Annotated in this window: 99 protein-coding genes and 8 pseudogenes (1 of these 107 cut by a window edge); 49 read left to right on the top strand and 58 right to left on the bottom strand. The window is 71.3% G+C overall.

Features of this window, described 5'->3' with window-relative positions; translation table 11 throughout:
- Nucleotides 1–838: 838 nt before the first annotated feature.
- Complete coding sequence (locus tag OG556_RS39870) at nt 839–1,324, top strand: hypothetical protein (RefSeq protein ID WP_331742788.1); 486 nt, start codon at nt 839–841, stop codon at nt 1,322–1,324.
- 57 nt (nt 1,325–1,381) lie between these two features.
- On the opposite strand, the gene OG556_RS39865 is transcribed toward OG556_RS39870, so the two are convergent.
- The 4 genes from OG556_RS39865 to OG556_RS39850 all read right to left on the bottom strand — a co-directional run bounded on the left by OG556_RS39865 (nt 1,382) and on the right by OG556_RS39850 (nt 12,053).
- The gene (locus OG556_RS39865) at nt 1,382–2,002 is read right to left on the bottom strand and encodes a hypothetical protein (RefSeq protein ID WP_331742790.1); all 621 of its coding nucleotides are present in this window, start codon (nt 2,000–2,002) and stop codon (nt 1,382–1,384) included.
- Nucleotides 2,002–6,660, bottom strand: a complete 4,659-nt coding sequence (locus OG556_RS39860; RefSeq protein WP_331742792.1) for a DnaB-like helicase C-terminal domain-containing protein — start codon at nt 6,658–6,660, stop codon at nt 2,002–2,004. Before OG556_RS39860 ends, OG556_RS39865 begins: the two co-directional genes overlap by 1 nt.
- Before the next feature lie 1,224 nt (nt 6,661–7,884).
- Nucleotides 7,885–10,899: an SMC family ATPase gene (locus tag OG556_RS39855; protein WP_331742793.1), complete on the bottom strand. Its 3,015-nt coding sequence runs from the start codon at nt 10,897–10,899 to the stop codon at nt 7,885–7,887.
- A complete protein-coding gene (locus OG556_RS39850) occupies nt 10,899–12,053 on the bottom strand; it encodes an exonuclease SbcCD subunit D (protein WP_331745354.1) in 1,155 nt (384 codons plus the stop codon). The genes OG556_RS39855 and OG556_RS39850 overlap by 1 nt, the downstream gene beginning before the upstream one ends.
- Before the next feature lie 313 nt (nt 12,054–12,366).
- Between OG556_RS39850 and OG556_RS39845 the strand changes: the two genes are divergently transcribed.
- A complete protein-coding gene (locus OG556_RS39845; RefSeq protein WP_331742795.1) occupies nt 12,367–14,295 on the top strand; it encodes an AAA family ATPase in 1,929 nt (642 codons plus the stop codon).
- On the opposite strand, the gene OG556_RS39840 is transcribed toward OG556_RS39845, so the two are convergent.
- Together OG556_RS39840 and OG556_RS39835 are read right to left on the bottom strand one after the other, a co-directional pair.
- Nucleotides 14,267–15,865: an IS1634 family transposase gene (locus OG556_RS39840; protein ID WP_331742799.1), complete on the bottom strand. Its 1,599-nt coding sequence runs from the start codon at nt 15,863–15,865 to the stop codon at nt 14,267–14,269. The genes OG556_RS39845 and OG556_RS39840 overlap by 29 nt on opposite strands.
- Before the next feature lie 128 nt (nt 15,866–15,993).
- On the bottom strand, nt 15,994–16,233 hold the full coding sequence (locus OG556_RS39835; RefSeq protein ID WP_331742801.1) for a hypothetical protein: 240 nt from the start codon (nt 16,231–16,233) through the stop codon (nt 15,994–15,996).
- 602 nt (nt 16,234–16,835) lie between these two features.
- Here OG556_RS39835 and OG556_RS39830 point away from each other — a divergent pair.
- Complete coding sequence (locus OG556_RS39830) at nt 16,836–17,084, top strand: peptidase inhibitor family I36 protein (protein WP_331742803.1); 249 nt, start codon at nt 16,836–16,838, stop codon at nt 17,082–17,084.
- On the top strand, nt 17,081–17,218 hold the full coding sequence (locus tag OG556_RS39825) for a hypothetical protein (protein ID WP_371523058.1): 138 nt from the start codon (nt 17,081–17,083) through the stop codon (nt 17,216–17,218). Before OG556_RS39830 ends, OG556_RS39825 begins: the two co-directional genes overlap by 4 nt.
- 246 nt (nt 17,219–17,464) lie before the next feature.
- Here OG556_RS39825 and OG556_RS39820 read toward each other — a convergent pair whose 3' ends face one another.
- Nucleotides 17,465–18,472 (bottom strand): hypothetical protein, encoded by a 1,008-nt coding sequence (locus tag OG556_RS39820; RefSeq protein WP_331742805.1) that lies wholly within the window; start codon nt 18,470–18,472, stop codon nt 17,465–17,467.
- Between the two features lie 1,660 nt (nt 18,473–20,132).
- Between OG556_RS39820 and OG556_RS39815 the strand changes: the two genes are divergently transcribed.
- From OG556_RS39815 to OG556_RS39805, 3 genes are all read left to right on the top strand, one after another.
- Nucleotides 20,133–20,330 (top strand): hypothetical protein, encoded by a 198-nt coding sequence (locus OG556_RS39815; protein ID WP_371523059.1) that lies wholly within the window; start codon nt 20,133–20,135, stop codon nt 20,328–20,330.
- An 895-nt stretch (nt 20,331–21,225) separates the two neighbouring features.
- On the top strand, nt 21,226–21,792 hold the full coding sequence (locus OG556_RS39810; protein WP_371523060.1) for a hypothetical protein: 567 nt from the start codon (nt 21,226–21,228) through the stop codon (nt 21,790–21,792).
- A 441-nt stretch (nt 21,793–22,233) separates the two neighbouring features.
- Nucleotides 22,234–24,054 carry a hypothetical protein gene (locus OG556_RS39805; RefSeq protein ID WP_331742814.1) on the top strand — a complete coding sequence of 607 codons (1,821 nt, stop codon included), beginning with the start codon at nt 22,234–22,236 and terminating at the stop codon, nt 24,052–24,054.
- Between the two features lie 40 nt (nt 24,055–24,094).
- Here OG556_RS39805 and OG556_RS39800 read toward each other — a convergent pair whose 3' ends face one another.
- The gene (locus tag OG556_RS39800) at nt 24,095–24,931 is read right to left on the bottom strand and encodes a nucleotidyltransferase domain-containing protein (RefSeq protein ID WP_331742816.1); all 837 of its coding nucleotides are present in this window, start codon (nt 24,929–24,931) and stop codon (nt 24,095–24,097) included.
- Nucleotides 24,932–25,132: 201 nt separating this feature from the next.
- On the opposite strand from OG556_RS39800, the gene OG556_RS39795 reads away from it, so the two are divergent.
- A complete protein-coding gene (locus tag OG556_RS39795) occupies nt 25,133–25,354 on the top strand; it encodes a helicase associated domain-containing protein (RefSeq protein ID WP_331742818.1) in 222 nt (73 codons plus the stop codon).
- Nucleotides 25,355–26,057: 703 nt separating this feature from the next.
- Here OG556_RS39795 and OG556_RS39790 read toward each other — a convergent pair.
- On the bottom strand, nt 26,058–26,543 hold the full coding sequence (locus OG556_RS39790) for a hypothetical protein (protein WP_331742820.1): 486 nt from the start codon (nt 26,541–26,543) through the stop codon (nt 26,058–26,060).
- A gap of 356 nt (nt 26,544–26,899) precedes the next feature.
- Here OG556_RS39790 and OG556_RS39785 point away from each other — a divergent pair, with 356 nt between their 5' ends.
- The gene (locus tag OG556_RS39785; RefSeq protein ID WP_331742822.1) at nt 26,900–27,124 is read left to right on the top strand and encodes a hypothetical protein; all 225 of its coding nucleotides are present in this window, start codon (nt 26,900–26,902) and stop codon (nt 27,122–27,124) included.
- A 587-nt stretch (nt 27,125–27,711) separates the two neighbouring features.
- Here OG556_RS39785 and OG556_RS39780 read toward each other — a convergent pair.
- Nucleotides 27,712–28,623 (bottom strand): aminoglycoside phosphotransferase family protein, encoded by a 912-nt coding sequence (locus tag OG556_RS39780; protein ID WP_331742824.1) that lies wholly within the window; start codon nt 28,621–28,623, stop codon nt 27,712–27,714.
- A 23-nt stretch (nt 28,624–28,646) separates the two neighbouring features.
- The gene (locus OG556_RS39775; RefSeq protein ID WP_331742825.1) at nt 28,647–28,811 is read right to left on the bottom strand and encodes a hypothetical protein; all 165 of its coding nucleotides are present in this window, start codon (nt 28,809–28,811) and stop codon (nt 28,647–28,649) included.
- A 340-nt stretch (nt 28,812–29,151) separates the two neighbouring features.
- Here OG556_RS39775 and OG556_RS39770 point away from each other — a divergent pair, with 340 nt between their 5' ends.
- Nucleotides 29,152–29,574, top strand: a complete 423-nt coding sequence (locus tag OG556_RS39770) for a hypothetical protein (RefSeq protein ID WP_331742827.1) — start codon at nt 29,152–29,154, stop codon at nt 29,572–29,574.
- Between the two features lie 1,382 nt (nt 29,575–30,956).
- A pseudogene (locus OG556_RS39765) lies at nt 30,957–31,229 on the top strand (barstar family protein); the annotation flags it as partial.
- Nucleotides 31,230–31,408: 179 nt separating this feature from the next.
- On the opposite strand, the gene OG556_RS39760 reads toward OG556_RS39765, so the two are convergent.
- Both OG556_RS39760 and OG556_RS39755 read right to left on the bottom strand, forming a co-directional pair.
- Entirely contained in the window at nt 31,409–31,825 is a 417-nt protein-coding gene (locus OG556_RS39760; RefSeq protein ID WP_331742829.1) for a RidA family protein, read from the bottom strand.
- 47 nt (nt 31,826–31,872) lie between these two features.
- Nucleotides 31,873–32,379, bottom strand: a complete 507-nt coding sequence (locus OG556_RS39755; protein ID WP_331742831.1) for a cupin domain-containing protein — start codon at nt 32,377–32,379, stop codon at nt 31,873–31,875.
- A gap of 87 nt (nt 32,380–32,466) precedes the next feature.
- Here OG556_RS39755 and OG556_RS39750 point away from each other — a divergent pair, with 87 nt between their 5' ends.
- The gene (locus OG556_RS39750) at nt 32,467–32,970 is read left to right on the top strand and encodes a MarR family transcriptional regulator (RefSeq protein WP_331742833.1); all 504 of its coding nucleotides are present in this window, start codon (nt 32,467–32,469) and stop codon (nt 32,968–32,970) included.
- A 668-nt stretch (nt 32,971–33,638) separates the two neighbouring features.
- Nucleotides 33,639–34,016, top strand: a complete 378-nt coding sequence (locus tag OG556_RS39745) for a DUF5958 family protein (RefSeq protein WP_371523185.1) — start codon at nt 33,639–33,641, stop codon at nt 34,014–34,016.
- A gap of 462 nt (nt 34,017–34,478) precedes the next feature.
- On the opposite strand, the gene OG556_RS39740 is transcribed toward OG556_RS39745, so the two are convergent.
- Nucleotides 34,479–35,063, bottom strand: a complete 585-nt coding sequence (locus tag OG556_RS39740) for a DinB family protein (protein ID WP_331745352.1) — start codon at nt 35,061–35,063, stop codon at nt 34,479–34,481.
- Between the two features lie 211 nt (nt 35,064–35,274).
- Here OG556_RS39740 and OG556_RS39735 point away from each other — a divergent pair, with 211 nt between their 5' ends.
- The 8 genes from OG556_RS39735 (at nt 35,275) to OG556_RS39700 (ending at nt 40,418) form a co-directional block, all read left to right on the top strand.
- Nucleotides 35,275–35,595: a hypothetical protein gene (locus OG556_RS39735; protein ID WP_371523183.1), complete on the top strand. Its 321-nt coding sequence runs from the start codon at nt 35,275–35,277 to the stop codon at nt 35,593–35,595.
- A 170-nt stretch (nt 35,596–35,765) separates the two neighbouring features.
- The gene (locus tag OG556_RS39730; protein ID WP_331745348.1) at nt 35,766–37,139 is read left to right on the top strand and encodes an NUDIX hydrolase; all 1,374 of its coding nucleotides are present in this window, start codon (nt 35,766–35,768) and stop codon (nt 37,137–37,139) included.
- A complete protein-coding gene (locus OG556_RS39725; RefSeq protein WP_331745345.1) occupies nt 37,136–37,615 on the top strand; it encodes an NUDIX domain-containing protein in 480 nt (159 codons plus the stop codon). The genes OG556_RS39730 and OG556_RS39725 overlap by 4 nt, the downstream gene beginning before the upstream one ends.
- A gap of 370 nt (nt 37,616–37,985) precedes the next feature.
- Nucleotides 37,986–38,468 carry an NUDIX domain-containing protein gene (locus OG556_RS39720; RefSeq protein ID WP_331745342.1) on the top strand — a complete coding sequence of 161 codons (483 nt, stop codon included), beginning with the start codon at nt 37,986–37,988 and terminating at the stop codon, nt 38,466–38,468.
- A 105-nt stretch (nt 38,469–38,573) separates the two neighbouring features.
- Nucleotides 38,574–38,735, top strand: a complete 162-nt coding sequence (locus OG556_RS39715; protein ID WP_331745339.1) for a hypothetical protein — start codon at nt 38,574–38,576, stop codon at nt 38,733–38,735.
- Nucleotides 38,732–39,196, top strand: a complete 465-nt coding sequence (locus OG556_RS39710) for a GNAT family N-acetyltransferase (RefSeq protein ID WP_331745338.1) — start codon at nt 38,732–38,734, stop codon at nt 39,194–39,196. Before OG556_RS39715 ends, OG556_RS39710 begins: the two co-directional genes overlap by 4 nt.
- 62 nt (nt 39,197–39,258) lie before the next feature.
- Nucleotides 39,259–39,705: an HIT family protein gene (locus OG556_RS39705; RefSeq protein WP_371523212.1), complete on the top strand. Its 447-nt coding sequence runs from the start codon at nt 39,259–39,261 to the stop codon at nt 39,703–39,705.
- A gap of 2 nt (nt 39,706–39,707) precedes the next feature.
- Nucleotides 39,708–40,418 carry an ATP-binding cassette domain-containing protein gene (locus tag OG556_RS39700; RefSeq protein WP_331745334.1) on the top strand — a complete coding sequence of 237 codons (711 nt, stop codon included), beginning with the start codon at nt 39,708–39,710 and terminating at the stop codon, nt 40,416–40,418.
- Nucleotides 40,419–40,497: 79 nt separating this feature from the next.
- Here OG556_RS39700 and OG556_RS39695 read toward each other — a convergent pair whose 3' ends face one another.
- Nucleotides 40,498–40,821 carry a hypothetical protein gene (locus OG556_RS39695; RefSeq protein ID WP_371523180.1) on the bottom strand — a complete coding sequence of 108 codons (324 nt, stop codon included), beginning with the start codon at nt 40,819–40,821 and terminating at the stop codon, nt 40,498–40,500.
- A 167-nt stretch (nt 40,822–40,988) separates the two neighbouring features.
- Here OG556_RS39695 and OG556_RS39690 point away from each other — a divergent pair, with 167 nt between their 5' ends.
- Together OG556_RS39690 and OG556_RS39685 are read left to right on the top strand one after the other, a co-directional pair.
- Nucleotides 40,989–41,408: a hypothetical protein gene (locus OG556_RS39690; RefSeq protein ID WP_331745328.1), complete on the top strand. Its 420-nt coding sequence runs from the start codon at nt 40,989–40,991 to the stop codon at nt 41,406–41,408.
- Between the two features lie 298 nt (nt 41,409–41,706).
- A pseudogene (locus OG556_RS39685) lies at nt 41,707–42,554 on the top strand (IS5 family transposase).
- Nucleotides 42,555–42,982: 428 nt separating this feature from the next.
- Here OG556_RS39685 and OG556_RS39680 read toward each other — a convergent pair.
- From OG556_RS39680 to OG556_RS39640, 9 genes are all read right to left on the bottom strand, one after another.
- A complete protein-coding gene (locus OG556_RS39680; protein WP_331745325.1) occupies nt 42,983–43,366 on the bottom strand; it encodes a hypothetical protein in 384 nt (127 codons plus the stop codon).
- Between the two features lie 790 nt (nt 43,367–44,156).
- A complete protein-coding gene (locus tag OG556_RS39675; protein WP_331745323.1) occupies nt 44,157–44,531 on the bottom strand; it encodes a hypothetical protein in 375 nt (124 codons plus the stop codon).
- Nucleotides 44,532–44,571: 40 nt separating this feature from the next.
- On the bottom strand, nt 44,572–44,754 hold the full coding sequence (locus OG556_RS39670; protein WP_371523179.1) for a hypothetical protein: 183 nt from the start codon (nt 44,752–44,754) through the stop codon (nt 44,572–44,574).
- A 21-nt stretch (nt 44,755–44,775) separates the two neighbouring features.
- Nucleotides 44,776–45,375 (bottom strand): hypothetical protein, encoded by a 600-nt coding sequence (locus OG556_RS39665; RefSeq protein ID WP_331745319.1) that lies wholly within the window; start codon nt 45,373–45,375, stop codon nt 44,776–44,778.
- Between the two features lie 147 nt (nt 45,376–45,522).
- The gene (locus tag OG556_RS39660; RefSeq protein ID WP_331745317.1) at nt 45,523–45,705 is read right to left on the bottom strand and encodes a hypothetical protein; all 183 of its coding nucleotides are present in this window, start codon (nt 45,703–45,705) and stop codon (nt 45,523–45,525) included.
- Nucleotides 45,706–46,355: 650 nt separating this feature from the next.
- Nucleotides 46,356–46,682 carry a putative quinol monooxygenase gene (locus OG556_RS39655; RefSeq protein ID WP_331745315.1) on the bottom strand — a complete coding sequence of 109 codons (327 nt, stop codon included), beginning with the start codon at nt 46,680–46,682 and terminating at the stop codon, nt 46,356–46,358.
- A gap of 472 nt (nt 46,683–47,154) precedes the next feature.
- Nucleotides 47,155–47,322 carry a hypothetical protein gene (locus tag OG556_RS39650; RefSeq protein ID WP_331745313.1) on the bottom strand — a complete coding sequence of 56 codons (168 nt, stop codon included), beginning with the start codon at nt 47,320–47,322 and terminating at the stop codon, nt 47,155–47,157.
- Entirely contained in the window at nt 47,310–48,158 is an 849-nt protein-coding gene (locus tag OG556_RS39645) for an NAD(P)H-binding protein (protein WP_331745311.1), read from the bottom strand. Before OG556_RS39645 ends, OG556_RS39650 begins: the two co-directional genes overlap by 13 nt.
- Entirely contained in the window at nt 48,158–48,580 is a 423-nt protein-coding gene (locus OG556_RS39640) for a nuclear transport factor 2 family protein (protein ID WP_331745309.1), read from the bottom strand. The genes OG556_RS39645 and OG556_RS39640 overlap by 1 nt, the downstream gene beginning before the upstream one ends.
- Nucleotides 48,581–48,667: 87 nt before the next feature.
- Here OG556_RS39640 and OG556_RS39635 point away from each other — a divergent pair, with 87 nt between their 5' ends.
- Nucleotides 48,668–49,258, top strand: coding sequence for a TetR family transcriptional regulator (locus tag OG556_RS39635; protein ID WP_331745308.1), 591 nt, complete (start codon nt 48,668–48,670; stop codon nt 49,256–49,258).
- Between the two features lie 79 nt (nt 49,259–49,337).
- Here OG556_RS39635 and OG556_RS39630 read toward each other — a convergent pair whose 3' ends face one another.
- The 3 genes from OG556_RS39630 to OG556_RS39620 all read right to left on the bottom strand — a co-directional run bounded on the left by OG556_RS39630 (nt 49,338) and on the right by OG556_RS39620 (nt 51,173).
- On the bottom strand, nt 49,338–49,469 hold the full coding sequence (locus OG556_RS39630; protein ID WP_331745306.1) for a hypothetical protein: 132 nt from the start codon (nt 49,467–49,469) through the stop codon (nt 49,338–49,340).
- Between the two features lie 268 nt (nt 49,470–49,737).
- Complete coding sequence (locus OG556_RS39625; protein WP_331745304.1) at nt 49,738–50,058, bottom strand: hypothetical protein; 321 nt, start codon at nt 50,056–50,058, stop codon at nt 49,738–49,740.
- Nucleotides 50,059–51,008: 950 nt separating this feature from the next.
- A complete protein-coding gene (locus OG556_RS39620) occupies nt 51,009–51,173 on the bottom strand; it encodes a hypothetical protein (protein WP_371523174.1) in 165 nt (54 codons plus the stop codon).
- Between the two features lie 57 nt (nt 51,174–51,230).
- On the opposite strand from OG556_RS39620, the gene OG556_RS39615 reads away from it, so the two are divergent.
- The gene (locus tag OG556_RS39615; RefSeq protein ID WP_331745302.1) at nt 51,231–52,079 is read left to right on the top strand and encodes an IS5 family transposase; all 849 of its coding nucleotides are present in this window, start codon (nt 51,231–51,233) and stop codon (nt 52,077–52,079) included.
- A 764-nt stretch (nt 52,080–52,843) separates the two neighbouring features.
- Here OG556_RS39615 and OG556_RS39610 read toward each other — a convergent pair.
- On the bottom strand, nt 52,844–53,056 hold the full coding sequence (locus OG556_RS39610) for a hypothetical protein (protein ID WP_331745300.1): 213 nt from the start codon (nt 53,054–53,056) through the stop codon (nt 52,844–52,846).
- Between the two features lie 339 nt (nt 53,057–53,395).
- Between OG556_RS39610 and OG556_RS39605 the strand changes: the two genes are divergently transcribed.
- From OG556_RS39605 to OG556_RS39590, 4 genes are all read left to right on the top strand, one after another.
- Nucleotides 53,396–53,596 (top strand): hypothetical protein, encoded by a 201-nt coding sequence (locus OG556_RS39605; protein ID WP_331745298.1) that lies wholly within the window; start codon nt 53,396–53,398, stop codon nt 53,594–53,596.
- Between the two features lie 79 nt (nt 53,597–53,675).
- Nucleotides 53,676–54,374, top strand: coding sequence for a restriction endonuclease (locus OG556_RS39600; RefSeq protein WP_331745297.1), 699 nt, complete (start codon nt 53,676–53,678; stop codon nt 54,372–54,374).
- A 56-nt stretch (nt 54,375–54,430) separates the two neighbouring features.
- A complete protein-coding gene (locus OG556_RS39595; protein ID WP_331745295.1) occupies nt 54,431–54,862 on the top strand; it encodes a hypothetical protein in 432 nt (143 codons plus the stop codon).
- Nucleotides 54,863–55,637: 775 nt separating this feature from the next.
- Nucleotides 55,638–55,874 (top strand): hypothetical protein, encoded by a 237-nt coding sequence (locus OG556_RS39590; RefSeq protein WP_331745293.1) that lies wholly within the window; start codon nt 55,638–55,640, stop codon nt 55,872–55,874.
- 490 nt (nt 55,875–56,364) lie between these two features.
- Here the strand turns inward: OG556_RS39590 and OG556_RS39585 are convergent.
- From OG556_RS39585 to OG556_RS39575, 3 genes and pseudogenes are all read right to left on the bottom strand, one after another.
- A pseudogene (locus tag OG556_RS39585) lies at nt 56,365–56,964 on the bottom strand (zinc-binding dehydrogenase); the annotation flags it as partial.
- A pseudogene (locus OG556_RS39580) lies at nt 56,952–57,845 on the bottom strand (aldo/keto reductase). The pseudogenes OG556_RS39580 and OG556_RS39585, both read right to left, overlap by 13 nt.
- The gene (locus OG556_RS39575) at nt 57,842–58,399 is read right to left on the bottom strand and encodes a TetR family transcriptional regulator (protein WP_331745291.1); all 558 of its coding nucleotides are present in this window, start codon (nt 58,397–58,399) and stop codon (nt 57,842–57,844) included. Before OG556_RS39575 ends, OG556_RS39580 begins: the two are co-directional and overlap by 4 nt.
- 411 nt (nt 58,400–58,810) lie before the next feature.
- Between OG556_RS39575 and OG556_RS39570 the strand changes: the two genes are divergently transcribed.
- From OG556_RS39570 to OG556_RS39550, 5 genes and pseudogenes are all read left to right on the top strand, one after another.
- On the top strand, nt 58,811–59,794 hold the full coding sequence (locus tag OG556_RS39570; protein ID WP_331745289.1) for a hypothetical protein: 984 nt from the start codon (nt 58,811–58,813) through the stop codon (nt 59,792–59,794).
- 175 nt (nt 59,795–59,969) lie between these two features.
- Nucleotides 59,970–60,173, top strand: a pseudogene (locus tag OG556_RS39565) (chitinase); the annotation flags it as partial.
- 21 nt (nt 60,174–60,194) lie between these two features.
- Complete coding sequence (locus tag OG556_RS39560) at nt 60,195–61,037, top strand: thaumatin family protein (RefSeq protein WP_331745287.1); 843 nt, start codon at nt 60,195–60,197, stop codon at nt 61,035–61,037.
- 80 nt (nt 61,038–61,117) lie between these two features.
- Entirely contained in the window at nt 61,118–61,936 is an 819-nt protein-coding gene (locus tag OG556_RS39555; RefSeq protein WP_331745286.1) for a glycoside hydrolase family protein, read from the top strand.
- Nucleotides 61,937–62,872: 936 nt separating this feature from the next.
- The gene (locus OG556_RS39550) at nt 62,873–63,637 is read left to right on the top strand and encodes a TIGR04222 domain-containing membrane protein (RefSeq protein WP_371523170.1); all 765 of its coding nucleotides are present in this window, start codon (nt 62,873–62,875) and stop codon (nt 63,635–63,637) included.
- Between the two features lie 48 nt (nt 63,638–63,685).
- On the opposite strand, the pseudogene OG556_RS39545 reads toward OG556_RS39550, so the two are convergent.
- Nucleotides 63,686–63,896, bottom strand: a pseudogene (locus OG556_RS39545) (IS630 family transposase); the annotation flags it as partial.
- A 760-nt stretch (nt 63,897–64,656) separates the two neighbouring features.
- Here OG556_RS39545 and OG556_RS39540 point away from each other — a divergent pair.
- The 3 genes from OG556_RS39540 (at nt 64,657) to OG556_RS39530 (ending at nt 67,848) form a co-directional block, all read left to right on the top strand.
- The gene (locus OG556_RS39540) at nt 64,657–65,022 is read left to right on the top strand and encodes a DUF4190 domain-containing protein (RefSeq protein ID WP_331745284.1); all 366 of its coding nucleotides are present in this window, start codon (nt 64,657–64,659) and stop codon (nt 65,020–65,022) included.
- 59 nt (nt 65,023–65,081) lie between these two features.
- Nucleotides 65,082–66,242: a serine hydrolase domain-containing protein gene (locus OG556_RS39535; protein WP_331745283.1), complete on the top strand. Its 1,161-nt coding sequence runs from the start codon at nt 65,082–65,084 to the stop codon at nt 66,240–66,242.
- Nucleotides 66,243–66,798: 556 nt separating this feature from the next.
- Nucleotides 66,799–67,848 (top strand): hypothetical protein, encoded by a 1,050-nt coding sequence (locus OG556_RS39530; protein ID WP_331745281.1) that lies wholly within the window; start codon nt 66,799–66,801, stop codon nt 67,846–67,848.
- A 239-nt stretch (nt 67,849–68,087) separates the two neighbouring features.
- Here the strand turns inward: OG556_RS39530 and OG556_RS39525 are convergent, their stop codons facing one another.
- From OG556_RS39525 to OG556_RS39515, 3 genes are all read right to left on the bottom strand, one after another.
- Complete coding sequence (locus OG556_RS39525) at nt 68,088–68,528, bottom strand: hypothetical protein (RefSeq protein WP_331745279.1); 441 nt, start codon at nt 68,526–68,528, stop codon at nt 68,088–68,090.
- 230 nt (nt 68,529–68,758) lie between these two features.
- On the bottom strand, nt 68,759–69,364 hold the full coding sequence (locus OG556_RS39520) for a hypothetical protein (protein ID WP_331745278.1): 606 nt from the start codon (nt 69,362–69,364) through the stop codon (nt 68,759–68,761).
- Between the two features lie 387 nt (nt 69,365–69,751).
- Nucleotides 69,752–70,093, bottom strand: a complete 342-nt coding sequence (locus OG556_RS39515; RefSeq protein WP_331745277.1) for a hypothetical protein — start codon at nt 70,091–70,093, stop codon at nt 69,752–69,754.
- A gap of 1,091 nt (nt 70,094–71,184) precedes the next feature.
- Here OG556_RS39515 and OG556_RS39510 point away from each other — a divergent pair.
- Both OG556_RS39510 and OG556_RS39505 read left to right on the top strand, forming a co-directional pair.
- Nucleotides 71,185–71,655, top strand: a complete 471-nt coding sequence (locus OG556_RS39510) for a hypothetical protein (protein ID WP_371523167.1) — start codon at nt 71,185–71,187, stop codon at nt 71,653–71,655.
- Nucleotides 71,656–71,813: 158 nt separating this feature from the next.
- Nucleotides 71,814–71,957, top strand: coding sequence for a hypothetical protein (locus OG556_RS39505; protein ID WP_331745271.1), 144 nt, complete (start codon nt 71,814–71,816; stop codon nt 71,955–71,957).
- A 187-nt stretch (nt 71,958–72,144) separates the two neighbouring features.
- Here OG556_RS39505 and OG556_RS39500 read toward each other — a convergent pair whose 3' ends face one another.
- The 9 genes and pseudogenes from OG556_RS39500 to OG556_RS39460 form a co-directional block, all read right to left on the bottom strand.
- On the bottom strand, nt 72,145–72,393 hold the full coding sequence (locus OG556_RS39500; protein WP_331745269.1) for a DUF5302 domain-containing protein: 249 nt from the start codon (nt 72,391–72,393) through the stop codon (nt 72,145–72,147).
- 516 nt (nt 72,394–72,909) lie between these two features.
- Nucleotides 72,910–73,392 carry a hypothetical protein gene (locus tag OG556_RS39495; RefSeq protein WP_331745266.1) on the bottom strand — a complete coding sequence of 161 codons (483 nt, stop codon included), beginning with the start codon at nt 73,390–73,392 and terminating at the stop codon, nt 72,910–72,912.
- Nucleotides 73,393–73,682: 290 nt separating this feature from the next.
- Nucleotides 73,683–74,102 (bottom strand): SRPBCC family protein, encoded by a 420-nt coding sequence (locus OG556_RS39490; RefSeq protein ID WP_331745264.1) that lies wholly within the window; start codon nt 74,100–74,102, stop codon nt 73,683–73,685.
- A gap of 30 nt (nt 74,103–74,132) precedes the next feature.
- On the bottom strand, nt 74,133–75,143 hold the full coding sequence (locus OG556_RS39485; RefSeq protein ID WP_331745262.1) for an aldo/keto reductase: 1,011 nt from the start codon (nt 75,141–75,143) through the stop codon (nt 74,133–74,135).
- A 111-nt stretch (nt 75,144–75,254) separates the two neighbouring features.
- Nucleotides 75,255–75,422: pseudogene (locus OG556_RS39480) on the bottom strand (LLM class flavin-dependent oxidoreductase); the annotation flags it as partial.
- 148 nt (nt 75,423–75,570) lie between these two features.
- Nucleotides 75,571–76,401 carry an aldo/keto reductase gene (locus OG556_RS39475; RefSeq protein ID WP_331745260.1) on the bottom strand — a complete coding sequence of 277 codons (831 nt, stop codon included), beginning with the start codon at nt 76,399–76,401 and terminating at the stop codon, nt 75,571–75,573.
- Between the two features lie 15 nt (nt 76,402–76,416).
- Nucleotides 76,417–76,764, bottom strand: a complete 348-nt coding sequence (locus OG556_RS39470; protein ID WP_331745257.1) for a nuclear transport factor 2 family protein — start codon at nt 76,762–76,764, stop codon at nt 76,417–76,419.
- Complete coding sequence (locus OG556_RS39465; protein ID WP_331745256.1) at nt 76,761–77,180, bottom strand: heme-binding protein; 420 nt, start codon at nt 77,178–77,180, stop codon at nt 76,761–76,763. Before OG556_RS39465 ends, OG556_RS39470 begins: the two co-directional genes overlap by 4 nt.
- A gap of 90 nt (nt 77,181–77,270) precedes the next feature.
- Nucleotides 77,271–78,464, bottom strand: coding sequence for an MFS transporter (locus OG556_RS39460; RefSeq protein ID WP_331745254.1), 1,194 nt, complete (start codon nt 78,462–78,464; stop codon nt 77,271–77,273).
- A 306-nt stretch (nt 78,465–78,770) separates the two neighbouring features.
- Here OG556_RS39460 and OG556_RS39455 point away from each other — a divergent pair, with 306 nt between their 5' ends.
- The 5 genes from OG556_RS39455 (at nt 78,771) to OG556_RS39435 (ending at nt 84,837) form a co-directional block, all read left to right on the top strand.
- The gene (locus OG556_RS39455; protein WP_331745251.1) at nt 78,771–79,256 is read left to right on the top strand and encodes a MarR family transcriptional regulator; all 486 of its coding nucleotides are present in this window, start codon (nt 78,771–78,773) and stop codon (nt 79,254–79,256) included.
- A gap of 307 nt (nt 79,257–79,563) precedes the next feature.
- Nucleotides 79,564–80,994, top strand: coding sequence for an alkaline phosphatase family protein (locus OG556_RS39450; RefSeq protein WP_331745248.1), 1,431 nt, complete (start codon nt 79,564–79,566; stop codon nt 80,992–80,994).
- Between the two features lie 204 nt (nt 80,995–81,198).
- On the top strand, nt 81,199–81,708 hold the full coding sequence (locus OG556_RS39445) for a hypothetical protein (protein ID WP_331745245.1): 510 nt from the start codon (nt 81,199–81,201) through the stop codon (nt 81,706–81,708).
- A 474-nt stretch (nt 81,709–82,182) separates the two neighbouring features.
- On the top strand, nt 82,183–83,322 hold the full coding sequence (locus OG556_RS39440) for an alpha/beta hydrolase family protein (protein WP_371523163.1): 1,140 nt from the start codon (nt 82,183–82,185) through the stop codon (nt 83,320–83,322).
- A gap of 195 nt (nt 83,323–83,517) precedes the next feature.
- Nucleotides 83,518–84,837, top strand: a complete 1,320-nt coding sequence (locus tag OG556_RS39435; RefSeq protein WP_331745241.1) for an ALF repeat-containing protein — start codon at nt 83,518–83,520, stop codon at nt 84,835–84,837.
- A gap of 366 nt (nt 84,838–85,203) precedes the next feature.
- On the opposite strand, the gene OG556_RS39430 is transcribed toward OG556_RS39435, so the two are convergent.
- The 5 genes from OG556_RS39430 to OG556_RS39410 form a co-directional block, all read right to left on the bottom strand.
- Nucleotides 85,204–86,904, bottom strand: coding sequence for an ABC transporter family substrate-binding protein (locus tag OG556_RS39430; RefSeq protein ID WP_331745238.1), 1,701 nt, complete (start codon nt 86,902–86,904; stop codon nt 85,204–85,206).
- A gap of 51 nt (nt 86,905–86,955) precedes the next feature.
- On the bottom strand, nt 86,956–89,139 hold the full coding sequence (locus OG556_RS39425) for an ABC transporter ATP-binding protein (RefSeq protein ID WP_331745236.1): 2,184 nt from the start codon (nt 89,137–89,139) through the stop codon (nt 86,956–86,958).
- On the bottom strand, nt 89,136–90,059 hold the full coding sequence (locus OG556_RS39420; RefSeq protein ID WP_331745234.1) for an ABC transporter permease: 924 nt from the start codon (nt 90,057–90,059) through the stop codon (nt 89,136–89,138). Before OG556_RS39420 ends, OG556_RS39425 begins: the two co-directional genes overlap by 4 nt.
- 1 nt (nt 90,060) lies before the next feature.
- The gene (locus OG556_RS39415) at nt 90,061–91,044 is read right to left on the bottom strand and encodes an ABC transporter permease (protein ID WP_331745233.1); all 984 of its coding nucleotides are present in this window, start codon (nt 91,042–91,044) and stop codon (nt 90,061–90,063) included.
- Nucleotides 91,045–91,313: 269 nt separating this feature from the next.
- Nucleotides 91,314–92,780, bottom strand: coding sequence for an MFS transporter (locus OG556_RS39410; RefSeq protein WP_331745231.1), 1,467 nt, complete (start codon nt 92,778–92,780; stop codon nt 91,314–91,316).
- Between the two features lie 456 nt (nt 92,781–93,236).
- Between OG556_RS39410 and OG556_RS39405 the strand changes: the two genes are divergently transcribed.
- A complete protein-coding gene (locus OG556_RS39405) occupies nt 93,237–93,551 on the top strand; it encodes a hypothetical protein (RefSeq protein ID WP_331745230.1) in 315 nt (104 codons plus the stop codon).
- An 85-nt stretch (nt 93,552–93,636) separates the two neighbouring features.
- On the opposite strand, the gene OG556_RS39400 is transcribed toward OG556_RS39405, so the two are convergent.
- Nucleotides 93,637–94,449, bottom strand: coding sequence for a DUF6528 family protein (locus OG556_RS39400; protein ID WP_371523160.1), 813 nt, complete (start codon nt 94,447–94,449; stop codon nt 93,637–93,639).
- A 582-nt stretch (nt 94,450–95,031) separates the two neighbouring features.
- On the opposite strand from OG556_RS39400, the gene OG556_RS39395 reads away from it, so the two are divergent.
- The gene (locus OG556_RS39395; RefSeq protein ID WP_331745227.1) at nt 95,032–95,547 is read left to right on the top strand and encodes a hypothetical protein; all 516 of its coding nucleotides are present in this window, start codon (nt 95,032–95,034) and stop codon (nt 95,545–95,547) included.
- A 114-nt stretch (nt 95,548–95,661) separates the two neighbouring features.
- On the opposite strand, the gene OG556_RS39390 is transcribed toward OG556_RS39395, so the two are convergent.
- A complete protein-coding gene (locus tag OG556_RS39390; RefSeq protein ID WP_331745225.1) occupies nt 95,662–99,027 on the bottom strand; it encodes a hypothetical protein in 3,366 nt (1,121 codons plus the stop codon).
- A 208-nt stretch (nt 99,028–99,235) separates the two neighbouring features.
- Nucleotides 99,236–100,546 (bottom strand): hypothetical protein, encoded by a 1,311-nt coding sequence (locus OG556_RS39385; RefSeq protein ID WP_331745223.1) that lies wholly within the window; start codon nt 100,544–100,546, stop codon nt 99,236–99,238.
- 348 nt (nt 100,547–100,894) lie between these two features.
- Between OG556_RS39385 and OG556_RS39380 the strand changes: the two genes are divergently transcribed.
- Nucleotides 100,895–102,589: a phospholipase gene (locus tag OG556_RS39380; RefSeq protein ID WP_331745222.1), complete on the top strand. Its 1,695-nt coding sequence runs from the start codon at nt 100,895–100,897 to the stop codon at nt 102,587–102,589.
- Nucleotides 102,590–102,807: 218 nt separating this feature from the next.
- Here OG556_RS39380 and OG556_RS39375 read toward each other — a convergent pair whose 3' ends face one another.
- The 4 genes from OG556_RS39375 to tgmC all read right to left on the bottom strand — a co-directional run bounded on the left by OG556_RS39375 (nt 102,808) and on the right by tgmC (nt 107,770).
- Complete coding sequence (locus OG556_RS39375; protein WP_371523157.1) at nt 102,808–102,987, bottom strand: hypothetical protein; 180 nt, start codon at nt 102,985–102,987, stop codon at nt 102,808–102,810.
- A gap of 5 nt (nt 102,988–102,992) precedes the next feature.
- Nucleotides 102,993–104,030: an NAD-dependent epimerase/dehydratase family protein gene (locus OG556_RS39370; RefSeq protein WP_331745221.1), complete on the bottom strand. Its 1,038-nt coding sequence runs from the start codon at nt 104,028–104,030 to the stop codon at nt 102,993–102,995.
- 156 nt (nt 104,031–104,186) lie between these two features.
- Nucleotides 104,187–106,253, bottom strand: a complete 2,067-nt coding sequence (locus tag OG556_RS39365) for a tetratricopeptide repeat protein (protein WP_331745219.1) — start codon at nt 106,251–106,253, stop codon at nt 104,187–104,189.
- 377 nt (nt 106,254–106,630) lie between these two features.
- Nucleotides 106,631–107,770, bottom strand: coding sequence for an ATP-grasp peptide maturase system methyltransferase (gene tgmC, locus OG556_RS39360; protein ID WP_331745217.1), 1,140 nt, complete (start codon nt 107,768–107,770; stop codon nt 106,631–106,633).
- A 155-nt stretch (nt 107,771–107,925) separates the two neighbouring features.
- Between tgmC and OG556_RS39355 the strand changes: the two genes are divergently transcribed.
- Complete coding sequence (locus tag OG556_RS39355) at nt 107,926–108,465, top strand: hypothetical protein (protein WP_371523154.1); 540 nt, start codon at nt 107,926–107,928, stop codon at nt 108,463–108,465.
- A 64-nt stretch (nt 108,466–108,529) separates the two neighbouring features.
- Here OG556_RS39355 and OG556_RS39350 read toward each other — a convergent pair whose 3' ends face one another.
- Nucleotides 108,530–109,264 (bottom strand): hypothetical protein, encoded by a 735-nt coding sequence (locus tag OG556_RS39350; RefSeq protein WP_331745215.1) that lies wholly within the window; start codon nt 109,262–109,264, stop codon nt 108,530–108,532.
- A 289-nt stretch (nt 109,265–109,553) separates the two neighbouring features.
- Here OG556_RS39350 and OG556_RS39345 point away from each other — a divergent pair, with 289 nt between their 5' ends.
- The gene (locus OG556_RS39345; RefSeq protein WP_331745213.1) at nt 109,554–110,303 is read left to right on the top strand and encodes a hypothetical protein; all 750 of its coding nucleotides are present in this window, start codon (nt 109,554–109,556) and stop codon (nt 110,301–110,303) included.
- A 648-nt stretch (nt 110,304–110,951) separates the two neighbouring features.
- Here the strand turns inward: OG556_RS39345 and OG556_RS39340 are convergent.
- Nucleotides 110,952–112,087 (bottom strand): annotated as a pseudogene (locus OG556_RS39340) (amidohydrolase) (it continues 336 nt past the right edge of the window).

Genomic DNA, 112,087 nt, shown 5'->3' with positions numbered 1-112,087 from the left:
CGCGCCGTCACTACCGTGACGGAATGCTGTAACGCCACTCCGTGGCTCTTGTCTAACTGGGGGAGGGTTCCGGTACAACTCTCGCCTGTCGGTGGGCTACCCGGGGGCCGGCCCTTGTACCGATTCCGAACACCCCCTGGCTGGCCTTTTCCCTCGTGAAGACGGTTCTTTAGGGCTCTGAACTGGGCTTTTCTTCTGTGCTCTCGGGCTTTGCCTGTCGCGAGCGGGCTACTCCCGGGGCCGGCCAGCTCCTTCGGGGGGACGCCCTCCGGGCGCCTGCCCTGTTCTGTACCGGGCTCCAGTTTTGTCACGGCACCCGCGTCGTTACAAGTCATTGGCCAGAGGATCTGTGACTCTGAGTCAGATAAGGGACTTGCTAGCTGGTCTGAACCAGTGAGGCACTTCTAGCGCCCCAATCGGGCCCTGTACAGGCATCGGGGGCATTTTCTGTAACGCGCCTGATTGACGGTCGCCTGTATCGGGATGATGACCCTTCATATCCTACGTGTTTCCCACTGCAGACGGGGAAGTTGTACCGGGCGCTATCAGCCTGAGCCTGTATCAGAATTGCACGGTCAGGGAATTCCGCCTGATGCCCCGTCTCCCCTCCAGGTTGTACCGGGGATTCATGCTGCGGCGCTTCGAGAATTGTACCGAGAATTCCTTCAGTAGCCGGGCATTCGGAGGCACGGGGTGGCTGCGGTGCCGCCGGCGGGCGGCTCGGCCGGCTGCTGCTCGGCCAGGTGGTGGAGCTCCGGCCCGGGCCCCGGCGGTGCACAGCGGGGCGGGGCCGGTCGCTGACTGGGTTACCTCGGGGGGCGGGCTCGTTGGCCTGGGTGTGAGCGACGAGGCGGCGCCGGTGGACGGCGGCACGATGTACGCCGTCGATGTCGGCAGCGAGCCGTTGCGGCCGTTGGGCATGCAGGCGTGGGCCGTCGAGGGGCAGCGGGCGCAGGTGGTCTTCGCGGCCTCGCACCGGGTCGAGACGTTCGCGTTGGCCGGCGGCCGCGGGCCGGATTCGCACCTGGCCGGGCTGGCGTCCGGCGGGTGGGCGCGGTTCGGTGACTTCGAGGGCTGGGCGGAGCCGGCGGTCGGCTGGTCGGCCGTCCTGGACGTGGCCGGCAACGTCCAGGACGGTGACCGGCCGGGCTGGCGTCTGCTTCTACGAGGGCGGTCTGAACAGCTCGCGCGTCTGGCGCCGTACCGCGCGCCGCCACGGTGCCTTCTTCGCCCTGGCTGGCTGCATCACCGGCCCTTGGGACATCGCGGAGGCGCAGCTGCGGGGGAAATGTACGCGCTGTTGTGCCCGGTGGTGCTGGTCTGAGCTGGGGTGGGGCGCAGCTGCAGCCCGGTGGGGCGGGCGCGCGGCTGGTGGGGGTGGTCAGGCGCCAAGGCCGATGTGGCGGACGTAGGTGTAGGCGCCCCAGTCGGAGTCGAGGTCGGCGATGACGTCGTCCCAGATCTCCTCCAGCTTGCCGATGTCGCCGGCGACCATGGCGTCGACGGCTTCGTCCCAGACGTAGCGGACCTGCAGGGTGCGGAGGCGCAGGTTGTCGCGGCGGCGCGGTTCGTCGACGACGTCCTGGTTGATGGGGTGGATCTCGACCCGGGTGCCCTTGCCGGCGTTGTTGAGGTGCTGCTTGAACGCGCCGGGGTTGTTGAGGATGTTGGCGGCGCGGAGGTTCCAGTAGGCGGTGTCGATGGCGTCGAGGTTGGCGGGTAGGGGGTGTTGCTTGCCCTTGGTCCAGGCGCTGATGGTCTTGGGGACGGCGGTGATGCCGGCGTCGGCCATGGCTTGGGCGCCGCCTTGGGTGGTGGTGAGGTACTTCATGCGGGCGGTGAGGCCCCGGCGGGTGGTGACGGGGGATTTGATGCCGCCTTCGATGATCATCCGTTCCAGGGCGTCTTCGAGGGCGCGGGCGAGGACGATTTTTCCGTGGCGGTTTTCGGGGTCGTCGGCGGCGCCGTATTTGCCGAAGTTCTTCCAGCCGTCGGTCGACATCAGGCGGCCTTCCCGAGGGTGTACTGGGTCTTGAGCTTCAGCTGGGTGGTGAGGCGGCCTTCTTCGAATACCGTGCGCCAGGGGAAATCTCCGGTGATGTGGAGTTCGTCGGTGCCGCGGAGGCGGACGATGGTGAGGCCGTGTTCGTGGGCGCGGTATGCCTTGTACCAGAGGTTGGCGAATGCCTGGCTGCGGAAGATGTGCATCCAGTCGGGTCGGCGGAGGTCGCGGTTGGTGGTGGATTCGCCGATGGTAGAGACAAAAATTGAGTAGATGGCCTTGATGTATTCTTCGGTGACTTTATCGCCTTCGAGGACGGCTTTCTCGCGGGCGGTGGTGAGGACGCGGCGGAACTTCTCCGCGATGTTCTCGGAGGCGCCGGAGGTCCAGGCCTGGGTGATGTACGGGGGATCGCAGAGGTCGAGCTTGTGGCAGCGGATCAGGAGGCGGATGGTGGCGTCGTCCAGGAAGACCGGGCCGGGCTCGCGGCGGTTGCCGATCGGGTCGGGCAGGTGCGGGTGGTGCCAGGTGGGGCGTTCGGGCAGGAGGTAGACGCCGGAGCGCTTGGGGTCGAAGCCGCCGTTGGGCTGGTGGACGAGGGAGCCGATGGGCAGCCAAGCCTTCAGGGCGCTGCAGTAGGCGGCGTTGGTGTCGAGGACGTCGACGGCCACGCTGGTGAGGGTGCCGTCCTTGAGCTGGGTCATGAGTGGGCCGTTCTCCCACTTGTGGCGGCCTTCCCAGATGTCGTCGGCTCCCTTCTTGGTCTTCTTGCTGAGGAATTCGAGGCGTTCGGGATAGACGGTGTGTTCGTAGTTTCCGCCGACTCGGGTTGCTTCGAAGAGGGCCATTGCGTTGGGAATTGCTTTGTTTTCCAGGGCGGCGATGGTGGCCTTGGTGTCGCCGTCGTGTTCCTGGAGGGCCTGGTCGACGACCGAGCTGATCATGTCGAGGTAGTAGCCGTAGTCCCGGCCGGCGTAGTTCCCGCCGTTGGTGCGGGCGGGCCTGGAGGTGGTCGTACGCGGCGCGTGGTCCCGGGTCGGGCGCAGCGGGTGGGTGGGGGGCTGGTCGGGTGTCAGGGTGTCCAGGGCGGCCGCGGTGGCCGGGGTGACCTCGGCGTCGGCGTCGGGCCGGGGCGCAGCGGGGGTGTTCTGGGTGGTGTGGCCGGGGACGGCGGCAGTGGGCCAAGGGGAGGCCGGTGTGGGCGCCTCCGGCGCCGGGTGGTGGGTGGCGTAGGGGTTGGAGGGGGTGGGGTTGGTGAGGCGGGCGTGGGTGCGGTCGGCGGTGAGGGTGAGGGTGGCTTGGGTACCGAGGTCGCGTTCGGCGATGGTGACGAGGAGTTGGGTGGTGGGGGCATCGGGGTGGGGATGGAGGGTGAGGGTGGTGTCGAGGCTGAGGGTGGTGATCAGGTCGTGCTGGTCGGTGTCGAGGATGGCCAGGACCGGGACGTGGTGGGTGCGGGCGAGGTGGGCCAGGGCCTGGGCGGCGTCGGTGAGGCGGGGGCCGGAGAGCGGGAGGCGGGGGTCGTCGAGGGCCTGGAGGCGGTCGACAACGACCAGGGCCAGGCCGGGCTGGCCGGTGGGGTGGGTGAGGTCGACGGCGGTCTCGGCGATGGCGTCGGGGGTGAGGTCGCTGCCGTCGTCGATGTAGAGGTGGGCGGCGGCGAGTTCGGCGTGGAGGGCGGTGACGTCGGCCTGTTCGGCGGGGGTGAGGCGGCCGGTCCGCAGGCGGCGGTAGTCGACGTGCAGGTGGGCGGCGACGATCCGGGCGGCGACGTCGGCGCGGGTGAGGCCGGAGGCGGCGTAGAGGACCGGCAGGCCGTGTTCGAGGGCGGTGGTGCGGGCGGTGGTGGTGGCAAGGAGGCTTGCGCCGATGCCGGGGGCGGCGGCGGCGAGGTAGAAGCGGCCGGGCTGGAGGCCGCCGAGGGCCTGGTCGAGGGTGGGGATGCCGGTGAACAGGGCGCGCGGGCCGGCCGGGGTGTTGGTGTGCGGGTCTGGGGTCTGGGGGGTGAGGACGGTCGTGAGGGCGTCGGCGAGCGGGGCCAGGCGGCGCGGGGGCCGCGGAGTGGCGGGCGCCGCGGGGGGCGTGGTGGCCGGCGGGGGCATGGCCGCGGGGGCGTGCAGGGCGGGTTCGCCGGCGGCCGGCGCGGGCGCGCTCGAGGTGGCCGGCTCGGCGTCGGCGGGGGCCAGCTGGCCGGGCGCAGCTGTGGCGGGGACGGGCTCGACTGCGGCCAGGGCCGGGACGGGCTGTCCGGTGGGCGCGGGCGGGTCGGCGGCCAGCGGCAGCAGGGCATCCGGGTCGACCAGGGGCAGGAGTTCGGAGGGGTCGACCAACGGCAGCAGCGGCGCGGCCGGGCCGGGGGTGACCGTGGCGGCCGGGGTCGCCGGGGTGGGGAACAGGGTGTCGTCCGGTGCATCAACCCCGCTACCGGGCGGGGTTGTTGATCCCTGGCGGGTGGTGCTGGCCTGGGCGCGGTTGTTCGAGGTCGGAGCGGTCGAGGACGCGGGCGCGCTCGGGGCGGACGGTGCGAGGGGCGCAGCTGCGGCGGGGACGGTGGCCGGGACGGGCTCGGCTGCGGCAGGCATCGGGGTGGGGGTCGGCTGGCTGCCGGGAGCGGCCGGCTCGGCGCCCGGGGTAATCGTTACAACTTCGTTGCTGTGTGGGGTTGTTGCTGGCGTGTCGGGTGTACCGGGGGCGGGGCGGCCGGGGTGGGTGGTGGGCGGGAGCGGGGTGCCGTCGGGGGTGGCGGGAAGCAGCACGGCGAGGGGGGTGACGTGGCGGCGCAGGACCTGGGGGTGGCCGGTGGCGGCGGCCTGGATGAGGTCGCCGAGTTTCTTGCGGGCGTCGGCGGTGCCGTGTGCGGGGGCGGGGGTGAGGTCCCAGCCCAGGGTGGTGGCGGTGGTGGGGGCGGTGAGCAGGGCGTGGTGGGTGCCGCGGGCCAGGGGGGTGGAGGTGCCCTCGCCGGCGGCGCGGATCAGCTGCGGGAGGGTGCTGCGGGCCTGGTGGAGCGTCTGCGGGCTCGGGGCCAGGACCAGGGCGAGGTCCAGAGGCGGGGCCGGAGCGGGGCGCAGCGGGACGGGGTCCGGCACGGTGGCGGTGTCGGCCGCCGGAGTGGGCGGCGAACCGGCGGCGGGAGCGTCGGTACGCGGCGGTACGGGCGCCGGGGTCCGGGCGGCGGGGGTGTGGGGGGCCGTGGGCACGGTGGTGTCCTGGGGATTCGGGGCGGCGGCGGACGCCGGTACGGGGTCGTCGGCCGGGGTGTCGGGGAAGGCGGGGCCGGGCGGCGGTGTGAGGTCTCCGGTGGGCGGGGCGGCCTGGCCGGGAGCGGACCGCGGCACGGTGGTCGCGGGGCCGGGTGAGGCGACGTCGGGGCCGACGGCCAGAGCGGGGGCCGTCGGGCCGGAAGCGGCGGGCGGCGGCAGGTGTGCCCCGGCGTCGGTCGCCCTGGGCCGGCTGGTGGCGGGCTCGGGTGCGGTCCGGCCGACGGCCGGGCGGGAAGTGACAAGGTCTTCACCGGACGGACCAGCGGTGCCCGGCGGACGGCTGGCGGCCAGGGCGTTCTCACGCGCCTCCGGCGCGGGGGCCAGGCGGTGGTGGCCGGCCGTGGACTTCAGGCTCGCCAGCTTGGGGCGGTCAAGGACGGTGTCGAGACCGGGCTCGCCGACCAGGACCAGGGGGAAGCGCTCCGGCCCGCCCCGCGCCCACAGACCGTGGAGCGTCTGCAGCGCGGCAGTGGCCAGGCGGTGGGCGTCGGGCACGACCAGCAGGCGGGCGGCGCGGCCGAGCTCGGCGGCGATCAGCTCCAGCGCGGCGTTCCGCGCGCGGGGCCGAGGGCGGCGGTGGTCGAGACCGAGGGCGGTGTACAGGACGTGGATGAGGGCGGCTTCGTCGGTGCCGGGGTGGGGGCGGACCTGGACGGCGGGCAGGGGCTGCTGCTGGGTGGCCGTGGCAATGGCCGGGGTCGCGGTGGTGGCCGGGCCGGTGACGCACAGGATCGCCCGGTGTTCGACGGTCGTGAGCAGGTCCTGGAGCAGGCTGTCCGCCGTTGGGTGGGCGGCCGGAGAGGCCGGCGGCACGGTCGTGTCGGCGGCGGTTGGGTTGGGGTGGTCAGCGGGGACCGGCACGGCGGCGGTGTCGGCCGCCGGAGCGGGCGCCGACCCGGCGGCGGCCGCGCCCGCAACCGGCGCAGCAGTGGACACGGGGGCCGGGCCGGGGTCCGGGACCGGGGTGGCGGCCAGCGCAGCCGATGCAGCGTCAACGGCTTTGGAAACAAGGAGAGTTATGGCGGCCTGGGTAGCCGGGTGGGGGACATCGCTGCCCGGGGCCGGACGTAGCGGGGCCGGGCCGACGGTGGTGTCGGTCTCCGGAGCGGCGGGCGGCGCCTGGGCCGGTTCCACCCCGGCGGCGAACTCGGCCGCGGCGACCGCGCCCAGTGCGGGCCGCAGGTGGTCGGCCACAAGCTGCTTTAGGGCCTTGTACATCTGGCCGGCCCGCTGGCTGGTCGGGCCGCCGAACGCGCCGCGGGGAGCGGTGAGCAGCGCGAGCCAGTGCGGACCGGTGAGCTTGCCCCGGGCCGCGGCTCCGAGGGCGGACTTCAGCTTGCGGCCCGCCGGAGTGGCCAGGTGACCGCGTGCCGGGTTCACCAGCTGGTAGGCGGGCATCGCCAGGTTCTGGCGCGGCCCCCGCGGGATCGACGTCCACAGCGGGTCCTGCGGGCCGGGAAGGACGAGGTACCCGGCCGCCCCCGGCTCCGGGGCGGGAGCAGCGGACCGGGCGGACGGAGCGTCGGCGGACCGGGCGGGGGCACGGCGTGAGGACTCGGCCCCGCGTGCGCCTTCGCGCGGGGTGCTGCCGGAGTGGGCCGGGCCCGGCGGCCGGCCGCCGGTCGTGCCCGGACCGCCAGCGGTCGTTCCCGCAGCTGTGTCCGGGGGGCCGACGCCCCCTGCGGCCGGGAGGAGCGGGTCCTCGCCGGCCGGAGCCGTGCCGGTGCCGGTGGTACCGGCACCACCCGTGCTGCTGGTGCTGCCCGCAGCTGCACGGGAGAGACGTGAACGGGAGGAGGGCACCAAAAACTCCAAGGACGCAGAAGGAGTGAGGAGAGCAGACCGGCCCCGGCGGGCCGCCGGTCCGACCGGCCGGACCGGCGGGAACAGCCCGGCAGCGGGCCCGCGCGCGGGCGACAGCCAGCGCCCGGGCGGTGGGTGTACCCGCACCCACCGAAGGTGTAACGCTGGCCGTCAGTCTAGCCGCACCGGTACACAATGTGGGGCCGATTGTTGTAACGAGAACGAGTGAAAGGCGCGCTGTCCGGGGGCCGGCCTCACAGGGCGTGGCCCGGCGCGACACCCGGCGGCCGGGAGGCTCCCAGAACGGGCGGGTCGGGCGGGAGAAACGGATGGCGGACGGAACCCGTGACGGACCTGCAGAGGCTCCGGGCCGGCCCGCGTGGCGGCCGGACAGCGACCCGGGCGGCAGAAGCGGACGGGAGCGGGCGCGGGTGGCCGCCGGGGCACGGCCCGGGATAGCGGCGGCGGAGAAGCCACTCCCCCACCGGACCGGCCGGAAACAGCCCGGCAGCGGGAGGCAGCGGCGGGCCGGGAGAGCACACTCCCCCGCCACCCCGGCCGGAGCCGCAGGGCCGCCGCAAACCACGAGCTGCAGGCTCTGAGCTGGCCTGACGGCCGACGCAACGACGGGCGGAGACTCACGAGCAGGCCGGACGGGGACGACGACCGGGCGGGACGGCGGGACGGCACGCGCGGCGAACATGGGAGGCCTGCGGCCGACACGTCTTGCCAAGCCTCGTACCAGCTGGTCAGGCCCAAGCAGCGATCCCGCTTGCCTCAGCCTGAACCGTCAATCGGGCCGGTTCGGCTGAGGACGGTTCATATGTCTGCGTCGACCAGCGGGTGCACGGTGGAGCCGGCCTGATGGCGCTTCTTGACGTGGAGCTGGGTGGGGATGCGGCGCCGCAGCTCTCCTACATGGCTGACCACGCCAACTGCCCGGTTTCCGGCTCGCAGGTGGTCGAGCACGTCCATGACGTCGGTCAGGCTCTGCTCGTCGAGGCTGCCGAAGCCCTCGTCGATAAAGAGCGTCCCCAGCGGCCGGCCACTGGCTTCCTGGGTCACGACGTCGGCCAACCCCAGAGCCAGGGCCAGAGCGGTGGTGAAGGTCTCTCCGCCGGATAGGGTGGAGGTCTCGCGTTCCACGCCCGTCCAGTCGTCACGTATGCGCAGGCCGAGGCCGGCTTTGGCGCGGCCTTGTCCGGTCTCCTTCTCGTGGCTGTGGCGAAGTTGGTAGCGGTCGTTGGTCATGATGCTCAGGCGCTTGTTGGCCGCGTCCGCGATCTGTTCGAGGCGGCCCGCGAGGACGTACGCCTCCAGCTCCATGCTCAGCGTGTTGACCGCGCCGGTTCCGGCTGCGACGCTGGCAAGACGGTCGACGAGCGCGCTCTCGGCCCTGAGCGGCTCCGCCGCTGCCACACGAGCGTCCAGGTCAGCGGTCAGGTGGGCCAGGTTCTGGGCGCGCTCCCGGGCCTGCTGGAGCTTGACGGCCGCGTCGGTGGCGCTGCTCTCGGCGTGCGCCAGGGCTTCTTGTGCCACTGCAGGGTCGGCTTGCGGCTGGCGGGCTGCTTCGAGGAGTTCTGCTTCGGCGAGGATGCTGTCGACCACCGCGAACTGCTTCCCCCACTGCTCCAGTTGCTCGTGCCACTGCTGCAGCACCGAGGAGGAGGAGAGCGCTGCGGTTGCTTCGTCGAGGTCGGCGAAGCCCGCTTGCATGGTGGCGTCGGCAGTGGTGCGCTGTGTCTCGGCCAGGTGTGCCTTGGCGCTCTCGGTGGCCTGAGCGGCGTCCAGGGCGGTGGCCAGGCGATCGGCAGTGGTGGTCAGCGAGGTGAGCCGCTTGGTCAGTGATGCTTCCTCGGCGCGCGCCTGTGTCAGGACGGCGGCGAGCTGGCTCTCCTGCTGGGCGAGCAGGGCGCTGCGGGCCTGGATCTCGGTCAGCGCTTCGCGGGTGCGGTTGCGCTGGTTCGTTTGTGTCTCGTGCTCGTTCTGGAGGCGTGTCAGTGCTTCTTGGGCGGGATGCAGTTCGGCTGCTTTGGCCCGTGCGCGGTCTTGGGTGGCTGTGGCGTCGGCGAGCCTTGCTTGAAGGTCGGGTACTGGATCGGTTCCGGCGGCCCCGATGGTGCGGGCGTGCTGTGCGGCGAGGTCGCTGCGCAGGTTCATCGCCTCTTCGTGGGCGTTGCGGGCCTCGTCGTAGTTCTCTTGTGCGGTGTCCTCGTCCTGGCGGGTGGGTTGGTCTGCGGCGGGCCGGGCGGGGGCGGGGTGAACGGGTGATCCGCAGACTTGGCACGGCTGGCCGGTTTCCAGCACGGCGGCGAGCTCGCCCGCCATGCCGTCCATGCGGCGCTGCCGCAGGTCCAGCCAGGTCTGCTGTGCCCTCAGCATCTCCTTCTCGCGCTCGGTCTCATTGGTGGTGGCGCGGCTGAGCTTGACGGCGAGGGCGTCGCGTTCGACCGCGGTCGCGAGCTGAAGTGCGAGTGACTTGTGGGTCGCTTCCAGGGACGGCAGCTCTTGGACGGCACGCTCGAGATCGGCGATCTTGCCGGTGTGGTGTTCCAGGGTGTTGAGCCAGTCCTTGAGCCAGGCTTCGGCCTCGTCGTATTGCTCCTGGGCGTGCTCTTCCTTCTCGCGCAGGGTGTCCAGTTGCTCGGACAGGGCCGCGTGCCGCTCCTCCTCGGGCAGCAGGCCCTCCAGTCGTCCCTTCTCGGCGTGGAGTCGTTGCTGGGCCGCCTGCAGTCCGGGGATGTCCTCGCTGGTGTCCTGTGCGTCCAGGAGCAAACGCGCGCGGCTCTCTGCGTCCTTCGCGGCTTTCAGGGCCTTGGTGTGGGCTGCCGTCTGGTCGAGGAGAGGGCGTAGCGGCTCGGCGCGGCGACCGGCCTCGAGTTGCCGGCGCAGGCGCGGGTGGTCGGTGGCGGTCTCCTCCAAAGCGGCGCGCTGGGTGAGTGCCGTTTGGTGCCGGGCTTGCTTCCCCGCCAGGTCGCTGGTCTTGCTCAGGTGGTCCTTGGCGGCTTGGTAGGTCTGTTCGGCCTGCTGCGCTTGTGCGGCGGCTACTGTGCAGTCGTCCTCGGCGGTGGCGGTTAGGCGTCGTGCCCACGGGAGCCAGGCGGTGAGGTGACGCTCGTCGGGCCGGGCGTCGGTGCGGGCTGTCAGGGTGGGGCCGGCCTCCTGGTCGATGCGCTCTGCCAGGAGCAGGACGTGTGCGGTTGCACCGTCGGCCTCACGGTGGAGGGCTTTGGCGCGGTTGGCGAGCCAGACGGTCAGGTCGCGGAAGCGCCGGGTGCCGAACAGCTTGCCGAGCAGCTTGCGGCGTTCTTCGGCGCCCGCGTGCAGGAACGCGGCGAACTCGCCCTGCGGGAGCAGCACGACCTGGCAGAACTGTTCCTTGGTCAGTCCCAGGATGTCGGTGACTTCCTTGTTGGCTTCCTGGTGGCTGGAGGAGATCGCCTGCCAGTGGTGGGCGCCGTCGGGACCGGTGGTGCGCTCCAGGAGCTGGACGGTGGCTTCGGCGGTGGCGATGCCGTTCTTGGCCCGGGTGCTGGGATAGCTCTGCTTGGGCGTACGCATGATCTTGAAGCGGCGGTCCGCCGCGGTGAACTCCAGGGCGACCGCGGTGCGGATGCCAACTTGGGCGTGGTGGCTGCGCAGACGGTGCTCGGTGCGCTGGCCGGGCACTCTTCCGTACAGGGCGAAGCAGAGCGCGTCCAGGACGCTGGTCTTGCCCGCTCCGGTGTCGCCGTGCAGGAGGAACACGCCCGAGTTGGTCAGTTCGTCGAAGTCGACGGTCTCGGTGCCGGCGAAGGGACCGAAGGCCGTGATGGTCAGGTGGTGAGGGCGCATCAGCTGGCCTCTCGCTCAGCGGCGGCGGTGCGGACCTCTTCCAGTCCCTGCAACAGGAGCTGCTGCTCGGTGTCGGTCGCGTGGCTGTGGGTGACGTAGCTCAGGAAGTCGACGGCGATCTCGTGGTCTGTTCGTCCCTCGACCCGGGAGCGGAACGTCGTGTCGTCCGCGGGCTGCTCTTCGGCGGTGAAGGTGAGCTTGAGGATGTGGGGAAAGCGCTGCCGCAACTGTTCCATGGCCATGTAGGGGCGGTCCGGGTCGGTCAGGGAGACATGCAGCCAGCACTGCTCGAACCGGGTGTGGTCCGGATCCTTCAGGAGGTCCTTGAGGTTGCCGGTGATGTGGTGAAGCGGTCGTGTCACCGGGCAGGGGATCTTCTCGGCGGTCACGCCGCCGTCGGCGCCCAGGTCGACCAGCCACATCGCCTTGTCGTAAGGGGCCTCGGAGAACGAGTAAGCAATCGGGGAGCCGCTGTAGCGGATGCGGTCGCTGATGGTCTGGCAGCGGTGCAGATGTCCAAGGGCGACGTAGTCGGCGCCGGTGAACACCGCCGCCGGAACGCTCGGGACGCCGCCGGCGCTGATGTCGCGCTCACTGTCGCTGGTCTTGGCGTCTGTGACGAAGGCGTGGGCGAGCACGACGGACCGGGTTCCGGGCCGGGCGGCCAGGTCCGCGCGGACCCGGTCCATCGCAGCGGTGAGCACGGCTTGGTGGCTCGCAGCCTCCGCGCCAAGGCTGACGTGGACCAGGGCGGGCTCGAAGTAGGGCAGGCCGTAGAAGGCTACGGGCCCGTGCTCGTCCTCGACGACGGCGGGGCGCGCGCAGTCGGAGGGATCGGTACGCAGGTGGATACCGGCCCGTTCGATCAGGCGTGCGTTGACTCCCAGGCGCCGCGGGGAGTCGTGGTTCCCGCTGATCATGATCAGTGGGACGCCGAGGCCGGCGAGTTCTTCGAGGACCCAGGTGAACAGGTCGATGGCGTCCAGCGGCGGGATCGCACGGTCGAACACATCGCCGGCAACGGCGACGACCTCGATGTTCTTGGTGCGGACCAGGTCCGCCAAAGCTTCGAGGAACGCCCGCTGGGCTTTGATGAGCGACTCGCGGTGCAGGGAGCGGCCCAGGTGCCAGTCGGAGGTGTGCAGGATCCGCATGCGCAGCGACAGTACCTGACGCACGGTCTCCCCCGCGAACGAACTTACACATCAGCTGAGTTCGCTAGTCTCAGGAGACGGTCGGCGGGCAGTGGCTTGGTCGCCGAGGGCCTGTCCTGCACTCATCTGGGCAGGAGCCCCAGCTGGCGGGCCCTTGGGGGCGCCAGGCTGCCCGCGTGGAGTGGGGCGGACGTTCTAGGATGGTGTCCCTCACATCATCACAGTTATGTGCCAGCAGAACTGACGGTGCGGCACCCCTGTCGCAGTGGTCGTTGGTCGGGTTGGCCCCCGGAGCCATGGAGCGGTCGAGGCAGTGCACCTGAAGAGCTTCAGCATCAGCGGGTTTCGATCGCTGACCGACGTCGCCGACATCCCGGTGAGCAGGCCGACGATCCTGGCCGGGCACAACGACGGGGGCAAGAGCGCCGTGCTCGACGCGCTGGCGTTCCTGCTGGGCAAGCGGTCCCTGTCCGACGACGACCGCAGCTACAGCGGCACCGACACCGAGCAGGAGCCCGGTGAGGGTGCCGGCCGGATGCCGAGCACGAGCGTGACCGGGGTGTTCCTGCTGGACGAGTGGGAGCAGGGCGCGTTCGACCTGCCGGCCGAGGTAAGGGCGCGCCGGTGGGCAGCTCTGGAGGCTTCGCCGCTTCTCCAGGTGTGGGGGCCAGTGCCCGACGACGAGCGACTGGCGGACCTGTCGCGGCATCTGGTGCCCGCGTTGAAGGCGTTGGTGGCGGAGCTGGGGCTGGCACCGCTCTCGCAACGGCGGGCCGACCTAGAGGCAGCGTTGCGGCAGTACGCCGCCGGGCACTCCGCCGAGGGCTGGGGCCCGGCCCCTGGCGGCTTCGACAAGCGCATGCCGGCGTTCCTGCCGTTCGACGGCAAGGCCGCACGGCCCGACGACCAGATCAAGACCGCGCTGAGCGGCCGCTTCCAGCACCACATGGCCGACCCCGAGCTCAAGGGCCGCCTGGGCGCGATAGAGCTGGACATCCAGGAGCGTCTTCGGATCGACGCCAAGTCGCTGTGCGAGCACATCCAGGACCGGTGCCCCGACCTGGCTGAGGTCTTCGTGGAGCCCGAGGTGTCCTTCACCCAGGGCTTCCGCGGCGCTCCGCTGCGCATCGCCCGCGCCGCCGGAGAGCCGGTCGGGCTGGAGCGGTCGGGGCTGGGCAGCAACCGTCGCGTGTCCCTGGCGATCTGGGAGTGGAACAACGAGCTGCTGATAGAAGAGGAAATCACCGCCGCGGCGGAGGACTCGGCCGACGACGGGGAACCGGTGGCTCCGCCCGTGCAGACCATCGTGGTCTACGACGAACCCGACACCCATCTGGACTACGACCACCAGCGGCGGATCATGAACCTGATCCGTGAACAGAGCGCACTCCCCCACGTCAGCGTCATGGTTGCCACGCACTCGATGAACCTGATCGACGGCGTCGACATCAGCGACGTCGTCCATCTGAAGCTGGAGAACCACCGCACCATGGTGGAACGGCTGGGCGCGGGCGTGGTCGGCCCGGCCATAGACATCCACCTGGGAAAGATCGCCGCCGCAGTCGGACTGCGGAACACCGTGCTGCTCCACGAGCGCTGCTTCCTGGCGGTGGAGGGCGACACCGAGCAGCGTGCCTTCCCCGTGCTGTTCCGGCTGTGCGAGGGAATGTCGCTGCAGGCCGCCGGCATCGCCCTGTGGGCGTGCTTCAACAATGAAGGCGCGCTGCACCTGGCCCGCTACCTCGTGGAGTGGGATCGGACGGTAATGCTCGTGGTCGACGCCGACAGCCGCAATGTCAGCAAGAGCATCTTCAAGGAGGCGAAGCTCACCCAGTTCTTCGGGACCAGCGCTGACCGGTACGTGAAGTTCCTCGGCGAACCGGACCATGCCGCCGAGGGCCAGGAACGCGACAACGAGCTGGAGGAGATCTTCACCGACCCAGTGTGGGCGAAGGTCGCCAACAAGGCCTGGCCGAAGGAGGAGGGCGAGTGGTCGGCGTCCGATTTCACCGCGCTGCGCGCCCCGGGCAAGAAGTTCAGCGAGCAGGTCAAGGAGCTCCTTCAGGTCGGCAGCCCGCAGGGACCGGGTGGCAAGCCGGACATGATGTACACGCTCGCCGCCACGCTGGACACCCCCGATGACGTCCCTCTCCAGTTGCGCTCGGTCTTCTCCGAGCTCAGGACGCTAGCCCCGTACTTCGCGGGTCGCCGTTTCAGGTCATTGGCCAGCGGGTTTGAGTGACTTCGATGCCGAGGAGGTCGAGGAGGTGGAGCTGGACTCCTCGGCTGATCTGGACGGTGGGTGGATCGGTGACATTGCCGATCCGCAGGGTGAGTTCGCTCAGGTGGTAGAGGATCATGCGGCCTGTGGGCCGCACCCGGCGGTTGTCCGGGTAGAGGCCGACCATCGTCTGCTCGGGGCCCAGGGCTTGTCTGACCTGGCGCTCGATCAGGCTGAAGACCAGCAGGGCCAGGCAGATGACCTGGATCAAGGCGGCGACGCGGTGGTTGTGCTGCACGAACAGCGGGGTGACCGCCAGGGGGCCCTTGAAGTCCGCGTAACGGCGCTCGACCGATCCCTGGCCCTTGTACTGGATCAGGACCTGCCCAGGGTCGGCCTGCTCGGGGGCCAGCGCCGTCAGCAGCGCGTACCAGCCGTCGGCTGCCGCCTCGTCGTCCAAGACCTGCTGGTCGAAGTGCCAGGCCAGGGTGGGCCTGCCGTTGTCGTCCTCGCCGATCTCGGTACGCAGGCAGGAGGCGACCCGCCGGGTCTTGGCGATCACGCCGATACGGGCCGCGATCTTCTCGACGGTGTTGTAGTACTTGCCGCCGGCTCCGCGCTGGACCTTGTCCAGGTCCTCGGCCGCGCGGGTGAGACGTTTGTTGCGGGCGGCCTGCTGGCCCGCAGCGTTGCCGGTGGAGTGGACCAGGATTCGGCGAACGCTCAGGACCGGGTCGCGCTTGCGCGGACCGTTCAGGGTGTGGACGTCCTCCAGCACCCGGTAGACCTCGCGCCGGGCGGGGTCCTTGCCCGCGTCGCGGTCGGGCACCCAGTCCACGACAGTGGCGGCCTCCAGGTCCAAGGCGGCATAGAAACCGTCCTTGACCTGGGCCGCCGGGACAGGGGCGATGAACGCCGTCCCGGCTGCCAGCAGTGCGGCGACGTTCGGGTAGGAGACCAGTTTGGAATCGGCAACCAGCAGGAAGTCCTGTTCGCCGGCCAGCTTCCGCAGATCCTTCATCGCCCCGACCACCTGGGACACCTCAGCCGCGCCCCCGCCGAAGACCCGGGCGTGGACCGGGATACCGCCGTCACCGGTAACCGCGAGCCCGGCCTGGACCTGCTTCAGGTCCACCCGGCGGTCCTTGGGATGACCGTGCTTGATCACCGGGAACGCGTCGTCCTGGTCTTCCAGCGGGTAGGCCCCGTGGACGGACATGGACGTCATGTCCCAGTGCAACCGCGACACGTCGATGCCGAACTCGGTGATCGCCCGCGCGCCGACGGTGCCCGCGAGTTGCTCCAGCTTCGGGGCGATCGCGTCCAGTGCCCGCGCGAGGCGGTCGTCGTTGAGCAGGCCCGCCTCGATGCCCAGGACCTCCTCCACTGCCCAGGTCCGGGCCCAGTCGCCAACCCGGAACAGCGGTATCGGCGAGGTCAGCCGGTTCGCGACCAGCGCCTCGATGACCTGCCCGTGCGTCAGGTGAGCGCTCGGCGCGGACGGGCACAACCCGTCGACGATCCCGGCCACGTCCAGCCGGCGCAGAAACTCGGCAGCGACAGGCAGAGCGCCCAGACGCTTCTCCACCACAGACGTCACCACGCACTCAAGGCGCTGACGCTGGGACCGAGGCCGCGGGGACCGGGAAGTCATCGACACACCCGGCTAACGCCCACAGCCTCGCCCCGGATACGACCGAACCCCCTACTCCAACCGATTCAACGACCCGCGAAGTACGGGGCTAGCGGGATGATCGCAGCCGACAGGGCCTGCCCGTCGGGCCGCTGACGGGCCCGGCGGGCCTGCATCCGCTCCTTGCGCTGTTCCAGCGTGGGCGGCTCCCACGTGTGCCAACCAACGGGCGGCTTCCAGCGCTGCATGTGCTGGCGCTCCTCCACACCGCACCAGCGGCAGCCGCCGGGTGAAGGTATGTGCACGTCGAGACCCTTCGCGGGCATGTCCACTCCTCTCGCGACGTCTTCGATTCTGCCCCCTGGCACTGACATCACGCGTGCAGGCGCATGGCCAAAGAGTCGGCCGCACACGAGGGTGCTGAGCCTTCGGTCAGGTCAGCGTCGCCGTCGTGGTCGGGCCCGCGGGCGGATGCTGCTCACAGCACGCTCCTGGGGAGCTCGGATTGGACCCACGAGCGCAAATGGCGGCTTCCGGTCCCCGAGTACCTGTGGCTCGGGCCCCTGGTCGACGCCCCGTCCTGGACGCCTGCCCAGCCGACCGGCAAGTACATCAGCCTTGAGACGGGACAGTCCTCAACGCCAGGCGCGCCTGATCAGCGTGTCATGCTCTACTCCCCTGCGGTCTCGCCCGTCCACCGCACCCGAACGCCGCCAGCGCCGGGATCCAGCGCGTCGGTGGGGTCTTCGAACGCGAGCACCCTTCGGACAGCTCCTTCGCGTGAATCCCGGTCCCCGGCCGCATGCGGAGACGGTTCGGCGGCACAGGTCCCTCGAGACCGTTCGTGCTCCACTCCGTCTGCCGCCCGCCGACGCTTGCCGTCAAGCCACCACCGAGGCACGCGAGGTACTACCGAAGGGACCATCACATGCGCAGCCTGCGTGTCCGTTCGTCGTTGGCGTTCACCGGTGCGACCGTTGCTCTGGGAACAGTGCTGGTCGGTGCGGTGCCGGCCCAGGCCGCTCCGGCGCAGCTCCGTGACAAGATCGCCTGTCCCCGTGGGTTCGTGTGCATCTATCCGGAGATCGACTTCGTGGGGCAGCCGTACGTGAAGCGGGCCGTCGACGGGAGTGTTCGGCATCTGCCGGACTACATCCGGGGGCGAGGAGCTCGGTGATCAACAACAGTGGCCGGACGGGCCGGCACGTGTGTGTGGGGCGCGAGGGAGGGTCGATCAACGACCTGCGCTCGTACCAGCTCAACGATGTCACGCACTCACTGAAGGTCAACGACACGCTCTGCGGAGCATAGCCGGGCAGCACAGGCAACTGGTCGGCCCCGTTCGTGGCCTGCTCTGGACCTGCGGCTGGGCCCGGGGCCGAGGTGCGGCAGACCCCGAGCCAAGCCTGGGCCCGGCGCGCGATAGCGCCGGGCCGGGGGTGGGCTACCGCTTGAGCCTGGCGCGCAGGGCTCGGTACGTGGCGGTGCCGACGGCGAAGGCGAGGGCGGCGCCCAGGCCGCCGAGGAATTCGGGCAGCGCGGCGTACAGAATGTCGATCACCGGGTCGCCTCCGCCGCAGCCAGCGCGCGCTCGGTGTGGCGGTCGCCGAGGCGGTGCAGCTTGCGCCGCACACGCTCGCCGTAGGACTCGGGCAGGCCGCCGCCGGCGGCGGCCTGGCCCCAGGTGTCTCCGCTGCGGGCCCAGCGGGCGGCGACGGCGGCCTCGTCCGGTTTCAGCCCTCGCAGGACGGCGTGGATGCGGGCGTCGCCGATCCGGTGCTGCAGGGCCCGGTCCTCGGCGGTGAGGAGGTCGGCGAGCAGGTCCTGGACGGTCAGGCCGTCCTCACCGATCGCGGTGCCGGTAAGGAGGACCCGTCGGCTGGGGGTCTTCCCTCCTCCACCGGTCCTCCGTTCCCACAGCGGGGTCCATCGTCGGTGCTCGGCGGCGGTATAGGCGTGCAGGACGGCCAGCAGTTCGGGGCCGGTCAGGTAATGACCGAGGCAGTCGACCCAGTCGCCGAGCAGGCCGCTGATAACGGCGTCCCGCCACTCCTCGGGCCTGGCGCGTCCGAGCACATTGCGGGTGAAGTCGTCGACGGTCTCGTGGTCGCCCTCGATGGCGGCCCACCGGGCGGCGAGGGCTACCAGGAGCATCTGCTTGGTGGGCAGCACCACCCTGTACACACCGAACGCGACGTGGACGTAGCGGGTGAGCTCCTGCTGGTCGTTCACGGCTTCGACCGTGCAGCAGGACCACATCGTCTCGATGAAGTCGTAGGGATCGTCTATGAGATGGGAGTCGACGCGCCCCGTCTTGCCGAACGTGAAGTCGACCCTTCGGGGTGACCACTCGATCTCGGCGAGGCCGACCTGGACGAAGAAGCCGTCGAACTCGAATCGGTCATCGACGCCAGCAGTGAGTATCCACTTGGAGAGTTCATCCCCGAAGTGCCGACCCCCGGGCCTGGGAATGGCGCACTTCACGGCTTGGCCACTCCAGCCCCTCGACTGCGCGAGCGCAGCAAGCTCGGGCGGCAATGCGCACGGCTGGTCCGTGGTGGTCATCTCTTCTCCTCCGATCCGTGGGGATGAGGCTCCCTCACCCTCGGGCTCGGCAGGGAACCGGAGAGGCAAAGAATTTTGACTCGAACTGCGTGATCTGCGTCACATGGACTGAGGCTGTGATTGCGTCGGCAAGGTTGCCTCCTGCCGCTCAACGGATGTCATCTCATCCGTCACCGAGCGCCGAGACCACCGCGTGAACACGTGGGCGGTCGCCCAGGTGGTCCGTTCCACGAGGACAGGGGCAGCTGTCGCAGGAGCTGGTGGTAGCCGGTGGAGTCCCGCACGAGCGACTCCAGGTGGAGAACAGCGACGACCGCGGCGAGGCCTTCCTTGCTGGTAGTGAGGGTGCTGCCGGGATCCGGGGACCGGGACGGCGCCGGCCAGGGCGTTGCGCAATGCCGGTGCGTCGATCCCGGGGAGGGCGTCGGCCTCGGCCGAGGCGAGCGCGGAGCGCAGGATGTCGATGTCGGTGCCGCGGACCTTGAGCCCCTCCGGGGCCGTAGCGGGTTCCGTTGTGGGGTCGGGATTCTCCTGGAGTTCGCGGTAAGTCAGGACGGTCCGGCCGAGCGGGGTGATCCGGGCGGCCCACTCCGGCCGCGCGCCGTCGGCGGTGAGCTTGTCCAGGACGTTGTCCGGCGCGAGGTCGCACAGGCCGCGCTCGGCGACGTCCCGCACGGCCGCGCCGGCCCGCTACCGCTTCTCCAACGGCCTTTGTGCCCGTCATCCAGGCACCCGACGGCTACTCTCCGAGGTCTTCGAGCACGATCCACTCGTCACGACGCAACGTCACTAGATGCCTCCTCAGCGTGGTGATCGGGCGCCATCGTGCCACGCGCCCAGACCGGTTGTACGCGGAAGCCCGTCGTTCGCCGGGCACTCCAGGAACCTGTGGCCTCGAATGTGTCCGACAGGACGATGATCTGGCCGTGCGGGCACGGTGGCACAGGGGCGACCCCTCCGCAGGTGCTGGCGCAGCCGAACTGCGGGCCGCACCGACGTCGCAGTCGGCGGGCGCACGCGGAGGTGGTGATGGCCCACATCGGCACCGCCGGACCCATGGGCGCCATCGCCGAGCAGCAGTTGCGGAAGAAACAGGACGGTACGTGCCCGGGTGAGTGGCAAGGCGGGCCGAGGGGCCGGGCGCGGGTTGGTGGTGCCCGCCGGTGATGGCCCGGGGTGTGCGTCTCGGGGCCAGCGGGCACCACCGCCAGCGTAGCGGCGTGGGATCGACAGGGGCGGTGGGCCGGTGCGGGGTTCGCGGGGGCTGGTGGGTGCCCGGTTCGCCCTGCGGCCCGGCGCAGCGGCCCGCAGGGTAGGGGGCGGGGCGGGCCGTGTGGGCCGGCAGCGGTGTCCTCCGGCAGGGGTGTCGGTCGGTTCGTCGGCGGATTTCGCCTCCGTCGGCCCGGGTGGTGGCCGATGATGGGGCGTGCCGGGTCCGTGGAGGCGGCCCGGGGCGGGGGAAGGGGTCGTGTGTGGAGTTGACCGGTACGGGTCTGTGCGGCTCGCCGTGGCCGGAACTGCTGCCCGACCGGCGCCCCGTCCTGGTCGTGCCCGCCGTGGCCGCCTCTCCCGTCCTGGCCGGGGAGGATGGACGGCGCACCTGCCCGGGTGCGACCCGGCCCCCGGATGGTCCGCCGTCCTCGACGGGCAGCACCTGGCCGTGTGCCGGCCCGGCGGGCATCCCTGGTACGAGGGTCCCGTCGCCGCCGGCCGCCAGTGGCAGCGTGCGATCCGCGCACACCGCACCCTGCTGCTGGTCACCGGGCCGTTCACCGGTGTCCTCGACTTCAAGGCCGCCGCCGCCACCGGCGAGCTGCTGCTCCTGACGGTTGCCGCCCGCCTCACCGAACCGCCCTGACCCGTCGTCCGCCCCGGGCGGGGTGCGCCGACCCGCTCCAGCGGTGGAGGTGGACCGCCCGATCGTGCGGGTCGGTGGTGCTGAGGACCGTGAAGGCGGCCTCCGCGACCGTGGCGCCGGCGAGCACGTAGCCGCCACGGGCCAGCCGTTCGGCCGGGACGGCGTGTCGAAAACCGGTCGCCCGGTGCCGGCGACCGGCCCGCCGGGACCTCGACCGCGACGTCGCGACGTCGCGGTCGTGCGGGAAGTCCTGGCGGCGCCCGCGGGACCTCGGTGCAATAGCTGCCGCGACGACTCCCTTCACGATCCACCGCCCCGGGTTCCTGCGACTCACGGGCCTGCTCGACCCGGCGGTGCCGGCGGCCAGCGTGTTGTCGACGTGGGACGCGGGCGAGTGGGAGATGGCCGTCGGGGATCTCGCCGAGCAGTTCTCCGAACACCACACCCCGCTGCCGGGGCCGCGGCGGCGCTCCGCTGGTGCCCCGACCCGCAGGCGGACACCGAGCGGTGGTGGGAGGTCGAGGACTCACCCCGGGCCGCGACCGCGCCGCTTTGCCGACAAGTGGCAGATGCTCCCGAGCGGCTCTGCTCCAGCAATCCCCCGCTCTCCCATCCGACACCCCGCACACCCATCGGCCCGACTACCGACGTCCGAGGCGCGATCACCGCTGATGGAGGACCGCCGTCCAGATCGCAGAGAACCCTTCGTCGACGGGGGCTGAATCCGGTCATGTTCAGACCGCCGACGATGAGACACGGTGAGACAGCCTGGGACCCACGCGGACAACCACGGACAACCACGAACCTCCACGGACAGCGAACGGGCCTGGCCGAACCCGGGCGTGCCAGGAGCAGCTGTCGTTTCGTCAGGGCCAGGTCGCGCCACACTTCCAGCATGCCGAGCTTTCACGACAGGAAGGCGATCGGTGACGCCCATGAGCGACACGTCACCGAGGAACTCAACCACCGCGGCTGGGATGTCAGCCCCTGGGGCCAAGGAGTCATGGGCGAGCCCGTGCGCCTGGCCCTCCGCAGCACCGACAGTTTCCTTCGCTGGACCCCCGACCTCATCGCGGCCCGGGACAGACAGGTCGTCATGATCGACTGCAAGAGCCGGATGACCAGCCGGACCAGCAGTCGGCACGCCATCGAGAACGCCGCCGTCACCGCCCATCTCCAGCTCGTCGCCTGGACCCGCCTGCCGCTGTACTACGCCTTCGACAACCTCGACCTCCTCACCCCCGGCGACGCCCTCGGCACGGGTATCCACGGGCCGCGAACCACCGCAGGTTCCGGCGCGCCCTACCTCCTCGTCCCATCCGACCGTGCCCTCGCCTTCGACCAGGTCTTCGGACCGCCCCGCCGCACCTCGCTCCCCAGGGTGGCCTGTACCCCATCGCCCGCTGGTGGCCAGCCCCTCCTGCGGGGGCTTTTCTACACCCGGCGAGTCAGGGCTACGTGATGCAGGTGCGTTGATCTTCCGGATTCCTGCTTCAGCAACTCGCCAAGGTCTCGCGCGGGACGTCTGCCGTTGTACAGATCGGTGGAGGAAACCAGGGACTCGCGAATCCCCCGCCCGTACCTGCAAATGCATGCCTGCCCGGGTTACCACAGTGGACGGATATCACCCGCAGCCAGCGCGAGACCGTGATTGTCCCCTCCCATGTTCTGGCTCAGCGACAGTCCGCGTCGTAACACTTGCTCGGCCCCGTACTCGGGAGCACGCCGTGCGTGTTCACCGATCCGTGAGCGCCCGCGCACCGACCTGTCACGCCCGCGCGCTTCACCTGATCCGGCGGCGATTCCGGCCGCCCCCGTGACAGTACGTACCGACCGTTCGTTTCGGCCGGTCGGAAGCCGGCGTCCGTTCACCGGAACCGGGATTCGACGCAAAGGAGGCGGCATGGCACGGGAGTTCGCTTACGAGAGGCTGGACCTGACATCGGTCAACGGAGTCCGGAAGGTCGACCTCGACCATCCGGTGATCGGCGTGTTCGGGCCGATCGACACCGGAAAGACGACGCTCGTCGACGCTCTCGCCTATCCGCTCGGGTACGCCGTCAACTGGCGCCAGGTCCCCAAGGACCGTCTGGTCTCCGTCATGGTCGTCCTGCGGGTCGAGGGCATGCGGATCGCGCTCCGGCGTGCCCTGGGCAGCCGCGCGCACCTGGTGGAGCTGGTCGACCCCCGCACCGGGCAGGTCGACGAGATCCTCGATGTGAAGCCGGACCCGAGCAGCGGGCGGCGTACGGTCGGCGAGCTGCTGGTCGAGCTGCTCGGCCTGGCACCACTGTTCGCCCCGCCGGAGGAGGTCGCGATCGCGGGCGGGACGGGCCGGCTGTCGTTCGAGCACCTGTACCCGCTGTGCTATCTGAGCCAGGACATGGTCGACGGCGGGGAGCAGGTTCGCGGGACGAACACCGCCGCCAGCTACAAGGCCGTCGTCGAGCTGCTGCTGCATCTCACGGATCCATACACCAGGGTCCTCACGGCGCGGCTGAAGCTCCTGGGTGAGGCGGTGCGTCCCTTGAAGGCGCGGGTCGAGCACGTCGAGAAGTTCCTGGCCCGACCCGGGGCCCTGGACGAGAACGCGCTGCGGCACGAGCTCGAGAGCAGCCGCCTGGCGGAGCGGGAGGCACTCATCGCGCTGGAGGAGTTCAAGGGCCGCCAGTGGGCTCTGACCGTCGACCAGGATCCGCTGCGGCGCAAGGTCGCCAGGCAGGAGCGGGCAGCGGCATCCTGTCGGTCCGCGGTCGCGCAGGCGCAGGCAGAGGTGGAACGGCTGGAACGGCAGCTTCGGGCGATGCAGCAGCGCGCGCAGGCCGGTCCCCGCGCGGTCAGCCCCTGTCCGGGCTGCGGCGGCGACCTGACCGACCGGGTGGTCGAGGAGGGGTGCTGCCGGGTGTGCACGGAGCCCTGGGACGGGTCGCGGTTCGAGGCGCTGCTCGGCGCGGCCGAGGCCGAACTCCTGACGGCCGGCCAGGAGGCCGCGCGGGCAGCCAAGGAGCTGAGCCGTAAGGAGGCCGACCTGGCCGCCGCGCAGGCCGAGCTGGACGCCCATCTCGACGCCCAGATCGGCCCGATCGCGGGCAGCCTGGAGCAGCTCGTCGCCGCGCATGCGTCGGCGAAGGCTCGCACGGCCGCGATCGAGACGGACCTGGAGCCGCACGCGCGGCTTCGGGACTACCGTCAGGAACTGGCCCGGGCGATCGGCGAGCGGGACAAGGTGAGGCAGCAGCTGAAGGACCACCGTTCGATGCTGTCCGGTCGGCAGGTCGCCGTGCAGGAGATCGAGGAGTTCTTCCAGAACATCATCGAGGCCCTCGGCCTTCCGGGTGATCCTGGCGCGGCGATCGACCGCAGCACCTATCTGCCGCGGGTGCGGCGGGGGCCGCTGACCAACGTCGGGCACGGCCTGCGGACCGTGCTGAACGTCGCCTACCGCATGGCGTTCACCAGCCACGCGCTCGTCACCGGCGCCACCGACCTGCCGACCCTGCTCGTCATCGACTCCCCGCGTAAGAACGTCGGCTACGGGGACGACGACCAGAGGCTGACCAGCCGCCTCTACACCCACTTCCTCGACCACATCACCGCGGTGCGGCAGGGCGCCACCCTGGTCCGCCCCTCCCAGGTCATCATCGTCGACAACGACCTGCCCGCCGGTTTCCGCAACCGCCTGCACGTCGTCGAACTCAGCCGGGAGAATCCGCTCGTCCCCTGAAGCCCTTCCTTAGCTGTACGAGGACCGGCCGAGGCGAAGGTCAGCCGTCGGCCGGTTCGACGAGCAGGGCGTGCAGGGTCTTCGTCGGGTGGGGATTGAGGACCTCCAGCCACGCCTGCCCGCAGTCCAGGTATCGGGGCATGAACTGGAAGTAGTGCCAGCCCAGGTCGACAAAACACGTCCCCTCGGCCACCGCGTGATCCAGTCCCTTGCCGTGAAGGGTGACGGTCGACAGGTCACTGCCCCGGCCCTCGAGGAAGGCCGCGGCCGTGAGTGCGGCCCTGCGCAGGGGGCTGGTGTCGATCCAGCGCCGCTCGATGTGCCGGATGACGCTCCGGTCCCCGGGGCGGCCGTCGTCCAGGATCAGAGGGGTGACCGCGATCTCGCCCACGGTGTACCGGGTGTGGAGTTCGATGCGGGCGGGCCGGGGCAACAGGTCCTCGATGCCGGCGAACGCCGGGAGCATGTGGTCGCGCGGGGCGCTGCCGGCGGCAGGGTCCGGCGTGAGGGCCGCAAGTCGCTGTCTGGCGACGTCGAACGGCTCGCCCCGACGCCACAGCAGGGTGAGTGTGAACCCCTCTGCGGTGAGGGAGTCGCGGCTGCGAAACTGGAAGGAGATCCCCCGGGTGTTGCCCCGCAGGCCCTGCTTCATGGACGTGTAGGAGTCCTTGCCGCAACAGGAGGCGTGGAGGGATTCGCTGAGCCACCGCTTGTCGGTGCTGTGCTCGACGACCACGTCGATGTCCTTGGGTTCGAGGGCGCCACGCGCGTAGGACCCGAAGACGTACACCTCGTCGACCAGGCCCAGCGGCCATTGCCCGACCTCCAGCCGGTCGATCATGTCGGTCAGCAGTCTGGTACCGCGTTCGCGCTTCACTTCTGCACTCCCAGCTCTTCCTCGTGCGTCGAAAGGCGGTGGCTGGAGCGGCAGCGTCAGTACATCGTGTGGCAGGGGCTGATGGACGGGCAGAAGGGACGGTTGGCCGCTCTCGGTGTCGAGCCGTTGGTGGCCCCCGCCGGAGGCATGAAGGGCACAGCGGAGAGGGGTGCAGCGAGTGGGAGGGCTGCCGGCGGGAAGGTGAGCGGGTTCGACCGCGGCCTCGCCGCGCTCGCGCAGTACCGGGAGCGGGCCGGGTCGGTGACCGTGTCACGCGGCCATGTCGAGGAGATCCCTGATAACGACGGCGGGGTGGTGGAGGTGAAGCTCGGGGTGTGGATCTCCAACACGAAGACCCGCCGGGCCAAGCTCGCCGGCGAGCAGCTCGATCGGCTTGCCGCGCTCGGTCTCGACTGGCGCTGACCCGGCCGGGCCTGGTGCCCGCAGAGAAGCGTCCCAGGTCGTCTCTGCCGTCTGCCTGCCGCGTTGGAGGACGGCGGCGGGCGGGCGGTGTGGAGGCGGCCCCGCGGTCTTTCTGGGGCCATCGTGCCCCAACCCGCCCCGCCCCGCCGCGAGCGGCCGGCGCCAGCGGGACGCGAGAGAAGAAGAGGTCTGCCGCAGGCGCAGCAAACCCTCACTGCCACCGCCCCACCCAACCAACACCACCCACAAAGCCAAGGACAGGAAGGGGAAGGAGAGGGTTGTCGGGGTGGCGAGTTTCGCCTTGCCGGCCACTCACCATGGCATCTGACCTGTGGCTTTACCAGGAATCCGGGCGCAGCGGGCGGGAGGAGCGGTCACCGGTTCTCGCCACCGGTTGTCGTGCTGGTTAGCGCACCCGTTGTCGGACCGTGACCGTACGGGCCGGTGTTGGGGAGAAAAGTGGTGAGAACCGCGGGCTTTCGTACGGTGCTCGCCGCCACCGGGGCGGCGGGCACCGACTTTTCGAGGAGCCCGTGATGGCGATGCCGCCCGAGATCGACCACGCCGTGCACGGCGAAGGGACGGCCGGCTCGGGGCAGCTCGGGGCGGAGCGTGCGCTCCGGTTGCGCCGCCGGGCTTCATGGCCTCGACGGTGGTCTCGTGGCCGGCCGGGGCGCAGACGCGGTTCGGGGCTGGAACGGGGCTACAGTTCCCGGAGCCAGCGGTTGGCGTGCTCCGCGGTGGGCGCGTGGACGAAGCCGTAGCGCTGGCCGAGCGCCTTCGCGCCTGCCGGGGTTCCCATGTTCGTCTCGATCCGTTTGAACCCCGCTTCACGCAGCGTCTGGAACATGCGTTCCACGAAGGCGTCGACCATCGCCCGCCGGTGGTCGCGGTCGAGTTCCGGGACCGAGAAGAACCAGCCGATGTCGGTGGCCTCCTGGCCTTCTCCGCGTTCCGTCGGGATGCAGAAGAAGCCGCCCATGAGGTGCCCGGAGTCGTCCAGTGCCACCAGGTGTTTGATGCCGGGGCCGAGTCCGCCGTGGACCGCGGAGCGCGTGAAGTCCACGGGGTTGTCGACCGTGTACCCGCTGTCGTTGAACGACGAGTCCCGGAACGTGCGGCGCAGGGTCGTCTCGATGTCGTCCCATCGGGCCTTCATGAAGTGCTCGTCCACGAGCCTGATCTCCATACACGCCTCCAGCGGCGGCCCTGTGTGTACCGGCGAAGCGCCGGCCGGGGCTCACCGTCACGGTGACACCGCGTACAGCCGCCCCGCGACCGCACGCCCGCCGGCCGGATGACGCGGCCCCGGGGCGGCGGCAGGACGGACCCCCTACCCGTCGAGCCCGGCGGGGCGGGTGGACCAGGCCCCTGCCCGGGACGGGAACACAGCGCGTGCCCCCGGGGCAGTTGCCCGACCGCCCCGGGGTTCCCGGCCCGGCCTCGGCGCCGCTTTCACTGTCCTTGGCCTCGCTGCACCGTCCCCCGATCCGACGGGCGGCGGGCAGCAGGGCGAGCCGGCCCCCGCCGGGGTGCGGCAAGCGTGTGCGGGTCCGCGGCCAGCAGAGCGTCTCGGTGCACCGGCTGGCGCCGGACGACGGCAGGCAGGACTGGCCGCACTGGCACGTCGAAGGCCACTCGTTCGACCTGAGGTTCCGCGCGTCGGGCTTTTGTCAGTACTTCCGCGACACCCCGCGCCTCACGTCGGTCCAGGCCCTGTCCGCAGCCGAGCGCGGAGGCTGCTGCTTCACCGAGGTCGGTTTCGGCTGAGCAGGTTCGGTCCCGCGTCCTCGACCGGGAGCGGGTGACACCACTCGGCAGTACGCCACAGGCCGCGTCCCGAACCCGGTCTGGCCTGAGTTCAACTCCCGGCCGGTGGCGCCCGAAGTGGACCCCCGATACGGTCGCCACCGTTGGACCGGCTTCGGAGCGTCGGCGAGCGGCTGAGCGTCCTGCCCGCCCGCCTGTCGGCCAGGGCGGAGGTGCCGTCGCCGGCCCATGCGTCCCCACGGCACCGCGCTCGGACTCGGACTCGGACTCGGACTCGGACTCGGACTCGACTGACGCTGGGGCGGCCGGCGGCCCTGACGCCGGCCATGGGGCGCCCGGCCACCGGTGTGTGACCGCCACGGTGGCCGGGCTCTGGACCCCCGTGGCACGGGTCCGGACGGTGAAGAGGGGGATATCCACCATCCGGACCGCGTTCCCGACCACCGGTCCTCTTCTCACCCCGATCCGTCTGCGCAAACCACTGCGCCCGGGTTCCTGCGGGCCCGTCCGGCAGGCCTGCGGGATCGACGGTGACCGGTCGGGCCGGCGCCGGTTGTTCCGCACGGCGGGGCGGGGCGGGGCGGGGGTCAGGTGAGTGCTTCCACGATGCGGGCGCAGCGTGCCGGGTCTTCGGTGAAGCCGGCGCGTAGGCCCCATATCCAGTACTCGACGGCTCGCAGTAGTGCCCATTTGCGGGCGCGGTCGGGGTCGAGGTCTGCGGCGTCGGTCAGGGCGTCGATGGCCCATTGGACGCGGGAGGGGCCGAGTTCGTCGAAGCGGCTCCACAGCAGGGGTGCGACCTGGTATTCGAGGACGCCGCGGACGATCAGCGGGTCGACGACGGACCAGTGTCCGTCGGGGGTGCGTAGGACCTGGTCGTAGTGGAGGTCGTTGTTGACCAGGACGGTGTAGTCGTCGTGGGAGAGTTCCTCGGCCAGGTCCAGTGCGCGGTCGAGTGTGTGTCGGGGTACCGGGCGGCCGAGTTCCTCCCACTGGGCGGGGAGTTCCCGTCGGTGGCCCGCGGCGATGTCTGCGGTCGTGCGCAGGCCGTGGGGTGGCTCGATGGCCAGGTGCCGTAGCAGTGTCCCGATCACGGGGACGGCCTGTTGCAGTGGCACGTCCCGGAGCGGACGGGTGTGGTCGAGGCGTTGCAGGAGCATGACGCCCGCCGTGGGGTCGGTGTCGAGCAGGCGGACCGCGCCGTGGCCGTTCCACAGGCGTAGGGCGAGTACCTGTTCCTGCATCTGCTGGTCGGGCCATGTGACTTTCAGTGCCAGTGGCTCGGTGCCCCGGAGGACCGGCACGACGAGGCTGTTGTAGCCGTGCATGGGTGGTCCGTCGGGTTTCAGGTTCCAGTGGTCGCACCATCGGGTGACGGTGTCCGGCAGGGCCGTCAGCCAGCGGTGGCCCGCTTCGCCCTCGTGTTGCCAGCGGCCGAAGGTCCGAAGGGATTCGGGTACCTGCGTCAGGCGGTGTTGTTGCGGGCTTGCGGAAGTCACGGTGTCTCCATCCGGCGTCTCCGTCACGGTCTGGTCCAGGCCTTGTCGTCGGCCCGTTCCGCGCCGATCGGTGTGGTGCGGGTGCAGTGCGGGTGCAGTGCGGGCGCGCCGCGGTTGCGGTGCGGTGCGGTGCGGTGCGGTGCGGTGCGTCCGCAGGGGCGGGTGGGTCGACAGGAGATCTTATGCACCGGATGCCCTTGCCTGTCAGGTGAGTTACGCCGAGGGCCGGAGAACTCCCGTACGGATCCAGGACGGGTGTACCTGTGCGGGGGGTGCTTGTGCCGCCCGCCGGGCGTATCTGTGACCTCACGGGAGAGACCGCCTCGCCCTGATCCGTTGTGCGGCCCGGACGGGGCGGCTGCCGGGAAGCGCTCGCCGGCCGTCCCCCGCCCCCTGCACCCGGGAAGCAGTCCCCGGCCGTCCCGCGGCCGGGGTGGGCGGCCGCCGGGTCGGGGTTGTGCAACAGGTCGTCAACAGGTTCCGGTGAAACGGCCACGCGACCGTGGCCCGTGGGCAGATCATGTTCGGGTGCCGATCATTGCGAACCCGCCCCCGTCCCCGCCCGCCAGGCCGCCGTCCTGGGAAGACCGGCTGGAGGCCTGGGTCGGGATATGCGCGGCCCGACTGGCCTGGTGGGGCCACGACTTCACCGACGGCGCGTGGCCCGACACCGAGGACCTCGCCGTCCTGCTCGCCCGGACCGTGGACGAAGTCGCCGAGATCCCCTCGATGCGGCCGGCCCACCAGGCCCTGACCGCCGCCCTCGCCCGCGTACAGGCCGCCGAACGATGGCTCCGCCCCTACAACGCGCTCTCTCCCTCCATGGCCTGCGACCACCTGCGCCAGGCCGCTGAACACCTCCACGCCGCCCACCGCCACCTCACCGACACCGCGCCCCAAGGCCGTCCCAGCACCCCACCCCGGCGGGACCCCGCTTCCCCAAGCCCCTGACCGCACCAGCAACCCGACGACCCGACAACCCACGGCGACGGGCCATCAACCCGACCAGCCGCCGACGGACCGTCAACCCGGCCCGCGAGGAGACGAGGCGGCGAGGCGAGGCGGCAGGGCAGTGGCGGGGGCGCAGGGCAGCGGGCAGGGCAGCGGGCAGGGCAGCGGGACAGCGAAAGCGCCGACAACAGGACCCGGACAACAGACGACAAGCGACACCGACGCCGAAGAGAGCAGCGACCGAGACGACATCACCCCCGAGGCGCAGCAGAACAGGGCAAGGGGCACGGCCGGAAACCATGGAAGGGCTGCGGGAACAACGCCGACCAGGGACACCGGGCTCGGCGTCGTCCTGGCCATACGGGCACGACGACCACGCGGGGCACAGCAGGCCCGGACAGCTCGGGCCCCGGGCAGCCCCCTTGCCTCGTCCGGCCGGGGCCAGCAGTGCGACAGCCAGGCCGGGGGCGGGCCCGATCGGGGGCCTGGCCGGAGGGGGCGGCTGGCGCGGGCGGTCACCGACGGCAGACCGGGGCGGCGAACAGGCTCTCCCCACCCCCGAGGCGGGGCGGTGACGACGACCGACAGGTGAACCCCGACAACAGGCCACGGGCGGCGGCGCCGGAGAGAGCAGCGATCGGGACGACGTCGTCCCCGGGGCGTAGCAGGACGGGACGGTCGGCGCCTGCCACAACGACGGGGGCGCGGCCGGGGACGGCGGGAGGGCTGCGGGAACAAGAGTCGGGTGGGGCGCGGCCGGGCAGGCCACGTGGCACCGGGCGGTCCCGATGGCGCGGCGTGCGAAACGGGAGATCTTCCTGTCACGGATGGCTTCAGGGGGTTACCCGGGCGGGGGCGTGCCGAAGAATTTCCGGTCCAGCGGTGCCGGCGGTGTCGGCGGGGCTGATGGCCGCTGGTGCCGGTGGCCCGGGGACGGGTGGTCAGGAGGCGATCCGCCCGCACACAACCGTCCTACGACCGCACCGGGCCGGGACACGGGTCAGAACAGCCAGGGCGGTCACCGATGGCAGACCAGACCAGCGGACAAGCCCCCCGGTCCCAGGGGAGAAAGCATGCCGGGACAGGCCGCGCGGCCGCCGCGGAACAGTCAGGACGGGGTTGGTTCAGGGGCTCGGGCGGGTTGCGTCCGGTGGCCGTGTGGAGGAAGCGCAGGGAGATGGCGAGGCCGGCGGTCACGGCGTCGAGGTCCTGGCGCAGGAAGCCGGCGAACGAGCGGACCGGTGCGGGGGCGTCCTGCTCGGCCTGGCGGATCCGCTGCGGCAGCATGCCGCCGCGCCGGTTGACCAGCAGGCCGCGGAAGCATCCGGGATCCTCGTCAACCCGGTCTGCGGCGGCCTGGGAGTCGTCGTGCAGCAGTCGGCGTGCGTCTGTGGGCGACGGCGTCCGCCCCCACCGGGTGCGCGGCGAACTCCGCCGGACCAGAGACGAGTTGTTCCACGAGAGGGGCCAGAGCCCTGTCGTTCCCGGCCTGCTTCGGTCACCACTGGGACGCCTTCGAGGAACGCCTCACCGGCACCCGCCACCCGTCCCGGCGGCCGGACCCGGCCGGGCTGCCGATCCTGGTGAGCGGGGCCGAGGCCGTCCTCGTCGACGAGCCGGTCCGCGAGCCGACGGCCCTGCTCCGGATCCTCGACGCGGCCGCCGCCGGCGAGGGCCCGTTCCTGCGGGTGCCGTTCCTCGGCGACGGCCCCGGCGCCGTGGGACGACGGCTGTGCGCGGCGGCCCGGGCCGTGTGGGCGGTCCGCGCCGGATCGAACGGCGATAGTACGGCGAGGGGTCCCACCGGCCGGTGGGACCCCTGCGCGCGGGTGGGTCAGCCCGCCGCCGCCGTCGGCCGGACGGCTACCGCGTCGATCTCGAAGAGCATCCCCGGCAGGGCGAGCGAGGCGACCCCGCTGAGCGTCTGCGCGGGCAGCCGGTCGCCCCAGGCCCCGGCCAGGGTCTTGCCGAGGACGGCCAGCTTCTGCGGGTCGTGGTCGACGACGTACGAGCCGAGCCGGACCACGTGCTCGAAGCCGAGGCCGACCCCGGCGAGCGCGGTGCGCAGGTTGGCGAGGGCGAGCTCCACCTGGGCGGCGAAGTCGCCGGGCACGACCTGACCGCCGGCGTCGGAGGCGTACTGGCCGCCGATGAACACCGGTTCGCCGGGCGCGGAGGCGGCGTGGCTGTAGCCGAACGGCGTCGGGTCGTGCAGGCCGGGCGGGTTGGTGATGGTGCGGGTGTCGGTCACGGGGTTCCCTGAGAATGGTTGGCGGGCCGGACTCGGTGCCGGGCGGCCTACGGCTCGGACCGGGCGGCTTCCTCCCGGGCGTCGCGCCAACTCGGCGACTCCAGGAAGTGGTTGTCGAAGAGGTCCTGCTTGGCGAGCAGTTCCTCGGCCGTCGCCTCGCCCGCGCGGATCCGTTCCAGCAGGCGGAAGTAGTCGAAGCGCTCCACCCCGGGGGTGATCACGATCAGCAGGTCCGCTCCGGAGTCCGGCGCCGCCGCGAAGGCGTGCGGCAGATGGGGCGGCACCACCACGAGGTCGCCGCTGCGGGCGGTGACCACCTCGTTCCCGACCAGCACCTGGGCCGAGCCGTCGACGACGAAGAACAGCTCCGAGGAGCCCCCGTGGTAGTGCGGAGTGGCGCCGTCCTTGCCGCGCCCCAGCGTGACGCGCAGGGTGCTCAGGGCGCCGCCGGTGGCGCTGGAGTCCGCCAGCAGCCGCCCCTTGCCGCCGAGCATTTCGACGGTCTCGGCTTCGTCGCCCCGTACCACCACGGCTTCCGGTCCGATCAGCGTCATTGGCCTCTCCCCTACAGCGAGCACTCCGATAGTTCCCTGGCTGATAGTACTACGTCTAACTATCTCCCATCGAATAATATTGCCCCCATGGATCACGTGGACGTCATGCTCGACCAGTGGAGCCGGGAGCACCCGGACCTCGACCTGGCGGCGGTCGGCACCGTCGGCCGCCTCGGCCGCCTCGCGCTGCTCGCGGGCCGGGTCATCGAAGAGGTGTTCAAGCAACACGGCCTCCAGCGCGGCGAGTTCGACGTTCTCGCCACCCTGCGCCGCTCCGGAGCGCCGTACGAACTGATGCCCTCCGAACTCGCCGCACTCCTGCTGATGTCACGGGCCGGCATGACCAGCCGGATCGACCGGCTGGAATCGGCGGGCCTGGTGGAACGCCGCACCGACCCGGCCGACCGGCGCAGCGTCCGCATCGCCCTCACCGCCACCGGACGCGCCCTCGTGGACGCCGCCTTCACCGACCACGCGGCCAACGAGACCGCGCTGCTCTCCGCCCTCTCGAACGAGGAACAGGCCACCCTGGACGGGCTCCTGCGCAAACTGCTCGCCGACGTCGAGGGCACGCAGAACCCGACGCCCTGACGCCCCCGCCCGACACCCCCGCCCGGGGTCCGGCCACCCGCGACCGCTGCGCAACGCCGTCGGCCGCCGTACACGGGGAACACGTACCCCGGCCGACACCCGGCGCGGCGTGCCGTCCGTGACGACCACCGCACCTTGACGCACTCCGCTTCCGCCACGGCCGTCGGCCCGGCCCGGCGCGGCGCCTGCGCCCGTTCCGCCACGGCCACAGCCGCGGCGGTGGCCGTCGGCCAAGCGGCGATCGGGTCACCCAGCCGGCAACACGGCCGGCACCCTCCCACCGAGCATCACCAGCGAGGCGGGCCCGACCGTGGCGCCGACGCCCGGCGCCGAGCCCGGCAGCACGATGCCGGGCGGGCCGACGGTCCAACCCACCGACGCCCTCGGGAACGACCAGGGCGTGAACGCTCGGCCCGACCGCCTCACGGTGGCGGACCGCGGCCGCACCGGTGGCCAGCGCGTGACGCAGGGCCCGCTCCGCCTGGGCATCGGCGATCCCCAGCCCCGCCGTGGGAGCGGGCGCGCTGACCCCCAGCGTCCAACCGAGCCGGACAGCGGACTCGCTGTCCACAACCCGCTCCACAGCCGCCGAACCGGCGTGGAATGATCGGACAATATTGGGGACCAGCGGTGACGACGAGCGAGCCATTCGACGTGAAGCCGGGAGGGTGGTCAACGAAGTCGCACAAGGCCTCCGCACATTGGACGACGGGACAACCTGGTTCTCAGCCCTTTCCCCGGAAGGGCGGCAGGCTGTGCTGCAAGAGGTCGCCGGCTACGCGATGCAGGCGCACATCACGGCCGCAGACGGGCACGCAGGAGTTGCCCAGTCCGGCGTGAAGCCCACAGCTAACCCTGCGGTGATGATCTGCATGGACCCGCCTCGCTATGGGTTCGCAGCACTGCCCGCCGACGAACACATCAAAGCGTTCCGCGTCCTCGTCTCGGTGTTCTCCGTCGCCGACACCCGACGCAGGCAGACGTACTGCAAAGGCGCCTGCGGACACACGTGGCACAACCTGCCTCCCGCAGCCGAGAGGCCGTAGAGGCGGCATGATGATCCAAATGAAGTCCTAGCCACCCATGTTGCGGCCAGGACGATCCCCGTCACACAGGCGCTGCGGAGCGTCTCGCACATCCACACGATCGGCGCCCCACCCACAACTCACCCCGGGCGGTTGGCCGCTGCGCCGGGGCCCGAAGGGTGGGCAATTACGGCGACACGACCCCTGGGGAATATCGCCGCCGTTCACACCGCCTGATCGTCACGCCCGCAGGGAAGTTGGAGGACAGGATGCACTTGGCTCGCTCCGGGAGATGAAGCGGTGTTCGGTTGGAGACCCTTGGTAGCAACCAGACGGGCCGACATCTGACGGCACCGACCCACACGCACACACCACTGGCACCACCGGCACCACCGGCACCACCGGCACCACCGGCACCACCACGCGAACAAAACCTGATCGACCGGCATCAGTCACCCGGGCCTGAACGGGCTCGCATCCTGGTCAGGGCGTGTCCACCGCCGCCCTGGCGGCCCGTTCGACCTCGGCGAACCGGGACTGCCGCCACGCGGCGTCGGGCTGCGAGTTCGCGTGACCCGACGCGGTCCCGGTGGCGCCGTCGAGGTGCTCGCGCAGGATGTCGGCGTGCCCGGCGTGCCGGTTGGTCTCGGTGAGCACGTGCACCAGGACGTTGAACAACGTGACGTCCGGACGGGGCCACCAGGGCACGTAGCCCGGCGCCTCGACGGTGAGGGCGCCGATCGTCGCGTCGGAGTGCTCCGCGACCCGGCGGTACCGGCCGATGATCTCCTCGCGGGTCTCGTGCTCGCTCGCCCACATCGCCTCCGCCCAGAGCCGCTCGTCGTCCCACCGGCCCAGCGGCTCGGGGCAGGGGCGGTCGAAGACACTGCCGAAGTACCGGTACTCGATGTTCGTGAGGTGCTTGACCAGCCCGAGGAGGCTCGTGCCCGAGCCGGTCAGAGGCCGGCGGACGTCGTATTCGGACAGCCCGTCGAGCTTCCAGACCAGCACCTCCCGGACATCGCGCAGATCGCTGTGCAAGTACTCCTTGGCGAATTCATCGATCACGGGGAGGCAGTCTGCCATCCGCGGTCCGTGAGACCGACCCGGGCCCGACAGGCAGACGACGAAGAAACGGCGCTGGGGGAAGCCGGGACCGATCGCTCCGCATCCACCGGCCCGGGCCCCTGACGAACGAACAGAAGAACTCGACACGGAAGCGCAGGGCACCTCCGGCCCGCTCGCCAGGCTTGCCCTGGCCCTGCGCCACGGTGTGGGGGTGGACGGCCGGCGCCCGGCGTTCAGCCGAACGGGTGAAATGGGCGACGGCTACGCGCTGCGCGACGTCCTCGGCCGCCCGGGCGTCCGCGCCCGTCTCGACCCCGGCCCGACGGCCGAGTTCGAACAGGCTCTCGCCGCCTGCGCACTGGGCTCCACCAGTCTCCCCGAGCCCGTCCGCGGCCGGCTGAAGGACACCCTCGCCCTCGACCGGGACCGGGAGGTGCTCGAAACCTCCCCGTTCGACCGGAGCTCGCCCGGAGGTAATCCACTTGAACACCGCATTCGAACAGCACCATCATCGGAGGCCACCAGCTTCTAGGAGGTTCCCTAACTCAGCTCCGCAGAAAGAAACTTGGATGCCGGATCGCCTTCTTCCAGCACACTCGCGCGCCCGCGCGCCGACCGTGCCCGGAGGACCGGAGGAGCTGTGGCGAAGACCGGCGCCGGCCGGCGGGCTGTGTCCGCCCGAGAGAGCGAGGAGTCCGCCCTGTGATCGACTTCGACATGCTGACCGGCCTCGCCTTCCGCGAGGGCGTCGAACGGATCGGCGTCGGCGTGGTGGTCCGCGACACCTGCGGTCGGATCCTGATGATCCGCCGAGCCGCGCACGACGCCCTGCCCGGCCTGTGGGAGTACCCGGGCGGCAGCCTCGAGGCCGGCGAGCCCGTGGTGGCGGGCGCGGCGCGGGAGCTGGCGCAGGAAACCGGCCTGACCGGCCTGGTGCTGGAGTACGTGCGGCACCTGGACTTCACCGACCAGCGCAGCCTTCGAGTGCGGCAGTTCGTCTTCGCCACCGTCGTTCCCGAGGGCACCCCGGTCGTCCTCTCCGGCGACCACGACTGCCATCAGTGGGCTCCAGCGAATCGGCTGCCCACGACCAGCGACGGTCAGCGCGCGGTGATCGACTGGCTGGCCGGCCGCCTGGCGGTCCCGGGCTGGCGGCCGGTCGGCGGCCACCTGACCGCCATCGCCCGTCCCAGCGCCTACGGCTGCCTCCTGGTCACCGACCCCGCTGGCCGGGTCCTCGGGATGCGCTCGACCATCGACCCGGATGTGTGGAACATGCCCGGCGGCAACGTCGAGCACGGCGAGAGCCCCTTCGACGCCGCGCTGCGCGAGGCCCAGGAGGAGCTGGGCCTGGACCTGGCCGCGGAGAACCCGCAGGTGCTCCGGCGGCGCCTGGTCGCCGTGATCCACACGCAGGCGGACGCCGACTACCCGGTCCCGGTCGCCGGCTACGTGTTCGACGGCGGCACCCTGACCGCGGAGCAGCAGGCCCGGATCCGGCTCGATCCGGCCGAGCACACCGAGTTCCGGTTCGAGACGGCCCACGACTGGCGCTCCCGGATGACCCCCGCCCACTACCAGCGGCTCCGGCAGGTGCTGCGTGCCCGCCGCTGCGGCATCCCGCTCTACCTGGAGCGCCCCGCCCCGGACGGTGACGACTTCGAGGGCGTCCTGGTCTTCGTCACCGACCGCGCGGGCCGGCTGCTGATGCACCTGCGCGAAGACGGGCCGGGCATGGCCTGGCCCGGCTACTGGACCCCGATCGGCGGCTGGCGCGAAGCCGATGAGAGCGCCGAGGAGAGCGCGGTGCGCGAGGTCCGCGAGGAAGCCGGCATCGAGATCACCGGGCTGCGGACCCTCCCCGACCCGCACCACGACCTCGGCCTCCCCCTCACCCGCGTCCTGCACGCTGCCTGGGACGGCCACGAGAACGACCTGCGGCTCGGTGACGAGGGCCTGGCCGTACGCATGGTCCCCCTCGACGAGATCCTCGACCTGAAGGTCCCGCCCTACCTGCACCACTACCTGCCGCTGCTCACGCCAGCAGCTGGCCAGCCCGCCAGGGAGGCGCCGTGACCCGGCCCGGTCCCGCCGACCGCCCAGCCGGGGCGGACCCGCTGACGCTGGTCGTCGGCGTCCACCTCGTCCTGGCCCACGACGGCGCGGTGCTGCTCGGACAGCGCCGCAACACCAGCTACGCCAACGGGCTGTGGCACCTGCCGGCCGGACACATGGAGCCGGGCGAACCCATCACCCGCTCCATGGCGCGCGAGGCCGCCGAGAAACTCGGCACCACCATCGCCGAGGACGACCTCGAACTCGTCCACACCCTGCACCACCTCGACACCGACGACGGCCGCAGCCGCCTCCAGCTCTTCTTCCGCCCCACCCGCTACGACGGCCGGGTCCGCAACGCCGAGCCGCACAAATGCGCTGAACTCCACTGGTGGCCGCTCGACCGGCTGCCGGCCGGCATCGTGCCCTACACCGCGCACGCCCTCGCCGAGATCACCCGCGGCAACCCACTGTCCACCGACGGCTGGCCGACATGACGCCGCCCGCCCTCCCCGACGACGCCGACCGGCCGCTGCGCGCGAGGGCAGGCCCCTGCAGGCCAGCCGGTGGTGCGGGAGGCTGCACCGGCGACGGGCGACGGCTGTTCGCCGAGCGGCACAGGAACCAGTTCACGCACCGGCGCGAGACCACCGCCTACCGCCACCTCGCCCCGACCCTCGGCCCCGACCCTCGGCCCCGACCGAACCCCGACCCTGCTCACCGAGGACGCCCACTCTCTTGTCGTCGTCACCACCACGCTGCCCGGAACCCCCGTCATCAAGACCATCCTCGGCCCGGCCCTGGACTGAAGTCAGCCCCGTGAATTCCCCAAGTCCCCTTTGACCAAGCATCCTTGGAGGTAGTGCTGTGGAGAGCCTGCGACAAGCGGTGGCCGTCATCGTCCACGACCGGACTGGCGGCCGGGTCGCGACGGTCAACTACGCGACGAACAGCTGGAACACGACGCCGGTGTGGACGATCCCCGGCGGCAAGGTCGAGGCCGGCGAGTGCTTGGACGAGGCCGCCGCCCGTGAACTGGCGGAGGAGACGGGGCTGGAAGTCGACCCGTGCGACCTGCGGCTGGTCCACACGATCCAGGTCCGCCAGGGCTGGGACGGCAAGGGCCCCTTCCTGCTGTCGGTGTTCCTCGCCACCGCCTGGCGGGGCGAGTTGACGAACACCGAGCCCAGCAAGCACCTCGCCGTGGCGTGGTCGCCCGAGAACGGACTGCCGCTGCCGATGTTCCCGACCGCCCACGCCGCCCTGGCCGCCTACCTGTCCGGTGGCCGCGGGTTCTCCACCCACGGCTGGGCCGAAGGCGCCGACCCCCGCGACCTGGTCCGGGACTGAGGACCGGGCCTGAGGCCTGGTGCTGAGGATGGCCGTGCGCCACCGCCGCCCGCCCGAGCCGCAACCGGCGCCCGACAGCGGGCCATCGCCGACCAGCAGCCCATCGTGGAGGAGGACACCGCCACCTCCCCCACCAACCGGGCCCCGTACGCCTACCGCACCGCGCACCGGCCCGACGGCGGCACCGACCGACACACCGCGTCCGCCCCGGCCTCCCCCGACAACCACCCGCACGACCCACCCAACCCCGGAGGCAGCCCCGCATGACCGGATCCCCCGTACGCCCCGCCGGCCCCCAGGACGCCGACGAACTGCTGCGCCTGCGCGTCGCGGTACTCGACGGCGCCCAACTCACCGACGACTGGCGGACCACCTTTCGCGACGACATGCGCGAGCGCCTCGGCACCGACCCGAACCTGCTCGCCTACGTCGTCCCCGCCGACGACGGCACACTGGCCTCCTGCGCCATCGGCATCGTCTACCGCGGCTACCGGGGCCCCACCCACCCCACCGGCCGGTGGGCCCGGATCCACACCGTGGCCACCGACCCCGCCCACAGGCGCCGCGGGCACGCCCGCGCCGTCACCACCACCCTGATCCAGGCCGGCTGCGGATCGATCGAGCTGCGCGCCACCGAAACCGGAGCCCCCCTCTACCGCACCCTCGGATTCGACCCCGTCGACGGCTACATGACGCTACGCCCCGGCTCGGAAGGATGGACGCGGTGACCGACTTCGACCTCGACGCCTACAACGAGCGGGCCCGCAACGGCCCCTGCTTCATCTGCTCCATGCTCGCCGGTGAACCCGGGTACGAACACCGCATCGTCCTGGACGACGGCGTCCACGTCGCCTTCCTCGACCGCTACCCCACCCTGCCTGGCAAACTCCTCGTCGCCCCGCGTGCCCACGTCGAGGACACCGTCAGCGGCTTCGCCGAGGACCAGTACCTCGCCCTGCAACTGGTCGTGCACCGCGTGGCGACCGCGCTCGCCGCGACCGTCCCCACCGAACGCCTCTACCTGCTGAGCCTGGGCAGCATGCAGGGCAACGCCCACGTCCACTGGCACATCGCCGCCCTACCGCCCGGCACCCCCTACGAGCAACAGCAGTTCCACGCTCTGATGACCGAAGGCGCGGGCCTCCTTCCCGACGACCCCGGCCGGGACGAACGCCTCGCCGCCGACCTGCGCACCCGCCTCGGCCACCCCTGCCGTCACGACCAGCCAGGGGCCTGACCATGGGCTTCGTCCCACCCGAGCGGTTCCTTCCCACCCTGCCGCACGGCACCTCCCACGCCGGAGCCCTCCTCACCGACCGCCACGACCGGCCGCTCCTGCTCACCTCCCTCCACCCCGGCGAATACCAGTACCCCGGCGGCCCCCTCGACGACGAGGACCCGTGGACATGCGCACTGCGCGAGACCGCCGGGGAGACCGGCTTCGTCCCCGCCGCCCTCGACGACACCCCCCGCCCCGCGTCGGCGCCACCGAGATCACTTCCCTCGGCGCCGTCAACAACCTGTACGAGGAGGCTCTGTTCGTCACCGACCTCGACCACCTCCAGCGCGAGGCCGACCGGCGCGCCATCCCCACCGGCCGCACCAACCCGTCCGCACCACCTCGCGGCCGACACCCCCTTCACCTGCCCCGGCCGCACGAACCCGGCCCTGTCCGACATCACCCTGCGGATCCCGCGCGGGCAGGTCGTCGCCCTGGCCGGCAACAACGGCTCCGGCAAGTCGACGCTCGCCACGACCCTCACCGGCCTCCGCCTGCCCGATACCGGCCGGATGCTGTGGGACGGCGTCGATGCCGAGACCGCCGATCGGGACCAGCTGTTCGCCTCCGCCGCCGTCCTCGAACAGGGCTTCCAGCAGTCGCCACTCACCCCAACCTCAGCCGGCCGCGCCTTCCTCGATGAGGCTCGTGATCTCCTGAAGCGCCCGTGAGCTTGACGCCTATGCAGAGTTCCGGGAGGTAAGACTCGTCCGTGCGCAGGCCAGCGGCCGGGGCCCGACCTTGGCAGATCTAGGCGCGGCTATCCCGGGCCTGCTGGTAGAAACCGATCGGGTCGGCGGGCATGCCGTCGAGGTGGGCTACTCCGTATGACAGTCCGTCATGGTCGGTCCACACCTGCGCCCGGTACTCCCGCTCACCGGGACGCCGCCGCTGCTCCTGGGTCCAGCCGATCCTGCTGCCGCCGTGGAAGACCTGGACCTGTTGTTGCGGGTCATCCCCGTTGGGCGTGTACCAGCCGCCCCGGCGCACAGTCAGCCCGAGCGCGGGCCAACCGGCCGCGACCGAACCCAGCAGCTCGCCGAGTTCCTCGGCGGTCATCGGCTCCTGCTCCAATGTGATCCCCCCCTCCTCACTTCGCTGTAGGGACGGCACTCTAGCTCCCCGCAAACGGACCTGCGGCGATTTCAGGGGAAGGCCCCGGGATGGCGGCAGCATGCTCGCAACACGCTCACGGCGGCGGCAGACTGTCCCCCCAGGAGCCAGTTCGGGGGAGGGCGGCATTGACCGGATTCGAGACTGGCCGGGCGGCCCACGAGGTACGCCGGGTGTTCGTCGCAGCGGACCGGCGCGCGTACCCGGCGCACGTGTACGTGGTGGTCCACGAAGGGCTGGGCGCCGCCAAGGTCGGTGTTTCGTGGAAGGGACGCCACGACTACCGGGTGCGCGAGCACATCGCCTACGGCTGGCGTGAGCACGACCGGATGGAGTTCCATGACCGGCTGCTGGCAGAAGCCGTGGAGAGCGGCGTAATCCGGTCGCTCCGGGCCCGCGGGCTGCCACCGTGTCTGACGGCCACGCAGATGCCGCAGGGCGGCGCGACCGAGACCGTGGCGCTGGCCGAGATGCCGGCTGAGCAGCTGTGGGCGTTGGTGGAGAGCACTGCCGCCCGGACCCGTATCGAGTACGTGGTCCGCCAGTAGTGGCGAGGCCGGAGGTGTGATCACCGGCTACAACGCGCACCCGCCCGAGTCGGCACCGTCGCTGTAGAGACCAGTGGCCATCTACCCAGCGCCATCCTCACTCGCGGTTACCGCGAAGGTGCTCGGAGAACGTCGATTGCTCACCTGGCTGCGTAGGTTGTAAGTGAGAGCACTTGTCGGTGGGTTCCAGCATCATCAGCGGAGATTCCCCCCAACTGTCCGGCTTCGGTTCCTGCGGCACGGACTCGTTTTCAGGATCTCGTGGCGGCCGGGTCCGTGTCCGCGATATTCATCAAACGTGACGGAACGACGCAGGTACCCATCGGACCTGAAGGACGATCAGTGGAAGCTCATCGAGCCAGTGCTGGTGGAGTGGCGACGCACCCGCGCCGAAGGGCGTGAGCCCACGACAGCGCTGCGTGAGGTGGTGAACGCGATCCTCTACGTCGCACGCGCCGGTATCGCCTGGCGCTACCTGCCGCACGACTTCCCGCCCCACACCACGTCTTCGGCTACTTCAAGGAGTGGGAACGCGACGGCACCACCGAGCGGATCCACGACACGCTGCGTGACCAGTTGCGGGCGAAGAAGGGCCGTCGGATCCTGCCGAGCGCCGCGATCGTCGACGCCCAGTCGGTGAAGGCCTCGCCGAACGCCCAGGCCGACAGCCAGGGCTGGGACGGCGGGAAGCGGGTCAAAGGCCGCAAGCGCCATATCGCCACCGACACCCTCGGCCTGATCCTGCTCCTGATCGTCACCGCCGCGGGCGTACAGGACTCCGCGGGCGGTAAGCAGGTCCTGGACGCCCTCGCCGCCCAGTGGCCCGCCGTGACCAAGGTGTGGGTGGACGCCGGCTACAACAACGCCGTCGTCAGGCACGGCGACGACCTCGACATAGACGTCGAGGTCGTCGCCCGGGACAAGGAACAGAAGGGCTTCGTCGCGCAGCCGATCCGCTGGCGCGTGGAACAGACCTTCGGGATCATGTCCCGGTATCGGCGGCTCCACCGTGACTACGAGGAACTGCCGGCCCGGTCACGCTCGATGATCCAGTGGGCCATGGTGAACTCCATGACCAGCCGCCTGACCGCCAGCCCGGACAGAACCGGGCAATACCTCCGCCCGAAACCCCTCGCGGCAGCCTAAATCGGTATCGAACACCCTCTGACGGCGGACCGGCCGCGCAGGGCAGGCGGCAGCGCATGTCCAGCCCGCGCAGGGCTGGTGGGGGGGTGCAGGGGGGGAGGATCCCCCCGCTGGTAGGCGGGTCCAGCGCCGCCGGGCGCTGGCCACGGGTGCGGGGGCGGAGCACGCCGCGCCTGGCCATCCACTCGGCTGCAGTCCGCGGCGGTTCTGCCGTTGCCGCCCGGTCCCGGCCTGGTTGGCGGGGCAGGCGGGGGTCCCGGGAGAGGGAGAGCGAAGGGGAGGGTCCGGCCGTCGTTTGACCTGTGCTGATGCAGAGTGAGGTCACGGCGGTGATCCAGGTCACCAAGATCGCCGATATGCCCTCATGCAGGCGGTGCACGACGCTGATGCGGTAGCCGGAGTCGGGGCCCGGTTTGGCATCAAGTTCATTAACACCGAGGGATGTTGGGGTTCCGATCGACGGTGTTCGCGTTGTTGTCGACATATCCGGCGAACGTCCAACCCGGTGAGTACACGTAGTTCGAAGCGCCCGGGTACCAGACGTAGGTGACGCGGTACCAGGTGTCTCCCCAGTTGCCGATGCTCTCGCCGACCTGCCAGCAGTCGGCCCAGATCTCGGAGCCCGGAGGCAGATCCGCCGCGCCGGTCTTGCCCGAGGTGTTGGGGTTGTTGTAGATACCGACCCAGTTGCTGGTGGTTGTTCGGACCCAAGCGGAGGCAGCGGCGCTGTCTGCCCCCGAAATCACCACACCAGCGCTGATTGCCAAGGCCGCCGCGACTGTTCCGGTGCGGCGTCCCACCTTGATCCTCATACGTTGCTCCTCGGTGTCTGGCGCGAGTAGTGCGCTTCGCCGGCACGACGGTACCCGCCGCACCGGATTGCCCGTCGTGGCCCGGCCGTTGGCCGGACCTGTCTCGTCATCGGAGACCGGAACCTGCAAGACGCCTGCTTCCGACGGGCCGTGCCCGATGGGCACCCAGCGGAAGCGGTTGCCCAGAGGCTGTGGGCAGGCGTCTTCGAGCTGTCCTGGTACCGTGCCCGTCCCCGTGCCCCAGGTTGACAGGCCAACACCCGGATGAGGAAGGAGGAACCCCATGCGAAGCGGTAGAACGTCGCCCGCGACGGGATTGTCAGCCACGCGCACCGCGAATCGGCGGACCTGCACCTGAGACGGGTGAGATACCACCAGGTCCAGTGGGACCGGCCACGAACCCGCAGGACAACCGGTGGTCCCCACGACGGAACGCCCCCGTTTTACCAGAAGGGTTGAGACGAAGTGGAAGATCGGGAGCACGCAGGATCTGGCGAGCAGCAGGCCAGCGGGCCGAGCGCTCGTCCGGGGGTTGAGGAGTATTCGACCGGAAACCGGTGCCCGTACTCCTCTGCGACCGACCGCTGGAGACAATGCCCGCAGGGCCGGACCCGCGGTCGGGGGGTTCGGCCGTCCCGGTGTCGTGCGGGACGGCCGGCGCAGTCTCGCCGGGTCGAGGTAGAAGTCGAGGTCGAGAGGGAAGGGGGTGGTAAGGCCGGTGGTCTCGCCGACCCCGACGACCGTGTCGTGCGCAGTGTCTTGCGGGCCGACGCGATGGAGGCCGGGATGGTCAGGCCGAAAAGTCCTCGATGAACGCGTCCAGGCCCCTGGACAGGTCCAGTGGCTGAAGTTCCGCGTCGTAGTCGACCCACCACATCACGGGGGTAGTGGGGGCGAGTTCGTGTAGCACGGTGTAGATGACGGTCAGGGGTGCCGAGAGGGGCGCGCGGTCTTCGAATGAGAAGGCGTGGTGTCGCAGGTTGTACGACAACTCTGTCGGCCGGCCGGGTTCCAGCTGGGCCTGGATCTCCAGGAAGTGTTCGAAGGCGCCGCTCACCACGGCGTCGGGCCAGTGCCTGGTGACGCACTGCTTCACTTGGTCGCCCGTGAACGGCCAGGGGCCGACCTGTTCCTGGTCAGAGCTGATGTAGTAGCTGGCACCCACCGGTGTTCTCGTTTCTCTCGGTGTATCTCGTTGTGTGGTGTCAGGGTTCGACCCGAACGCGGCCGGTGACGCCCTGAGCGGTCATTGGGCCTTGGAGGTAGGCGGACGCTTTGCGATCGTTGGTGATCAGTTCGAGGTGGTTGACTTTGTTCCGGGGATCCTTGAGAGCCGACGCGTACTTCTCCGGATTCTTCGCCTCGCCGTCCATGGTGTTCTCGTACACGAAGTCGATCACACCATCGGCTCAGTCGGAACGGCGACTTGCAGCTCTTCTGTTGACCGATGTAGTTCGCGTCGATCGCCGCCCCGTCCTCCGGTCGCACTCCGTCGGCGTCCATGCCCAGCTCCCGGCCCTTTCCGGGTCGGTCACCGTGGTGTACAGGCGGTACTCGGTCGATCCGGCCACCCGGACCTGGTAGGCGCGCCGCGCGTCGATCTTGGGATCGCCCTTGACGGACGGGCCCAGCGCCTGGAGGGTACGGCCGTCCGCTTCCATCTGCGTCATCCAGGCGCGGATGTCGGCCTGCTGCTGCGCGGGCAGCACCGGGAACGGACTGGTCGGGTCGTGGGGCAGCGGCGGCATCCCGGGGGTGACCGTGAACGGGGGCGGATTGGGGGCGGGGGCCGCTGCGACGTCGGTTGCCCCGGCGCGTACGACGGCCGTGGTCGCGGTGGCGGTGACGGCCACCCCGACCGGGATCAGATTCGCCGCCGCGGCGTCGACAACGGCCGCGGCCTCGGCGAGCACGGCGAGCTCCGCGCTGCCCTCGACCGCCGCGGCCATGGCGACCGCCGCGGTTCCGGCCTCGGCGGCGATCGCCGCCTCGCCCCCGGCAGCCGCCACATCGGATCCACCGAGCGTGACGACGGTCAGGGGATGCCGGCGCCCGCGACGATGCCGGCGGGATCGCGAGGTCTTCGAGCTTGTCGCGCAGGTCCTCGACCTGCTTGGCGTAGGCCTCGCAGGCCTGTCCGAGCTTGTATCCCGCTTCTACGCGGCCGGATCGTACGCGGCGGCGAACTTCCTGCCCGCGTTGTCGCCGCCCGCCATACCCGCAGCATCGTCCATGGAGAACACCAGGCTTCGGTAGAGCTGCACCCCGGCGTTCTGCAGGTCCGTGAACCCGGCAGAGGAGATGAGCACGTCCGCCGGCTTGACGTGAAAGCTCGTCACTGCCGCCCCCGAAAGACTCAATACGTCACCGTCTCCACCGTAGCGCGCCAATGACGTCCGATGAACTGCAGAAGGCGACGTCGGCGACAGGCGTGGTGGCCGGTGCACAGCACAGGCCGAAGAGCGTCCCGGGCATTTCCCGGACCGAGGAGATTCGGCAGCTTGCCCTGGGGCGAGGGGAAGACGGTCGGGTGGTTCTCGTCGACGGCGGCCTGCTGCTGTTGCCTCCAGGCGTCGGATGCGTTCCTGAGGACCTGCCGGGCCTCGGCGTCGACCCTCCGTGTTGGGGCCTTGGCCAGGCGGGTGGGGCTGGCGAGGAGTTTCACCACGCTGGTGAGGCAGACGGTGCAGTCGAGACACTCCGGGGCGGTGTTGAGGCAGACCTACTGGAAGGCGCTGTGTGAGGGTGGAGGTGGGGGCGCGCTTCGGGCGGGCCCGTCCGGGGACGGTGACGCGCACCCCGGCCGCAACCACGACGTAGTGCTGTCGGCCCGCCCCAGCCGCCTGTATCGATCGCGCTGGCCTTCTCGGAGCAGACAGGAACGGGCTGGTCGTCGGCGACGCCAGGCGCTCACGTCACGCGCAGCCGCTCCGGCAGGGAGCCGGAACGACTGACTCCTACGTTCCTTGGACGTGGCGATCCGTGGATGTCACCGGGGGGAGACTTCGCTCATCTCCGCCCAGCCGTCCATGCCGTGGATCTCGGTCGAGACGATCTGCGGCTTGGTTGCCACCGCGTACGACATGTCCTCCATGGCCTTGGTGAAGTGCGCCGACTCCACGTGTTCCCTGCCTGCGTCGCCGTCACGGAAGGCCTCGACCAGGACGAACTCGTTGGGGTTGTCGACGTTGCGGGACCACTCGAAGAAGAGGTTGCCGGCCTCGCGGCGGGTGGCCTGGGTGAAGTCGTCGACAAGGCTGAGCCAGTCGTCGGCGCGCTCGGGGCGGACCGCGAACTTGACCGTTATGAAGATCATGAGACTTCCTTTCGTTCCACGTTTACACGTAGCAGTACGGGTAGGGACAGGCTGCTCAGCGAGCATGGTTGTAATCGTCGCAGGTCAGGCGGGTGGTCTGCGACACAGAAAGCGACACACGCCGCTGGCTCGCGATCACAGGAGGGCCGTCAGAGGCCAGCCCCGGTGATACTGATCTCGGCGCCAAGTGGCAGCCCGGGCGGTGAGACCCTGTCCAATGATCGGCCCCGCCCGAGCGGGGATGTACTCGGCCGCCGGCCTGAACAACGTCAGGGCCACTGGTGCGGCCGGTGAGCAGCCAGCGACATGGACTGAGGTGAGAGGCCGGGCCGACTGCTGGCGCCGACGCGGTCTCGGGCTCTGTTCGTGACGGTGAGCCAAGGCGTCAGTGGGCCGAGTGCCTCACCTGTGCCTGGCGCAGAGCCGTCTCCCCGCTGGTGTGGACCTACGCGAGCCCTACCGCCACCTCGACTCACCGCCCACAGCCAGGCGTCGTGCCAGCCGTCGTAGTCGCCGGAGGTGACCGGAAGGCGGTTTCTACGACTTCTCCGATGTCCGAGCCACCGTAGACGACCAGGCCGAGATTACGCAGGGTGTCGAACCCGAACTGCTGATCGCCCTGGAACATCAGCTGCTGCATCGCATCTCTCCCTCGAGGAAAGCCCGGAAGGTGCGCGGGGGCCGACCGGTAAGACGGTGGACGGCGTCGGTAGTGCGGTCCTCCGCCCCTCCGGCGATAGCACGGTCCATGTCGGCCAGCATTGCGGCGAACTCCACCGGTACCTGCGTCGTGAGGCGATCGCGCATCTGCTTGTAGGACAGACGGCGGTGGACGACGGGCCGGCCGGTGACCTCGGAGATGCTTGCGGCAATGTCGTCGTGGCTGAGTGCCTCAGGTCCGGTGAGGACGAGATCGGTGTTGGGGGCTTGCTCGTCGGTCAGAGCGCGCACGGCGACGGCCGCGATGTCCTCGGCGTCGACGAAGCCGACCCGGCCAGTTTCGGTGGCGGTCCAGATGATGCCCTCGTCGCGGATGCTGCGAGCATGCGCGTGCGTGCCGGTGAAGTTCTGCATGAACCACGAGGGCCGCAGTACCGCCCACTGTTCGAACAGATCGGGCAGGGCCTGGTGCACCGTTCCCACCGCCGGGCCGCCCTCGGGGATGGCCGAGGAGCTCAGCAGCACCGCGCGGCGCACACCGACGGTGCGGGCCTGGTGGAGGAACGGCAGCATGACTGCCGCAGGGCCGGAGTCACCCGGGGGCGGTACGAGGTAGACGCGGTCGACGCCGTCGAGAGCGGCCGCGTGGGTGGTGGGGTCGTGCCAGTCGAAGGGGACCGGCTCAGCCCCGGCGACCGGGGTGGCCTGACGGCTGGCGGCTTTGACGCGGTGGCCCGCGGCCGTCAACTGCGCGGCGGTGCGGCTTCCGGTGGTGCCGGTGGCACCGATGACCAGAGTGGTGCGGGCGGTGGTCATCAGCTGCTCCTGGTGAAGTCGGCGCCGGGTTCCTGTACGGCGAGGGGGTTCCAGTAGTCGCGGTAGGAGGCGATGTGTCCGTCTCGAACGGTCACGACGGCGATGTAGGTCATGTCGAAGGGAGCGTCGCTCTCCACCAGGCGGCCGACGCCGCGCATCTCGACCACGATGGTCTGTGGATCGGTGGTCTGGTGGATCCGCAGGTCAGGGAAGTCGTGCAGGTCAACGTGATCGGGGTAGTGGCGCATGTAGGCGGCGACGGCCTCCTTGCCCTCCAGGCGCCGGGGCCAGCCGTCGGGGGCGAAGGGGAACTCCATGAGGCCGTCCTCGGCCCACAGGGCGACCCACGCGGGTATGTCCTTGTCGAGCAGCAGTCGCAGGCTGTGGCGATACAGATCCGCCGGGGAGGTCGGTGCGGACATGGGTATCCTCCAGAACATAGAATCCGGACCTTGGGTCCGCTTCAACGATATGGACCACGGGTCCGTTTTACAAATGGAAGGAGCGGCATGCCCGAACGCCAGTCGTCTCGCAAGGACGCCATCCGCAACCGGGAGGCCGTGCTCGCGGCCGCCGACGCCCTCTTCACTCGCCGCGAGAGTCCCGAGGACGTCACCATGGCCGACGTCGCGGCAGCGGCCGGAGTCGGCAAGGGCACGCTCTTCCGGGCCTTCGGTGATCGCGCCGGTCTGCTCCGCGCGCTGTACGAGGCACGGCTCGAACCGATCAGGCAGGCCGTCGAGACCGGCCCACCACCCCTGGGGCCCGCGACCCCACCGCGGGATCGCGTACCCGCCCTGCTCGATGCCGTCCTGTGCTTCAAACTCGACAACCGGCGCCTCGCGCTGGCCCTGGAGGAAAGCGGGAGCATCAGCCCGTACCGGGCGGAGCACTACGAGCGGTGGCACGGCCTGCTCCAAGCCGTACTGGAACAGATCCCCAGCGTGGCCGACAGCGGCTTCACCGCCCACGCCCTGCTCGCCGCCACACGAGCCGACCTCGTCGAGCACCTGGCCGCAGAAGAGCGCATTTCGCGGGAGGAAATGCGGGCACAGTTCGCGAACTTCGTCACCGGAGTCCTGGCCTCCGGCTCACCGTAAGGCCAGCCCCGGCCCGTCTGCCGAGGCGACGGCTGGGCTCCCCATCCGAGGAACCCGGTCGTCACGGTTCCACGCGGGACTACCGGCACAGTCTCGCTGGGGCGAGGTCTCGGGGGAACGTGTCGGTGAGCTGGGTGGTCTCGCCGGCCTGGACGAGGCGGTCGGCGTAGAGGCCGCGCTCGAGGTGGCCGAGGTCCTGGTCACGCGGCACCGCTGAGGGTCATCGGCAGGCGGGCCAGGCGCAGCGGTGCGGTGTTTGGCGGTGGCCTGGCTGCCGGTGGCAGCCGCGGTGCGGGCGGTGGCGGGGGCGAGGTCGGCAATGACGCAGCCGGCCGCGTAGAAGTCGAGGACGGGAACCGACTCGCCGCTGGGGGCGTCGACCCAGCGCGGCCCGTCAGGGTAGGGCTTGCGCATATGGGCAGCCCACGAAGTGGTCACGCGGGTGATGATCGGGCTGTCGCATGATGGCGCGTCGCCGCTCAGCGCGGTCCTCCGCTCTCCATCTGGGCCCATTCGAGAAGGTCCTCGATGGCGTCGAGGAGCTCGTCCGGGGTGCGGAGATCGCGATGTTCTTGCCGGATCTGGCCACTGGCCCAGTCGCCGCACTCCAGCTCGGCTTCGCCGCTGTCCCAGACGATGAGCACGGCGGCATAGCCGTCGGTCTCCACCGTCATCCATGCGCTGGTCTTGGGTCGACCGTCATCAGGTGATCGTTGGATGTCACCCGTGACCCCGCGTGATCGCAGTTGCTCCTCGTTCTCGGTGAACCAGGTATGGAGCCTCTGCGGCAACTCATTCATTCCGCTCTACCTCTTGTTTGCAGCCTCACGGCATGGGAGTGCTCGCGACAACGTGACGGCCGGAGAACGTGGCTTGGCGGGCCTGGGCCTGCTCGCGCATCTGCTGGCGGAGCTGCCGGTAGGCGGGGCTGGCTGCGAGCGGCGGCGGCGTCGGCGCGGAGGTCGGGTCCGTCGTCGGCCGGACGGGTGCGGCCGGCTCGGTGGCGGGAGCCGGGCGGAAGCACTATCGGACCCGGCTGTCAGGACAGCGGACCGGCCAGCAACTGTGCGGCCAGGTCGTGCAGTTCGGCCACCAGCTCCTTCGTCAGCCCGCCGCAGTGCTCCTGTTGGTCCTCCGCGAGATACAGCCATCGGCGGAGCGGCCGCAGCGGCGAGTCGGGGTCGTCGGCGGGGGCACAGCTCGAAGCCGATCCGCTCGGCCGCCACCAACGGATCGACGCGGCCGTCCAGCAGGTCCCGCAGGCAGTGCCGGGCCAGTGCCCGGTCGCGGGCCTTGAGGGTGGCGGGCAGCCGCAGCGCCGGCCAGAGTTCCTGCTCCAGCTCGGCCAGCAGCCGGCGCGCCTCCAGAACCTCCCCGTCGGACAGCACGCCGAGCTCCCACAGGCTCGGGGTGTCCGCCCCGCCGGCCAGTGCCGTCCGGGCGGCTTCCACCGCCGCGGTGACCGTCTCCGGATAGCCGGCGGTCCCGCGCTCCAGCAGCACCCGACGCAGCGGTTCGAGTGCCTGGTCCAACTTCATGGCGCGAGCGTAGCCGCCCACTCCGGTATGGAGCGACGGGATTTGAGCCGGGGCAGCCGGATGGTGCGCCGGCCGGTCTCGAGGTCGTCCATTCCGCCTGCGCGGAGGCGACCCCGGTGCTTGAACTACCTGCCCACCGACTTCGCGCTCGTCCTCACCGCCTCTGCGGACGAGCACAGGTGACGACGTGTGGCCACGCCTGCGGGGGTTGGTCAGCCGATCACGGGCACCGACTGGACGATGCCGTTGTCGTCGACATGGAGCCAGACGCGGTCTGCCTGGTAGTCCATGGGGATGTCATGGCCCGGTGGAACGGCTCTGAGAGGGTGTTCGATAGGGGAATCCCCCCAACTGTCCGGCTTTCGCGGGCTCGGCACGGACGCTGTTCCAGGATCCTGTAGCGGCCGGGCCCGTGTCAGCGGTATGGATCGACTGTGACGGAACGACGCCGGTACCCCTCGGACCTGAAGGACGATCAGTGGCAGCTCGTGGAGCCGATGCTGCTGCGCTGGAGGTCGGCTCGCGCCGAAGGGCGCGAGCCGACCACCGAACTGCGTGAAGTGGTCAACGCGATCCTCTACGTCGCGCGGACCGGCATCGCCTGGCGCTACCTGCCGCACGACTTCCCGCCCCACACCACCGTCTACGGCTACTTCAAGGAGTGGGAACGCGACGGCACCACCGAGCGGATCCACGACACGCTGCGTGACCAGTTGCGGGCGAAGAAGGGCCGTCGGATCCTGCCGAGCGCCGCGGTCATCGACGCCCAGTCGGTGAAGGCCTCGCCGAACGCCCCAGCGGAGAGCCAGGGCTACGACGGCGGGAAACGGGTCAAGGGCCGCAAGCGCCACATCGCCACCGACACCCTGGGCCTGCTCCTGGTGCTGATCGTCACTGCCGCGGGTGTCCAGGACTCCGCCGGCGGCAAACAGGTCCTGGACACCCTCGCCTCCAGGTGGCCCACGGTGACCAAAGCGTGGGTGGACGCCGGCTACAACAACGCCGTCGTCAGGCACGGTGCCGCTCTGTCCATCGACGTCGAGGTTGTCGCCCGCGACAAGGAGCAGAAGGGCTTCGTCGTCCAGCCGATCCGCTGGCGGGTCGAGCAGACCTTCGGGATCATGTCCCGGTACCGGCGGCTCCATCGCGACTACGAGGAACTGCCGGAGCGGTCACGCTCGATGATCCACTGGGCCATGGTCAACTCCATGACCACTCGCCTGACCGCCAGCCCCGACAAAATCGGGCAATACCTCCGCCCGAAATCGCCTGCGGAAGCCTAAATCGGTATCGAACGCCCTCTGACGTGGGTGACCTCAGGGTGGCTCTGCCGGATGTGCGCCTCGGCTTCGGCGGCGGTGGTGCCGACAAGTCCAGGCCACCGAACGAGCTCCTCGCTCCATTCATCTGCCACGGGTCGCTCCCTTGGGTCGGTGACACTCGTGGTGGGTCACCGCCAGGTCCTTCCCATGATCGCGTCATCCCATTCCTGGCCGCAGTCTCCGGGCACTGTCCGCCCGGCCCACCGCCGCTCCCGCTGCGAGGGAGGCGAACATGGCTCGGCCGCTCCGCCCTCTACCGAGCCCTCGCCGCGTACGACGAAGCCCGCCGCCACCAGCCGGGGCCCGACGCCATGCCGGCACGCTCTGATTGCGTGAACGATCATGCGAAGCGGGGCACATGACAGCTCTGCGCGCCTGCGGGGACCTGCGGTGGTCGGGCCGCTCCGCCGGACCTGAGATCGTTCCCGGAATCGGGGCCAGAGCCGGTTCCAGGAGGGCACCCGGTGAGGAGGGAGAGCTGCTTCTCGGCGGCCGTCCTACCGCCGTGGTGCCGTCGGGTAGACCTCGATCCGCGGGCCGCCCCTGGCTGGGGCGAGGACGGCGTGGCTGCTTTGGACGGTGACCCTGCGGCAAGGCCGACTCCCCGAGGGGAGCAGGGAGGGCTACCGGGACGTCGCCGAGGCGGATGCGGACGGTGCCGTTGTCCTCGTCGATGTGGCTGTCTGTCGGGGGCAGGGTGGTCGCGTTACCCGTGGTGGTAGCGATCAGATCTGCCGGTCCGGATCGGAGAAGGTCAAGTCCCCAGGCGAGAGGCGGTGACGGGCCGGGGCAGGCGCGTTCACGGTCTCGCCGGGCGGCTGGCGGAAGTCGGCGCCCTGCTCGACCGGCAGCCGGCGCACGCCGGGCTGGGCGGACAGGGGTGCGTCCGTTGCGGTCGCAGAGAAGGCGGGCATCGCGAGAGGGCGGCGGTCAGTCATGATCACCAGTCTCGCAGCCCGGACGGGGCCGGGTAGGCCAGGCCCCTATCACCGGTGGTAATGCCCTGGGCCTGGCTACAGGGCCAGACCGGCCCGTTGTTCCAGATCCCCAGAACGAAGCGGTTGAGCCCCTGCTACCACTCTCTCCCCCGCCCGAGGCAGGCCGGCCGTAATGGTCGGCGCGCCTCGGCACGGCTGCGGACCCGCGCTCGTTCGCGCCCGGCCGTTTTCGGGAAACCAGCCCCGGCGGAGTGGTCGCTCTGGCATGCTCACCCGAATGCGGCAGGCCCCGGGTGACCGGAGCCTCACACAGAGTCAACTACCGGGCCGGGGTGGGCAGTGCAGTACACGATCAGCGTGACGGCGTTCCTCGCGATCCTCATCGTCATCCGGCTCCGCCGCCGCACCGAGGCCCGCAGCCGCGCCGACGAGGCGTTCACCGTCTTCACCGCCGTCGTGTTCGGCGTCCTGATCGCCACCACCGCCTGGGGCCACGCCATCCTCCAACTCGTCGGCATCGCCGTCGAAGCCACCCGCTGACCGCGCACCACGGATCCGCTCCCCGGCCGGTACTGCGGCCCACAGGAAGGACACGACGTGAACACACCCGGAGCAGCGCATGGCTGAGCGCAGGCCTACGGTGCGACGACCGCGCCCACGTCGGCCCGTACGACGCGACGACGCCACCTGGATCGCCTACGCCCTGGTCGCGCTCCTCGCGCTCAGCGCCGCGGCCGCCCTCCTGCGGTGGCTCGCGGCGAACTGGTGGATCCCCGCCGCCGCCGCGCTCGCGGCCGGCACCGCCACCACGGTCGTGCTGCGGAGCCGGGCACTGGCCGCCCGCGAACACCGGCTGCGCGCCGCCCAGTTACGCCTGGCCCTGAGCGGCCCGGGCGGGATCGACCACATGACGCCGGACGCGTTCGAGTATGCGGTGCGCGACCTGCTGCAACGCGACGGATGCCGCGCGCGCAAGGTCGGGCGGGCGAACGACCAGAGCGTGGACGTCCTCGCCGAGGACCCGACAGGCCGGCGCTGGGCCGTGCAGTGCAAGCACAAGCAGGACCCCGTCGGCGGCAAGCCGGTGGGCGTCGGCGTGCTGTACGCGCTCGCCGGCACCTACCAGCGCGCCCACGACGCCCACCTCGCCGTCGTCGTCACCAACGGCCGCTTCTCCCGCGACGCCCACCGCTGGGGCACCGAGCAGGGCATCCACCTCGTCGACCGGGCCGTCCTCGCCCGCTGGGCCGCTGACGGCCACCCGCTGTGGAGCGTCCTGCCCCGCATTCCCGCACCCCGCAACGGCCGCCTCAACTGACCCCCCTCGCCGGCTCGGAGGCCTACCCTGATCCACGGCAAGGGGAGGGCAGGGGCGTGGAACTGACAGCACGGGACAGGCGCTGGATGGGCGTGGCGGGGCTGATCGGGGTCGGGGTGGCGGTGTGCTACGCGGTGTGGGGCGGTGAATCCGACTATCCGCTCCCCTACAAGCGGCAGGACGCCTCCGTCCTGCGTCGAATCCAGCTCGCCGACCCGTCCACGAAGAACACCACCGTGGCGGCGGACGACCACACGGTCTCGATGGAGGTCGCCTGGAGCGGCTGCGACTACAAGCCCGACCTGGTGGCACGGGAGACGGCCAAGCAGGTCGCGCTGCTGCTCAGGCGCCGGGACGCCTCGGGCCCGGACATCGGTTGTGAGGACGGCGGCATCGCCGAGCTCACGGTCGTCCTGCATCAACCCCTCGGCAACCGGGCCCTGACCGACGCCCTCACCGGCGAACCTGTCCCCCACACCCACGCCTGACACCGGGCTGCAGCCGGATGCCGGCAGTCCCGACGACGGATGGCGCCACCTGCACTCGGACAGCGGCTCCGCCGGCGATACGGGGCGGAGCGCGCCGCCGAAGGCTCCGTACAGGTGGTCTCGCGCGCGACGCGAGCCCGGCCGGTCTTCGCCGAGCCCCGCGGACCGGGCCCCACAACCCGCTCGAACGACCCCGACGAAGCAGGGGTGGCATCACCGGCGACGCCGCCCCTGGCGTCGTGGGTGACGCCCAATGTCCAGAACCCGAACTCCAGAACCCGCAGCTGCGCTCGTCCTTCCGGACGGCCGTAGGCCCCTGACGGGTGGCTGCGCGCGAGCACACGCGAGGCCCCCCGCCGCCCGGGACCGACCGCTTTCGAACGACTCTCTTGGGCGAGGCTCCAGATCGTCTCCTGACGGCCGATCTTGCCCTCGGAAGGAGCGCCGCACCCGGCCGGTAGCCAGCCGACCGGGCAGGATGTCCCCACACTGTCCCGGCCCGGGAGTGAAAGCACTCCTACCAGGGGAACGGCCTGGGACCATCCTGGTGGATCAGTCAAAACGGACTGTCAGGTCCCAGACAGTGCAAGAACTGTCCGGAAGATGATCGCAAGCCCGTCAGACGAGCTCGTGACCTGCGCCGTCACAGAAACACCACACTGCTTCCGGTCGGAATTGGTCTCGACCATTGCCCCGCCTTCACATTCGGAGGAGGCTCCTCGGCGAAGCGCAGGGGCACGGACCCCGGCGCTCACCATTGGGAGGAAGACCACTCATGTCGCTTCGCAAGGCATTCTCCGCCGCGGCCGTGGCCGGGCTCGTGGCCGGCGGCGCCCTGATCGCCGCCCCGGCCGCCCAGGCGTCCACCTACACCTACATCGGCATATACCCGACCGCCGCCGCCTGCCACGCGGCCGGCCAGGCGTATGTGAACAACCACCAGGCCATCGTCTACTTCTGCGACACCACCACCGAGACCGGCCCGGCACGGCTCTCCGTAGTCCTCTACTGAGCCGCCGGAACGCACTGATGGTGGGCCGCACGACCGGCGGCCCACCATCATCACCATCACTGAACGCCTCGCCGACGCTCGGCGGGAAACCGGCACCGTACTGGAGGCCGCGGCAGTCGGTGAGATCGCCACCCAGGCCGTCACCGACGTCCGCGCCCGCCCCGACATCCCGGCCGCCGAACTGGAGACCGGCCCCGCCCTGGACGGCGTCACCACCGGCGGCGGCCAAGGCGGGCCGGCCACGACCCGCACGTGCCGCAGCCGGAGGAACGGGTGCGGAGACACGCCTGCTTGATCCGGCATCCCACGCGGATCCCCTCGCTGTTGCAGTAGAGCAGCAGTGCCGGTAGTGCCGTCGGCAGGTAGCCCACGCACCCCTTGCCCCTCTGCGCGGTGACCGGCTACGAATCCCGACAGGCCCGCTCTCCCCACGAGCTCCACGGCCTTCCAGCACAGATGATCGGGCGGAAGCCGTCCCCCTCCCCCTGGGTCAGCGGCCTTCGGCAGCGGTGTCCACCAGGACTTTGCCGACCGTGCCGCTTTCCACCGCCCGGTGTGCGTCGGCGGTGCGGTGGAGCGGGAAGCGCAGCAGTGGCAGGCCGTGTTCGTCGCCGACGGGCAGGGCGCCGTCGCGCACCGCGGCGGTGACGTCCTCGACAGCCGCCGTGCGCGCTGTCGGGCCGGCCGTGTAGAGGATGAGGAACTGAAGGCGGGTGTTCAGCACCATGTTGTGCCCCACGTTCAGTTCGACCGGCTTGCCGCCGTCGTTGGCGTAGGTCGCGATCGTGCCGCGCGGGCGCAGGACGGCCAGGTCCAGTGCGAGGTTCGCGCCGAGTGCGACCTCGGCGACGATGTCGACGCCGTCCGGGGCGACCCTGCGGATCTCGGTGGCCGGGTCGCCTTCGCGGTAGTTGACCACGTGGTGGGCGCCGGCGGCGGTGGCCAGCCGGGCCTTGGCCGGGCCGCTGACCGTGCTGATGACGGTGGCGCCGGCCCAGCGGGCGAGCTGGATCACGGCGTGCCCGACCCCCGGGCTGCGGCCGCGAGCCGGCCCGGCCGGTGCCTGGCCGGTGCCGGTCAGCCGATGGGGACGTCGTTGGAGCGGGACTCGACCGCGTCCAGGGCGGCGAGGTCGGCGGCGTCGAGGGTGATCTCGCCGGCCGCGATGTTGGCTTCGAGGTGGGCAGCGTCGGCGGTGCCGGGGATGAGCAGCACGTTGGGGGCGTGGTGCAGCAGTCAGGCGAGGCCGACCTGGGAGGGTGTGACGCCCAGGGATGCGGCCACGGCGTGCACCGCCGGCTCGTCGGTCACCTTGGGCAGGCTCGGGAAGGCCCCGCCGAGCGGGAAGAACGGGACCCAGGCGATGCCCTCGGCTGTGCACAGCCGCAGCATGTCCTCGTCGTCGCGGGAGACGAGGCTGTACGCGTTCTGCACGCAGGCGATGCCCGCCGGCAGGGCGCGGCGCAGGCCGTCGAGGGTGACGCCGCTCAGGCCGATCGCGCCGATCTTCCCCTCGTCGCGCAGGGCGGTCATGAGCGCGAGCTGGTCGTCGAGGCCGACGACCTGATCGCCGTCGGGCCGCAGGCCGGGGCCGGAGTCGAGGCGGCGCAGGTTGACCACCGGGAGCTGGTCGGTGCCGAGGCTGCGCAGGTTGTCCTCGACACTGGCGCGCAGTTGTTCGGGCCGCTGTGCCAGGCGCAGCGGCAGCGGGCCGCCCGGGTCGGGGTCGGCGCCGACCTTCGTGACGACCAGGACGTCGTCCCGGGGGTGCAGCGCCTCGCGGATCACGTCGTTGGCGAAACCGAAGCCGTAGAACTGGGCCGTGTCCAGGTGGTCGACGCCCGACTCGACCGCGCGGCGCAGCAGTGCGAGGGCCTCGCTGCGGCGGTGGTGGAGGCGTTCGAGTTGGAGGGCGCCGTAGCCGACCCGCAGGACGGTGCGGTCGGCGAAGGGTGCGGTCGGGGAGGTCATGTGGCCGTCTCCTCGGTGGGTGACTGCAGGGCGGTGTGCAGCAGTTCGGCCAGGTAGAGCGCCATCACGCGGTCGGCGATCGGGACGGCGTGCTCCCGGGCGCGGGCCGGGGCGAGGTCTTCGGCCTTGGCCAGGTGGGCTGTGACGCAGTCGAGCACCATGGCGCGCATCCGGTCGACCGTGTCGGCGACGATGGCGCGGATGGCCGGGTTGGTGGTCGCCTCGCCCCAGGTCTGCACGCCGACCCGGGCTCGGGCGGGGTCGATCGTGGCGATCAGGCGGGCGAGCAGTTCGTCGGGGTCGGGCGGGTTGTCGCTCGCGGCGTACTGGCCGAGGGTTTCGGCGCGTTTGGCGAGCAGCGTGTGGGCGGAGGCCTGGACCAGGTCGGCCTTGCTGCGGTAGTGGGCGTAGATCGAGCCGGTCGAGAGGCCGGACTCGGCCGTGATGTCGGCGATCGAGGTGCGCTCCAGGCCGTTGCGGCTGAAGCAGCGTACGGCGGCCTCGGTGATCTGGGTGCGCCGGAGTTCCTTGCGTGCGTCGGTGAGCCGTGGCAATGCGCCCTCCGTCAAGAAGAATTGACGTTCTGTTTGTAGAGGGGACTATACAGAATCACTGCTCTGTTTGGTGCGGGGGCGGGTCGCGGGTGGACAAGCCCGGCCCGGGAGGCTGGGGGGCCGGGAGGCTGCGCTGCCCGTTCCCGTGAACGGGGTCGGGCACCTGGGCCTCGCGGCGCGGGGACACCGCGATGCGCGGAAGGATGCCCTTGGGGAACTGGTGATGTGACGGTCTGTCGGTCTTTGGGAACGGCGACTAACGTACGGGTGCAGGCCTGGTGACGCTTCGTCACCACGCACCGCCATGGGTCCTCCATGGCCTGCGCGGTACGGACGGGGCGCCGCACCCGGACGCACGCCCGAACGCACGCACGCTCGCCGAAGACGTCCATCGCACACCTGGAGACCCCCGTGAATCCCAGCTCCGTTTCCCGCCGGCAGCGCCTGCGCGTTCCCGGCGCCGCTTGCGTCGCGCTGCTGTGTTCCGTCGCCCTCGGCGCCGCGACACCGGCGCAGGCCTTCAGCGGGGGGAACCACGAGAAGATCACCCGGGCCGCCCTGGGGGCCGGGGGCTGGCACCCGAACTCGCTGACGGCGATGGCGGACGGGAACTCGGGGGCGATCGTCGCCAACGACCACGGCGAGTACTTCGGCATCGGCAAGCTCCACTGCGACAACGCCGACTACCTCGACCCCAGGTACGACAACCGCTACCCCCGCACCCGCGAGCAGGCCAACGCCGAGATCATCGACTGCGTCGAGGGCTCCATCGATCACGTCAAGAGGGCCGTCGCCGCCGCGGACCGGCTGGTCGACGCGAACGGGCGCGTCATCGCCGCCCAGACCTCCATCTCCCCGGCCTGCTCGTGGAACGACCAACCGGGACGGGCGAAGTGTGAGGTGCTGGAGGACCTGGGCCGCGGCTGGCACCAGATCGAGGACTTCTACGCCCACAGCAACTGGGTCGACCAGGCCGGCCCGGGAGCCACCGGCGTCAAGAATCCCCCCGGCCTGGGGCGCACCGACCTGCCCGCGTTCTTCTCCATCAGTCGTTACAGCTCCATGAGCAGGGCCGACTGGGTCAAGGACGCCACCGGCCACATGCCGCACGACCTGGCGACGGGCTGCTACCCGGACCGCGACCACAGCGGGACGGTTTCCAACTGCACGGGTCGCGTCACCCACGACGGGGTCCTGAACAAGGACACGAAGGACAGCCCGCGCTCGGTCGTCGGCCACAACTTCGACCACGCCTACGACCTCGCCGTCAAGGACATCGCACGCCAGTGGAAGGAGTTCAAGGACGAGCTCCAGCGCAGGTACCCGAACAACGGCCGGGCAAAGGCGATGATCTGCGCCATCACCCACGACCACCCGGACAAAACCTGCTCCTGACACACCACCGCGGCGCCGGCCAGCCCGGTCCGAACGCCCCGAACGCCCCGAACAGTCCCAACGGCCCGACCACACCCGCCGGTGGGACGAGGAGACCGGTGGACTCGATGTCCCGCATCCCGCAACGGGAGGAAGGCCCCGCGTGTCCCTTCGACGCACAGCCTTGAGGATCGACTGGAACACCCAGTCCGGGCCCGACTCCATGACGGCCCACCACGCGATCGTCACCGGGGCCGGATTCGGCCAGACGATCCGCAGCATCAACAGCGCCGTGGAGTGCAACGGCAGGAACACCGCCGGGATGCAGGACAGGGTCAACCTCTACCAGCGGTTCACACGCATCCTCGGCACCTCCCCCGGCACCAACCTGACCTGCTGAACGGAACGGAACGGAGAAGTCATGCGCGGATTCCTGACCAAGCTGTTCGTCGCGGCGGCCGCCGCCGCACTGACCGTGGTGCTGCCGAGCACGGGCGCGGGCGCGGCGACGGGTGCGACCGTAACGGGCACGACCGTGACGGCTGCGACCGTGACGGGCGCGGCGGCGCCGACCCGCACCGCGCCGGCTGCGACCGCCGCGGTCAACCACACGGTGACGTTCGTGAACCACTCGTCGCAGAAGCTGTGGATCGGAAGCGGCGTCAACGCCGACGGGTCGAAGCAGTTCACCCGGCTGCCGGTCCTGGCCCCCGGCCAGTCGGCGACGGTGACGATCCCCGAGACGACCGCCCCGTTCCACTGGCGTGGGAAGTTCTTCGCACGCCAGGGATGCGGCGGGGCCTCCGGCAGCACCTTCCACTGCCGGGTGGCCGACTGCGGCCCGGCCGCCGACCACTGCACGACGGGCGAACAACCCGCCAGCCTCGCGGAGTTCAACTTCGACGCCAAGGACGGTGCCGCCCCCTGGTACGACGTCAGCTACGTGAACGCGTTCTCGCTGCCGATCACGATCACCCCGGTGAACGCCACGATCCCCGCCGGCGGGGGCTGCGACACACGGGGCTGCGCGGCGAACCTGCTGCCCTACTGCCCGCCCGCCGACCTGACCCGCGGGCCGGACGGCAAGCCGATGCTCTGCACCAACCCCAGCCGGGACACCCCCAGCAGCTACAGTCGCGCGCTCAGCGCGAAGTGCCCCAAGGCCTACACGTGGTCCAAGCAGGACCAGGTGCCGGGCAACAAGGTGATGCAGCAGTGCAGCCGTTGCAGCGGCTTCACCGTCACGTTCGGCCCCACCGCGTGAGCCGCCCGCCCCGGACCCCGGCCCCCGGCCCGAGCCGCTGCTGGCCCCGTCACGACCACGCGCCCCACGAGAGGAACGCCTTGCCCCGTCGAATGCGCCTGTTCACCGCCCTGCTCGCGACACTCACCTGCCTCACGGTCGGCAGTGCGGCCGACGCGACCGCCGCCCCGGCGAAGAAGAAGGGCGTGAGCGCCTGGAACTTCACCGACGTCACCAAGGCGCTGGCCGACTCCAGGGCCGGCTGGTTCTACACCTGGGCCTCGGACCGCCAGCAGATCAAGCCGCCGGCCGGCGTCGAGTTCGTCCCCATGATCTGGGGCGCCGGCTCGGTGACCGACGCACAACTGCGAACGGCCCGGCAGGAGGGCACGACCCTGCTCGGCTTCAACGAACCCGACCTGCCGGCACAGGCCAACATGAGCGTCACCAGGGCCCTCGACCTGTGGCCCCGGCTCCAGTCGACCGGGATGCGCCTGGGGGCACCCGCGGTGGCGGGCGGCGGCGACATAGCGGGCGGATGGCTCGACCAGTTCATGAAGGGCGCCGCCGCCCGCCACGACAAGATCGACTTCATCCCCCTGCACTGGTACGGCTCGGACTTCCGCGCCGACGCCGCGACCGGCCAACTGCGCAGCTACCTCCAGGCCGTCTACAACCGCTACAAGAAGCCGATCTGGCTCACCGAGTACGCCCTGATCGACTTCTCCAGCGGCACCCCGAAGTATCCGACACCGGAACAACAGGCCGCGTTCGTGACGAAGTCGACCGCCATGCTCCAGGGACTCCCCTTCGTCGAGCGCTACGCGTGGTTCACCCTCTCCGCGGACCGTGGCGGCACCGGCCTCTACAACCGGGCCACCCCCAACCGGGTGGGCACGGCCTACCGCGCAGCCGGCTGAACGCCCTGGCCCGCGCCCGCAGACGGACGCGGATGACCACAACGCCCGGACCGGCGCAGAACCGGGGCCCACAAGCCCGGCGGACGGACCGACGTGCCCACCCGCCGGGCGACGGCCCGTAGCCGACCACCGCGGCTCATCGGCCGGCCCTGCACCGGCCCAAGGGATTCCCCAGGTGGCCGTCGCCCGCGAACACGTTGCTCGCCACGGCCGTTACAGGGCCGCCGCCGACACCGGACGGCAGCACCTGGCGCCAGCGGCCAGGACGGATCCGGCGCCCAGGCCAGCCGCCGGCAAACGCACCGGTACGCTCCTCCAGCACGCCGAACACCCCGGCTCAGGCCCGCCAACCCGACAGGTCCGCGTAGTCGTCGACCACACCGAGGCCACGCAGCCGAGCGCACTCCCCCGTGTCCTTCCAGCAGCGCCCCGACAGATCGGAGGCGGTGGCCAGGCGGCCGGACGGCGGCAACAGCGAAGGCGTCCGGCCCCCGTTCCCCGGCCCCGTCACGCGGGACCCGCCGAAGGCAAGCCCCTGGCGCAACAGCCGTTGCGGCAGCCACAACAGAGGCCCCAGCCGCCGCCCGGGACCTGCCCGGAGATCTCGGCGAACCACGAGGGGCCGTTCCACATATGCGCGACCACCGTCAGCCTCCCGTCGGTCGACTCGGTGACGGAGGAGGGAGTGGCCACCCCCTCCGACAGCGGACCTCGGTTCTGCAGCTTGGACGTCCGGCCCCAAATTCCACGTACTGACGTGCACTACTGAGGTTTTCGTCGTGTTGTCGGTGATGACAGATGGTGCTCCCTGCGATTTGCCGGTGGTATGCAGTAGGCGCAGAGTTGGGGCCTGACTGCTGAGCGGCGGTCATCCGGCCGTGTCATTCTTCTGGGGGCGGACCGGGGAGGGCCTGCTGTCCGTTGACGGGGGGCGTGATGGGATTGATCGGTCTCGTGTGCGTGGTGGCCGGGCTTGTCGGTGCGGGGCTGTTGCGGTGGCTGCCTGTTAGGGGGCGGACGGACGGCCTGGCGGTGGCCGGTGCCGCAGGAGTGCGGGGCGGTTCGAAGGCCGCACTGACAGTGGCCGTGGTGGAACTCCACCTTGCGGGGGCGATCGATGTCGGTCGGCGTGGCCTGCTTCGGCGGGTGGTGCATACCGGCCCCGGACGTGACGCGACTTCCCTGCACCGGGCCGTGTGGACGGCGTTCGGCCGGGAGCTGTCGTTGGCTGATATCGCCGCCGCTCCGGCTGTGCGGCGGGCTCGGGAAGAGGTGCGCGCCGAACTGGCCGGACGTGGCCTGCGATGCGGCCGAGCTCGGCTGACAGCGGCTGGCCTGCTGACTATGGCAGCAGGCGGTGCGGCCGTGACCATCGCGGCGCAGGAAGCCCTCTGGACGGGTCTGCCGCTGGCCGTGCTCTCGCTCACTGTCTTGTGCGCCCCGGCGCGGACGTTGGCCGGGCACCAGCTGTTGCGCGAGATGCGCCGCCTGCATCCCCTTCCCGGTGCCGCGCCGGCCGGGCCGGGGGAGATCGGACTCCTTGTCGCGCTTCACGGGCGCCGGGCGCTGCGTCTGCTGGTGCCGGAGTTCGCCGCCTGCGCCGGCTTGCTCGATGGCCGTGCCACCAGGGATACCGTCGCCCGCTCCGAGGGCGACTCGTACGGCTTCAGTGCCCTTTCCGGTGGCGGCGACGGAACCTGAGAGGTCGCCACTGAATCTTTGACGGGTCGTGGGTTCAGTGGGGTGAGTGAGTGACAGGCCAGTGCCAGCCAAGCATCCGCAATGAGGGCGGGCCGGAGTTGGATGTGGCGCAGGCCTCGCCGGAGGGTGCGGGTGAGATGGTCCGGGTCGGTGAAAGCGGTGTTCGCCGTCGGGCCGCGCCGCAGGAGCGACCAAAGACCTCGACCGGATTGAGATCCGGCGCGTATGAGGGCAGTTGGAACACGGTGAGCCACTCGTGCTCGGCCGCGTACTGTCCCACAGTGAGCCCGCCTCCGCTGCCGCAGGCGCCTGCGGTACCGACGCCAGCACGAGCGCCTCGACCTGCGCCTGTGCCTGCGCAGACGGTGCGAGGAGGCCGACCACACCGATGAGTGCAGAGCAGACTGTGGCCACCGCCGTGAATGACCGTGCGCTCCTGGGCATCGCTGGCCCCTGCCTTCCGACCGGTCATCGAGACCGCCCAGGCAGCGGAACAGACCACGGGCCATCCCGCCCACCAGCGCGACCGGTACGGGCACCCGCGCCCGAAAATGGCCGGAACGGACGCAACGGAACAACGGTGTCCGCACTGTCGGGAACGCCCTCTACGTCAGCGAGCGCGATGCCTACCGCCGGCTACGCCAAGCTCGGGAGCTGGAACTGACGGCAGCGGATTCGCCGACGTCGGAGGAAACCAACGGCCAGGAGTCGGAGCCCCTGGCGAATCCGCCGGCCCCTCCACTGGCACTGTGGCAGTGACTACTGACCGGGGTCGACAGCAGCACCGTGCTCGCCGCCGCGCAGAGGAACGCGAACAGCATGCCCGTGTCTGTGGAACTGCGTAGCAACGGCCGGATTCCCCAGGTCATGGACGCCAAGTATGACGTCCCGTGTCCCCCCGCCTCCTCCCCCGATCGGGGGAGCGCGGTTTCCCTCCCGACCGGGAGGCGCGCACGGGGCGCCGTGTTCCAGGATCGGTCAGGCCCGGAGCGACCGGGCCGATCACGGAAGGACAGCGGATGCACACCCCTGGAACGGCGGCCGCCCGGCCCGCAGCAGCAGCAGCAGCAGCACGCAACGCCCCGGCGACGGCGGCCGTGGTGCTGGGCGCGCTCGGCCTGTTCACCTCGTTCGCGGTCGTCGGCGGCCTGTTCGGCGCCGTCGGCCTGGCCACGGGCACCGTCGCCCTGCGAGCGTCCGGGCGCACCGGCACCGGCCGGGGCCGCGCGCTCGTCGGCCTGCTGCTCTCGCTCGCCGCGATCGCGGCGTCCGTCCTGGCCGCCGTCTTCATCGCCTGGTACGCGAACCACACCCAGGAGTGCTACCGCCCCGACGACCTCCACCAGTACGTCGAGTGCGTCCGCCGCAACCTCTCCGGGCACTGACCGCGCCGGAAACCCCGGCGAACACCCAAACCGCACACACCATCAGAGGTGACATTTCCATGAACACACGTATGCCGCTTCGGTTCCACGTCCCGCGCCGCAGGACGACTCACACTGCCGTCGCCGTGGCCATCGGGGCCCTCGCCCTCGGCGCGCTCGCCCCGTCCGCCGACGCCGCCTCGGGGGCAGCCAGGCCAGACGCCGTCCAGCAGCGTCTGAACGCCATGGTGGGCCCCGATCACGCACCCGGCGCTCTGGCTGCCGTCCGTGACCGGGCCGGCCACACCCGTACCTATGCCGCGGGCGTCGGGGACCTGGCCACCGGTGCGAAGGTGCCCCGGGACGGCGAGGTGCGGATCGGCAGCGTCACCAAGACGTTCACCGCGGTAGTCGTGCTGCAACTGGTCGGCGAGGGCAGGATCCGCCTCGACGTCCCGGTCGAGACCTACCTGCCCGGCCTCCTGCGCGGGCAGGGGATCGACGGGCGCAAGATGACGATGCGTCAACTACTGCAGCACACCAGCGGACTTCCCGACTACGAGGACGACGTCACCGACGACATCCTCCAGCGCCGCTACCTCTCCCCCCGCGACACCCTGGGCATCGCGCTGCGACACGAAGCCGTCTTCGCCCCGGGAACGAGCTGGGGGTACAGCAACACGAACTACCTGGTGGCCGGGATGATCGTGGAAAAGGTCACCGGACGGCCCCTTGCCGAGGAGGTCGACAAGCGCATCGTCAAGAAGATCGGGCTGCGCCACACCTACCTCCCCTCCCCCGCCGAGACCACCCTTCGAGGGCCCCACCCCCAGGGCTACCACAAGGACCGCCCGGACGGACCGCTGCGCGATGTCGCCGAGATCGACCCCTCCGCGGCCTGGGCGGCGGGCGCGATGGTCTCCACCGGCTCCGACCTCACCCGGTTCTTCTCCGAGCTCATGAAGGAAGGCCACCTCCTCAGCGGCCCCGCGCTCGAGCAGATGCGCACCACCGTCCCCACGGGCGTGCCCGGCTACGCCTACGGGCTGGGGATCATGAGGACACAGCTGTCGTGCCACAAGACCGTCTGGTGGCACAACGGCAGCATCCCCGGCTACGGAACCTGGAGCGCCGCCACCGACGACGGACGCGCCGCCAGCGTCACGATGACCGTCGACCCGACCAGCCAAGCGGACCTGCAGCCAACCGAGGATGCCGTCGACGCGGCCCTGTGCGGCTGAACCACGCCTCCCTGAGAACCACCGTCGCGGTCCCCGGCTGCGTTGCTGTCGAACGGTTCGGGTGAAGTCGTCCCAGCTTGTGTGGTAGGTGGGACGCGATGTGATGCAGGGTCGTCGAGCTTCCGGTCCTGTGAGCCCGGCCGTGGGGGACCAGTGGAGCAGCCATATCGACTGCTCCGCTGGTCCCCAGGAGCGGGGTGGGAGTAGGGACGCGGACGGCCCCGCACGAAACCGGGAGGCCCGGGGTTCACGTGCGGGGCCGCTCACGGGGTGTGGGCCGTCGGACTCCGGTCAGGGTGTACGCACCCGCACCGTCCTGCCTTTGCCAGGTACGGCAAACCTTGTAGGCGCCGGCCTCGCAGGTGAGAGCGGCCTGTGCGCTACGCCCGGTGGCCTTGGGCTGTTCGGCAAACGTGTGCTGACTGCCGCTCAGACGGGGCCTGTCGTACTGCGCGGGCGTCGGCCCCGGAAAACCCGTTCATGGCTCAGTGTCCGAACGATACGATCTCCACCAAACGCACACCTGTGCGACAAAGTTCCATAGAGAAGCAGGTCCATGCCTCACCCGTTCGTCATCGTCACCCTCCTCGTCCTCCTCATCAGGCTGGGCCTCTGGCTGAACAAGCACCGCAAGGCCACCGCGGGCCACGATGCGCCCGCAACGGGCCTGGTGCCGCGCGCCGAACTGGTCGAAGTGGGCAGCGAACCCGCCGACCCGGCGGCGCGGGCCGCGCTGGGTGCGGCCAAGGCCGGGGACTGGCGACCCGCTGCGGCCTACCTCTCCGACGGCGACGGTGACTGGAGCACCCGCTACGCCCGGATGAACCCGTTCGGCGACCTCGCGGCCACCGACGACACCTGGCTCCGGCAGTGGCGCAAGGAGCAGCCGGACAACCCCGAGGCCGCCCAGGTGCATACCGACGCCCTGGTCAAGCGGGCGTGGGAGATCCGCACCGCGAAGTACGCCTCTCAGGTGACCCGCGAGCAGGCCATGGGCTTTCACCAGGTGCTTCAGGAGGCAGCGGAGGTGTCGCACGAGGCGATCCGACTCGCCCCGGCCGGGGACCCGAACGCCTGGGTGGTGCAGCAGTCGATCGCGATGGGCCAGGGCTGGTCGCACGAGCGCTACCGCGCGCTGTGGTCGGAGATCGTGGCCCGCGAGCCCCACCACCACGGCGCGCACACCGCCGCGCTGCAGTACTGGTGCGAGAAGTGGCTCGGCAGTAACGAGTTGATGCACGAGTTCGTGGACAAGGCGATCGCCGGAGCGCCGGCGGGCAGCCTGCTGACCGCGCTGAGGCTGCGGGCGTACTGGGAGCAGATCCTGCGCGACAAGTCCGCGGCCTCGCTCTACCGTTCCACCGAGTACACGGCCGCCCTCGACGCGGCCCTGGCCGACCTGGCGGCCGCCGACCCTGCCCACCCCGGCATCGTCCCGGCGCGTGGCTGGATCGCCCACGGCCTGATCGAGAACGGCCGCCCGGCGCAGGCCCTGGAGCTCTTCCGCGGGATGGGCCGGGAGATCGCCGGCCCGTGGCTCTACTACGGGAACCCGCCCGCGGTCTTCGACGCCGCCCGTAGCAAGGCCGCCCGCGCGGCGGCCTGACGCGGTCGCACCAACTGGTCGCGGGGGCGGGTCCGGCAGTGCGATCGGCGGGTGGGGGGACTGCCCTGGTCACGCGATAATCGTGACGGTGGCAGGCCCGGCGCGCTGGAGGAGCAGGCTCATCGGGGCGAAGCCGGGGAGTCGCAGCCCGTCACGCGTCCGTGGGTCAGCCTTCGTCAGGGCGGGTCGGTCTGGGCCGACGGTTCAGCTCGACGCGGGTGTGCGCCGGTGGTCCCCGGTCAGCGGCGGCCGGTGGCCAGGATGACGAGGAACTGGCCGCCGCCCGCCTCGATGTCGGCGGTCACCGGCAGCCCCGGTACCAGTCGGGAGAACCGGTCCACCAGCCAATCCGCCGCTTCCTGGGCGTCCTGCCTGGTCGGACAACGGCCCACCATCTCGCGGCCCCCCTTGCGCTCCAGCCTCGCGGCAACGGTGATCAGCGGCGCGGGTTCGGCCACGTACAGGCGGTCCGGCCAGGCGATGACCACCTTGACCGCGCCCTTGCGGCTGTTGCACCCGCGGTGCGCGAGCCGCTCCGCGACCTTGGCCTTCCGGTCCGCGGTCCGGCTGTCAACGCTGGGCCCCCTGGGATCGTTCACCGACTCGTCGGGGTCGACCGGTTCGTCGCACACCCAGCAGCGCCAGCCGTCGCGCTCAGCCACATCATCGAGGAGACTCACCCGACCAAACTAGCTTGCCCGGCCGCCACCCTGCGCACCAGGGCCTCTGCTACCAGGGAGGCGCCCGGCTTCATCTACCACGTCCTCGATGACCAGCGCCGACAACACAAGCTCGTTGACATCTCGCACGCCATGCCAACGATGCCGGTGCCCCTTCGCTACCGCCGATTACGGGGCAGAGCCGAATTCATGGCACTCCCATTCCGGGACTGCAGTGTGCAGGGCGGCGGTCAGGCGGGTTGGGCGGGGCAGAGGATGGTGGTCTGCAGTGCGGGCAGGCCTTGTTGCCAGTTCTGGTCCTTCGCCTGGGTCGCGTTGTTGAACTCGTAGTAGATATAGGGCACCCAGTTGAGGTTCAGCTGCTGGTAGCAGGAGAGGTTCGCGGGAATCTGGACGCCGACCTTCACGGTGCGGGTGGCTCCCGGGGGTATCGGCGTGTTGAGGTGGAGCGCCGCGTTCTTGTCGGTGTGGGTGCAGTCGGTGATGTCGCCGGTGCAGGAGACGACGGCGTAGGCGTTCTGGTTCTGGTTCTCGGGCCAGGTCGCCTGGAGGTACTCGTAGACGAAGTTGATGTCGGTCGACTCGGTGTTGGTCAGGGACAGGGTGACGGTCAGCAGCGTGCCCGCCGTTGCGGTGTGCTGGTCCACGTACACGGCTGCCCCGGGGACGACGGCGGCGTCCGGGGGGAGCGGCGGAAGGTTCGGGGTGGCCCGGAGGTGCGGGGCCGGCGGGGCGGGGACGGCCGTCGCGGCGGGTGCCTGGGCGAGCAGCGCGGTGACGGCCATCGCGGCGGCGGCCAGGGCTGCTGCCGGGCGAAGGGTACGTGAACCAGCCATCCGGGGACTCCTGTCTCGTCAATGGTCAGGTGAATAAAAGGAATTGATGTTCGGTCGGTTTTGGGTCCGGCTGGATTTCCGATCCCGGGGGCAGGCTGCCACTGGTCCGCCGGCAGGCCGGCCCCCGGGACGGCCGGATCCGCTCACTTGCGAAAACGCGTGTGTTGCTCCTGGCCGAACTGCCCGTCGCCGCCGTAGATGCGCGGCTTACCGTGACGGGTGGTCGGGCCGCTCATGCCGAGCCGCCCGTGCATGCGGCGGCCACCGCCGCGCCTGCCGCAAAGGCTGCTCTTCGTGCTGAGCCGGTTTGCTGCCGGGGTGGGTGCGGTGCTCCCCGACCTAACCCGGCGTACCAGCCGGCGCTGGTACGCCGGAGTTCCCGAGTGGTTAGAAGTGCTTCCAAACCCCGCACGAGGAGAGGCGGCTGCCGTTCCAGTTGCAAATCCTGGCCTGCACGATGCGGTAGTTGTAGGTTCGCGCCTTTGATCCCAGGCCGTCGAGGGTGATGGCGTGCGGTTCGCCGTTGGAGAGGTAGAGATCCAGGCCCGCCCCGATGCCATCGTCGCTGTCATCGGTGATTGTCCCGATCGCGCCTTCCACATAGGCGTAGTCGCACAGGCCCCGGTCGCAACTCGACCAGCCGGTCCCAGCGGCACTGGCCGGGCTGGCGGCCAGCAGGATCGTCGCCGCGAGAACGGGTAGTACCGCCCCTGCCGCTCGCTTGATCATTGAAGCCTCCTTCTTTCGTACTTCCTGCTGAGTGATCCGGTTCCGATTCCTTGGCAGCGTGCCCCGGTGTGGCCGTCCCCCTGGCGCCACGCTCTCGGAGGGGACTTCTCCAGCGTGCTCGGCGACGTCGGCGCCTCCCCCGGTGGCGCCGCGCTGTTCGCGGTGTGGCCGGAGCGGCTTCCCAGCGCGCTCAGCCGGTCGTGCTCGTACGCGCAGACGGCTGCTTCACGGGACCCTGCAAGTTGGCCGGAGAACCGGTGAGACTCCACAGTGCGGCCTGTTTGATTGTCCATCTACAGGAATCCGATCGAGGGCCAGGTGGGCGGCGGACAATCCGGTTTGGCCGCGGACAAGGGCAGGAACGAGGGGGCACGGGGTAGCTGGTGCTGGACGTCCGCAGGGGCGGTTCAAGGAGGAGACCGAGGAGGCGGATGCCCTGGCCCAGTTCGTGCGGGAGGTGACGTCGGGGGTCACTTTTCGCGATCCTGCCCGGCGCTACCCCGTCGGCAAGACCAGTTGGAGCGAGTACCGCTGCGCGGAGAAGGACATTCCGTGGCACTTGCTCCAACGGCTGGTCCACGACCAGGTGGCGGACCTGCGGGCCCGAACGGTGCTGCTGGCACCTGCTGCTCGCCTGCACGAACACGTCATCCGGACGGCTCGGGGAGTCCAGCCGCCGACAACGGGGCGCTCGCCCGCGCAGCAGGCGCTACACCTGGCCCGCCAGGCGCAGCGTCAGGCTGAGAAGGGGGTCGCGGAGCGGAGGGGCTGATCCGTGTGCTGGTGGAGGTCGTGGCCGAGTTGCGGGGTGAACTGGGCGCTGGTGACGAGGACGAACCGGGCCCTGCTCCGCGGGAGGCGGAGGGCGGGGCTGCGGCGCAGCTGTGGCGGGCGAGTTGCCCCGGCGATCACGTCTGGCCAAGCCTGACGTAGTCTCTCCGCAGTGACGGGGACATCGACGCCGGCGAAGAGGCTCGAAGGGATGATCGATGCGTGGTCGACGGGGACCAGCGCGTGGCAGTGGTGAAGCCATCGGGCTGGCGAGCACCGACAACGATCTGCACTTCGACCAGGATGGAATCCTGGTCCTCATGCGATGGCTGGCCGAGCACGGCGTGGTCGCCACCCTCTCTGCCGCCGCTGAGCCGTCTCTCATGAACGAGCCCGGGTGGGTGTTCCGCGCCACCTCGGGGCCAAGTGTCACTACAGGCCTGCGGCAGAGCGTTGCAGCCGAGGAAGCCACTGCGGGGCAGTGCGTGCGTATCGCGCTTCCCCTGCTGGAGGAAGCGGGTCTGCCCATAGGCGGGCCCTCGTGGGCATCGAGGCTCAGGGAGGAGGACTGCACCGAGGGGATCGGGGTGCTCATACTGGACTGGCTGGCAGACCAGGGCATGAGCGTCTTCCTCAAAGCCGACGGCGAGCGGAAGACGCCTGGGTGGACCCTCATAGTTCGCGGCGGCCCGCTCCTCGACATGCTGCGCTTCGACGGTCCCGCGGTCGGCCGGTGCTTCCAGCACATGCTGCTCGACCTCCGGGGACAAGGCCTGGCTGTACCAGTCTGAGATCAACTGACGGAAGCGGACAGGCGAGTTCTGCTGCCGATTTCGCGGCAGTTCGATCAGCGACCCCGGGCCTGGAGCTGACGGGGCCGGCATCTACGCAGGCTGCCGCGGTGATCGTCCGATGCATCGAAATCATCAGGCCTGGGACCTCGACGGTAGTGAACGAGCATCCGGGCGTGGGGATCGGCGAGGAGTACCCGGTCCTCGGGGTGCTCGCCGCCCGGCACCGGATCCTGCTCCGCCTTCCGGACGCGGTTGCCGAGCAGGATCGGCTCGAAGCTCAGGTCATCGCGGAGGCGTGACGAAGCCCCCCACAGGGCGACTCCGAAGGGCCGAACACCCGGCGCCGCCTTCTCCACGTGCCCGGCCGATCCCCGGCAGGCAAGGCCCCGTACCCGGCCCGCTCGCACGAAGACCTTGCCTGTCGCGTACAGCTACGGCCGCCCGGTCAGGACCGGGCCTGGCGGCCACCGGTGTGAACCGGACTGATCAACCACCGCTCTTGCGGCGGAAGTTGCGCTTGCCGCCCACCGCGCCGTGAGCGCCGTGGATCTTCGAGTCGCCACTGGGGCCGCCGGCCGCGCTACCGGACTTGGCGCCGTGCTTGCGCTCCAGAGCGGCGAGGAACCGGGCCTTGACGTCGTCCTGGGCGGCGGGCGCGGGGGCCTCGGCAGCCTCCGCGGCCTCCGGGCTCTTGGCGTTCTCCGGGTTCTCGGATGACTCCACGTCGCTGCTCATGCAGAACCTCTTCCTTGAGGGATGGTGGCGGTTGCCGACTTCACGCACACCATGTCATGCCCGAGCGCCCCATCTGCGGGTGGGTGCCGATCCTGTACGAACAGAACCCGCACGCCCGCCCGACCCTCAGGACCCGGCCGGATCTCTCCGGCAGGGCCCCGACAGGGCCCTGCCGGGTTACCCGCGAGTAGGAATGGCGGGGAGCTCGCCGGCCAGCAGGCGTCGAGATCGCGAGGGCGAGCCGGCGGAGCGCCCGCGACACATCGTCGACCGAGTCGACGGGGTTCCCCGTCGCAAGCCCTTCCCACACCACGGCGTCCAGCGCTTCCAGCGACTTCCCCGCCATCGTCATCCCGTCCACCATCACACCTGTCCCGCTCACCGGCAGCCGTCATCGTCCAGGAAAACCGTCGCCCTGTCGTGCGAGATTCGCCCCGCCTCGCAGCCGAGGCGGGCTCTCGCTTGGGCCGCCGAGGGTTCGATGCAATCGACCAGGTCGCGGGCCGGGCCGGTCAACTAGTGCGACTGGCACTCCAGCCCCGATTCCAGTCGCGTCTTCATCGCCAGAAGCTTGTGGCGGGTCGGATTTTCCGCGAAGGCCGGATACTTCCCGACAATGAACTCCAGCCCTTCCGTGGCAAACTGGAGGATGCCGTGAATGAACTCGTCAGTGCTGCATCGGCCCGGCGCAGGGTTCCAGGAGCACAGGATTGTCAGGCTCGACCCTGTGGGCTGGAACGTGATGAACGCGGAGTTCTCGGTGAAATCAACTTCTCCCGTCTCTCCGTGTCTCACCTTTTCGGCTGCCAGGATCAGGCAGAACATGAAGTCCAGGATGGGAATGATCCTGAAGGACTCATCCAGGCCTTCTGCGGCGAGCTGTACATTTGTTTCGAAGTGTGCGTATCGAAGATTCATCTCGCTGGTCGATCCGAGAGATGTCATCTGCTTCTCGGATGGTGCTCGCATCGAGTTTCGGTCAAAGTCAATACGGAACATCAAACCCCTCTTCGTAAATACGAGTCGCCAAACCTCTTCACCTGGCTCGCCGACCGCTTTCCAGGCCTTCCTGGATCAGCAGGGGATCCCCCGGTCGAAGTCCTGTCCGACCTCCGCTTCGCCGAGAAGCGCATCGCGGACCTCGAAGTGCAACTTATCGACCGCCGGTGGCCCGTTCGACGTCGCCCTCCCCCGCGTCTGACGCGGGCCCCTCCGGGGCTCGGAACGAGCCGGCAGCCCGGGTACGCGGGGGGGGGGGGGCGTACCCGGGCTTGCGGGAGGACGGGGTCTCAGGCGGCGAGGGTGGTGTGGAGGGCGTCGAGGCCGTCGCGGTAGATGGCGGTGAAGAGGGCCACGGCCTCGTCCTCGGTGGCGCCGTCGGGGTTGAAGCGGCCGGACCACTGGACCTCGGAGACGTTCTCCTGGCCGGGGACGGCGTGGACGCGGATCGTGGAGACGTAGCCGTTGACGGGGAACGGGGCTTCCAGGATGGCGTAGCTGTAGTGGCGCTCGGCCTCGTCGAAGGCGACGAGGCGCTCGATGATGATCCCGCCCTCGGGGTTGCGCAGGCGGCGGACGCGGCCGCCTTCGAGGGCGGTGCTCTCGGGAATGTACGGGAGCCAGTCGGGGAGGGAGTCGAAGCCGCCGATGAGGTTCCACACCTGGTCGGGGGAGGCGGGGACGATGCGGCTGACGGAGGTGGAGGCCATGATCGGATTTCCTGACGGGTCGGGGGTGGTTCAGGCGCCGTACGGCAGCGGAGCGGCCGGGCTGACGAGGTCGGCGGAGCGCAGCTCCTGCCAGAACGCGGCGGGGACGGCCTCGTTGAGCGCCGCCTGGTCCTCGGCGATGCGGCTGGGCTTGGTGGCGCCGGCGACGACCGCGGCGGTGACCGGGTGGGCGAGGGAGAACTGCAGGGCGGCGGCCTTGATGCTCACGCCGTGCTTCGCGGCCAGGTCCTTGAGCCGGGTGACGCGCTCGACGATGTGCGCGGGGGCTTCCTGGTACTCGAAGTGGGTGCCGCCGGCGAGGATGCCGGAGCTGTAGGGGCCGCCGACGACCATGCCGACGCCCTGCTCCTGCGCCATCGGCAGCAGGCGCTGGAGGGCGTGCTCGTGGTCGAGGAGGGTGTAGCGGCCGGCGAGGAGGAAGCCGTCCGGGCGGGGCTCGTCGAGGGCGAGGGTGAGCTCGATCGGCTCGGTCTTGTTGACGCCGAGGCCCCAGGCCCCGATGACGCCCTCGTCGCGCAGGCGGGACAGGACGCGGAAGGCGCCGGTGCGGGCCTCCTCGAACTTGGCCAGCCACTGGTCGCCGTGGAAGTCCTGGGCGATGTCGTGGACCCAGACGATGTCCAGGCGGTCGGTGCGCAGGCGCTTGAGGCTGTCCTCGATGGAGCGCTCGGTGGCCTCGGCGGTCCAGACGTGCAGCATCTTGTTGGGGTTGCCGTGCTCGAACAGGCCGCCCTTCTCGCCGAGTTCGCGGGCGCCGTCCTCCAGCTCGTCGAGGATGACGCGGCCGACCTTGGTGGAGAGCACGTACTCGTCGCGGGGCTTGTCGGAGAGGACCTCGCCGAGGCGCTCCTCGGCGAGGCCGGCGCCGTAGAAGGGGGCGGTGTCGTAGTAGCGGACGCCCTGCTGCCAGGCGGCCTCGACGGTGGCGGCGGCCTCCTGGTCGGGGATCGCGCGGAACATGTTGCCGAGCGGGGCGGTGCCGTAGCCGAGCTTGCCGGGGAGGAGTTCCTTGAGGGTCATGGTGGTGCCTTTTCACGACGGAGAGTGTGGGGGCGCAAGGGTCACTCATTAGATGCGAGCGCGTCTTGCATGCTTTAACAATAGTTGCAGACGCGCGGTAATGCAAGGGCTCTACGCGACGGCTGCGGGGAAACGCGGCAGGACGTACTCCGCGAGCTCCTGCAGCAGCTCCTCCACCGGCCGGTCGTTGGGCCGCAGGTTGAAGGAGACGTGCGAGACCCCGAACAGCGCCATGGTCTCCAGGTGCCCGATCAGGGCGTTGCGGCCGGTGCTTAGGCCGAGCCGGTCGGCGAGGCGGGCGAGGGCGGGGTGACGGGGTGCCATGGGTGAATCGGTCCTCAGAGCAAGGGCGGGGAACGAGCGAAGCCCACTGCGGGTCGGCCGGGAAGGGCCGGCCCGCAGCGGGCTTCCGGGGATGAGGGGTCGGTCAGTTGAACTGGTCCGGGTGCGGGCCGGTACGCAGGTCGCGGTCGGTGGCGGCGATGGCGGCCATGTCCTCGTCGGTCAGCCGGAAGTCGAAGACGTCCAGGTTCTGGCGGATGCGCGCCGGGGTGACGGACTTCGGGATGACGATGTTGCCGAGCTGGAGGTGCCAGCGCAGGACCACCTGGGCGGCGGACTTGCCGGTGCGGGCGGCGATCGCGGTGATCGCCGGGTCGTCCAGGACGGCGCCCTGGGCGAGCGGGCTCCACGCCTCGGTGGCGATGCCGTGCTCGGCGTGGAAGGCGCGCAGCTCGGCCTGCTGGAGGCCGGGGTGCAGCTCGACCTGGTTCACGGCGGGCACCAGCCGGCTGTCGTCCAGCAGGCGCTGGAGGTGGGCGGGCTGGAAGTTGGAGACGCCTGCGGCGCGGATGCGGCCCTCGGAGGCGAGGCGCTCGACGGCACGCCAGGAGTCCGCGTAGAGGTCGCGGGCCGGGGTGGGCCAGTGGATCAGGTAGAGGTCGAGGTACGCGAGGCCGAGCTTGGCGAGGCTGGCGTCGAAGGCGCGCAGGGTGGCGTCGTAGCCCTGGTCGGCGTTCCACAGCTTGGTGGTGACGAACAGGTCCTCGCGCGGCAGGCCGGAGGCGGCCAGGGCGCGGCCGACACCGGTCTCGTTGCCGTAGATCGCGGCAGTGTCGATGCTGCGGTAGCCGGCCTCCAGGGCGGAGGTGACGGCGGCGGTGGTCTCGTCGTCGGGGACCTGGAAGACACCGAAGCCGAGCTGGGGCATCTCGACGCCGTTGTTGAGCTTCACGGTGGGGACGGTGGGGTTGTTCATGGTGCGTGCTTCCTTTCAGCGGGGGAGGTCGGTGAGGGTGTAGCGGACGGTCTGGGCGCTGATGAGTCCGTCGCGGAAGACGAAGGTGTCGGTGCCGTCGGTGACCTGGTGAGCGGCCGTGGCCGCGGTCCACTGGAGGAACAGCACCCCGCCCGCGAACTGCGGGTCCAGCTGCCAGTCGGCGTCCGGGAGATCGGCCAGGAGGCGGCCGATGACCCGCCGGACCCCGTCGCGGCCCTGGTACGCGCCCTCGGGAGTGATGAGGACGGTGTCCTCGGTGTAGTTCCCGGCGATGTGGTCGAGGTCGCCGGTGCCCAGGCGCTGCCCGTGGTCGGTGAAGACCTCCTGCGGCGTGCGGGTCATTGGGCGAGTTCCGTCAGCGCGGCGGTGGCGAAGGAGTGGTCCTGCTCCGGGGCGCCGCCGCCGAGGCCGATGGCGCCGACGAGCTTGCCGTCGCGGTGGATCGGGACGCCACCGGCGATGAAGAGGAGCGGCCGGTCGAGCGCGGTGGCCAGGGTGTGGAACGGTCCGTCCGGCTTGACCAGGTCGACCAGGTCGGCGGTGGGGGCGCCCAGCTGGAGGGCGGTGTACGCCTTGCGGGTGCTGGTCTCCCCGGAGATCAGCACGGCGCTGTCGTCGCGGAGGAAGGCGAGCAGGTGGCCGCCCGCGTCCAGGACGGTGACGCTGACCGCGACCCCGGCAGCCTGGGCGGCGCGGCGGGCGGCGGCGACGAGGGTCTCGGCGTCGGCGGTGGTCAGCGGGGTGAGGGTGGTGCTCATGGTGGCGCTTCTCCTGGAAGGTACGGGGAGGGGGAACGGGGAGGGGGACGGTCGGTGGTGGACCAGGAGGGGGAACGGGGAGAGGGGCGGTCAGTGGTGGACGGGGACGGGAGCGGCGGTGACGGCACCCTCCCGTACGGGGGTGCGGCGCTCCAGGACGGCGGACCAGACGGCCAGCAGCAGCGCGGCTCCGGCGAGCAGCGCGCCGACCCAGTTCGGGGCGGTGTAGCCGAGGCCGGCCGCGATCACCTGGCCGCCGAGCCAGGCGGCGAGGGCGTTGCCGAGGTTGAAGGCGCCGATGTTGACGGCGGAGGCCAGGGTGGGCGCGCCGTGCGCCTGGTCGAGGACCCGCTTCTGCAGCGGCGGGACGGTGGCGAAGCCGAGCGCCCCGACGAGCAGGATGGAGACCGCGGCGAGGATCTTGTTGTGCGCGGTGAGGGTGAACAGGGCCAGCACGACGGCGAGTCCGCCGAGGGAGGCGTAGAGCATCGGCATCAGCTTGCGGTCGGCGAACTTGCCGCCGAGCAGGTTGCCGAGGAACATCCCGACGCCGAACAGGACCAGCAGCCAGGTGACGGCGCCGTCCGAGTAGCCGGCCACGTTGGTCATCATCGGCGCGATGTAGGTGATCGCCGCGAAGACACCGCCGAAGCCGAGGACGGTCATCGCCATGGCGAGCAGGACCTGCGGGTTGCGGAACGCCGTGAGCTCGCGGCGCAGGTGGGCGCCCTCGGGGCGGGGCAGGGCGGGGACGAGCTTGGCGATGCCGAGCAGGCCGACCACGCCGAGCGCGGCGACGACGGCGAAGGTGACGCGCCAGCCGACGGCCTGGCCGATGAAGGTGCCCAGCGGCACGCCGACGATGTTGGCGACGGTGAGGCCGGTGAACATCATGGCGATGGCCCCGGCCTTCCTGTCGGGGGCCACGAGGTCGGCGGCGACCACCGAGCCGATGCCGAAGAACGCGCCGTGGGCGAGGGAGGCCACGATGCGGCCGGCGAGCATCACTCCCATGGTCGGTGCCACGGCGGAGAGCAGGTTCCCCGCCACGAACAGGCCCATGAGGATCATGAGCATCGTCTTGCGGCCGATCCGGGTGCCGAGCACCGTCATCAGCGGGGCGCCGATGACGACGCCGATCGCGTAACCGGTGACCAGGAGCCCGGCGGAGGGGATGGACACCCCGTAGTCGCCGGCGATCTCGGGCAGCAGGCCCATGACCACGAACTCGGTCGTACCGATCCCGAAGGCCCCGATGGCCAGGGCTAGGAGCGCGAGAGGCATGGTGTGCAGCCCTCCATACGATTGCTGTTGCGCCTTACGTGCTCCAACAATAGTTGCATGCGCGGGCTAAGTGCAAATGCGGGCATTCGCCTGCCGCCGATGGTGGGCGATGGCGGTGGACATGCGGACGCGGGTGGGGGTTCGGATCGCGTCGGCCCGCCCGGCGGGCCGTGGAACCGGACGGCGGCGGGTAGCGCGACCGGCACCATGGAAGGCAATATTTGCATGAGCGGGATATCCGCGCTGGCCGATATTCTATGCAAGGGCTTATCCTTGAGGGCGTCGCACCCGGAAGGAGCCACGCCCATGACCGCCACGGACCCCGCGCTGACCGCCCTCGCCAACGGCTGGGCCGCCCTCTACCTCCTGGCCGGCCGGATCGAGGCGCACATCGAGCGCACCCTCCAGGCCGAGCACGACCTGAGCGTGCGCGAGTACTCGCTGCTCGACGTGCTCAGCCGCCAGCACGACGGTGAGGGCGGACACCTGCAGATGAAGCAGGTCGCCGACGCGGTGGTGCTCAGCCAGAGCGCCACCACCCGCCTCGTCACCCGACTGGAGGACCGCGGCCTGCTCTCGCGCTACCTCTGCGCGACCGACCGCCGCGGCATCTACACCGACGTGACCAGGCCCGGCCTGGAGCTCCTGGAAGCGGCCAGGCCGACCAACGAGGCCGCCCTCCGGGAGGCACTGGACGAGGCCGCCAAGAACCCCGAGCTGGCCCCGCTGGTCGCCACCGTCGAGGAGATGAACACGTCGCGACGGCTCCCGGAGCCCGCTGCCACGCGCTGAGCACGACGAAGCCCCGGAACCTCTCCCAGACGGTTCCGGGGCTTCGTGCTGACCGCCGCCACTCTGACCTCTCATCAGCACCGCCTGGCCATCATCGTGCCGACCGCCCCCGCCCGGTGTTCGGGCATCCCTTCGAAGCTTTCGGCAGTGTGCTGCGGGGGCGACCGCGGCCGCCTGGCGGGTACCTGACATTCCTTGACTGTTCATCCGTCATCTCCACTGCTCCGAAGCACCTGGGGGAAGACCACAGGTGGTCCGGTGCGGTGACATCCCGCACGCGCACCGGCGCGACGGAGAGGTAGAGCTGATGTCCGGAATGACCCGACGGAGGCTGCTGGGATCGGCGGCCGGCGCGATGGGAGCGGCAGCGGCGATGAGCCTGCTGCCACCGAGTGTCCAGCGAGCGGTGGCGGCGGGGGTGCCGAAGTCCGGTTCGCTGCGGGACGTCGAACACGTGGTCCTGCTGATGCAGGAGAACCGGTCCTTCGACCACTACTTCGGCACGCTGGCCGGTGTCCGCGGCTTCGCGGACCCGAACGCCCTGCGGCTGGACAACGGGCGCTCGGTGTTCTACCAGCCCGACAGCGTCAACCCGGACGGCTACCTGCTGCCGTTCCACCTGGACACCCTCACCACGAGCGCGCAGGCGATCCCGTCCACCAGCCACTCCTGGGCGGTGCAGCACCGGGCCTGGAACGGCGGGAAGATGGACCGGTGGCTGCCCGCGCACCGGTCCGCCGACGGCGTCAACGGCCCGTACGTGATGGGGTACTACACCCGGGAGGACATCCCCTTCCAGTTCGCCCTGGCCGAGTCGTTCACCATCTGCGACAACTACTTCTGCTCGGTCCAGGGACCGACCTGGCCCAACCGGCTGTACTGGATGACGGGTTCGATCGGCGCCGACGGCGGCCAGGGCGGCCCGATCATCAAGAACTCGGCGCCCAAGCCGCTGACCTGGAAGACCTACCCCGAACAGCTGGAGGCGGCCGGCGTCAGCTGGCAGGTCTACCAGGAGGCCGACAACTACGGCACCAACATGCTCTCGCTCTTCAAGAGCTTCCAGCAGGCCGCGCCCGGCAGCGCGCTGCACCACAAGGGCATGACGGCCCGGCCCGCCGGCACCTTCGAGGACGACGCGCGCAACAACCGGCTGCCCGCCGTCTCCTGGATCCTGCCGACCAGCTACCAGTCCGAACACCCGGACTACCTGCCCGCCGCCGGTGCCGACTACGTCGCCTCCAAGATCGAGGCGGTCGCCTCGAACCCCGAGGTCTGGGCGAAGACGGTCTTCATCCTCAACTACGACGAGAACGACGGCCTCTTCGACCACGTGCCGCCGCCGGTGCCCCCGGCCGGCACGCCGGGCGAGTTCGTCGGCGGCCTGCCGATCGGCGGCGGCTTCCGGGTGCCGTGCATCATCATCTCGCCCTGGACGACTGGTGGTTGGGTCGCCGGCGAGGCCTTCGACCACACCTCGGTGCTGCAGTTCCTGGAGCGGTTCACCGGAGTCCGGTCGGCCACCGTCACCGACTGGCGTCGCAGCGCCTTCGGTGACCTGACCTCGGCCTTCCAGTTCAACGGCGGCGTGTGCAAGGCCCCGGCACTGCCCCCGACCGCCGAGCAGCTCGAACTGGCCAAGTACGAGGTGGCGAACAATCCGGCGCCCGCCCTTCCCGGCGCGGGCCAGAAGTTCCCCACCCAGGAGCCCGGCGACCGGCCGCACCTGCCCCGATAGCGCCCGGTAACACTCGGCGGCCTTCGGCCAGGGCACAGGCCGAGGGCCGCTGCACGAGCAGCGGCCACACAGCAGATCACGACAGCCACCGGATGACGACCGCTGCTTGACGGAGCCGATTCCACGGAATGATGCGGTTGGCGGCCCTTCGACCGCGCCGGAGCGGTAAGTTGGCGGCTGCCGACTATGGAAAGAAGCACCGACGTGACCATCGACCAGGCTGCCCTCGGCAGCGCCGTGAAGGCAGTCGCCGCCGCCGCACACGCCGATGACCTGGCTGCGCTGTACCGCGCCGTGATGCCGCCGGCGGGTACGGACACGCCTCCGGCCGAGGCCGCCAGATGGTTCGGGACGCTCCTCATCCACCTGGCGCTCACCGCGGCGAGCGCTTCGCGGTTGGACCAGGGCTGCCCCCGGGAGACCGTCTCGGAATGGATCGGGGAGACGCTGGGCCCGATGCCCACCCCCGCCCTGCTGCGCGCCGCGGACCCCGACCGCATCGACCACGTCGAGGCGGTGCGCGCCGCAGCGGACTACTCCCAGTGCCGCGAGTACGCCGTCGACCTGATCAGGGTGGGCCTGACCGATCCGGATGAAGACCCGGACGAGCGAGGCGTCTCCGCCCACTGCGCGGTGACGAACGACAAGGACGCGCGGATCACCGTGATGGCGATGCTCGGCCGCCTCGCCACCGATCCTGGCGAGCGGGGTTGACGGCGCCTCTCCTTCCCGGTGCAGCGCCGGTTGAGCCGGGGCGAGGCCTGGTGGCTTCGGGTGATCAGGCTGGGGTTGTTCTCCCTGGCGGCGGTCACCAGCTTTCCCGCTCGTCGAAGGCGCCGGAAGATGTTCCGGCTGTCCCCAACCGGACTGTCCGGGGCCGGACATGGAGACATGTCCACGACAGGGCTGTCAGTGCAGTTCGGTCCGAGAAGTTCGTCGACGGAGCGGTCGAGGCGGGTGTGGGCCACCCGGTCGAGCTCTTCGGTGTCGCGGTAGGGCTAGCCCCAGGACGGATACGCCCGCTGGCCGGACTGTGGCACGAAGGTGACCGTGCGTAGCGTCGGTGGCATGAAATCCACCTACTTAGCAAGCACGCCACGGCCCGTGCTCGGCCGGCGGAACGTCGGGACAGTCCTGGCCGTCCTGGTTACCGCGGCTGTTTCGACGGGAGCCGCCTCGGCGGACACGGTGCATCGGAGCGATCGCGGACGGCTGGTTTCCGTTCAGCAGACGACCACCCTGGCCGCGAAGGAGGACGTCGCCGGGGCGCTGGCCGCCGCCGGGTATGACGCGGGTGCAGTCCGGTTCGGGGTGGACGCGTACCGGCTGGTGTACCGCACCGTGGACCCCGCCGGCCGGCCGGTCACCGCCAGCGGGCTGCTGGTGCTGCCCCGCGGCGGCGAACACGAGTTGCGGACGGTGTCGTTCACCCACGGCACGGCCAGTTACCGGGCCGACGCCCCGTCCTCCACGGCCAAGGCCGGGTTCGTGTCCTCACCCGCCATCACGTACGCGTCCGCCGGGTTCGCCGCCGTCGCCCCGGACTACCTCGGCCTGGGCGCCGGCCCGGGACTCCACCCCTGGATGGACGTGCCGTCGGAGACCACCGCCTCCCTGGACATGCTCCGGGCCGCCCGCGCCTTCGTCCCGCGTACGGGCCGGGCACTGGGGCACGACGTGCTGGTCACCGGGTTCTCCCAGGGCGCCTCGGCGGCGATGGGACTCGCACGGGCGCTCCAGGCCGGCGACGACCGGTGGTTCCGGCTCCGGGCCGTCGCGCCGGTCAGCGGCGCCTACGACTTCCGGCAGGCCGAGCTGCCGGCGCTGCTCGACGGCTCCCTCGACACGAAATCAAGTGTGCTGTACTCGGCGTACCTCCTCGTCGCCTGGAACCGGCTGCACCATCTCTACGACTCCCCCGACGAGGTGTTCCAGGCCCCGTACGACCGCACGGTCGAGGCGCTGTTCGACGGTTCACACACCGGCCCGCAACTCTTCGCCGGCACACCCGACACCATCGACGCACTGCTCACCCCGCACGGGTTCGAGCTGCTGCGCCACCCAACCGGTCGGCTGGCCACGGCACTTCGGGTGGCCGACAGCACCTGCGACTGGGCACCACGCGCCCCGCTCCGCCTGTACACGGCCGACGCGGACGAGCAGGCGGCCAACGCCAACACCGACCACTGCGAGGCCACGCTGCGAACGCACGGCGTGAACGCGGCGGTCGTCGACCTCGGTACCCCCGACTTCGCGGGTTCCAGACACCTCGGCTCCAACGTCGCCGGTACCGCCGCCGTCGTGCGCTGGTTCAGTCAGCTGCACTGAGGACCAGCCGGGCAGCTCTCCCGGCCGGTGTGAGCCGGTGTGAGCCGGTGTGACCAGGCGGTTCGCGACGAAGCCTAGGCGTGGGACGTGACGGAAATGTGTTCGCCAGCGGGGGGTACCGTTGCTATACGATCACCCGGCCGACCGTCACGAAGCCGCGTCGGGCTCATCCGTGTTTCAGATCCCGGGGGACCGTTGAAGATCCGCAATTCGCTCGCTGCCGTTCTCCTCGCCGCAGCCGCCGCACCCGTCGCCCTGGGCGCCGCCCCGGCGTTCGCCGACACCGTCCCGACGGGGCAGGCGCAGACCGACCCGGCCGAGACCAAGGCGGACGAGGAGAACCGGGCGGCGATCGAGAGGCTGCTCGTCTACCCGAACGACTACCTGCTCACGGCTCCGAGCGACTACCTGCGCGAGCACGCGGGCCAGGCCCTCGCCGGCACCCCCGCGGACCGGGCGCACTTCCTCGCGGTGGAGGCGGACAGGATCCGCCGGGACGACGCGCGGATCGCGATCCTGCGGACCATGAACGCCGCCGGCCCGGCCGTCACGAAGGCCGCCAACGCCGTGTTCGGCTCGAACGACCTCGACGTGTTCCGCGCCTACCTGAACGTCGGCCAGTACACGGCCCGGACCGAGGACGAGAACCGCGCCAAGCTGCAGCACCTCCTCGACGACCCGAACAGCGGACCGGGTGTGCGCGAGGGCGCCCAGCAGGCGCTGGCGGGAACCGCCGCGGATGTCGAGCGCTTCCTCGACACGGGGCTGAAGACGGCCGCCGAGCACGACGACCGGGTCCTGCTCAGCCAGATCATGTCCCACGGCGGCCCGGCGGTGAAGAAGGCCGCCAACGCCGCGATGTCCGGCACCATCGAGGACGTCCGCGCCTTCCTGAAGACCGGCCAGTACGTCGCCCGGGCGGAGGACGAGAACCGCGCCAAGGTCCAGGACGTCCTCGCCGACGCGGGCACCGGCCGCCACGTCCGGGAGGCGGCCGAGAAGGCGCTCGCCGGCAGCGCGGCGGACGTCGAGAACTTCCTGAAGACGCAGCTGGAGCCGCTGCGGGCGAGCGACGACCGGATCCACGTCTCGCAGCTCGTCGAGGCCGGGGGGCCCGAGGTCCGCAAGGCCGGCCTCGCCGCGCTCGACGGCGGCATCGCGGAGGTCCGGGCCTTCCTGAAGGAGGGCCAGTTCACCGCCCGGGCCAAGGACCAGGCCGCCGCGAAGACCTCTGCCGAAACCGCTACGGAGACCTCGCGGAGCGGCTCCGGTACCACCCGGGCGGTCACCACCGTGACCCCCGACGCCACGGTCGCCCCCGTCTCGGCCGCCGGCGGCACGACGACCACCGCGACGACGACCACCGCCACCACGGACGGCCGGAGCACCGCCGGTGGCTCGCTGGCCGCCACCGGCTCGACCGCCCCGCTCGGGCAGCTCGGCGCCGCCGCCGGCGCGGCCGTCGTGCTGGGCGCCGGCGCGGTCGTCGCCTCGCGCCGCCGCTCGCAGGCCTGATCACCCTCCTCCGCCGGCCGGTCCACACCTCGCGCCGGCCGGCGGAGCGTTCCCTGCACACCCGGTCCCACGCCCACGGACGGGCCGCGCGCCCCACGCTTGGTCCCGGCCCCCGCCCGTACCCGCTCCCCCGCCCCGCGTGGTGCAGATCCCCCCTTCTCCAGCACGCGGGACGGACACCCGGCCACCGCTCCACACCCCCGGCGCCGTCCACCCGGAGGCGCGCGGCCGATGTTGAGGCGCCCCGGCCCCCGGGCGGGAGCGCCCGGGGGCGGCGGCGAGCTGCTGGGCCGCGGCGTCCTCGGCCCTGCTCGTCAAATGGTGCTGCTCACGAGCGGGCCCCGCAGGGGCGCCGGAACGCCGGTGCTACTTCTGCCAGCCGATGGTCTCGGGCAGCGGGCTGTAGAAGATGGTGGCACCGACGTTGGCGAGGCCCTTCCTGATGCCGTAGGTGGAGGGTCCGCTGTAGAGCGGCAGGAAGGCGTACTGCTGGAGGGCCTTCTGCTCGACCTTGTTGACGGCCGCGACCTGCTGGCCGAGGTCGGCGATCTCGCCGGTGGCGCGGATCTCCTTGTCCAGCTCGGGAGTTCCGGCTCCGGTGATGTTGGAGTCACGGTCCGAGCAGTAGAAGTCGCACAGGTACCGCGCGCCGAAGGGGTCCGTCGAGCGGTTGCCGGAGATGAACAGGTCGAAGCGGCGGTCGCTGAGCACCTTGGAGAAGTCGTTCTCGGAGACCTTGTTGACGTTCACCTTCACGCCGACGGCCTTGAGCATCGCGGTGAGCGCTCCGGCGGTGGCCTTCTCGATGGGGTCGTCGCCGAGCACGGTGTAGCCGAGCTCGAGTTGCTTGCCGTCCTTGGCGCGGATGCCGTCGGCTCCGGGCTTCCAGCCGGCCGCGTCCAGGGTCTTCCGCGCCTCCTGCGGGTCGTACTTCAGGACAGCGGCGACGTTGTCCTGGTAGCCCTGCTGGAAGCTGTAGAGCACCGCCGAGCCGGGCAGCGGCTCCGTGTAGTCGAGGCCCTGGAACCGGATCTTCGTGATCTGCGGACGGTCGATGCTCTCCTGCACCGCCTTGCGGACCTGGACGTCACCGAGGAACGGGGACTTGGCGTTGAGGTACAGCGCGTACTCGAAGGGGCTGCCGCCGCTGCGGATCTCGGCGTCCTTGACCGTCCTCACCTGCTTGAGGTTCTCCGCGGTCCCGACGGGGGCGTAGTCGAGTTCGCCGTTCTTGAAGGCGTTGATCGAGGCGGCGCTCTCCAGGTTGACGTAGACGCGCTTGTCGAGCTTGCCCGGCCGGCCCCACCAGTTGGGGTTGCGCACGAAGGTGATGTTGCCGGAGTGCTCGTCCCAGGTGCCCACGGTGTACGGTCCGGTGCCCCATTCGGGGTGGGCCGTCTTGACGTACGCCTTGTTGAAGTTGTCGACGGTGGCGGCCTGGGGGTGCAGGAAGGTGGTGAACAGCGCGGACCAGGAGGCGTTGACGCCCTTGAAGGTGATGACCGCCTGCTTGTCGTCGGCGCCCCGGGTGACGGAGGTGATGCGGTCGTAGCCGTCGGTGGAGGAGGCCGCGTAGTCCTTGTCCGAGCCGTTGTTGGCCTTCCAGGTGGCCTCGATGGCCCGCCAGTCGATGGGGGTGCCGTCGTTGAAGACGGCCTTGGGGTTGAGGGTGATGACGACCTTCTGATCGCCGCCCTCGACCGAGACCTTCACGTCGCTGTAGTAGTCCGGGTTGTACTGGACCTCGCCGGTGGGCGAGTAGGTGATGGCGTGGGCGTTGTACCAGGCCCAGATCCGCGAGGCGTTCAGGGTGCCGTTGACGTTGAAGGGGTTGCCCTGCTCGTCGAAGGTGCCCGCGGTGGTGTAGGTGCCGCCGTCCTTGATGTTCTCGTACGGCTGGGGGTTGTAGTCGGTGACCGAGGACGCGACCTTGGCGGCGTTCTCGGCCTTCGGCCCGGAGGATCCGCCGGAGGAGGACGAGGAGGACGGGGACGGGGATGAGCACGCGGTGGCGGCGACCGCGACGGCCGCGGCGAGCGCGAGGGGCAGGGCGAGCTTCCGGCGCATGGGATGTCCTTGGTGGGAATCGGTGAGAAGGGGGGTGGGACGGGGCGGGTGTCAGACCGCGTGGCAGGCGTACTGGTGGTCGGAGCCGTCCGGGGCGCCGACGGTCGCCGGCCGCTCGGTGCGGCAGCGGGTCCGTACGCTCTCGTCGGCCTCCCGGTACAGCGGGCAGCGGTCGACGAACACACAGCCCTCCGGCAGCCGGGTCGCACTGGGCTGCTCGCCCGCGAGGACGACGCGCTCGCGGTGGCGCTCGCGGTGGCGCTCGCGCTCCGGGTCGGGCACCGGGATCGCCGACAGCAGGGCCTGGGTGTACGGGTGCCGGGGCCGGGCGAAGATCTCCTCGGTGGCACCGGACTCGACGATGTGCCCGAGGTACATCACCGCGATGCGGTCGGAGACGTAGCGCACCACGGCCAGGTCGTGGGCCACCACCAGGTACGCCAGGCCCAGTTCGCGCTTCAGCCGGGCGAGCAGGTTGATGATCTCGGCCTGCACCGAGACGTCCAGCGCGGACAGCGGTTCGTCCAGGACCAGCAGCTTCGGCTCACGGGCCAGGGCGCGGGCGATGCCGACGCGCTGGCGTTGGCCGCCGGACAGGGCGGCGGGGAAGCGGTCGCCCATGGTGCGGTCCAGGCCCACCAGGTCCAGGAGACGGGTGACCCGGGACCGGATGGCCGTCCGGTCGGCACCGGCGGCCTGGAGCGGTTCGGCCAGCAGGTCGAAGACGGTCAGGCGGGGGTCCAGGGCGTCCGTCGGGTCCTGGAGGACGATCTGGACGTCGCGGCGCAGCTCGCGCACCTGGGCCGCCGACCGCAGCGTGGCGACGTCGGTGCCGGCCACCTCGATGCGGCCGCCCTCGGGGGCGCGCAGCCGCAGCACCTCGCGCAGCGTGGTGGTCTTGCCGCTGCCGGACTCCCCCACCAGGCCCAGGGTCTCGCCCGCGCGCAGTTCGAAGCTGACGTGGTTGACCGCGTGCAGGGTTCCCACCCGGCGCTTGAGGAGGGCCCCCTTGGTGACGGGGAAGGTCTTGACCAGGTCCTCCACGCGCAGGACCACCTCGCCCGCGGTCCGCTCTCCGGCGCGGGCCGGCGGCACGGCAGCGGCGCGCCCGGCCGGGTCGAGGGTGCCGTCGGCGATCTCCCGCGCGCGGTGGCAGGCGACGCGGCCGCCGTGTTCGTGCTGGCCGCCCGGTGCGGTCGGGTCCGGTGTGGTCAAGTCCGGTGTGGTCGGGTCCGGTGTGGTCGGGTCCAGTGCCGTCAGGTCCGGTTCGGTGGCCCGGCACACGTCCTGGGCGACCGCGCAGCGGGGCGCGAAGGGGCAGCCGCCGGGCAGGCCGACCAGGGAGGGCGGCTCGCCGCCGACCGGGATCAGGGGCCGTTCGACGCCGCTGTCCACGGTGGGGACGCTGGCCAGCAGCCGGGCGGTGTAGGGCATCGTGGGGCGGCGGAAGAGCTCGTCGACGCTCGCGTGCTCGACGATCCGTCCGGCGTACATGACGGCGACGTCGTCGGCGTGGCCGGCCACCACGCCCAGGTCGTGGGTGATCAGGACGAGGCCGGCGCCGGTCTCGCGCTGGGCCAGGCGCAGCACGTCGAGGATCTGCGCCTGGACGGTGACGTCGAGCGCCGTGGTGGGCTCGTCGGCGACGAGGACCGAGGGCTTGTTGGCGATGGCCAGGGCGATGACGACGCGTTGGCGCATGCCGCCGGAGAACTCGTGCGGGAACGACTTGGCGCGTTCGCGCGGGTCGGGGATGCCGACCAGGTCGAGCAGTTCCACCGCCTGCTCCCACGCGTCCTTCTTCGACAGTTCGCGGTGCACGCGCAGGGCCTGGGAGAGCAGTCGGCCGACGCTGAAGATGGGTGTGAGCGCGGACATCGGGTCCTGGAAGACCATGCCGATGTCCTTGCCGCGCACCTGGGAGAGGGCCTTGTCGTCCATCGCCGCCAGGTCGCGGCCGCCCAGCATGATCCGGCCGCCGAGGCGCGCGGTGGGCGGCAGCAGGCCCATGACGGCCAGGGCGGTGGCGGACTTGCCGGAGCCGGACTCGCCGACGATGCCCAGGGTGCGCCCGGGCAGCAGGTCGAAGCCGATGCCGCGCACGGCCTCCACCGGTCCGGCCTCGGAGGGGAAGGAGACGCTCAGGTCGCGTACGGACAGGACGGGTGCGGGCTCGGCGGGCCCGGCCGGGGGGCCGGCCGCGGGCCCGGTGCGGTGGGCGGGTGCGAGGGTCATCGTCGGCCTCCTGCCGCGCCGGTGGTGGACGTCGGGTCGAGGGCGTCGCGCAGGCCGTCGCCGACGAAGGTCATCGAGACGGTGAGCAGGACGGTCAGCCCGGCGGGGAAGGCGAAGAGCCAGGGGGCGCTGGTGATGGTGCCCGCGCCGTCGGCGAGCATCGTGCCCAGTGACACGTCCGGGGTCTGCACGCCGAAGCCCAGGAAGGACAGGGCGGTCTCGCTGAGCACGGTGGAGACCACGCCCAGGGTGAGGTTGACGATGAGCAGGGAGCCCAGGTTCGGGATGATGTGGCGCACCACGATGCGCAGGGGGCGCACGCCCATGTACTCCGCGGCGCGCACGTAGTCGCGTTCGCGCAGGGACGTGGACACCGACCAGACCACGCGCGCGGTGGACATCCAGCCGAACACCGTCAGCACGAGGATGAGGACCCGCCAGTCGCCCGCGAGCCGGTGCGAGACCAGGGCGAGGATGAGGAAGGAGGGCACGATCAGCAGGAAGTGGATGACGGCGAGGGTGGTCTTCTCCACCCGGCCCCCGAGGTAGGCCGCGCCTGCGCCCACGACCGCGGCGATGGCGACGGTCAGCACGGACACGCTCACCGCGATCGCCAGCGAGCGCTGGAGGCCGTGCACGGCGGCGGCGTAGACGTCGTTGCCGCCCTGGTTGGTGCCGAACCAGTGCTCGGCGCTGGGGGCCTGGGTCAGTGCCGAGAAGTCGGCGTCCGCGTAGCCGTACGGGGTGAACAGGTCGCCGAGCGCGCTGAACAGCACGAGCAGCAGGAAGATCACCACGCCGGCGACGGCGATCCGGTTGCGCAGGAAGCGCCGCAGGTAGAGCCGGTGCCGGCCCAGGTACTGCCCGTCGTGCACGTCGTGCACATCGGGGCTCACATCGGGGCTCACAGGGGTGCCCATCTCAGCTCACCCGCACTCTCGGGTCGAGGAGGACGGTGGCGATGTCCGCGAGGATCGCACCGATCGCGGTCAGGGCGGCGGCGAAGGCGGCGGTCGCCACGGTGCCGTGCACGTCGTTCTTGCTGATGGTCTGGATGAAGTACTGGCCCATGCCGTTCCAGCCGAAGATGGTCTCCGTGAGGACCGCGCCGGTGAAGACGGCCGGGATGCTGAAGGCCACGGACTGTGCGGTGGGGATCAGGGCGGTGCGCAGGGCGTGCCGGCGGATCGCCTGGGCCCGGGTGAGCCCGGTGGCCCGGGCGGTGCGCACGAAGTCGGAGCCGATGACGTCCAGCAGCAGGGAGCGCTGGGTGAGGTGGTAGCCCACGTACCCCGTCAGGGTGAGCGTCAGTGTCGGCAGGATCAGGTGCAGCAGCCGGTCACCGACCGTCGCCCAGAACCCTTCCACGCCGGGCGAGTTCTCCCCCGCGACGTACAGGAAGTGCCAACCGGCCTGCTCGTTCAACCAGATGGCCACCAGCACCAGGGCGAGGGCGGCGATGGACACCGGGACGTTGAACAGCGCCATGGAGAGGGCCTGGGCGGCCCGGTCCTTCCAGCCGTACTGGCGCGAGGCGGTGTGGACCGCGAGGGCGACACCGACGACGACCGACAGGACCGTCGCGCCGATCACCAGTTCGGCGCTGACGAGGGAGCGGTAGCCGATCTCCCCGTTCACCTGGACCCCGACCGGGGAGCGGCCCCAGTCGAAGTGCAGGACCACGCCGGTCAGCCAGTCCCACCAGCGGTGGAGCAGCGGCTCGTGCGGGTCGAGGTTGTAGGGGGCCAGGGCCCGGGATATCTGCTCCTCGGTACGGACCGGGCGCAGCTCCTTGAAGTTCGAGCGCGGGTCGAGGAACCAACTGGCCAGGAAGTACGTGGCGTTGGTGGCCATGGCGATCACCAGGAACCAGCCCGCCGCCCTGCGTGTCACATACCGGAGCACGGACGGCACCTCCCCACCAGGTGCGGCGGGTGCGCCTGGGGAACGTCGGGTCTGGAGGAGGTACGCATGCAGGTGGAAACCTTCTGGGGCGAGAGCCGAGTGCACGATCGTGCAGATGCGAGTCTGTGTACGACTGGTGCACAACGCCAGTGATCTGGGCATATGTACACGGGAACGAAACACCCCCGCAGCAAAGAGGCGTCGAACCCACTCCCCCGTTCACATTCGCAGGTGACCGGGCCGACGGCGTCCTCCCCACAGACACCTGCTCAGGGGGTCGGCCGGGTACGCAGGATGCGGTCGGCGAGGGTCGTCAGGACCAGGACCACGCCGACGCCGACCATGATCCAGGCGATGAGGTGCATGCCGCGGTCGGAGACGTGGGTGCGGAAGACGATGCCGGTGATCGCGGAAGCGGCGATCGAACCGAGGTAGCCGAAGGTGCGCAGCAGGCCCGAGGCGGTGCCGAGTTGTTCGGCGGGGGCGTGTTCGTAGAGGGCGGTCTGGTTGCCCGCGCCGGACGTGCCCATGGCGACGCCGAAGACGAGCGTGACCACCACGACCCATCCGATCCAGCCCGAGGTGCTGAGCAGCAGGACGCCGGCGGAGCCGACGAGGCAGGCCAGGGCCGCTGCCATGACCGGTCCGCGCACCGTGTTGCGCCGGGAGACGAGCGAGATCACCAGGCCGGACATGAGCGTCATGGGCAACAGGAGCAGGCCGGCTTCGGTCTCGGACAGGCCCCGGACGCTCTGGGCCCACTGGGTGACGCCGTAGAGCACGACGTACGCGCAGACCAGGACCAGGCCGTAGCGAAGGTAGGTACTGGTCAGGGCCCGGTTGCCGGCGAGCAGGCGCAGGTCGAGGAACGGGGTGCCGGCTCGCAGCTCCCACAGCACCAGGGCGATCCACAGCACGGCGGAGATCGCCAGCAGGTACCAGTGGACGTCGGGCAGGGCGAACAGGAACAGCAGGAGCGTGATCATCGCGGCGGCGAACCCGGCGATGCCGACGGCATCCAGGGCGGCCGCGATGTCACGGGCGCGTCGGCGGCGGTCCGGTGGGGTGCCGGGTGGGCTGTGCGGTGGGGTGCCGGGTGGGCTGTGTCGTGGGCTGTCGGGCGGGACCCAGGCCACTGTCGTGACCAGCGCGACGAGTGCGACCGGAACGTTGATGAGGAACACGGATCGCCAGCCCAGCGCGGCCACCAGGACACCGCCCAGGGGCAGCCCGAGCGAGGCAGTGGCGATGCCGGCGATCTGCAGGCCGCCCAGCACTCCGCCCGGCGGCTTGTCCAGACCGGCGTCCTCGGCGCGGCGGCGGATCAGCAGCATGGCCGTCGGATAGGCGCACGAGGTGCCCAACCCGATCAGCACCCGGCTGATCAGGAGGATCGGAAGACTGTCGGCGGCGCCGCCGATGAGTCCTCCGACGATGACGAGTCCGGTTCCGGCCAGGAACACCCGCCGTGGGCCGAACACCTCGGCGGCCTTGCCCGCGGTGGGCTGGGCGATCGCGCTGGCCAGGTACAGGGCCGTCACCAGCGCGGCGGTCCGCCCGATCGACACGCCGAGTCCGTGGGCGATCGGCACGAGGGCTGTGGCGATCAGCGAGCTGTTGATCGGGTTGAGCGCCGAACCGACGAACAACGGGGTGGTGAATCGCCACGAGAACGGACGCCCGGGCGGTATCCCGTTCACCGGCGGGGCGTTGGTCGTCGGTCCGGGGGCGGGCATCGGGATCTCCAGTACATGGTGGTCGCAGAGGCTCGGCGAGGCGGTCTGGCGGCAGCAACGTCGGCACCCGGGGTCGCGGGCTGATCGCTGGTGGAGGACTCGCCCAGGACGTCGGCGACGTGGTCGACGAGGGTGACGGCGGCGGTATGCGCAGGTGGGAGGCGGTCATGACGGTCCGTTGGCCTCCCCTCAAACGCGAGGATAGGGGACGTGCGGACTGATGGGACATCAGTTCGGCCGGGCCGGCTTCGCAGTGGTGCGGATGGTCCGGCCGTTTCCGTGGCGAGGGAGTCTGCCACCGGCGCGGCAGCGGGAGGTTCGCATGGTGGTTTAGGTTGGAATCCACGGGGAGCCGGCGACAGGTCCACACGAGAGCCCACCGAGCAGTCGCGCGCTTCCCGTGCTGTTTCCTGCTCTGCTTCGTGCTCTGCTTCGTGCTCTGATCGGAGAACTCACGTGTTCACCAACGACACACATCCCATCGTCGTCCTGCATGACCTGGACGACGTCCGCGCCGAGCTCCTGGCGGAAATACGGACGGCGGGCGCGGCGGAGCGGCCCGGGTTGGAGGCAGCCCTTCGCGTGGTGGATCGCCAGGTGATCGTGGCGGACGAGGAGCGTGTCCGCCGGTGGGCGAGCCGGATCCTGTCCGCGGCGGACGTCGACCCCGCGCTGGACCCGGTCCGGGCCGTGAAGGTGCTGCGGGACGCCGTCCCGGGGCTGGGGCTCATTTCGGCGAACGACCTGGTGAAGTCCGTTCTCCCCCGCTGACACGGGCGAGGCGCGGCACGTCGGCGCGGGGCCGGTGTACCGGACCGGCGCGTCGGGCGCGGCCCGCGGCTGTCGGAGGACCGCGCTACCGGGGTCGGTTCGTCGGGCCCGGACCTGGCAGCGGTGTGGTCCACCAGCGGGCCTTGTACAGCTCGGTTCCGGCCAGCGCGAGCGTCCCGTCGGGGTGGTGGAAGGTGACGGCGGAGGTGCACCAGGAGCAGGACCCGGCGTGATCGGGCGTGATGGTGAGCAGGCGACCGGTGACGGGTTCACTGCCCACGCTCTTGATCCCGCGGGCCGAGTCCTCCGCGCCCAGCCCGACGGCCTCGAAGCGGTCGAGGTGTGAGTCGTAGCGCCACAGGCGGTCGCCGGTGCTGACCCAGAACGTCCCCGGCGCGGAGCTCACAGGTGCGAGGTCGTGCCCCCCGACTTCCGGAAGGGGGACACTGCGTTCGGGGGTGAGGGACGGGATGTCGGGCGTGCCACCGACCCGAAGGGCCAGCAGGGTGTCGTCCCCGAGCACCCAGAGCAGTTCCGCGCTCTCGTCCCACTGCACGGCGTGGGCCCCGTCGAGTTCCTGCTCGGTGTAGGTGGTGCTGCGGGGCCCCTCCGAGGCCGCGTACAGCCGCACCCAGCCGGCGGTGCTGGCGACCACGGCGACGTTGCCGTCCGGTAGGAGCTCCGCGCTGTGGGGGTTGGCGTAGGTGCCGAGGTCCGTGGCCCAGATCGGTGTGCCGGTCGCCGTGTCGACCAGGGCTGCCAGGCCACCCGAGGCGGTGACCAGGAGGGAGCCTTCACCGTCGAGCACCACGTCCCTGGCCTCGGTGGGCCTGGCCCAGCTGCGGGCCGGCTCCAGGTCGGCCAGCCGATCGTCGCCGTCAGCGGTCCACGACCACACCACCGGCAACCCGTCGGCCTCGGGTCCGGCCTCCGATCCTGCCTCGGGTCCGGACTCCCGCGCCGTCTCGCCGTCCAGGACGAGAACCTGCCGGGACGCCTGATCGACCGCGACGATCAGCGCACTACCCCGAACGCCGGCCTGCCCGGCCCCCGGGTCTGCCTGACCGGGCCCCGGGTCGGCCGCAGCGAGCGGCGGACCAGCCGGCACGGGGGCCCGCCCGGCCTCCTGATCAGCCGCGATGACCACCGCACCGCCGCGGGGCTCTGCGCCGCTGCCGTCCACGACATGCGGGGCGGGGGTCGAACACGCCGTCAACATCAGGCCGCCCAGGACGGATCCCAGCCTGAGTCCCGCTCCGGCTCTTGCGCACACTGCCACATCCCTTTCGCACCATGATTATCGGACTATCTACTCTGCGTCCCGGCGCTCCGGCCCGGCGCCATCCTCGTCGCAGCATCCGGGTGAACCCGTCCCAGCGGACCCTTGACGTCGTTCATATGGACCGCGTGCAGGTCCGGTGGAAGCATTGGTGCCAACGGGTGACCCACAGTCACCTCGAAGCTCTTCCCAAGGAGAGTCATGCGGATCAGCACGCGTCTGCGCGCCGCCTCGGCTGTGCTCACCGTCATCGCGGGCAGCCTCACGTTCGCCACGGTCGGAGCGGGAACCGCCGCCGCGGGAACCGCCGGCACGGCCGACTGCGGCCAGGTGCTCGGGCCTGCCCGCACCATCGTGGCCGGCGGCCAGTCGATCGGTCGGGCCTACCTCGCGTGGAACTCCTGCAGCAAGCAGGCCTACACCGAGATCAACCTGTGGAACACCAACTACGTCAACGGCAACTGGCACGGCGGCCTGATCGACGTGAAGTCCAGCTCGAACCACAACTCGAACACGGGCTCGCCCCAGCCGAACGTCGGCTCGTGGTGGTGGGACTCCGGATCCATCCCGGTGACCGGCGTGTCGAACACCCGTCTCTACCACGGCAACTGGAACTTCACCGCCGGCGGCCACAGCTGCAACGGTCAGACCGTCACGTGGAACTTCTCCAACGGAAGCTACGACAGCAGCCAGGAGTCCCTGCCGTACTGCGACTGACGCCGACCGGCTCACCCGGGCGGCCCCGTTCCCGAGGAACGGGGCCGCCCGCCTTGTCGAGGCACCGGGCGGCGGACGGCGCGGCCTCAGGTCACTCCCGGTGCGTGCAGCAGGTCACTCCCGGTGCGTGACGACGGCGAGGGCGCGCTCGCGGACGTCCGCCGAGGGGTGGCCGCGCAGCCCGCACAACAGGGCCCGCCACTCCTGGGGCCAGCCGAGGCGGTCCCCGAAGGCCTCCGTCAGCGCCGTGGCGAAAAGTCCGGCAGCGGCGCCGGTGTCCCCCTCACGGCGCGCGGTCCGGGCCAGCACATCGATCGTCCCGGGGGGCGGCAGCGGGCCCGAGGCGTGTTCCCGCGACAGCGCCAGCGCGGTGAGCGCGGCCGCCGCCGGCCGGCCCCGGTGGGCGTCGGCGAGCGCGCCGAGCGCGGCCGCCAGCGCCTGCGGCCCGGCCGTGGGGTCCACCAGCCGCCGCAGCGCGGCCGCCCTGATGCCCGCCAGGTCGGGTTCGTCCGCGAGCAGGTCGGCGGCGCCGGCCAGCAGCGGCCGGTGGCGGTCGTCGGCCGGGAGGTCGGTGAGGTGGGCCAGCCTCCGGCGGGCCGGCAGGTCCCGGTCGTCCCCGGCGTCGAGGTCGTCCGTCCGTGCGGCGGCGGCGAGTTCGGCGAGGGTGCGGTGCAGCAGGCTGCCAGGGGCCGCACCGCCGAGCGGGTGCGGCAGCCCGGAGGCGGCGAGCGCACGGACGGCGCCCGCCGCCTGCTGCCAGCCGCCCCGGTTGGCCGGGTCGGTGACGGCCCGCCGGGCCGTGTCCGCGGTCTCCGGGGCCCAGACCGCCCACCGCGGCAACGCGGCGAGGGCGGGTGCGGCGACCTCCGGGTCCGGCGCGGCGGCGACGGAGGCCACCAGCCTGGCGTAGCGGGCCCGGTGGGTCTCGGGCAGGTGCCCCGGGTCGGCCCGTAGTACGGCGCGGCGCACGGACGGCGGTGCCTGCCCGGCGGCGTCGGCGAGCAGTTCCCAGACGGGTTCGGCGTCCAGCAGGTCGGTCGCGAAGGCGACCGCCGCGGCGCGCACGTCGTGGTGTTGGCCTTCGGCACCGTACGCGGCGACGAGCAGGTCGGCGGCGGCCGACGGCGGCAGGTGCTCGGCGGCCAGCCGCACGGCCTCCTTGCGGCTGGTCACCTTGCTGCCCCGCGCCTGGGACAGCAACTCGCCGAGCCGCTCGGCGAGCTCGCCCGGCGGGACGAACCGGGCGGCCCGGGTGGCCGCGTACACCGCGACCCGGGCGCGATCGCCGCCCGCGTGGGCCAGCAGATCGCGCAGCGCGTCGGCGGGCCGGTCCGTCCAGGCCAGCGCGGCGAGCGCCGCCTCGGCGAGCACCACCTCGGCGGAGTCCAGCTGGGCGCGGACGACCGCCTCGCCGTACTGCGGGATCGCGGCGGCGGCGTGGACGGCCGCGGCACGCCCGTGCAGCGGCAGAGTGGGATCGCTCGCCGCCGTGGCGGCGAGGCGGGCGGCGGCCCGCCACTGGCGCGGTGTCCAGCGGCTCGCCGACCGGGTCGGCGGCAGGGTCGCCCGCTGCGACCGCCTGAGGAACCGCCCGTACGGCGGCAGGGGGGCGAGCAGCGGGTCGAGCAGGTCGGTGCGCCGCTCGACCAGTACGTCCTCCACCGGTGACAGGACGGCGGCGGAGGGCTCGAGTTCGAGGATCTCGGCGACCCGGGCGCCGCGGGTGCGCGGGTCGTCCAGCCACAGGGCGGCGACCGTGCCGAACGCGCCGTCCGACCCGAACCGGAGGGCGTGCAGCAGGAGTTCCTGCAGCGCCGGGACGCCGCGGGCCCGTCGGCCGAGCGAACGGGCCAGGGTGAACAGCAGCCAGTACTCCGCGGTGTCGGCCATGGTGTCCAGCCACGGCCGCAAGGTCGCGAACACGGCGTGCTCCTGGCCCCGCCGCAGCCGGTGCTCCAGCCGGCCGAGTTCGACCGTGCCGGTCTGCCCAGCGATCCTGCGCAGGCTCCGCAGCGCCCACTCGACCAGCTCGGTCCCGTCGGCGACGGCGTGCTCGCGCAACACCTCGGCGACCAGCTTCTGCAGGGCGGCGCGGGTGGCGTACGAGCAGTCACGGGCGTCGACCGCGTCCTGGACACAGACGTCGAGGAGGGGCACCGCCGCCCGGGTCAGCAGCCGGGCGGGCACCTGGACGAGTGCGGTCAGCGCCGCGCAGCGCACCGGGTCCTGCTCGTTGCGCAGCCGCGGCAGCAGAGCGAGCGTGTCCTGGACGACAGCCCCGTCGTCCGAAGCCGCCGCGTTGGCGAACAGGGCCGTCCAGGCGGCGGACCGGTCGTCGGCGTCCGGGCGGGAGAGAGCGGCCCGCAGCTCCGGCTGGGCCTCCTCGGTGGGCAGGTACGCCAGGGCGGGGGCGATCCGGGCCCAGGGGCGGCCCTCCGCCCGGCGCGCGGCGACCTGCCGTCGCGCCTCGGCGTGGCGGCGGGCGTGCGGGAACAGCGGTAGCAGGAAGGAGAGTTCGGCCTCCCGGGGGAGGGCTCCGGCGTACACGAGGTCGAGGAACGCGTCGCGCCGGCCCGGGGGGAGAGCACGCAACAGGGCGGCGAAGCAGCGGGGTGCGGCCAGCCAGTGGCGGCCCAGGGCGGGGAGCGAGGGCGGGTCGGCGCGCACCAGCCGGCGCAGCGTGCCGCTCGTCGGGGGCGTGGTGTACGGCCCGATCGCGCCGCGCCGCGGGTCGGCGAGGAGGCGGACGGTGCGTTCGGCGTCCGTGGCGGCCAGCGGTGGCAGATGGTCGCGGCGCAGCGGGACATCGGGGCCGAACCGCTCCAGCAGGTCGAGGACCCGTTCGGGGCGGGCCCGCACGGTGGCGCCGAGGGCGTCGGCGAGGGCAGGCCACTGCCCGAGCCTCAGCGTCTCGGGGTGCTCGGCGAGGAGCCGCTCCAGGTGGTCCAGGACCTCGTCCGGGAAACGCGCGGCGAGGGGTGCGAGCGGTAGGACGTGCGCGAGGTCGGGCAGGGTCCGCGCGACGAAGGCGGGGCTGCAGGCGGAGAGCAGCCGGGCGGCCTCGGCATCGCCCCACTCGGCGCGCAGGCGGCCCACCAGTCGCTCGGCGAGCCGGTGCCGGCGGCCGTGCCGGACGACCCGGGCCAGTTGCCGGCGCAGGGTGCAGAAGGCGTCGGTGAAGGCCGCCTCGATCGCCTCGTCCGGGATGCCCTGGGTGCGGGCGGCGCGCAGGGCGTACCCGCGGACCACCGGGTCGGGGTCGGTCAGCCGCTCGGAGAGGAAGTCGGTGGCGCGGCCGGCGGACGCGGCGAGCGCGGCCAGCCGTCGGCCGTACGGACCGGAGCGTTCCAAGTCGGACAGCAGCCCCGGGAGTTCGCCGTCGACGGCGAACTCCCGGGCCCTGCGCGTGACGAGCCGTTGACGCTCCGGGTGAGGGAGGAGGTCAAGGTCGGCGAGCAACTGTTCGACTTCGTGCGGCATGCGACCATTCTGGCCCGCCGCGACACGTGCCTCCCACCGGATTTCCGGGGATGCGGGTCGCGGGGTGTGGGGCGGACGAGGACGCGGGGCGGGCGGGGACCGTGCCTGGCCGGCGATGACACTGTGCGCCCGACGTGCCGCTGGTGGCTGGAGCCCGCCGCCCGGGGAGGGTGGCGGGCTCCTTGGCGTTCGGCTTCGCCGTGCGCGCTCAGGCCCGGCGCAGCACCCGGCGCAGCCAGAGGGCGCAGGCCCCGGCAGCCGTCAGGGCGAGGCCGCCGAAGGCGAGGCCTGCGGAGTGGTCGGCCCCGGTGGAGGCGAGCTGGACGGATGACGGCGCGGCAGGCTGCGCGGCCTCGGCGGCGCGGGCCTGCGGGGTGGACGGCGCGGTGGAGGTGGTGGACGGGTCCGCCGGAGCCGGGGTGCTCGGAGCGCTCGGGGAGGACGCGGAGACCGGCACGGCGGCGCCGGCCGGGGCAGACGGGGCCGAGGACACCGGGGCCGACGGGGCCGAGGAGGACGGGCTCGGCTCGGGCGCCTTCGTGGCAGCGGGCAGGACCTGAATCGTCGAGTGGGTACCGCATTTCGTGGTTCCCCGGAACGGCTGGCCCTCGTTGACGAACACGCACGGGCCGAGCGTGGTGGTGCCCGCCGGAGTCTTCGCGTCGTACGACACCCGCACCCGGGCGACGGCCTTGGCGCCCGACCGGAGGCTGGAGTCACGGCCCTGGAGGTACACGCCGAAGGGGTCGTCCGGCGCGATTCCGGCCACCTTGTCCAGCGTCCGCCAGGCCCCGTCCGCCGTACGCACCTGCACGGTCGCGTGCCGGTCCACGAACAGGACGTTACCGAGGTTGGTGTAGTCGGACGGCGTGGGGTTGTCGAGGGTGGCGTCGAACTCGACCGGCGTGCCGCCCGCGACGACGGTGGCGGGCACGTGGTCGAGCGAGCTCGTGATCGAGGTGACCTTGATCGTGCTGGTCACCTCGGCCTGCGCCGGCTCGTGGGGGTCGGCGACGACGGCGGGATGCAGGGCGATGGACTGGAAGCCGCCGTTGGTGGCGCCGTCGTGGGGCAGGCCCATCGGCGCGCCGATCCGCAGGTCGACCCTGAGGGTCCGCCCGGCCGGGACGGTGAGCCCGGACACCGTCCCGTCGTACACGACGCCTCCGGAGGTGCCGGTCATCACCAGCGGCACCGACTTCCACGTACCGTCGGCCGGGTCCCTGTAGTCGATCACGATCGCGTCCGGCGGCGTTCCGACGGCGGTGACGGTCTGCAGCTCCAGGTGGTAACCGGTGCTCTCCTGACCCGAGTTGGTGATGTCCTCGGTGAACTCGACCGGCCCACCGGCGAATCCGACCGAGGTCGGGGCCTGGACGGAGAGCGCGGTGTGCGACGGCTCTCCCGCGAAGGCCACCGGAGCGGCGGCCACGACCGATCCGCAGACGGCGGCTACGCCGAGGGCGGCGGCGACGGCGATGGCACGACGGGTACGACGAACATGAACGACGGTGGACACAGTTCTCCCCTGAAACCGTTCTGCGGGCATGCCGCAGCAGCGCATTGATGACTGATGACTGAATGACTGATGGCGAGCGGGCCGCAGCAGGTGTGTGTGCGGCCGGGGGGCGATCACGGCCCCGCTTCTCACTGTCATAGACGTGGAGCCCGACCAAAGGTTGCAGGCGATCGGAAAGAAATTCTTCCCTGTCTCCGGACACCTGCCGACGACGAGCGATCTCGTCACAGCCGGGCCGTCAGCCCCAGCGGGCGGATCTCGACAGGCCCCTGACACATCTTCAAGTTACTATCAGGTATTTTTAAGGGGCCTTTCAGGTGAACATTGCCACTTCTTGAAGGATTGCCCGTGCTCCGTCGCCCGTCCCTCCGCCCGTCCCCCCGCCTCGGCCGCTCCGCCCGCACCACGCTCACCGCCGCCCTCACCCTCGGCACGGCGCTGGCAGCACTGCCCGCCGCCCCCGCCTCCGCCTCCGCCTCCGCCTCCGCCGACACGCGGATACCCGCCCCGGCGGCGCCCGCCGCCACCGGCACCCCGCACCTGGACGCCGTCGAGCAGACGCTGCGTCAGGTCTCGCCCGGCCTGGAGGGGACGGTCTGGCAGCGCACCGGCGGCAACAACCTGGACGCCCCCGCCGGCGACCCGGCCGGCTGGCTGCTGCAGACCCCGAACTGCTGGGGCGACCCGAACTGCACCGACCGGGCCGGCAGCGACAGGCTGCTGGCCAAGATGACGGCGAACATCGCCGGCGCGACCCGCACCGTCGACATCTCCACCCTCGCGCCGTTCCCCAACGGCGCGTTCCAGGACGCGATCGTCGCGGGCCTGAAGGCCTCGGTGGCAGCGGGCAACAAGCTGACCGTGCGGGTCCTGGTGGGGGCCGCCCCGCTCTACAACATCACCGCGCTGCCGACCAGTTACCGGGACGACCTGCTGGCCCGGCTCGGCCCGGCCGCCGCCGGCGTCACGCTGAACGTCGCCTCGATGACCACGTCGAGGACCGCCCTGTCCTGGAACCACTCCAAGCTGCTGGTGGTGGACGGCCGCAGCGTGATCACCGGCGGCATCAACAACTGGAAGGACGACTACCTCGACACCACCCACCCGGTGTCCGACGTCGACCTCGCGCTGACCGGCCCCGCCGCCGCCTCGGCCGGCTCCTACCTCGACACCCTGTGGGGCTGGACCTGCAAGAACACCGGAGTGCTGTCGAACGCCTGGTTCGCCTCCAGCAACGGCGCGCCCTGCCTGCCGAACCTGGAGAAGGACGCCAACCCCGGACCGGTGCCGGCCACCGGCAACCTGCCGGTGATCGCCATCGGCGGCCTGGGCGTCGGCATCCGGAGCTCGGACCCGGCCTCCACCTACCAGCCGGACCTGCCGGCCGCCGCCGACGCCAAGTGCGGCCCGGTCGCCCTGCACGACAACACCAACGGCGACCGCGACTACGAGACGGTCAACCCCGAGGAGAGCGCGCTCCGGGCCCTGGTGGCCGGCGCCACCAGCCACATCGAGATCTCCCAGCAGGACCTGAACGGCACCTGCCCGCCGCTGCCGCGCTACGACCTTCGCCTCTACGACCTGCTCGCCGCCAAGCTCGCCGCCGACGTCAAGGTGCGCATCGTGGTGAGCGACCCGGCCAACCGCGGCACGGTCGGCAGCGGCGGCTACTCGCAGATCAAGTCCCTCTCGGAGGTCAGCGACGCGCTCCAGGCCCGACTGGCGGCCCGGACCGGCGACGTGGCGGGTGCGAAGGCCACCATGTGCCGCAACCTCCAGCTCGCCTCCTTCCGCGCGGCGCCGACCGCGACCTGGGCCGACGGTCACCCGTACGCGCTGCACCACAAGGTCGTCGCGGTCGATGGCTCGGCGTTCTTCGTCGGCTCGAAGAACCTCTACCCCGCTTGGCTGCAGGACTTCGGCTACCTGGTGGAGAGCCCGGACGCGGCCGCCCAGCTCGACACGAACCTGCTGGCACCCGAGTGGCGCTACTCGCAGGTCGCCGCCACGGTCGACTACGCCCGCGGCATCTGCCCGAACTGAGCGCGTTCTCCGTCCGCTCGTTCCCCATCCGCCAGGACCGTCCGGGCCCGCCGATGCTCTCGCGGGCCTCGGGGCACCGGACGGTCCTGCCGGCGCCGTAGCGGGGTGCCCGGTGTCCGTGCTCGGCACCGGGCATCCGTGCGCGGTACCGGGTGTTCGTGCTCGGCGCCGGGCGCGGCCTTCGAGCGGCAGCTCCGGCAGGACCCCCCGTCCCCCGGCTACCAGGCGGCGATCCGGAGGACGTGCGCGGTGATGTCCTGAACCGATCGGCCGTCGGTCGGGATGCGGACCGTGCCGGCCGGGGCCTGATCTTCCAGCTGTCGTGCCATCCGCAGGCTGCGCTCGATGTGGGCACCCAGTTGGGATCCGATCTCCCGTTGGGCGAGACGCCCGCGCACGGTCGTCAGAGTTCGCCCGCCAGGATCCGGCGCTCCTTCTGCGGATCGATGCCGAGCGCGTCGCCCTGTAGGCCCTGGGTGTAGGGCTCCTCGCGCGGGCCGCGTTCCTGCAGCCAGGCCCAGGTGTCACGCACCGTCTCGGCGAGCGGGCGACAGCGCAGCCCGGCCGCCGCGGCTGCCCGGGAGTCCGCCTGCCAGATCGCGCTGGCGCTCCCGTTGTCATCGAACTCCGGGTACCAGAGAGGGAGTTCGCTCCACGGTTGGACGCCGGCCGCGCGCAGCCGCTGGTCCTCCACCCAGACCAGTTCGGCGTTCGAACCGCTGGCCGCCGCACAGGACGTGAGCAGTTCGCCGTAGGTGCTCGACCCCGGCAGCGAGGTGGTCACGAACCGTCCGCCGACGCCGCGTTCCCCAAGGTCCAGCCCGAAGGCGGCGAAGTCCCGGGCATCGACCAGCTGGATCGGCAGGTCCGGCCTGCCGGGGGCCAGCACGCGCCCGCCACGCGCCGTCCGCTCCAGCCACCAGGGCAGCCGCCCGATGCTCTCGTACGGGCCGATCAGCAGACCGCAGTTGAGGACGGTCGATCGCTCGGCGCCGAACTGTTCGAGCACCGCCCGCTCGCAGCCCGCCTTGAGCGCGGTGCTGAACGGCAGACCGGGCGGCGAGTCGGCCGGGCAGTCGTGCAGCGGCGAGTTCTCGTCGACCGGCCGGTCGGGCCATCGGGCGAAGGCGTGGACCGAGGAGACGAAGACGTAGTGGCTCGCGTGCTCGCGCAGCAACCGGGCCGAGGTGGCGACGGCGTGCGGCTGTTGGCCGCTGGTGTCGATCACCGTCTCCCAGGACCGGTCGGGGCCCGGCGCCCGCTCGACCAGCGCGGCCAGGTCACCGGCGTTGTGGCGGTCGCCGCGCACCGTCTCGGTGCCCGGCAGGTCGGATCCGGAACGGCCGCGGTTGAACACGGTGACCTCGTGGCCCCGGGCCAGGGCCTCCGTGACGAAGGCGCGGCCGAGGAACACCGACCCGCCGAGAACGAGGATTCGCATGTGACGATCGTGCCCCGGAGGCCGTGCCGCAGAACCGTGCGGCGTCCGGCGGGTTCTCCCGGTCCCGCTGCCACGGCCCGGGCCGTGGCAGCGGCAGCGGCAGGGACGCGTGCCGTGTCCGTGGGCGAGCTCGTGGCCGTACTGCGGGGGCGCCGGTCAGCGGCAGGGGGGATCGCCCTGGGCCGGTCCGGGGGCCGGGAGAGGAGAGCCCGGCGCGGGCGAGGTGCAGGAGGCCAGGTCCCGGAGCAGCTCGGCGCGCAGTTCGAGGTCCGGGCCGGGGTCGGCGGCGAGTGCGCGGGTGAAGTCCTCGACGGCGGCGGCCCGGTTGCCGAGCTCGCGGTGGGCCAGCCCCCGGTTGTAGAGGGCGACGGGATCGGGGCCCAGGGCGATGGCGCGGTCCAGATCGGCGATGGCGCCGGCGGTGTCGCCGCGTTCGAAGCGGATCGTCGCGCGGTTGGCCCAGGCGGTCGGCAGGTCGGGGGCGAGCTCGACGGCCCGGGTGAGCAGGGCCTCGGCCTCGGGGAGCCGGCCGCGTTCGGACTCGACCAGGCCGAGCACGCAGAGCAGGTGCGGCTGGCCCGGCGACAGGCCCAGGCCCGCGCGTGCGTCGCGTTCGGCGAGGTCGAGTTCACCGTCGTCCAGGTACAGGCCGGCCCGGTTGACCAGTGCGTCGAGGTGGTCGGGGGCGATGCGCAGGGTCCGGTCCAGGTCGGCCAGGGCCGCATCCGGCCGGCCCAGGTCGGTGTGGGTCTCGGCGCGGTTGTAGTACGCCTCGGGGAGATGCGGGCCGAGGCGGATCGCGGTGTCGTAGTCGGCGATCGCGTCGTCCGGCCGTCCGGTGGCCCGGTGGAGGGCGGCCCGGTCGACGTAGTACTCCGCGTTCTGCGGGTCCTGCGCGATCACCGTGTCGAGGTCGGCGAGCGCCCGGGCCGGATCGCCCAGCGCGAGGTGCAGCTGGGCCCGGTTGTGCACCAGCCGGGCGCGGTCCTGGGGGCGTTCGCCGGGTGCCAGGGCCTCGGCGAGCTTCGCGATACCGTCCTCGACCGTCCGCAGTGCCGCCGTGTGGTCGCCGGCACGGCTGTCCAGCAGGGCCAGGCCCTGGCGGTGGAACACGGTGGTGACGGTGCGTTCGCGCGGGTCGTCGAGCTGTCCGGCGAGGGTGAGGGCGCGGTCCAGCCAGGTGCGGGCGGCGGTGAGGTCCCGGGCGGGCGCCGGGAGGTGGCGGGCGTGGAGCATGGCGGTGGAGTAGGCCGCGGACAGGTGGATCCTCGGCTCGTCGGTGACCTGCCGGGCGTGGTCGTAGAGCGCGAGCGCCTCGGCCGGGCGGTCCAGGGCGGTCAGGGCGGTGGCCAGCATGGTGGTGAAGGCCCACCAGTTCCGGGTGTCCCCCGCCGGGGTGACCAGCGGCAGGCCGCGCCCGGCGAGCCGGACGGCGTGCTCGTAGAAGCCGCTGTGCAGGGCCAGGCCGAGCGCGGTGCGCAGCGCTTCGACGCCGTCGGTGGCCGGGCGGGTGCCGCGCTCGCGGTGGTAGGGGATCGCGCCCAGCTGCCAGGACCACTCGCCGGTCGCGGCCAGTTCGTCGGCGCGCTCGTCGTGCCAGGCGGGGTCGCGGTGCGCGGTGGGGTCGTGGACCGTGGCGGGGTCGTGGAGCGCGGCGGCGTGCTCGGTGGCCGGTCGGGACGGGGCGACGGTGAGGGGCCGGGCGTACTCGGCGACGGCCTCCTCCAGCGCGGCGGGCAGCGCGGCGCCGCCGACGTACAGCCTCAGCCGGGACGGGTCGACACGTCGTAGCAGGGTGTCGACGAGTTCGACGGTGGTGGCGTCCGCCTGGTCCACCCGGTCGAGCACGACGGCGGCCGGCGACCGGCGCCCCTCCGACCAGGCTGCGACGAACTCGGCTATCCCGTAGGCGAGATGGCGGGTGCGCCGGGCCGAATGGAACCTGATCTGGACGTCCGCGGCGTCGAGGGCCGCGACCGCCTCGGTGGCCCAAGGCATCGCCGGCCCCAAGTCCCTCACCGCGCAGATGAGTTCGACCTGGTGCCGGACCACCAGCGGGGATTGCCCCTGGTCGAGGACGAGACGGCGGACGAACTCGCCGACCCCGCCGTAGGGTCCGCGTTGCCAGACCCGGCAGTCGAAGGAGCCCAGGAGCCCGTCGGCTCCGGCGGCCGCCGCGCACCGGTCCCGGGGCAGCGGTGCTTCCAGCCAGACGTGCCGCATGCTCGACTCATCCCCTTCTCGTGTCGACGGGTCCTTCCCGTGTCGACGGGCCCGTGCGGGCCGCCGTTCCGGGACCTCGGCTGACCGGCGGCGCGCCAGGGCACTCCGAACGCCCTGGCGCGCCACCGGTGTCAGTGGTGCGCCGGAATTACCAGCACCACTCCAACCAGAGCCGGCGGGCGTTGCCGGTCAGTGCGACGGTGCCGGACTTACGGGTCGTCATCTTCCGCATGTCTGTCTCCTTCGGTGCGTGTGGGGGCGGTCGGCCGGGACTCGCGGCGACCACCGCCAATGGTGGTGATAATTCGTATGAACTGTCAAGGAATTGGGGACTCCGCTAATCAAAGAACGTGGGGCAGCGGGCGCCAGGGCATCGGTCAGACGGGCAGGTTCCAGGCGGGGCCTTCTTCGGTGCCGATCCACACGCGCTGGCCGTCGCCGTCGATCGTGATGCCGAAGCCCTCCTGGTGGGGGGCGCCGTGTTGCTGCCAGGCCTGGATGGCGGCCTCGACCTGGTCCCACAGGCGCAGGGGCCCGCGCTGGGTGACGGTCCAGCCGCCGTCGGGGTTCGGCGCGGTACGGGCGTGGGAGCCGGTGGCGAAGTCCACCAGGATCTGCTGGTCTCCGGCGCCGATGATCTCGGCGGAGGGGGCGGCGAGCTGCGCGACCCACTTGCCTGTCCAGTCGCCCAGGATCGCCGGGTCGATCGCGCTGGGCCGTGCGTCGCCGGAGAGCAGGGTGACGGGCTGGCGCGGGGGCCGGTCGTGCGGCCGGGCGACCATGAAGTTGACGTAGCCGGGCAGGAACCGGCCGCTCGCGCAGCCGGGCCCGGTGACGGTGAGCAGTGCGAGGCCGAAGGCGAAACTCCACCCGGTGAAGGTGGCGAGGATCCTGCCGCCGGGCCTGACCTGGTGGAGCCACGGGAGGGGGAGGTGGCGGATGGAGCAGGTCGCGATCAGCCGGTCGTACGGTCCGCCGTCGGCGTACCCGGCGAGACCGTCGCCGATGACGAGGGTCGGAGAGTAGCCCGCGGCTCTGACCGCCTCCGCCGCCCGCGCCCCGACCTCCGGGTCGACTTCGACGCTCACGACGTTCTGTCCCCCGAGGCGGTGGGCGCCGAGGGCGGTGGAGTAGCCGGTGCCGGTGCCGATCTCCAGCACACGGTGGCCGGCCTCGACGTCGAGCTGCTGCCACATCCCCAGCACGAGGGAGGGCAGGGTGGAGGAGGACGAGGGGGCGCCGGCCACCGGCCCCTGGACGTCCGAGGGGCTCAGGTGCCCGTCGAGCTGGGTGACCAGCGTCTGGTCGCGGTAGACCCCTTCCAGGCGGCCGGGGTCGTCGCGCAGGACTGGAGCGTAGGCCGTGGGCACGCTTGCGGGCACGGGCAGGAAGTACTCGGGGACGAAGGTCTCGCGCGGCACGGCGGCCGCGGCCGCGCGCCAGGCCGGATCGGTGAGGGCGCCGTCGGCGGTGAGCCGGTCGACAAGGGCGACGCGCAGTTCGGCGGGGGTGCTCACGGGTCGGTGCCTCTCTGGAGTCGGTCGGCCAGAGCCTCGGCGGGGCGCGGCCTGGCCCCCGCTGTTCCCGTCGCCGTCGCCGTCGCCCTGACCGGTGCGGGTCGGGCTACTGGTGTCGAAGCACAAGCAGGTCTCCACACTGAGTAGTTGAGAGAATGCCTACCGTAGCGCGCATGCCGTTCGCCATGGGCGCCGGCCAACCTCGGCCGCATCCACCAACGGTGGCAAGATCCGGTTCGTGGCCGGGCAGGGGAACTACCAGATCTTCCACGACCCCGAGGGACGCCGCGGCCCGGACATCTCAGGACCCCCTGCACTGCTGTTCTGGGATCCCCAACCACCCGACAGCGATGTCGCTTGGCCCCACCCGGTTGCTGCTGCACGGATCACCGGAGCACCTCGTCGGCACTCGTGCGGAAGAGGTACCAAACGTCACATCCCGTCACACCGCCGTGATGTCTTCGCCGATCGGCCTGGTCGACTTCCTCACGGGACTGACCCAGCAGGGCTTCTCGCAGACCTTGTGGTTCACGCTGAGAGACCTGGACCAGCGCTATCCCGCTGAGATCGCTGCCAGGGTGACCGGATACGCGCGTGTGACGGCGAACGTCAGAGTCGATGACTCACCGTTCAATGACAGGGAGGCGGTCAGGGTCGTGGTCGCGAGCCCGCTGTTCGTGGAGTTGGCCAGGTAGGGGCAGGAAGTGATCCATCGAGGTCCAGGTTCCCGACGCCCGCTTCCTCCACCGGGCCAACCGATCAGCCCGGACCGACGCCGAAGGTCCGCAGTTCGTAGTAGTCGCCGCCGTACGTGCCGTCGGGTCCCTTCTGAAGCATGGAGGCCACCGGGCCGGAGCGGTGGAGCGGGCTGTCGACGGGGGCCCGGCCGGCGGCGAAGGCGGTGTCCACTCGGGGCTTCATGGCGTCCAGCCAGGTCTTGGTGGACTCCGGTTCCGCCCCCGGGTGATCCAGGCCGGCGCAATCATGGAGGAAATCGGCTTGCTTCGCGGCGGTGGCCGTCACGTGGCAGGACCAGGTCGTCAAGTCGCCGTCGATGGTCCACGCCGCGGCGATCCACATCGCGGTGTTCCCGTCCTGCTTGACGCCCGAGGCGTGCCAGACCGTCGGCCGGCCGGGGAAGTCGACGTTCTCCCGGGCCTTCATGGTGATGCCCCAGGTGGTGGCCACGTGGTTCAGGTACGACTCGCCGGTGTACCCGGCCTTGATCACCTGGCTCCTGACCGTCGGAGCCTCGGCGGCGGCCACCGGCTCGGTGGGCCAGTCCGCCGGACTCCCCACGCCCGGGGCGGCGCTGGAGGGTGCTGCCGTGCCGGCCGGGGGCGGTAGGTCCGGGCCTTCGCCTGGGCCGGGCCGGGTGACGGCTTCGGCTCCTGGCCGGTTCGGCTCCTTGTCGTGCGAGGACGAGCAGCCGACCAGGACGGCGAGGGTCGCTGCGGCCGCGGCCAGGCGCGTCACGGGGTGAGTGGGACTCAAGAACGGCTCCTTCGGGCTACGGTGTCGCGCGGTCGACCGGAACGGCCCCGGGACGCCCGTGAGTCAGGCCGGTTGCTGGTCCGTCTCTGCTTCTGAGGGGACCTGGATTCGGAGCTGGGGCCCGGCGGTCATGTCAGCTTAGGGATGCTGGTCGATGGGCGTCAGCTCGTACAGGGTGTTCTGGAGCACGAGCGCCGCGGTCGGCTGCCGCAACCGGAAGCCGTGCGGCGGCGTCCACCCGGATACGAACGGTCACCCAACCGTCGTACTCATGGGGGGATTTCCACACATGCCGGTCAATGACGCCGTACCCGTACCACCGCCGCACGGCACCCTGTCGCCCTGCCCCGGCTGCGGGCTCACCGACCAGGTCCGCAGCGTTCCGGCGGTCCACATGAGCGAGCGGCGCAATGTCACCGTGCGCAGCTCCGGCAGCGACGGCCGCACCGAGACCCGCGAGGAGGTCTCCGTCCTCGGCCGGGCCCTGGCGCCCGCGCCGCCGAAGACCAGCACCGCGATCCAGGCGCTGGCGGCTCTGGGCTTCGTGGTGCTGGTCGGGGCGGTCTTCACGTTCATCCAGGGCACCATGGCGCGCGACGCGCCCGTCCACCAGAAGCCCGACCTCTCGCCGCCGGACTGGGTGACCAAGCACCCGGGGTTCCCGAACGACTTCCCCACCGACCTCCCGGGCTACCTTCCGAAGGCCGCTCCGGCGTCCCCGGCCGCGCACGTGGCGGCCCCGCTCGCCGACGCGAACGACGCCCTGGTCCCGCTCTGGGGGTCGTGCCTGATCCTGGCCGCCGCGATCGCCCTGCTGGCGGGCGCGACCGCGCTGTTCCTCGGCCTGCGGCGGCGTCTGGAGGGCCGGCCGCAGGCCGAGCGGCTCTGGAACCAGGCCTGGTACTGCGCCCGGTGCGGCACCGCTCACTTCCCACCCACCGCCGGGCAGGGCGCCCAGGCGCTCGTCCTCTCGGACTTCCGCAAGGCGGTCTGGACGGCCGGCGGTTACGGCGACCTCGCCGAGCAGTACCGGCCGTAGACACACGTCCGCCCGGCCCGGGCGGGGAGGACGTGTGCGTCTGGGGGGGGTGGGTGAGGCGGTTCGGGCTGGTGGGGCCGGGCCAGTGGGAGGGGCCGATGCCCCAGGCCGCGGCCCGGGCGGCCGCGGCCGCGCGGTTGGGCAGGTCAAGCTTGGCGCGCGCCGGATCGGGCCCGCGCCGCGGCCCGCGGGTGCTGACGTTCAGCATGCCGACGTACCGGCCGTCGGCGGCGAAGAGGCACTGGGCCACGCCGTCCTCGATGCCGAGGGGGCGCAGCACCTCCCGGAAACCCGGGGATGCCGCCAGGAGCCGCCCGGGAACGTCTCCGAGCCACAGGGCGCCCCGGACCGGCCTACGGAGCACCGGGTACACCGGGTCGTGGTGCAGGCGGGTCTCGATGTAGGCCGTGGCGTCGTCCGGGTAGCTCCCGGCCAGGGTGGTGTGGCGTCGGCGCAGCGGATCCCACCTGGTCAGGGAGGCGTGGTCGTACTCCATCCTCCGACAGCGCCGCCAGGACCGCGTCGACGCCGCCCGCACCGCTCGTGGCGCTCCTGGCGGCCTCGCGCACACGCAGGGCCGCCTGCAGGATGTCCGCGCCGCCGCGCTGTGTTGGCATCGTCCAAGGATGATCATGTGCCCGGGTCGCGTCAATCGCGCAGGGTGTCGTGCACGATCTGCCCGTCCATGACGGTCAGGACGACGGGCATCGCCGGGATGTCGTGGGCATCGGCGGCGAGCAGGTCCCCGTCCAGCACGCAGAGGTCGGCGGCCTTGCCCACCTCCAGGGAGCCCTTCCAGTCGTCGGCGAAGTCCTCCCAGACCGCGTCGATGGTGTAGGTGCGGATCGCCTCGGCCAGGCCGATGCGCTGCTCGGGACCACTGACCCGGCCGTCGGCCTTCGACTCGCGCAGCACCATGGTCGCCACGCCCTGGCGCCAGTCCGGGAACGTGACCGGGGCGTCCGACCCGCTCGCGACCCGCACCCCGGCGTCGATGGCGTCGCGGTAGGGCCAGGCGTAGGCGGCTCGCTCGGCGCCGACGAAGTCCTCCTCCATGTCGGCGGCGGTCCACTTGATGGTGGGGTTCATGTTGACGCCGAAGCCGTGCGCGGCCAGCACCTTCATGCCGTACGCGGTGAGGAAGTCGCCGTGGATGACGTAGTGGCGGGCGTCGGACCGCGGGTGCTCGGCCATGGCCGCGGCGAAGGCGTCCGCGACGGTGTCGATGGCCCGGTCGCCGGTGACGTGGACGCCCATCTGGTGCCCGGCGGCGTGGGCGTGGCGGATGATGGCGGCGATCTCGGCGCTGCGCTCGGTGTCGCTGCGACCGCCGACGCACAGCGAGCCGCAGCCGACGTACGGCTCGCGCATCCAGGCCGTCTTGTTGGGCACGACACCGTCGGCGAAGACCTTGACTCCGTGGATCGCGAGGCGGCGCGGGTCGGCGCCGCCGGAGACGGCGGGCTCGAAGGGTGCGCCGGGTACGTCGCGGGCCGTGAGCGCGGCGAGGCCGCGGGTGAACTCCTCGGTGGTGCCGGCCATTCCGGTGGGCAGGAGCAGGACGCCGACGCGGGCGGTCAGTTCGCCGTCGGCCAGCAGCCGGCGGTAGACGTCGAGGGTCTCCGTGCCGAGCGCGCCCCGCATGATACCGTCGCCGCCGGGGCCGAGCCCGGGCTCGGTGTAGCTGGTCACGCCGAGCCGGGCGAGCGTGGCGAGGGCAGCCGCGACGGGTCGGCGACGCACTCGTCGAGGTAGCCGGTGTCCCAGCCGTGCCCTGTGATCCA

This window comes from Kitasatospora sp. NBC_01300 (assembly GCF_041435235.1).
Taxonomy (GTDB): domain Bacteria; phylum Actinomycetota; class Actinomycetes; order Streptomycetales; family Streptomycetaceae; genus Kitasatospora.
This window is presented reverse-complemented; position numbering and strand designations above follow the sequence as displayed.

Coding starts and splice junctions, on each gene's coding strand:
- OG556_RS39655 (WP_331745315.1), bottom strand. CDS start 46,682: ATGATCTTCATAACGGTCAAGTTCGCGGTCCGCCCCGAGCGCGCCGAC.
- OG556_RS39865 (WP_331742790.1), bottom strand. CDS start 2,002: ATGTCGACCGACGGCTGGAAGAACTTCGGCAAATACGGCGCCGCCGAC.
- OG556_RS39710 (WP_331745338.1), top strand. CDS start 38,732: ATGACCGGATCCCCCGTACGCCCCGCCGGCCCCCAGGACGCCGACGAA.
- OG556_RS39390 (WP_331745225.1), bottom strand. CDS start 99,027: ATGCCGCACGAAGTCGAACAGTTGCTCGCCGACCTTGACCTCCTCCCT.
- OG556_RS39860 (WP_331742792.1), bottom strand. CDS start 6,660: ATGCCCGCCTACCAGCTGGTGAACCCGGCACGCGGTCACCTGGCCACT.
- OG556_RS39450 (WP_331745248.1), top strand. CDS start 79,564: ATGTCCGGAATGACCCGACGGAGGCTGCTGGGATCGGCGGCCGGCGCG.
- OG556_RS39755 (WP_331742831.1), bottom strand. CDS start 32,379: ATGACGCTGATCGGACCGGAAGCCGTGGTGGTACGGGGCGACGAAGCC.
- OG556_RS39470 (WP_331745257.1), bottom strand. CDS start 76,764: ATGACCCGCACGCCGCAGGAGGTCTTCACCGACCACGGGCAGCGCCTG.
- OG556_RS39515 (WP_331745277.1), bottom strand. CDS start 70,093: ATGATCAAGCGAGCGGCAGGGGCGGTACTACCCGTTCTCGCGGCGACG.
- OG556_RS39635 (WP_331745308.1), top strand. CDS start 48,668: ATGCCCGAACGCCAGTCGTCTCGCAAGGACGCCATCCGCAACCGGGAG.
- OG556_RS39540 (WP_331745284.1), top strand. CDS start 64,657: ATGCACACCCCTGGAACGGCGGCCGCCCGGCCCGCAGCAGCAGCAGCA.
- OG556_RS39410 (WP_331745231.1), bottom strand. CDS start 92,780: ATGCCCGCCCCCGGACCGACGACCAACGCCCCGCCGGTGAACGGGATA.
- OG556_RS39465 (WP_331745256.1), bottom strand. CDS start 77,180: ATGAGCACCACCCTCACCCCGCTGACCACCGCCGACGCCGAGACCCTC.
- OG556_RS39705 (WP_371523212.1), top strand. CDS start 39,259: ATGCTCGCCGGTGAACCCGGGTACGAACACCGCATCGTCCTGGACGAC.
- OG556_RS39805 (WP_331742814.1), top strand. CDS start 22,234: ATGGCACGGGAGTTCGCTTACGAGAGGCTGGACCTGACATCGGTCAAC.
- OG556_RS39475 (WP_331745260.1), bottom strand. CDS start 76,401: ATGAACAACCCCACCGTCCCCACCGTGAAGCTCAACAACGGCGTCGAG.
- OG556_RS39590 (WP_331745293.1), top strand. CDS start 55,638: ATGTCGCTTCGCAAGGCATTCTCCGCCGCGGCCGTGGCCGGGCTCGTG.
- OG556_RS39395 (WP_331745227.1), top strand. CDS start 95,032: ATGCGGATCAGCACGCGTCTGCGCGCCGCCTCGGCTGTGCTCACCGTC.
- OG556_RS39345 (WP_331745213.1), top strand. CDS start 109,554: ATGCCGGTCAATGACGCCGTACCCGTACCACCGCCGCACGGCACCCTG.
- OG556_RS39790 (WP_331742820.1), bottom strand. CDS start 26,543: ATGGAGATCAGGCTCGTGGACGAGCACTTCATGAAGGCCCGATGGGAC.
- OG556_RS39430 (WP_331745238.1), bottom strand. CDS start 86,904: ATGCGCCGGAAGCTCGCCCTGCCCCTCGCGCTCGCCGCGGCCGTCGCG.
- OG556_RS39640 (WP_331745309.1), bottom strand. CDS start 48,580: ATGTCCGCACCGACCTCCCCGGCGGATCTGTATCGCCACAGCCTGCGA.
- OG556_RS39370 (WP_331745221.1), bottom strand. CDS start 104,030: ATGCGAATCCTCGTTCTCGGCGGGTCGGTGTTCCTCGGCCGCGCCTTC.
- OG556_RS39355 (WP_371523154.1), top strand. CDS start 107,926: ATGCCTACCGTAGCGCGCATGCCGTTCGCCATGGGCGCCGGCCAACCT.
- OG556_RS39560 (WP_331745287.1), top strand. CDS start 60,195: ATGCGCGGATTCCTGACCAAGCTGTTCGTCGCGGCGGCCGCCGCCGCA.
- OG556_RS39485 (WP_331745262.1), bottom strand. CDS start 75,143: ATGACCCTCAAGGAACTCCTCCCCGGCAAGCTCGGCTACGGCACCGCC.
- OG556_RS39700 (WP_331745334.1), top strand. CDS start 39,708: ATGGGCTTCGTCCCACCCGAGCGGTTCCTTCCCACCCTGCCGCACGGC.
- OG556_RS39650 (WP_331745313.1), bottom strand. CDS start 47,322: ATGCAGCAGCTGATGTTCCAGGGCGATCAGCAGTTCGGGTTCGACACC.
- OG556_RS39495 (WP_331745266.1), bottom strand. CDS start 73,392: ATGTTCCGTATTGACTTTGACCGAAACTCGATGCGAGCACCATCCGAG.
- OG556_RS39365 (WP_331745219.1), bottom strand. CDS start 106,253: ATGCGGCACGTCTGGCTGGAAGCACCGCTGCCCCGGGACCGGTGCGCG.
- OG556_RS39610 (WP_331745300.1), bottom strand. CDS start 53,056: ATGACTGACCGCCGCCCTCTCGCGATGCCCGCCTTCTCTGCGACCGCA.
- OG556_RS39680 (WP_331745325.1), bottom strand. CDS start 43,366: ATGAGGATCAAGGTGGGACGCCGCACCGGAACAGTCGCGGCGGCCTTG.
- OG556_RS39420 (WP_331745234.1), bottom strand. CDS start 90,059: ATGGGCACCCCTGTGAGCCCCGATGTGAGCCCCGATGTGCACGACGTG.
- OG556_RS39600 (WP_331745297.1), top strand. CDS start 53,676: ATGGCTGAGCGCAGGCCTACGGTGCGACGACCGCGCCCACGTCGGCCC.
- OG556_RS39425 (WP_331745236.1), bottom strand. CDS start 89,139: ATGACCCTCGCACCCGCCCACCGCACCGGGCCCGCGGCCGGCCCCCCG.
- OG556_RS39460 (WP_331745254.1), bottom strand. CDS start 78,464: ATGCCTCTCGCGCTCCTAGCCCTGGCCATCGGGGCCTTCGGGATCGGT.
- OG556_RS39850 (WP_331745354.1), bottom strand. CDS start 12,053: ATGCGGATCCTGCACACCTCCGACTGGCACCTGGGCCGCTCCCTGCAC.
- OG556_RS39810 (WP_371523060.1), top strand. CDS start 21,226: ATGCCGAGCTTTCACGACAGGAAGGCGATCGGTGACGCCCATGAGCGA.
- OG556_RS39500 (WP_331745269.1), bottom strand. CDS start 72,393: ATGAGCAGCGACGTGGAGTCATCCGAGAACCCGGAGAACGCCAAGAGC.
- OG556_RS39855 (WP_331742793.1), bottom strand. CDS start 10,899: ATGCGCCCTCACCACCTGACCATCACGGCCTTCGGTCCCTTCGCCGGC.
- OG556_RS39455 (WP_331745251.1), top strand. CDS start 78,771: ATGACCGCCACGGACCCCGCGCTGACCGCCCTCGCCAACGGCTGGGCC.
- OG556_RS39830 (WP_331742803.1), top strand. CDS start 16,836: ATGCGCAGCCTGCGTGTCCGTTCGTCGTTGGCGTTCACCGGTGCGACC.
- OG556_RS39550 (WP_371523170.1), top strand. CDS start 62,873: ATGGGATTGATCGGTCTCGTGTGCGTGGTGGCCGGGCTTGTCGGTGCG.
- OG556_RS39535 (WP_331745283.1), top strand. CDS start 65,082: ATGAACACACGTATGCCGCTTCGGTTCCACGTCCCGCGCCGCAGGACG.
- OG556_RS39490 (WP_331745264.1), bottom strand. CDS start 74,102: ATGGCCTCCACCTCCGTCAGCCGCATCGTCCCCGCCTCCCCCGACCAG.
- OG556_RS39520 (WP_331745278.1), bottom strand. CDS start 69,364: ATGGCTGGTTCACGTACCCTTCGCCCGGCAGCAGCCCTGGCCGCCGCC.
- OG556_RS39625 (WP_331745304.1), bottom strand. CDS start 50,058: ATGAATGAGTTGCCGCAGAGGCTCCATACCTGGTTCACCGAGAACGAG.
- OG556_RS39530 (WP_331745281.1), top strand. CDS start 66,799: ATGCCTCACCCGTTCGTCATCGTCACCCTCCTCGTCCTCCTCATCAGG.
- OG556_RS39645 (WP_331745311.1), bottom strand. CDS start 48,158: ATGACCACCGCCCGCACCACTCTGGTCATCGGTGCCACCGGCACCACC.
- OG556_RS39510 (WP_371523167.1), top strand. CDS start 71,185: ATGCGATGGCTGGCCGAGCACGGCGTGGTCGCCACCCTCTCTGCCGCC.
- OG556_RS39835 (WP_331742801.1), bottom strand. CDS start 16,233: ATGCCCGCGAAGGGTCTCGACGTGCACATACCTTCACCCGGCGGCTGC.
- OG556_RS39820 (WP_331742805.1), bottom strand. CDS start 18,472: ATGACCACCACGGACCAGCCGTGCGCATTGCCGCCCGAGCTTGCTGCG.
- OG556_RS39750 (WP_331742833.1), top strand. CDS start 32,467: ATGGATCACGTGGACGTCATGCTCGACCAGTGGAGCCGGGAGCACCCG.